The 113,523-nt window shown below is 66.7% G+C and carries 114 protein-coding genes, 3 tRNA genes and 1 pseudogene (2 of these 118 only partly in view); 46 read left to right on the forward strand and 72 right to left on the reverse strand.

From position 1 onward, the window contains the following. Positions 1-154: the 5' end (the start) of a hypothetical protein gene (locus tag BLW44_RS10360; protein ID WP_060925931.1), read on the reverse strand. It extends 173 nt beyond the left edge of the window; the window shows 154 of its 327 coding nt (coding positions 1-154); the start codon lies at positions 152-154; its stop codon lies beyond the left edge, outside the window. 249 nt (positions 155-403) lie between these two features. Between BLW44_RS10360 and BLW44_RS10365 the strand changes: the two genes are divergently transcribed. Beyond that, complete coding sequence (locus BLW44_RS10365; protein WP_074731752.1) at positions 404-1,111, forward strand: GntR family transcriptional regulator; 708 nt, start codon at positions 404-406, stop codon at positions 1,109-1,111. A 16-nt stretch (positions 1,112-1,127) separates the two neighbouring features. Here the strand turns inward: BLW44_RS10365 and BLW44_RS10370 are convergent. Together BLW44_RS10370 and BLW44_RS10375 are read right to left on the reverse strand one after the other, a co-directional pair. Next, positions 1,128-1,201 (reverse strand) — tRNA-Ile (locus BLW44_RS10370). A 29-nt stretch (positions 1,202-1,230) separates the two neighbouring features. Continuing rightward, on the reverse strand, positions 1,231-1,767 hold the full coding sequence (locus BLW44_RS10375) for a gamma carbonic anhydrase family protein (RefSeq protein ID WP_060925929.1): 537 nt from the start codon (positions 1,765-1,767) through the stop codon (positions 1,231-1,233). Positions 1,768-1,907: 140 nt separating this feature from the next. Here BLW44_RS10375 and BLW44_RS10380 point away from each other — a divergent pair, with 140 nt between their 5' ends. Beyond that, on the forward strand, positions 1,908-2,393 hold the full coding sequence (locus BLW44_RS10380) for a Dps family protein (protein ID WP_060925928.1): 486 nt from the start codon (positions 1,908-1,910) through the stop codon (positions 2,391-2,393). Positions 2,394-2,479: 86 nt separating this feature from the next. On the opposite strand, the gene BLW44_RS10385 is transcribed toward BLW44_RS10380, so the two are convergent. From BLW44_RS10385 to BLW44_RS10405, 5 genes are all read right to left on the reverse strand, one after another. Continuing rightward, complete coding sequence (locus BLW44_RS10385) at positions 2,480-3,904, reverse strand: amidohydrolase (protein WP_082724472.1); 1,425 nt, start codon at positions 3,902-3,904, stop codon at positions 2,480-2,482. Between the two features lie 68 nt (positions 3,905-3,972). Next, positions 3,973-4,614, reverse strand: a complete 642-nt coding sequence (locus BLW44_RS10390) for an FMN-binding negative transcriptional regulator (protein WP_060925926.1) — start codon at positions 4,612-4,614, stop codon at positions 3,973-3,975. Positions 4,615-4,635: 21 nt separating this feature from the next. Then, positions 4,636-5,634, reverse strand: coding sequence for an Fpg/Nei family DNA glycosylase (locus BLW44_RS10395; RefSeq protein ID WP_060925925.1), 999 nt, complete (start codon positions 5,632-5,634; stop codon positions 4,636-4,638). A gap of 1 nt (position 5,635) precedes the next feature. Further along, positions 5,636-6,121 (reverse strand): ribose-5-phosphate isomerase, encoded by a 486-nt coding sequence (locus BLW44_RS10400; RefSeq protein ID WP_060925924.1) that lies wholly within the window; start codon positions 6,119-6,121, stop codon positions 5,636-5,638. Between the two features lie 37 nt (positions 6,122-6,158). After that, positions 6,159-7,343, reverse strand: a complete 1,185-nt coding sequence (locus BLW44_RS10405; protein ID WP_060925923.1) for a ferrochelatase — start codon at positions 7,341-7,343, stop codon at positions 6,159-6,161. A gap of 124 nt (positions 7,344-7,467) precedes the next feature. Here BLW44_RS10405 and pepN point away from each other — a divergent pair, with 124 nt between their 5' ends. The 4 genes from pepN to BLW44_RS10425 all read left to right on the forward strand — a co-directional run bounded on the left by pepN (position 7,468) and on the right by BLW44_RS10425 (position 13,268). Then, positions 7,468-10,020, forward strand: coding sequence for an aminopeptidase N (gene pepN / locus BLW44_RS10410; RefSeq protein WP_060925922.1), 2,553 nt, complete (start codon positions 7,468-7,470; stop codon positions 10,018-10,020). Between the two features lie 73 nt (positions 10,021-10,093). Next, positions 10,094-11,167 (forward strand): mechanosensitive ion channel family protein, encoded by a 1,074-nt coding sequence (locus BLW44_RS10415; RefSeq protein ID WP_060925921.1) that lies wholly within the window; start codon positions 10,094-10,096, stop codon positions 11,165-11,167. Then, on the forward strand, positions 11,164-11,613 hold the full coding sequence (locus BLW44_RS10420) for a globin (RefSeq protein WP_060925920.1): 450 nt from the start codon (positions 11,164-11,166) through the stop codon (positions 11,611-11,613). The genes BLW44_RS10415 and BLW44_RS10420 overlap by 4 nt, the downstream gene beginning before the upstream one ends. Beyond that, on the forward strand, positions 11,610-13,268 hold the full coding sequence (locus BLW44_RS10425) for an FAD-binding dehydrogenase (protein WP_060925919.1): 1,659 nt from the start codon (positions 11,610-11,612) through the stop codon (positions 13,266-13,268). Before BLW44_RS10420 ends, BLW44_RS10425 begins: the two co-directional genes overlap by 4 nt. Positions 13,269-13,332: 64 nt before the next feature. On the opposite strand, the gene BLW44_RS10430 is transcribed toward BLW44_RS10425, so the two are convergent. Then, positions 13,333-14,001 carry a DUF8185 domain-containing protein gene (locus BLW44_RS10430; protein ID WP_060925918.1) on the reverse strand — a complete coding sequence of 223 codons (669 nt, stop codon included), beginning with the start codon at positions 13,999-14,001 and terminating at the stop codon, positions 13,333-13,335. A 51-nt stretch (positions 14,002-14,052) separates the two neighbouring features. On the opposite strand from BLW44_RS10430, the gene BLW44_RS10435 reads away from it, so the two are divergent. After that, entirely contained in the window at positions 14,053-14,940 is an 888-nt protein-coding gene (locus tag BLW44_RS10435; RefSeq protein ID WP_060925917.1) for an acyl-CoA thioesterase, read from the forward strand. An 87-nt stretch (positions 14,941-15,027) separates the two neighbouring features. Here BLW44_RS10435 and BLW44_RS10440 read toward each other — a convergent pair whose 3' ends face one another. The 5 genes from BLW44_RS10440 to BLW44_RS10460 all read right to left on the reverse strand — a co-directional run bounded on the left by BLW44_RS10440 (position 15,028) and on the right by BLW44_RS10460 (position 22,037). Continuing rightward, complete coding sequence (locus BLW44_RS10440) at positions 15,028-15,516, reverse strand: acyl-CoA thioesterase (protein WP_060925916.1); 489 nt, start codon at positions 15,514-15,516, stop codon at positions 15,028-15,030. Between the two features lie 7 nt (positions 15,517-15,523). Further along, positions 15,524-17,203 (reverse strand): energy-dependent translational throttle protein EttA, encoded by a 1,680-nt coding sequence (gene ettA, locus BLW44_RS10445; protein ID WP_060925915.1) that lies wholly within the window; start codon positions 17,201-17,203, stop codon positions 15,524-15,526. Positions 17,204-17,335: 132 nt separating this feature from the next. After that, positions 17,336-17,833, reverse strand: a complete 498-nt coding sequence (locus BLW44_RS18015) for a DUF6993 domain-containing protein (protein ID WP_074731755.1) — start codon at positions 17,831-17,833, stop codon at positions 17,336-17,338. Between the two features lie 75 nt (positions 17,834-17,908). Next, positions 17,909-18,340, reverse strand: coding sequence for a single-stranded DNA-binding protein (locus BLW44_RS17510; RefSeq protein WP_245647346.1), 432 nt, complete (start codon positions 18,338-18,340; stop codon positions 17,909-17,911). Next, positions 18,333-22,037, reverse strand: coding sequence for an NACHT domain-containing protein (locus tag BLW44_RS10460; protein ID WP_060925914.1), 3,705 nt, complete (start codon positions 22,035-22,037; stop codon positions 18,333-18,335). Before BLW44_RS10460 ends, BLW44_RS17510 begins: the two co-directional genes overlap by 8 nt. Before the next feature lie 2,461 nt (positions 22,038-24,498). Here BLW44_RS10460 and BLW44_RS17775 point away from each other — a divergent pair. From BLW44_RS17775 to BLW44_RS10490, 6 genes are all read left to right on the forward strand, one after another. After that, entirely contained in the window at positions 24,499-25,005 is a 507-nt protein-coding gene (locus BLW44_RS17775) for a hypothetical protein (protein ID WP_139305270.1), read from the forward strand. 1 nt (position 25,006) lies between these two features. Continuing rightward, positions 25,007-25,405, forward strand: a complete 399-nt coding sequence (locus BLW44_RS10470) for a hypothetical protein (protein WP_060925912.1) — start codon at positions 25,007-25,009, stop codon at positions 25,403-25,405. 29 nt (positions 25,406-25,434) lie between these two features. After that, positions 25,435-25,620, forward strand: a complete 186-nt coding sequence (locus BLW44_RS10475; RefSeq protein WP_139305271.1) for a hypothetical protein — start codon at positions 25,435-25,437, stop codon at positions 25,618-25,620. Between the two features lie 206 nt (positions 25,621-25,826). Continuing rightward, positions 25,827-26,405 carry a recombinase family protein gene (locus BLW44_RS10480; protein WP_060926042.1) on the forward strand — a complete coding sequence of 193 codons (579 nt, stop codon included), beginning with the start codon at positions 25,827-25,829 and terminating at the stop codon, positions 26,403-26,405. Between the two features lie 182 nt (positions 26,406-26,587). Next, on the forward strand, positions 26,588-27,340 hold the full coding sequence (locus BLW44_RS10485) for a hypothetical protein (RefSeq protein ID WP_139305272.1): 753 nt from the start codon (positions 26,588-26,590) through the stop codon (positions 27,338-27,340). A gap of 347 nt (positions 27,341-27,687) precedes the next feature. Then, positions 27,688-27,969, forward strand: a complete 282-nt coding sequence (locus BLW44_RS10490) for a hypothetical protein (protein WP_060925909.1) — start codon at positions 27,688-27,690, stop codon at positions 27,967-27,969. A gap of 88 nt (positions 27,970-28,057) precedes the next feature. Here BLW44_RS10490 and BLW44_RS10495 read toward each other — a convergent pair whose 3' ends face one another. From BLW44_RS10495 to BLW44_RS10510, 4 genes are read right to left on the reverse strand one after another with little or no spacing between them, the layout of a single operon-like run. Then, positions 28,058-29,092, reverse strand: a complete 1,035-nt coding sequence (locus BLW44_RS10495; RefSeq protein WP_060925908.1) for a DUF4917 family protein — start codon at positions 29,090-29,092, stop codon at positions 28,058-28,060. A 2-nt stretch (positions 29,093-29,094) separates the two neighbouring features. After that, complete coding sequence (locus tag BLW44_RS10500; protein ID WP_060925907.1) at positions 29,095-30,069, reverse strand: TIR domain-containing protein; 975 nt, start codon at positions 30,067-30,069, stop codon at positions 29,095-29,097. 57 nt (positions 30,070-30,126) lie between these two features. After that, a complete protein-coding gene (locus BLW44_RS10505) occupies positions 30,127-31,659 on the reverse strand; it encodes a recombinase family protein (protein ID WP_060925906.1) in 1,533 nt (510 codons plus the stop codon). Then, positions 31,656-31,832, reverse strand: coding sequence for a single-stranded DNA-binding protein (locus BLW44_RS10510; protein ID WP_082724457.1), 177 nt, complete (start codon positions 31,830-31,832; stop codon positions 31,656-31,658). The genes BLW44_RS10505 and BLW44_RS10510 overlap by 4 nt, the downstream gene beginning before the upstream one ends. Positions 31,833-32,038: 206 nt before the next feature. Here BLW44_RS10510 and BLW44_RS10515 point away from each other — a divergent pair, with 206 nt between their 5' ends. Then, positions 32,039-32,308: a hypothetical protein gene (locus BLW44_RS10515; RefSeq protein WP_060925905.1), complete on the forward strand. Its 270-nt coding sequence runs from the start codon at positions 32,039-32,041 to the stop codon at positions 32,306-32,308. A 22-nt stretch (positions 32,309-32,330) separates the two neighbouring features. Here BLW44_RS10515 and BLW44_RS10520 read toward each other — a convergent pair. Further along, positions 32,331-32,403 (reverse strand) — tRNA-Arg (locus BLW44_RS10520). Positions 32,404-32,461: 58 nt separating this feature from the next. Between BLW44_RS10520 and orn the strand changes: the two genes are divergently transcribed. The 7 genes from orn (at position 32,462) to BLW44_RS10555 (ending at position 37,259) form a co-directional block, all read left to right on the forward strand. Further along, positions 32,462-33,088 (forward strand): oligoribonuclease, encoded by a 627-nt coding sequence (gene orn, locus BLW44_RS10525; RefSeq protein WP_060925904.1) that lies wholly within the window; start codon positions 32,462-32,464, stop codon positions 33,086-33,088. 35 nt (positions 33,089-33,123) lie between these two features. Beyond that, positions 33,124-33,199, forward strand: a tRNA-His gene (locus BLW44_RS10530). A gap of 109 nt (positions 33,200-33,308) precedes the next feature. Continuing rightward, on the forward strand, positions 33,309-35,420 hold the full coding sequence (locus BLW44_RS10535) for a heavy metal translocating P-type ATPase (protein ID WP_060925903.1): 2,112 nt from the start codon (positions 33,309-33,311) through the stop codon (positions 35,418-35,420). 42 nt (positions 35,421-35,462) lie between these two features. Further along, complete coding sequence (locus BLW44_RS10540; RefSeq protein ID WP_060926041.1) at positions 35,463-36,092, forward strand: LysE family transporter; 630 nt, start codon at positions 35,463-35,465, stop codon at positions 36,090-36,092. 35 nt (positions 36,093-36,127) lie between these two features. After that, positions 36,128-36,475, forward strand: a complete 348-nt coding sequence (locus BLW44_RS10545; protein ID WP_060925902.1) for a metallopeptidase family protein — start codon at positions 36,128-36,130, stop codon at positions 36,473-36,475. Next, positions 36,472-36,771: an ATP-dependent Clp protease adapter ClpS gene (gene clpS, locus BLW44_RS10550; RefSeq protein ID WP_060926040.1), complete on the forward strand. Its 300-nt coding sequence runs from the start codon at positions 36,472-36,474 to the stop codon at positions 36,769-36,771. The genes BLW44_RS10545 and clpS overlap by 4 nt, the downstream gene beginning before the upstream one ends. Next, the gene (locus tag BLW44_RS10555) at positions 36,768-37,259 is read left to right on the forward strand and encodes a DUF2017 family protein (protein WP_060925901.1); all 492 of its coding nucleotides are present in this window, start codon (positions 36,768-36,770) and stop codon (positions 37,257-37,259) included. Before clpS ends, BLW44_RS10555 begins: the two co-directional genes overlap by 4 nt. Positions 37,260-37,262: 3 nt before the next feature. Here BLW44_RS10555 and BLW44_RS10560 read toward each other — a convergent pair whose 3' ends face one another. From BLW44_RS10560 to gatC, 6 genes are read right to left on the reverse strand one after another with little or no spacing between them, the layout of a single operon-like run. Next, positions 37,263-37,844 (reverse strand): nucleoside/nucleotide kinase family protein, encoded by a 582-nt coding sequence (locus tag BLW44_RS10560; RefSeq protein WP_074731758.1) that lies wholly within the window; start codon positions 37,842-37,844, stop codon positions 37,263-37,265. Next, on the reverse strand, positions 37,828-38,145 hold the full coding sequence (locus tag BLW44_RS10565; RefSeq protein WP_060925900.1) for a hypothetical protein: 318 nt from the start codon (positions 38,143-38,145) through the stop codon (positions 37,828-37,830). The genes BLW44_RS10560 and BLW44_RS10565 overlap by 17 nt, the downstream gene beginning before the upstream one ends. A gap of 37 nt (positions 38,146-38,182) precedes the next feature. Next, positions 38,183-39,439: a DNA polymerase IV gene (dinB, locus tag BLW44_RS10570; protein ID WP_060925899.1), complete on the reverse strand. Its 1,257-nt coding sequence runs from the start codon at positions 39,437-39,439 to the stop codon at positions 38,183-38,185. A 47-nt stretch (positions 39,440-39,486) separates the two neighbouring features. Beyond that, entirely contained in the window at positions 39,487-41,001 is a 1,515-nt protein-coding gene (gene gatB, locus BLW44_RS10575) for an Asp-tRNA(Asn)/Glu-tRNA(Gln) amidotransferase subunit GatB (RefSeq protein ID WP_060925898.1), read from the reverse strand. Then, entirely contained in the window at positions 41,001-42,518 is a 1,518-nt protein-coding gene (gene gatA, locus BLW44_RS10580; protein WP_060925897.1) for an Asp-tRNA(Asn)/Glu-tRNA(Gln) amidotransferase subunit GatA, read from the reverse strand. Before gatA ends, gatB begins: the two co-directional genes overlap by 1 nt. Continuing rightward, positions 42,515-42,814, reverse strand: coding sequence for an Asp-tRNA(Asn)/Glu-tRNA(Gln) amidotransferase subunit GatC (gene gatC / locus BLW44_RS10585; protein ID WP_042536743.1), 300 nt, complete (start codon positions 42,812-42,814; stop codon positions 42,515-42,517). Before gatC ends, gatA begins: the two co-directional genes overlap by 4 nt. Positions 42,815-42,881: 67 nt before the next feature. Here gatC and BLW44_RS10590 point away from each other — a divergent pair, with 67 nt between their 5' ends. The 3 genes from BLW44_RS10590 to BLW44_RS10600 are packed head-to-tail and all read left to right on the forward strand — an operon-like array spanning position 42,882 to position 46,936. Next, on the forward strand, positions 42,882-44,582 hold the full coding sequence (locus tag BLW44_RS10590; protein ID WP_060925896.1) for a long-chain-fatty-acid--CoA ligase: 1,701 nt from the start codon (positions 42,882-42,884) through the stop codon (positions 44,580-44,582). Between the two features lie 47 nt (positions 44,583-44,629). After that, a complete protein-coding gene (locus tag BLW44_RS10595) occupies positions 44,630-46,474 on the forward strand; it encodes a DEAD/DEAH box helicase (RefSeq protein WP_245647345.1) in 1,845 nt (614 codons plus the stop codon). Positions 46,475-46,528: 54 nt separating this feature from the next. Further along, the gene (locus BLW44_RS10600) at positions 46,529-46,936 is read left to right on the forward strand and encodes a GNAT family N-acetyltransferase (RefSeq protein ID WP_167347448.1); all 408 of its coding nucleotides are present in this window, start codon (positions 46,529-46,531) and stop codon (positions 46,934-46,936) included. A 21-nt stretch (positions 46,937-46,957) separates the two neighbouring features. On the opposite strand, the gene BLW44_RS10605 is transcribed toward BLW44_RS10600, so the two are convergent. Genes BLW44_RS10605 through BLW44_RS10620 form a run of 4 tightly spaced genes read right to left on the reverse strand, consistent with a single transcriptional unit; the run spans position 46,958 to position 52,057 of the window. Continuing rightward, positions 46,958-47,419, reverse strand: coding sequence for a hypothetical protein (locus BLW44_RS10605; protein WP_060925893.1), 462 nt, complete (start codon positions 47,417-47,419; stop codon positions 46,958-46,960). Then, entirely contained in the window at positions 47,416-49,731 is a 2,316-nt protein-coding gene (gene ligA, locus BLW44_RS10610; protein ID WP_060925892.1) for an NAD-dependent DNA ligase LigA, read from the reverse strand. Before ligA ends, BLW44_RS10605 begins: the two co-directional genes overlap by 4 nt. Positions 49,732-49,774: 43 nt before the next feature. Further along, the gene (gene mnmA, locus BLW44_RS10615; protein ID WP_074731760.1) at positions 49,775-50,872 is read right to left on the reverse strand and encodes a tRNA 2-thiouridine(34) synthase MnmA; all 1,098 of its coding nucleotides are present in this window, start codon (positions 50,870-50,872) and stop codon (positions 49,775-49,777) included. Between the two features lie 9 nt (positions 50,873-50,881). After that, complete coding sequence (locus BLW44_RS10620) at positions 50,882-52,057, reverse strand: cysteine desulfurase family protein (protein ID WP_060925890.1); 1,176 nt, start codon at positions 52,055-52,057, stop codon at positions 50,882-50,884. Positions 52,058-52,151: 94 nt separating this feature from the next. Between BLW44_RS10620 and glgX the strand changes: the two genes are divergently transcribed. From glgX to glgB, 3 genes are read left to right on the forward strand one after another with little or no spacing between them, the layout of a single operon-like run. Further along, a complete protein-coding gene (gene glgX / locus BLW44_RS10625) occupies positions 52,152-54,224 on the forward strand; it encodes a glycogen debranching protein GlgX (RefSeq protein ID WP_060925889.1) in 2,073 nt (690 codons plus the stop codon). A 36-nt stretch (positions 54,225-54,260) separates the two neighbouring features. Then, positions 54,261-56,363, forward strand: coding sequence for an alpha-1,4-glucan--maltose-1-phosphate maltosyltransferase (locus tag BLW44_RS10630; RefSeq protein WP_082724456.1), 2,103 nt, complete (start codon positions 54,261-54,263; stop codon positions 56,361-56,363). Next, on the forward strand, positions 56,360-58,564 hold the full coding sequence (glgB, locus tag BLW44_RS10635; protein ID WP_060925888.1) for a 1,4-alpha-glucan branching protein GlgB: 2,205 nt from the start codon (positions 56,360-56,362) through the stop codon (positions 58,562-58,564). The genes BLW44_RS10630 and glgB overlap by 4 nt, the downstream gene beginning before the upstream one ends. A gap of 15 nt (positions 58,565-58,579) precedes the next feature. Here glgB and BLW44_RS10640 read toward each other — a convergent pair whose 3' ends face one another. After that, the gene (locus BLW44_RS10640) at positions 58,580-59,539 is read right to left on the reverse strand and encodes a tetratricopeptide repeat protein (protein WP_060925887.1); all 960 of its coding nucleotides are present in this window, start codon (positions 59,537-59,539) and stop codon (positions 58,580-58,582) included. Continuing rightward, on the reverse strand, positions 59,536-61,524 hold the full coding sequence (locus BLW44_RS10645; protein ID WP_060925886.1) for a DUF8094 domain-containing protein: 1,989 nt from the start codon (positions 61,522-61,524) through the stop codon (positions 59,536-59,538). Before BLW44_RS10645 ends, BLW44_RS10640 begins: the two co-directional genes overlap by 4 nt. 177 nt (positions 61,525-61,701) lie before the next feature. Between BLW44_RS10645 and BLW44_RS10650 the strand changes: the two genes are divergently transcribed. Further along, positions 61,702-62,763, forward strand: coding sequence for an AI-2E family transporter (locus BLW44_RS10650; protein WP_060925885.1), 1,062 nt, complete (start codon positions 61,702-61,704; stop codon positions 62,761-62,763). Here the strand turns inward: BLW44_RS10650 and BLW44_RS10655 are convergent. From BLW44_RS10655 to rpsB, 9 genes are all read right to left on the reverse strand, one after another. Beyond that, the gene (locus BLW44_RS10655) at positions 62,760-63,476 is read right to left on the reverse strand and encodes an alpha/beta hydrolase (RefSeq protein WP_060926037.1); all 717 of its coding nucleotides are present in this window, start codon (positions 63,474-63,476) and stop codon (positions 62,760-62,762) included. The two genes, BLW44_RS10650 and BLW44_RS10655, sit on opposite strands and share 4 nt — an antisense overlap. A 2-nt stretch (positions 63,477-63,478) precedes the next feature. After that, complete coding sequence (locus BLW44_RS10660; RefSeq protein ID WP_060925884.1) at positions 63,479-63,766, reverse strand: hypothetical protein; 288 nt, start codon at positions 63,764-63,766, stop codon at positions 63,479-63,481. 9 nt (positions 63,767-63,775) lie between these two features. Beyond that, positions 63,776-64,453 (reverse strand): aggregation-promoting factor C-terminal-like domain-containing protein, encoded by a 678-nt coding sequence (locus BLW44_RS10665; RefSeq protein ID WP_245647344.1) that lies wholly within the window; start codon positions 64,451-64,453, stop codon positions 63,776-63,778. Positions 64,454-64,501: 48 nt separating this feature from the next. Further along, entirely contained in the window at positions 64,502-65,086 is a 585-nt protein-coding gene (locus tag BLW44_RS10670; RefSeq protein ID WP_060925883.1) for a DivIVA domain-containing protein, read from the reverse strand. Further along, positions 65,086-66,255: a phosphatidate cytidylyltransferase gene (locus tag BLW44_RS10675; RefSeq protein ID WP_060925882.1), complete on the reverse strand. Its 1,170-nt coding sequence runs from the start codon at positions 66,253-66,255 to the stop codon at positions 65,086-65,088. Before BLW44_RS10675 ends, BLW44_RS10670 begins: the two co-directional genes overlap by 1 nt. 5 nt (positions 66,256-66,260) lie before the next feature. Beyond that, positions 66,261-66,815, reverse strand: coding sequence for a ribosome recycling factor (frr, locus tag BLW44_RS10680; RefSeq protein WP_060925881.1), 555 nt, complete (start codon positions 66,813-66,815; stop codon positions 66,261-66,263). A 66-nt stretch (positions 66,816-66,881) separates the two neighbouring features. Then, entirely contained in the window at positions 66,882-67,598 is a 717-nt protein-coding gene (gene pyrH / locus BLW44_RS10685) for a UMP kinase (RefSeq protein WP_056278675.1), read from the reverse strand. A 90-nt stretch (positions 67,599-67,688) separates the two neighbouring features. Beyond that, positions 67,689-68,516, reverse strand: coding sequence for a translation elongation factor Ts (tsf, locus tag BLW44_RS10690; protein WP_060925880.1), 828 nt, complete (start codon positions 68,514-68,516; stop codon positions 67,689-67,691). Between the two features lie 44 nt (positions 68,517-68,560). After that, positions 68,561-69,502 carry a 30S ribosomal protein S2 gene (rpsB, locus tag BLW44_RS10695; protein WP_060925879.1) on the reverse strand — a complete coding sequence of 314 codons (942 nt, stop codon included), beginning with the start codon at positions 69,500-69,502 and terminating at the stop codon, positions 68,561-68,563. Positions 69,503-70,020: 518 nt separating this feature from the next. Here rpsB and BLW44_RS18260 point away from each other — a divergent pair. Beyond that, the gene (locus BLW44_RS18260; RefSeq protein ID WP_245647343.1) at positions 70,021-70,386 is read left to right on the forward strand and encodes a murein hydrolase activator EnvC family protein; all 366 of its coding nucleotides are present in this window, start codon (positions 70,021-70,023) and stop codon (positions 70,384-70,386) included. Positions 70,387-70,477: 91 nt separating this feature from the next. On the opposite strand, the gene BLW44_RS10705 is transcribed toward BLW44_RS18260, so the two are convergent. Next, positions 70,478-71,380, reverse strand: a complete 903-nt coding sequence (locus BLW44_RS10705; protein ID WP_060925878.1) for a tyrosine recombinase XerC — start codon at positions 71,378-71,380, stop codon at positions 70,478-70,480. Positions 71,381-71,389: 9 nt separating this feature from the next. Here BLW44_RS10705 and BLW44_RS17780 point away from each other — a divergent pair, with 9 nt between their 5' ends. Beyond that, positions 71,390-71,701, forward strand: coding sequence for a hypothetical protein (locus BLW44_RS17780; protein WP_139305273.1), 312 nt, complete (start codon positions 71,390-71,392; stop codon positions 71,699-71,701). Positions 71,702-71,998: 297 nt separating this feature from the next. Continuing rightward, positions 71,999-72,601 carry a hypothetical protein gene (locus BLW44_RS10715; protein WP_060925876.1) on the forward strand — a complete coding sequence of 201 codons (603 nt, stop codon included), beginning with the start codon at positions 71,999-72,001 and terminating at the stop codon, positions 72,599-72,601. A 77-nt stretch (positions 72,602-72,678) separates the two neighbouring features. Here the strand turns inward: BLW44_RS10715 and BLW44_RS10720 are convergent, their stop codons facing one another. The 4 genes from BLW44_RS10720 to BLW44_RS10735 form a co-directional block, all read right to left on the reverse strand. After that, the gene (locus BLW44_RS10720; protein WP_060925875.1) at positions 72,679-72,867 is read right to left on the reverse strand and encodes a hypothetical protein; all 189 of its coding nucleotides are present in this window, start codon (positions 72,865-72,867) and stop codon (positions 72,679-72,681) included. A gap of 7 nt (positions 72,868-72,874) precedes the next feature. Next, the gene (locus BLW44_RS10725) at positions 72,875-73,099 is read right to left on the reverse strand and encodes a hypothetical protein (RefSeq protein ID WP_060925874.1); all 225 of its coding nucleotides are present in this window, start codon (positions 73,097-73,099) and stop codon (positions 72,875-72,877) included. Between the two features lie 104 nt (positions 73,100-73,203). Next, positions 73,204-73,716, reverse strand: a complete 513-nt coding sequence (locus BLW44_RS10730) for a DNA-processing protein DprA (protein ID WP_060925873.1) — start codon at positions 73,714-73,716, stop codon at positions 73,204-73,206. After that, complete coding sequence (locus BLW44_RS10735; protein ID WP_060925872.1) at positions 73,713-73,985, reverse strand: hypothetical protein; 273 nt, start codon at positions 73,983-73,985, stop codon at positions 73,713-73,715. Before BLW44_RS10735 ends, BLW44_RS10730 begins: the two co-directional genes overlap by 4 nt. Positions 73,986-74,126: 141 nt before the next feature. On the opposite strand from BLW44_RS10735, the gene BLW44_RS10740 reads away from it, so the two are divergent. Then, entirely contained in the window at positions 74,127-74,858 is a 732-nt protein-coding gene (locus tag BLW44_RS10740) for a hypothetical protein (protein ID WP_060925871.1), read from the forward strand. Positions 74,859-74,997: 139 nt separating this feature from the next. On the opposite strand, the gene BLW44_RS10745 is transcribed toward BLW44_RS10740, so the two are convergent. The 3 genes from BLW44_RS10745 to BLW44_RS17515 all read right to left on the reverse strand — a co-directional run bounded on the left by BLW44_RS10745 (position 74,998) and on the right by BLW44_RS17515 (position 76,903). Then, entirely contained in the window at positions 74,998-75,216 is a 219-nt protein-coding gene (locus BLW44_RS10745; RefSeq protein WP_060925870.1) for a hypothetical protein, read from the reverse strand. Continuing rightward, entirely contained in the window at positions 75,209-75,754 is a 546-nt protein-coding gene (locus tag BLW44_RS10750; protein WP_139305274.1) for a hypothetical protein, read from the reverse strand. Before BLW44_RS10750 ends, BLW44_RS10745 begins: the two co-directional genes overlap by 8 nt. 393 nt (positions 75,755-76,147) lie before the next feature. Further along, positions 76,148-76,903, reverse strand: coding sequence for a DUF4145 domain-containing protein (locus tag BLW44_RS17515; RefSeq protein WP_082724454.1), 756 nt, complete (start codon positions 76,901-76,903; stop codon positions 76,148-76,150). Between the two features lie 222 nt (positions 76,904-77,125). Here BLW44_RS17515 and BLW44_RS10760 point away from each other — a divergent pair, with 222 nt between their 5' ends. After that, the gene (locus BLW44_RS10760; protein ID WP_139305275.1) at positions 77,126-77,356 is read left to right on the forward strand and encodes a hypothetical protein; all 231 of its coding nucleotides are present in this window, start codon (positions 77,126-77,128) and stop codon (positions 77,354-77,356) included. 106 nt (positions 77,357-77,462) lie between these two features. Here the strand turns inward: BLW44_RS10760 and BLW44_RS10765 are convergent, their stop codons facing one another. From BLW44_RS10765 to BLW44_RS10800, 8 genes and pseudogenes are all read right to left on the reverse strand, one after another. Continuing rightward, positions 77,463-81,422 carry a hypothetical protein gene (locus BLW44_RS10765; RefSeq protein WP_060925866.1) on the reverse strand — a complete coding sequence of 1,320 codons (3,960 nt, stop codon included), beginning with the start codon at positions 81,420-81,422 and terminating at the stop codon, positions 77,463-77,465. An 89-nt stretch (positions 81,423-81,511) separates the two neighbouring features. Then, positions 81,512-82,435 (reverse strand): annotated as a pseudogene (locus BLW44_RS10770) (ATP-binding protein); the annotation flags it as partial. After that, a complete protein-coding gene (locus tag BLW44_RS10775; protein ID WP_060925865.1) occupies positions 82,432-82,794 on the reverse strand; it encodes a YraN family protein in 363 nt (120 codons plus the stop codon). The gene BLW44_RS10775 and the pseudogene BLW44_RS10770, both read right to left, overlap by 4 nt. Positions 82,795-82,895: 101 nt before the next feature. Continuing rightward, positions 82,896-83,222 (reverse strand): DUF2469 family protein, encoded by a 327-nt coding sequence (locus BLW44_RS10780; RefSeq protein ID WP_060925864.1) that lies wholly within the window; start codon positions 83,220-83,222, stop codon positions 82,896-82,898. 47 nt (positions 83,223-83,269) lie between these two features. Further along, on the reverse strand, positions 83,270-83,929 hold the full coding sequence (locus tag BLW44_RS10785) for a ribonuclease HII (protein WP_060925863.1): 660 nt from the start codon (positions 83,927-83,929) through the stop codon (positions 83,270-83,272). Then, positions 83,926-84,660, reverse strand: coding sequence for a signal peptidase I (lepB, locus tag BLW44_RS10790; RefSeq protein WP_060925862.1), 735 nt, complete (start codon positions 84,658-84,660; stop codon positions 83,926-83,928). The genes BLW44_RS10785 and lepB overlap by 4 nt, the downstream gene beginning before the upstream one ends. Before the next feature lie 118 nt (positions 84,661-84,778). After that, entirely contained in the window at positions 84,779-85,126 is a 348-nt protein-coding gene (gene rplS / locus BLW44_RS10795) for a 50S ribosomal protein L19 (protein ID WP_060926035.1), read from the reverse strand. A gap of 182 nt (positions 85,127-85,308) precedes the next feature. Then, positions 85,309-85,797, reverse strand: a complete 489-nt coding sequence (locus tag BLW44_RS10800; protein ID WP_060925861.1) for a hypothetical protein — start codon at positions 85,795-85,797, stop codon at positions 85,309-85,311. Positions 85,798-85,931: 134 nt separating this feature from the next. Here BLW44_RS10800 and map point away from each other — a divergent pair, with 134 nt between their 5' ends. Then, on the forward strand, positions 85,932-86,714 hold the full coding sequence (gene map, locus BLW44_RS10805; protein ID WP_060925860.1) for a type I methionyl aminopeptidase: 783 nt from the start codon (positions 85,932-85,934) through the stop codon (positions 86,712-86,714). A 27-nt stretch (positions 86,715-86,741) separates the two neighbouring features. On the opposite strand, the gene BLW44_RS10810 is transcribed toward map, so the two are convergent. Further along, positions 86,742-87,188 (reverse strand): pyrimidine dimer DNA glycosylase/endonuclease V, encoded by a 447-nt coding sequence (locus tag BLW44_RS10810; protein ID WP_060925859.1) that lies wholly within the window; start codon positions 87,186-87,188, stop codon positions 86,742-86,744. Further along, positions 87,185-87,922 (reverse strand): class I SAM-dependent methyltransferase, encoded by a 738-nt coding sequence (locus BLW44_RS10815; RefSeq protein WP_060925858.1) that lies wholly within the window; start codon positions 87,920-87,922, stop codon positions 87,185-87,187. The genes BLW44_RS10810 and BLW44_RS10815 overlap by 4 nt, the downstream gene beginning before the upstream one ends. Before the next feature lie 69 nt (positions 87,923-87,991). On the opposite strand from BLW44_RS10815, the gene BLW44_RS10820 reads away from it, so the two are divergent. Then, positions 87,992-88,585: a histidine phosphatase family protein gene (locus BLW44_RS10820; RefSeq protein WP_060925857.1), complete on the forward strand. Its 594-nt coding sequence runs from the start codon at positions 87,992-87,994 to the stop codon at positions 88,583-88,585. Here BLW44_RS10820 and trmD read toward each other — a convergent pair. From trmD to rpsP, 4 genes are read right to left on the reverse strand one after another with little or no spacing between them, the layout of a single operon-like run. Beyond that, positions 88,582-89,310 (reverse strand): tRNA (guanosine(37)-N1)-methyltransferase TrmD, encoded by a 729-nt coding sequence (gene trmD / locus BLW44_RS10825; RefSeq protein WP_060925856.1) that lies wholly within the window; start codon positions 89,308-89,310, stop codon positions 88,582-88,584. The genes BLW44_RS10820 and trmD overlap by 4 nt on opposite strands. Positions 89,311-89,329: 19 nt before the next feature. Further along, a complete protein-coding gene (gene rimM, locus BLW44_RS10830) occupies positions 89,330-89,932 on the reverse strand; it encodes a ribosome maturation factor RimM (protein ID WP_060925855.1) in 603 nt (200 codons plus the stop codon). Between the two features lies 1 nt (position 89,933). Further along, complete coding sequence (locus tag BLW44_RS10835) at positions 89,934-90,164, reverse strand: RNA-binding protein (RefSeq protein WP_060925854.1); 231 nt, start codon at positions 90,162-90,164, stop codon at positions 89,934-89,936. Between the two features lie 6 nt (positions 90,165-90,170). Further along, positions 90,171-90,602: a 30S ribosomal protein S16 gene (rpsP, locus tag BLW44_RS10840; protein ID WP_060925853.1), complete on the reverse strand. Its 432-nt coding sequence runs from the start codon at positions 90,600-90,602 to the stop codon at positions 90,171-90,173. Positions 90,603-90,811: 209 nt separating this feature from the next. Here rpsP and BLW44_RS10845 point away from each other — a divergent pair, with 209 nt between their 5' ends. Then, positions 90,812-91,963, forward strand: coding sequence for a glutamate--cysteine ligase (locus tag BLW44_RS10845; RefSeq protein WP_060926034.1), 1,152 nt, complete (start codon positions 90,812-90,814; stop codon positions 91,961-91,963). A 24-nt stretch (positions 91,964-91,987) separates the two neighbouring features. On the opposite strand, the gene BLW44_RS10850 is transcribed toward BLW44_RS10845, so the two are convergent. Then, positions 91,988-92,959, reverse strand: coding sequence for a sugar-binding transcriptional regulator (locus tag BLW44_RS10850; protein ID WP_060925852.1), 972 nt, complete (start codon positions 92,957-92,959; stop codon positions 91,988-91,990). A gap of 100 nt (positions 92,960-93,059) precedes the next feature. Between BLW44_RS10850 and BLW44_RS10855 the strand changes: the two genes are divergently transcribed. From BLW44_RS10855 to glpK, 3 genes are all read left to right on the forward strand, one after another. Then, positions 93,060-94,769, forward strand: a complete 1,710-nt coding sequence (locus tag BLW44_RS10855; protein ID WP_060925851.1) for a glycerol-3-phosphate dehydrogenase/oxidase — start codon at positions 93,060-93,062, stop codon at positions 94,767-94,769. Positions 94,770-94,861: 92 nt separating this feature from the next. After that, complete coding sequence (locus tag BLW44_RS10860) at positions 94,862-95,614, forward strand: MIP/aquaporin family protein (RefSeq protein ID WP_060925850.1); 753 nt, start codon at positions 94,862-94,864, stop codon at positions 95,612-95,614. A 28-nt stretch (positions 95,615-95,642) separates the two neighbouring features. Beyond that, positions 95,643-97,157: a glycerol kinase GlpK gene (gene glpK / locus BLW44_RS10865; protein WP_060925849.1), complete on the forward strand. Its 1,515-nt coding sequence runs from the start codon at positions 95,643-95,645 to the stop codon at positions 97,155-97,157. A 118-nt stretch (positions 97,158-97,275) separates the two neighbouring features. On the opposite strand, the gene ffh is transcribed toward glpK, so the two are convergent. Beyond that, entirely contained in the window at positions 97,276-98,829 is a 1,554-nt protein-coding gene (gene ffh, locus BLW44_RS10870; RefSeq protein WP_060925848.1) for a signal recognition particle protein, read from the reverse strand. Positions 98,830-98,969: 140 nt separating this feature from the next. Beyond that, complete coding sequence (locus BLW44_RS10875) at positions 98,970-99,566, reverse strand: TetR/AcrR family transcriptional regulator (protein WP_060925847.1); 597 nt, start codon at positions 99,564-99,566, stop codon at positions 98,970-98,972. Between the two features lie 96 nt (positions 99,567-99,662). Between BLW44_RS10875 and lipB the strand changes: the two genes are divergently transcribed. Both lipB and lipA read left to right on the forward strand, forming a co-directional pair. Further along, positions 99,663-100,316 carry a lipoyl(octanoyl) transferase LipB gene (lipB, locus tag BLW44_RS10880; protein WP_060926033.1) on the forward strand — a complete coding sequence of 218 codons (654 nt, stop codon included), beginning with the start codon at positions 99,663-99,665 and terminating at the stop codon, positions 100,314-100,316. After that, positions 100,313-101,305 (forward strand): lipoyl synthase, encoded by a 993-nt coding sequence (lipA, locus tag BLW44_RS10885; protein WP_060925846.1) that lies wholly within the window; start codon positions 100,313-100,315, stop codon positions 101,303-101,305. Before lipB ends, lipA begins: the two co-directional genes overlap by 4 nt. Positions 101,306-101,324: 19 nt before the next feature. Here lipA and BLW44_RS10890 read toward each other — a convergent pair whose 3' ends face one another. From BLW44_RS10890 to smc, 3 genes are all read right to left on the reverse strand, one after another. Beyond that, entirely contained in the window at positions 101,325-101,825 is a 501-nt protein-coding gene (locus BLW44_RS10890; protein ID WP_060925845.1) for a DUF2004 domain-containing protein, read from the reverse strand. Positions 101,826-101,869: 44 nt separating this feature from the next. Next, positions 101,870-102,742, reverse strand: a complete 873-nt coding sequence (gene ftsY / locus BLW44_RS10895; protein ID WP_060925844.1) for a signal recognition particle-docking protein FtsY — start codon at positions 102,740-102,742, stop codon at positions 101,870-101,872. A 170-nt stretch (positions 102,743-102,912) separates the two neighbouring features. Continuing rightward, a complete protein-coding gene (gene smc, locus BLW44_RS10900; RefSeq protein ID WP_060925843.1) occupies positions 102,913-106,470 on the reverse strand; it encodes a chromosome segregation protein SMC in 3,558 nt (1,185 codons plus the stop codon). A 520-nt stretch (positions 106,471-106,990) separates the two neighbouring features. Here smc and BLW44_RS10905 point away from each other — a divergent pair. From BLW44_RS10905 to BLW44_RS10925, 5 genes are all read left to right on the forward strand, one after another. Continuing rightward, complete coding sequence (locus BLW44_RS10905; protein WP_060926032.1) at positions 106,991-107,272, forward strand: hypothetical protein; 282 nt, start codon at positions 106,991-106,993, stop codon at positions 107,270-107,272. Between the two features lie 13 nt (positions 107,273-107,285). Then, complete coding sequence (locus tag BLW44_RS10910) at positions 107,286-108,374, forward strand: GNAT family N-acetyltransferase (RefSeq protein WP_060925842.1); 1,089 nt, start codon at positions 107,286-107,288, stop codon at positions 108,372-108,374. Continuing rightward, the gene (locus BLW44_RS10915) at positions 108,371-109,450 is read left to right on the forward strand and encodes a GNAT family N-acetyltransferase (RefSeq protein ID WP_060925841.1); all 1,080 of its coding nucleotides are present in this window, start codon (positions 108,371-108,373) and stop codon (positions 109,448-109,450) included. The genes BLW44_RS10910 and BLW44_RS10915 overlap by 4 nt, the downstream gene beginning before the upstream one ends. A gap of 87 nt (positions 109,451-109,537) precedes the next feature. Beyond that, on the forward strand, positions 109,538-110,233 hold the full coding sequence (locus BLW44_RS10920; RefSeq protein ID WP_060926031.1) for an ABC transporter ATP-binding protein: 696 nt from the start codon (positions 109,538-109,540) through the stop codon (positions 110,231-110,233). Further along, on the forward strand, positions 110,230-111,552 hold the full coding sequence (locus BLW44_RS10925) for an FtsX-like permease family protein (RefSeq protein ID WP_060925840.1): 1,323 nt from the start codon (positions 110,230-110,232) through the stop codon (positions 111,550-111,552). The genes BLW44_RS10920 and BLW44_RS10925 overlap by 4 nt, the downstream gene beginning before the upstream one ends. Before the next feature lie 27 nt (positions 111,553-111,579). Here the strand turns inward: BLW44_RS10925 and mutM are convergent, their stop codons facing one another. The 4 genes in view from mutM to BLW44_RS10945 are tightly spaced (at most 17 nt apart) and all read right to left on the reverse strand, a layout consistent with a single transcriptional unit that may run on beyond the window. Further along, positions 111,580-112,443 (reverse strand): bifunctional DNA-formamidopyrimidine glycosylase/DNA-(apurinic or apyrimidinic site) lyase, encoded by an 864-nt coding sequence (mutM, locus tag BLW44_RS10930; RefSeq protein WP_060925839.1) that lies wholly within the window; start codon positions 112,441-112,443, stop codon positions 111,580-111,582. Continuing rightward, positions 112,436-113,128 (reverse strand): ribonuclease III, encoded by a 693-nt coding sequence (gene rnc, locus BLW44_RS10935; RefSeq protein ID WP_060925838.1) that lies wholly within the window; start codon positions 113,126-113,128, stop codon positions 112,436-112,438. The genes mutM and rnc overlap by 8 nt, the downstream gene beginning before the upstream one ends. A gap of 17 nt (positions 113,129-113,145) precedes the next feature. Beyond that, positions 113,146-113,355, reverse strand: a complete 210-nt coding sequence (gene rpmF, locus BLW44_RS10940) for a 50S ribosomal protein L32 (protein ID WP_017830754.1) — start codon at positions 113,353-113,355, stop codon at positions 113,146-113,148. A 2-nt stretch (positions 113,356-113,357) separates the two neighbouring features. Beyond that, positions 113,358-113,523: the 3' portion of a YceD family protein gene (locus BLW44_RS10945; RefSeq protein ID WP_060925837.1), read on the reverse strand. 383 nt of this gene lie beyond the right edge of the window; 166 of the gene's 549 nt are visible here — the last part of the coding sequence; the start codon falls outside the window, past its right edge; the stop codon is at positions 113,358-113,360.

The raw sequence follows: 113,523 nt of genomic DNA on the forward strand, positions 1-113,523 counted from the left end.
GGATGCCGATGGGGAACGCGACGAACCAGAACGCTCGTGCCGTCCAGCGACGGTTCGGGTCGTCAGTGCTTCGGTGAGTGAGACCGAGCGCGGCAGCCAGCGCTGCGAACGCGATCAGCGATGCGAGTGCAGCCGCGGTGTCCAGTTGATTCATCGTTCCCCCTCTCAGTAGAACTCGAGACCGACCGGATCGTGACGCCATACTGCGGAATCGGCGTGGGCGCCGGACGGCGGCGCGAGAGACCGGCGGCACGCGAGATCGCGTCACGACCTATGCTCAACGACCTCTTACAAGTGCGAGACGGACGCATCCGCGCCTATCTCGCGTCATATATCGGTCGGTCCGGCGTCTTGATAGGTGGGCACCCGCCGTGCCCACGGGAACGCCGGAAGAAGGAACGCAGTGGTATCGACGCTCAGCATGGGGAACGACCGTGGCCCGGTCTCCGGGGCACGCCCTCTGACGATGCACCCCGCGGGCGCCCCGCTCTCGTCGATCGTCTTCCGACATGTCGGAGCGCAGATCGCAGAGGGAGTGCTGCCGCCCGGACTCCCGATCGATGACCGCATCATCGGCGACGAGCTGGGAGTGTCTCGGACACCTGTCAGGGAAGGGCTGCAACGACTGGAGCGGATCGGACTGGTCGAGTTCTCCCCGGGGCGGTTCACGCGTGTGACACCGCTGACCGCACAGGATGTCCAGGACTGGTACGTGTTCGCCGGAACCCAGGTCGTCGCCCTGATCGACGCTGTCGTGGCGAACCTGGAGGAATCGATCCGCCTGCACGCCGCGAGCATCGTGGACGAGGTGGCACGCCACGTCGATGAACCCGAGCACTTCACGCGCTCCTACCTGACCCTCTACAACTACCTGCTCGCGCAGGGCGGCACGTCCGTGCACCGAACCATCCTCGGTGAAACCACGTTCGCTCTCGCCCGGGCTCTTCGCGCCGGGACCCACGACGCCGACACGAGCGGGCTCACCGCTCAGCACCTCCGGCTACTCGGAGACGCCCTCCGTTCCGGCGACAGGGACCTTGCCGTGGACAGCGCCCGCGCTGTCCATCTCGCCCTCGGGCGGACGACAGAGGGCGGGCGGAGAACCCCGTGAGCTGAGGGCTGTCGAGTAGGGCGGGCGGGACTTGAACCCGCGATCGTTGGGTTATGAGCCCACTGCCTTAACCAGCTTGGCCACCGCCCCGTGCGCACCAGCCTATCGGGCCCCGCGGGTCAGACCGGCTTCGCATCGGCATGCGTGCGCAGGTGCTGCAGATAGATGTCGGCGTTCGCGATGAGACCTGCGCGCTCCTCGTCGCTCAGCGCGCGACGCACCTTCGCCGGCACGCCGGCCACCAGCGATCCGTCCGGCACCTCGGTGCCGCCCAAGACGACCGCACCACCGGCGATCAAGCATCCGGATCCGATCACCGCACCGCTGAGGATCACCGCGCCCATGCCGATGAGCGAGCCGTCGCCGACCGTGCATCCGTGCACCACGGCGTTGTGGCCGATCGAGACCTTCGCCCCCACTCGGACGGGATGGCCGGAGTCGACGTGCACCGAGACGTTGTCCTGCACGTTGCTGCCAGGGCCGATCATGATGGCTGCCGAATCGCCGCGGAGGACGGCGTTGTACCAGACGCTCGCTCCTGCAGCCAGCGAGACGTCTCCGATGATGCGTGCGCCGTCGGCGACGAACGTGGCTTCGGAGATCGACGGGGTCTTTGCCTGAAGGGCGAGTACGGATGCTCCTGCAGCGATGCTCATGACGCGAGACTACCCTCACAACCCCGGATTCCCGCGTGATTCCGGGCCACTAAGCCGAGCCTTCGCTTGCTTGCGGAATGTTCTGAGGTGAGTAGCGTTGTCTTCATCAGGTACGAAGAGACCACTCCGGAGGAGTCAAGATGAGCAAGGCACAGACCGTTTCCACCACCGCCAGCGACCCGACCGTGGCAGCTGCAGCGGCACAGTTCCTCTCCCCCGTCGTCCTCGGACTCCAGGCGCTCACCGTCAACGGCAAGCAGGCCCACTGGCACGTCCGCGGAGCCAACTTCGTCGGTGTCCACGAGCTGCTCGACACGATCGTCGCCCACGCCGGTGACTTCGCCGACACGGCAGCCGAGCGCATCGTCGCTCTGGGCCTTCCGATCGACGCCCGCATCTCGGCCGTCGCCGCCAAGGGTGGCGCAAGCTCGGTGCCCGCCGGCTTCACCCAGTCCGACGAGCTGGTGCGCGCCGTGATCTCCGACATCGACACGATCCTGGTCGACGTGAAGGCCGCGATCGACGGCCTCGACGAGGTCGACCTCACGAGCCAGGACGTCGCCATCGAGATCATGCGCGGCCTCGAGAAGGACCGCTGGTTCCTCGTGTCGCACATCGCAGCCTGACGATCTCATCGACGAAGGGCACCGGGTCACCCCGGTGCCCTTCGTCGTATCTGCGGGGTTGAGCACGCCTACGGGCTCCAAGCGCTTCAGACCGTGTGAGTGACCCGGCCTTCGACGAGTGTCGCCGCGACGGGCATCGCCCTCAGAGTCGCGCCCGACGCCGCGAGCGGATCGAACCCACAGAGAGCGATGTCCGCGAGCTCCCCGGGACGCAGCGCCGTCCGTACGCTCGCCTGGAGTGCCTGAGCGCGGGTGAGTCGCTCCTCGGGGTGCCACGGCGCGCGGTCGTCGTCAGTGCGAGTGACCGCCGCCGCCATCGCCTGCCACGGATCGAGGGCCGCGACCGGAGCATCCGACCCGAACCGCAGCTCGACACCGGCATCGCGCAGCGCGCCCAGCGGGTAGCCGATCGACGTCTGCCCCTCCCAGTGCCGTCCGACGATGTCGCGGTCGTCGAGCGCGTGCTGAGGCTGGACGCTCGCGATGACCCCGAGCCGCGCGAAGCGGGCGAGGTCCGCGTGCCGGACGAGCTGCGCGTGCTCGATCGTCCCGACCGCTCCCGAGACGGTGAACGCGTCGAGCGCGGCCGTCACCGCACGGTCGCCGATCGCATGCACCGCCACCGCGAGCCCGGCGCCGGTGGCAGTGGTCAGCAGTTCGGTCAGCTCGGCCGGCGGCACCGTGAGAACACCGAAGTTCTCCGGGTCGCCGGGATACGGATGCGAGCACGCCGCAGTCCTCGTACCGAGCGAGCCATCGCTGATCACCTTCAACGGCCCCACCCGGATCAGACCACGTCCTGCCTCGGGTGCATCCGGCTCCTCATGCAGCTCCCCCGTCTGCAGGCCGGCGCCGATCGCGCGCTGCAGGTCGAACGGATAGATCGCGAACTCGACGCGATGAGACGCGAAGCCCGCGGCGATGCGCCGCGGCCAGGCGTCGGCATTCCATCCCATGTCGAAGTCCACGAGACCAGTGACCCCGCGGGACGCCGCCCGCTGCCCGGCTGCCGCGACGGCGCTGTCCTGACGAGCAGGGTCTACGTCGTTCAGCCGCCGGGAGATCTCGAATGCATCCTGCTCGCGCAGCATTCCGTCCGGACTGGCGAACCCCTCGAGTCGCAGCGCGGCCGAGTTCAACCAGGTGCTGTGCACGTCGGCGTTGATGAGGTAGGTGGGCACCGACCCCGTCGCCCGATCGAGTAGTTCGAGGCTCGGCGCATCCGGCCACATCGCATCGCGGAACCCGCTGCCGACCTTGCGACCGTCCGGCAGCGGAGCGGCGGCCGCCATGATCCCGGCCGCCTCAGCAGCCGACGCCGCGCCGCCCAGTGCGACCCGCTCGGTCGCGAGCGCCCACTGGACGGTGTGCACGTGGTTGTCCCAGAGCCCCGGAATGGCCCAGGCGCCCTGTCCGTCGAGCACTTCGCCACGGGAGGGCAACGCGCCGACGGGGGCGATGTCCGCGATCCGCCCGTCCTCGATGAACACGTCGACTGGCTCGTCGTCCATGAGGAACTCGATGCCGGGGCCCGAGATCCGCACCGCCTTCAGCGTGCCGACCACGCCGCCGATCTCGGTCACCGCCCGGCTCCCGGGCGGGCGTCCCTGGCACGACGCATCTCGGCCGCAAGGGCGGGCTGGGCGTACGGGCCGTCGCCCTCGAGCTCGGCGATCACCGTGTCGACCGTCTCCGCTGGCTTGTTCTGACTGAGCTTGCGCTTCGCGACCACGCGTGTCGGCGTGAGGCGGAACCCGACCGTCCCCGTGGCGAGCCGGCCGACGAATGCGGGATCGTTGGGTCGCTCCCACATACGTCGGGGCTCAGGCAGTCGACCCTCGAACCGATCGACGAGACGATCGAGCACGGCGAGGTTCTCGTCCTCGGTGAGGATCTCGGGGACGCCCGACAGGTGTACGGCGATGTAGTTCCAGGTCGGGACCGCCTGCACGTCGCCGTACCAACTGGGCGACACGTAGCCGTGGGGACCCTGGAAGACGATGATGATCTCGCGTTCTCCGAGGCCGTGGATGAGGTCGTCCGGTCGTCCGACATGCCCCACGATCGTGAGGTCGTCACGGCTCTCGTCGAGCAGCACGGCGTAGTGCGAGGACACGAGTCCGTCGTCACCGGCGCTGACGATCGTCGCCCACGGATTGCCCTCGATGACCCGCCGGATCTCGGTCACATCCGCAAGCGTGAAACTGGGGTTCTGACGCATCCTCTCAGCCTATGCGCAGGGTCACGCCTGGCAGCGCGGACACCAGTAGAGCTTGCGGGCGCCGATCTCCTCGAGCGCGATCTCCGTGCCGCACACCCGACACGGCAGACCCGCACGGTGATAGACCCAGTGCCGGTCGTCGCGGCTCGCCATCGCGGCGCGGTACGCCTCGGGCGAGAGGTCGTCCATCGTCATCATCTGACCGGTCTCGACCCCGATGGCGAGCAGCCGGACCCAGTCGCGCCAGAGTGCGCGCACGACATCCTCCGGCACGTCCCGCCCTGGCGTATGCGGATTCAGCCGCTGTCGGAACAGCATCTCGGCGCGATACACGTTCCCGATACCGCTCACGACGGCCTGGTCCATCAGGAGCAGCGCGATCACCGTCGGCTTCTTGCGCACGGCCTGGACGAATCGTTCCTCGTTCTGCACCGGGTCGCCGACGAGCGGGTCGGGGCCGAGCTTCGCGACGCTGGCCAGCATCTCGTCCGTCGTCTGGAGGACGCAGGCCGTCGGGCCGCGCAGGTCGGCCGCGGTGATGTCGGTCATCAGGCGCAGTCGCACCTGTCCCACGACCGGCGGCGGCCACTCGAGCCCCTCATCGGCGAGGCCTTTGGTCTGCTCCGACATGCGCACATGGACGCGTGTACGACGAGGGGCCCCGATCGAGGAGAGTGAGTTCTCGCCGGCGGCGTCGAGGATCTCGTCGTCGATGACGGTGCCGCGCTGATTCGTCTGCCCCATCCGACCGTTCGCCGAGGCGATGGTCGGATCGACCAGGATCTCGCCCGCGAAGTCCCACGCCCCGTAGAGCCCGAGATGCACGCGCAGCCAGAGGTCGCCTTCGGCTTCGAGGAACATCTGCTTACCGACGGCATGCACGCTGACTGCCTCTCGGCCGTCGAGCACGGCGGCGCCCTCGGCGAACCGGCCCTGCGGGCTGGACGCGGACATCACCTTGCCGACGAAGTTCCGATCGAACTGCCGCGCGATCCGGTGTACCGAATGCCCCTCGGGCATGTCAGGCCCGCGGATCCGGGAGGAGCGAGCCGTCGCGCTCGAAGTCGGCGATCTGTCCGATGCGGCGTACGTGCCGCTCCTCATGCGAGAACGGCGTCGCGATGAAGGTGTCGATGAACGAGGTCACCTCGTCGAAGGTGTGCTGCCGTGCGCCGATCGAGATCACGTTCGCGTCGTTGTGCTGACGCGCGAGCTCGGCCGTCGATGTGTTCCATACGAGCGCGGCGCGGACTCCCTCGACCTTGTTCGCCGCGATCTGCTCGCCGTTGCCCGAGCCCCCGAACACGACGCCCAGCGTCTCGACCCCTGCCGCCTGGTCGGCCACCACGGCCTGAGCGGCCCGGATGCAGAACGCCGGGTAGTCGTCGAGGGCGTCGTACTCGATCGGTCCGTGGTCCACGACGTCGTGACCGGCGCCGCGCAGATGGTCCTGCAGCTGCGTCGAGAAGTCGAGACCCGCGTGATCGGTGGCGATATGGATGCGCATGCGCTCAATCCTAGAAGTCTGCGAGGGCGGCGGGAACTCAGGGAGCCACGCCGGCTGCGGCGGGCTTGAAGCCGGCTCTGACGTTCTCACAGCAGCCGGGGCGGCACACGTCGAAAGCACCGGGCAGCGGCGTCACATGAGGGCGCTCCTCGTTGGGGCGGCCTTCGAGGCGCTCGACGATCAGATCGACGATGCCCGTCACGAACGACGGCGCGACGCCGGGGGTGGGGGTGCGGGTGAAGGCGAGACCCGCCTCCTCCGCGGCCTCTGCCGCCTCGGTGTCGAGGTCCCAGAGCACTTCCATGTGATCGCTCATGAATCCGACCGGCACGACGGCGACGGCCTTGCGACCTCGGGCGGGGAGCTCGCCGATCACGTCGCACACGTCGGGTTCCAGCCACGGCTGCGAGGCAGGGCCCGAACGGGACTGGTACACCAGCTCCCACGACACGTCGGATGCCGCGGGGATGCTCTCCCTGACGCGGTCCATGACCCAGGCCGCGACCGCGAGGTGCTGGGCGGCATACGCGCCGCCCTCGCCCCAGTCGATGTCACGAGCACCCGATCGCTCGGCGTCCGCGGTCGGGATACTGTGCGTCGAGAACAGGATCTGGATCTCGGCGGGCTCGATGCCCTGGTCGAGGAACGTCTGCACGGCGTCGCGCACGCCGGTCTCGAACGACTCGACGAAGCCGGGGTGGTCGTAGAACGGGCGGATCTTGTCGATGGTCACCGTCTCGCCGAGGTTCGTCTCCTGCAGGACGCGTGCGAAGTCCTCACGGTACTGGCGGCAGCTCGAGAAGGAGCTGTAGGCACTGGTGGCGAAGGCGAGCAGCGTCGTGTTGCCGTCGGCCGCGGCCTCGGTCACGACCTCTTCGAGGTAGGGGCTCCAGTTGCGGTTGCCCCAGTAGACGGGGAGATCGATGCCGCGACGGGCCAACTCACCTTCCAGAGCCTCCTTGAGGATGCGGTTCTGGCCGTTGATCGGGCTCACGCCGCCGAAGTGCCGGTAGTGATGCGCGACCTCTTCGAGACGCTCGTCGGGGATGCCGCGGCCGCGTGTGACGTTGCGCAAGAACGGGATGACGTCATCCTGTCCCTCGGGCCCTCCGAACCCGGCGAGAAGGATGCCGTCGTACGCCGTGGGGGTCGATACATACGGTGCACCCTGGGCAGCGGCGGGAGAGGCAAAGAGGACGTGGTTCGGCTCGATCGCGGTCACCCCTCCATCCTTTCACCTTCCGGACGTGAGACAGGCCGCTGTGCTGGCGTAGGCTGTCATGGTTGCCGTGGGCGCCAACTGCGCTGGGTTGCGGCAGCATCCCCTCACCCCTGGGAGTACAGCTGTGCCTGGAGAGAACCTCACCCGCATCGAAGCGCAGGAGCGCCGTGACGTCATCGACACCCAGTCGTACGAGGTCTCGCTCGACCTGACGAAGGGTGCCGAGGTCTTCGGCTCCCGCAGCGTCGTGCGCTTCACCGCGACGCCGGAGAGCTTCACCTTCATCGACCTGATCGCTCGCGAGGTCCGTGAGATCTCGCTGAACGGCGAGCAGCTCGACCCCGAGCAGGTCTTCGCCGACTCGCGCATCGCGCTGTCCGGCCTGCAGGCCGAGAACGTCCTCGTGGTCGATGCCGACTGCCTCTACACGAACACGGGCGAGGGACTGCACCGCTTCGTCGACCCGGTCGACGGCGAGGTCTACCTCTACTCGCAGTTCGAGGTGCCGGACTCGCGCCGCGTCTTCGCCGTGTTCGAGCAGCCCGACCTCAAGGCGACGTTCCAGTTCACCGTGACCGCGCCGGCGTCGTGGAAGGTCGTCTCCAACTCCCCCACGCCCGAGCCCATCGTGCACGACGACGACACCGTCGCCACCTGGGGCTTCGAGCCGACCCCGCGCATCTCGTCGTACATCACGGCGCTCGTCGCCGGTCCGTACGAGTCGACCTTCTCCGAGCTGACCAGCGCCTCCGGCAGGGTGATCCCACTCGGGGTGTACGGCCGCAAGAGCCTGTGGCAGCACCTCGACGCCGACTACATCTTCGACAAGACGCGCGAGGGCTTCGCGTACTTCGAGTCGAAGTTCGGCGTGCCGTACCCGTTCGCGAAGTACGACCAGCTCTTCGTCCCCGAATTCAACGCAGGAGCGATGGAGAACGCCGGGGCCGTCACGTTCACCGAGACGTACGTCTTCCGCAGCAAGGTGACCGACGCCGTCAAGGAGCGTCGCGTCGTGACTATCCTGCACGAGCTCGCGCACATGTGGTTCGGCGACCTCGTCACCATGAAGTGGTGGAACGACCTGTGGCTGAACGAGTCGTTCGCCGAATGGGCGTCGACCATCGCGACCGCCGAGGCGACTGAGTGGACCGAGGCGTGGACCACGTTCAACGCCATGGAGAAGACCTGGGCGTATCGTCAGGACCAGCTGCCCTCGACCCACCCCATCGTCGCCGAGATCAACGACCTCGAAGACGTGCAGGTGAACTTCGACGGCATCACCTACGCGAAGGGCGGCTCGGTCCTCAAGCAGCTCGCCGCCTGGGTGGGCATCGAAGAGTTCTTCGCCGGCGTCTCGCAGTACTTCCAGAAGCACTCGTGGGGTAACACCGAGCTCAGCGACCTGCTCACCGAGCTCGAAGCCACCAGCGGCCGTGATCTCAGCACCTGGTCGAAGAAGTGGCTCGAGACCGCGGGCGTGAACACGCTCGAGCCGGTCATCGCCGAGGACGCCGACGGCACGATCTCGCGCTTCGCGGTGACGCAGACCGCGCCAGCCGACTACCCGACGATCCGCCCGCACCGCCTGGGCATCGGCTTCTACAACCTGCAGGACGGCGCCCTCGTGCGCACGCACTACGAGGAGGTCGACGTCGACGGCGACCGGACGGAGGTCCCCGAGCTGCACGGCCACAAGCGCCCCGACCTGGTGCTGCTCAACGACGAAGACCTCGCCTACGCGAAGATCCGTCTCGACGAGCGCTCGCTGGCGACCGCGATCGCTCATCTGGCCGACATCAGCGACCCGCTGGCGCGGTCGCTCGTCTGGGGTGCAGCCTGGGATCAGACCCGCGACGCCGAGACCGCCGCGTCCGACTACATCGACCTCGTGCTCGGCAACATCGGCCGCGAGACCGAGTCGACGACGGTGCGCACCACCCTGGCGCAGCTGCGCACGGCCGCGACCCTCTACGTCACGCCCGAGGCGCGCCTCGCCGCTCGACAGAAGGTCGCCGACGGCCTGTGGAACCTCGCGGAGTCCGCAGAATCGGGCAGCGACAGCCAGCTCCAGTTCGTGACCGCCTTCGCGAACGCGCTGGTCACCCCCGAGCACGCCGGAATCATCGGGCGACTGCGCTCCGGCGAGGAGACGCTTCCCGGGCTCGAGATCGACGCCGATCTGAACTGGCAGCTGCTCGTCGGACTCGCCACGATCGGGGCGACGGATGCCGGCTCGATCGACGCGGCCCTCGCCGCCGACAACACGTCGAAGGGCAGCGAGTTCGCTGCCCAGGCTCGCGCGGCCCTTCCCGACTCCGCGTCGAAGAAGGCGGCCTGGGCGTCTCTCATCGAGCGCGACGACGCACCCAACACGATCGTGCGCTCGGCGGCCCTCGGATTCGTGCATCCGGCCGGTGCCGAGGCGCTGCGCGAGTTCGTACCCGCGTACTTCGACATGCTGCTGCCGATCTGGGAGTCTCGCACCTACCAGATCGCCCAGTACCTGATCGTCGGGCTGTTCCCGACCGCGATCGCCGACGTCGAGCTCCGCGACGCGACGCGAGCGTGGTTGTCGGCCAACCAGGATGCGGCTCCCGCCCTGCGTCGACTAGTGCTCGAGAACCTGGCGGACGTCGAGCGGTCGCTCGCGGCCCAGTCCCGCGACGCGGAGGACTGAGACCCGTTTCGAGATCAGGCCTCTGCGTGGTGCGCTCAGCCCGCGCAGAGGCCTGATCGCTACTCTGGAGGGGATGATCGTGCCATTCGATACCACTCCTCCCCCTGTCGTGACCGAACTGCCCAAATGGTGGGCTGACATCCTCGGCGTGCTCACCGTCGTCGGGGGCAAGGCGATCCAGGTCGCCATCATCATCGCGTCCTGCGTGCTCATCGCGCTGGTCCTGCGCGTGGTGATCCGCCGCGTCGTGCACCGCATCGTCGATACGGCCAAGAGCAAGGCCGCGGTCGACGACACGCAGGCTCTGGAACGCTCTCCCCTTGCCGACATGCGCCTCGTCCAGCGGACGCGCACCCTCGGCACGATCCTGCAGAACATCGTCAACGTGATGCTCGTGGTGATCGCCGCCGTCCTCGTGGTGAATGCCCTCGACAACAGTCTGATCGGCTCTCTCACCCTCCTCACGGCGGCTGTCGGTGCCGGCCTCGGCTTCGGAGCGCAGAACATCGTCAAGGACGTCCTGAACGGCATGTTCATCGTCGCCGAAGACCAGATCGGCATCGGCGACGTGGTGGATCTGGGCCTGGCGACCGGCGTCGTGGAGTACGTCAGCGTGCGCATCACCCAGGTCCGAGACGTGAACGGCACGCTCTGGTACGTCCGCAACGGCGAAGTGACCCGGATCGGCAACATGTCGCAGGGCTGGGCGCGCGCCATCATCGACCTCGGCGTTCCGGTCGATGCCGACCTCGACAAGGTCGAGCAGATCATGCTCGAGACGGCCCAGGGCCTCGCCAAGGACCCGAAGTGGCGCACCCGGATCATCGAGAAGCCCGAGCTCTGGGGGCTCGAATCTGTCGGCGGAGACGCGCTCGTCGTCCGGCTCGTCATCAAGGCCCGTGCCAACGCGAAGGACGACGTCGCCCAGGAGCTGCGCAAGCGCCTGCGTGCGGCGATGATCGAGAACGAGATCTCCGTCCCCAGCATGACGACCGTGATCCCCACCGGACTCGACGGCGCCCGACGCGTCCGCGGCGCCAACCCGCCCAAGACGCGACCGAACGCCGTCACCGGCGTGCCGGTGATCCCCGATCGCGGGATCTGGCGCCGCAAGAAGACCAATGACGACGGAGGTCCGCAGAAGTGACGTTCTACGACGAGGTCGGCGGTCGCGAGACGTTCGCGAAGATCGTGTCGGTCTTCTATCGCGAAGTGGCTCTCGACCCGGTCCTGAAGCCCATGTACCCCGAAGAGGATCTCGGACCGGCCGAGGAGCGTCTGCTGATGTTCCTGGAGCAGTACTGGGGCGGCCCCACGACATACGGTGAGACCCGCGGTCACCCTCGACTCCGGATGCGGCACATGCCCTTCCACGTCGACCCCGACGCGCGCGACAGGTGGCTCCGTCACATGCGAACCGCCGTGGACGAGGCGCAGTTGTCGCCACTGCACGAATCGACGCTCTGGGACTATCTCGAGCGCGCCGCGTATGCCATGGTGAACTCATTCGAGCCGTCCGGCATCGGCACTCCCTCGGCAGGACGCCCGACGCTCGAGACCCGATCACGTCAGGAATCAACGGAGAGCACATGACGACCACGCCCCTGTCTGCAGATGTCCTGGTCATCGGATGGGGACTCGCGGGTCTCGTCGCCGCGAGCGAGGCACTGGAGGCAGGGCGCCGAGTCATCCTGGTGGATCAGGAGCCGCGTACGAATCTCGGCGGACAGGCATGGTGGTCGTTCGGAGGGCTGTTCCTCATCGACTCGCCCGAGCAGCGGCGCATGGGCATCCGTGACTCGCTGGCTCTCGCGACGCAGGACTGGTTCGGGACCGCCGGCTTCGACCGGCCGGAAGATCACTGGCCGCGGCGCTGGGCCGAGGCCTACCTGGAGTTCGCCGCGGGCGAGAAGCGCGCCTGGCTCCGTGAGCGCGGCGTGAGCTTCTTCCCTGTGGTCGGCTGGGCCGAACGCGGCGGCTACGGCGCTCTCGGACCCGGGAACTCGGTCCCGCGATTCCACATCACCTGGGGCACAGGACCCGGAGTGGTCGCGCCGTTCGTCGGCGCCGTGGAGCAGGGAGAACGCGAGGGCCGGATCACGATCCTGCCCCGACACCGGGTGACCGAACTGCTGACGACGGACGGCGCCGTGACGGGAGCCCGTGGCGACATCCTGGAGTCGAGTCCGGCCGACCGAGGCGTCGAATCGTCGCGCGAGACGATCGGCGAGTTCGACATTACCGCGGGCGCGACGATCGTGTCGTCGGGCGGGATCGGCGGCAATCACGATCTCGTGCGCGCCGCCTGGCCCGAGCGCCTGGGTACTCCCCCGGCGCAGATGCTCACGGGTGTGCCGGCCTACGTGGACGGGTCGATGCACAGCGTCGCCGCCACGGCCGGTGCGCGGCTGATCAACGGCGACCGTATGTGGCACTACGTCGAGGGCATCAAGAACTGGGATCCGGTGTGGCCGTCGCACGGCATCCGCATCCTTCCCGGTCCTTCGTCGCTCTGGCTGGACGCGACCGGCAAGAGGCTTCCGGTGCCGCTGTTCCCCGGCTTCGACACGCTGGGGACCCTGGCCCACCTGCGCGCGACCGGACACGACCACTCCTGGTTCGTCACCTCCCGGCAGATCGTGGAGAAGGAGTTCGCGCTGTCGGGCAGCGAGCAGAATCCCGACCTCACAGGCAAGGACGTCGGGCTTCTGCTGAAGTCACGACTCGCCAAGGGACCGACGGGGCCGGTGCAGGCGTTCCTCGACGAGGGCGAGGACTTCATCGTCGAGACGGACCTCGAGTCGCTGCTCGAGCAGATGCAGCGCCACCCCGGCGGCGAAGCGCTGGACATCGATCACGTGCGGCGGGAGGTCGTGGCCAGGGATCTCGAGATGGACAACGAGTTCACCAAGGACGCGCAGATCGGGATGCTCCGCTCGATGCGCGGGTATCGGGGCGACAAGCTGATCCGCACTGCCGCGCCGCATCGGCTGCAGGATCCGGCTGCGGGCCCCCTCATCGCGGTGAAGCTCCACGTGCTGACCCGCAAGTCGCTCGGGGGGATCACCACGGATCTCGATGGCCGCGCCCTGGGCAGTGACGGAGAGCCGATCCCCGGTCTGTACGCCGCCGGCGAGGCCAGCGGCTTCGGCGGGGGCGGCGTGCACGGCTATCGCGCGCTCGAGGGCACCTTCCTCGGGGGCTGCCTGTTCTCCGGACGTCAGGCAGGACGCGCCGCGGCGCGCTGACCGGGGGCGCGGGACCTGCGTCTCGCTCTCCGCCTGTTCGCCCGCCCGATCAACCTCCGACGGGTCACTCGCCGGTGGTGCCGGTTCCTCGCACTGCGGTCAGCCCGGTCGCGACCGGTCCACGAGCGAGGACGTGTCCCCGACGGAACGCGAGGCGTGTCCAGCGACCCGACCTCATCACGGGGACGTCCTCCTCGCCGGAGATGAATCCGAAGGCATCGGCCGCGAAGGCGACCCCGCGCGGCAGGCCGCCCAGGTCGTCGTCGGGTTCGCCCCAGATCGCGGCCCGCAGAGCGCGCACGGCTTCCTCGCCCGCGCCCGGCGTCGCCCCGCGCGCCACCGCGCTGATGCCCCACTGAGCCCGCTGCGCGATGACCGAGGCAGGAAGCGTCGACTCCGGCTGCCAGGCACCGCGGGGCGGCGCGACGCCCGCCCACGCCGGTGAGAGCCCGGTGTCGGGCAGGGTGAGCGCGAGGGGGTCGTCGGTGGGTGTGAGCTCCGAGACGACGATGTCGCATTCCAGTTCAGGATCGGCATGCACGATCCGCATGGCCAGCACCGTCGGCGTCTGATCGAACAGTCCGTGCGGAGCCAGCGCCGCGCCGGTGAGCGCGAGAACGCCCTGCGCGGCCTGCAGCCGCACTCCCTCGTCGGAGATGCGCGTGGCCCGCCCCAGGAAGGTCAGGACGTCCTTGGACGTCTCGGGATCGGCGAGGAGGAGCTGGTGCGGCACACCCTCTAAACTAGCAACGCAAGCGGCGCTCGCAGTCGCGGGAAGGAATCCATGACCCCCGACGCACACGCGATCCGCACCGTGGAGCAGTTGCTCGACGTGCTCGATCTCGATTCGACGCAGGCACGGACCACCGAGGACATCTTCACGGGCTCCTCGCACCCGATGCCCTCCGGCCGGATCTACGGCGGTCAGGTGCTGGCCCAGAGTCTGCTCGCTGCGGAACGGACGCTCCCCGAGGACCGCGCCGTGCATTCGATGCACGGCTACTTCCTCCGGCCCGGCGATGCGAGCCAGGGCATCACGATCGCCGTGGACCGGATCCATGACGGCCGTTCGTTCTCGACGCGCCGATCGCAGGCGTATCAGAACGGCGTTCCGATCTTCTCGATGATCGCCTCCTTCCAGGACCACGGCCCCGGTGTGGAGCACGCGGCGGCGATGCCGGATGGGGTGCCCTCTCCTGAGTCCCTTCTCCCCGACGAGGAGCGAGTCGAGGGGCTCCCGCGCGGAGTCGCGCGGATGCTGAGCGATCGCGCCGCCGACGTGCGGCACGTCGAGTCACCGCTGTTCCTGCCCAGCGACGATGCGAAGGTCCCTCAGCAGGGTGTCTGGATGCGGCTGCGTGCCCCGCTGCCCGATGATCAGCGCGTACACAGGGCGGCTCTCGCGTACCTGAGCGACATGACGATCCAGGAGTCGATCCTGCGGGCTCACGGATTGCACTGGAGCCTCGCCGGCCTGAAGGTCGCGAGCCTCGACCATGCGATGTGGTGGCACCGCCCTGCCCGCGTCGACGAGTGGCTGCTCTACATGCAGGAATCGCCGAACGCGCGCGGTGGTCGGGGCCTCGCGCAGGGCCGGATCTTCACCAGGGACGGCGAGCTCGTGGCATCCGTCGCCCAGGAGATCATGGTGCGGGTTCCGACCTCGGAGTGACGGGCCGCGGCGCCGCCTGCGAAGCGGCGATCACGCCCGCGAGCCGGCGCTCGCGCCTGCTCGTGCTGGACGCGAACTCGGGATCTGTCAGCGGTGCGAGTACTCGATCGACGGACCGACGTACGGCTTCCACGCGTCGCGCATCTCCGGGGTGAGCCTCGTCGGCCGCCCCGTCTGAGCGTCGACGAGCACGATGATCGCGGTGGAGCGGGCGTAGATGGTGCGCGGCTCGGCCTCGGGGTCGTTGTGCACTTCGTAGCAGACCTCCACGCTCGATCCGCCGAGCTTGCCGAACCACATCTGCACCTCGAGCGGCCGACGCTGGTAGGGCACCGGGGCGAGGTACTCGATCTCCTGGCGGGCGATGAGCGTGAGGACGCCTTCGTCGATACCGGAGTCGAGAACTGCTGTGGACGGTGCCTGCTCACCGGGCCCCGCACGCCAGAACGCGCGCACGCGCGCCTCCTCGAGCAGCTTCAGCATCGAGGTGTTGTTGACGTGGTTGAACGCATCCAGATCGCCCCAGCGGAGGTGGATCGGGATGTGAAGGCGGGGTCCCGGTGTCAGGTCGGACATCGGATGCTCAGTCGCGGGTGAGCTTGCGGTGCGTCGAGCGGTGCGGCTTCGCCGCGTCCGCGCCGAGGCGCTGGATCTTGTTCTCCTCGTACGCCTCGAAGTTACCCTCGAACCAGTACCACTGGTCGGGCTTCTCGTCGGTGCCCTCATAGGCGAGGATGTGCGTCGCGATGCGGTCGAGGAACCACCGGTCGTGCGTGATGACCACAGCGCAACCCGGGAACTCGAGCAGGGCGTTCTCGAGCGAGCTGAGGGTCTCGACGTCGAGGTCGTTGGTGGGCTCATCGAGAAGCAGGAGGTTGCCGCCCTCCTTGAGCGTGAGCGCGAGGTTGAGACGGTTGCGCTCACCACCGGAGAGCACACCGGCCTTCTTCTGCTGGTCCGGTCCCTTGAAGCCGAACTTGGAGACGTACGCGCGCGACGGAATCTCGGTCTTGCCGACGGTGATGAAGTCGAGTCCGTCCGACACGACCTCCCAGAGCGTCTTGTCCGGGTCGATGTTCGAGCGCGACTGGTCGACGTAGCTGATCTTGACGGTCTCACCGATCTTGAGGTCTCCGCCGTCGAGCGGCTCGAGACCCACGATCGTCTTGAACAACGTGGTCTTACCCACACCGTTCGGACCGATCACGCCGACGATGCCGTTCGGCGGCAGGTTGAAGCTGAGTCCATCGATCAGCGAACGGCCGTCGAAGCCCTTCTTGAGGTTCTTCGCGTCGATGACGATGCTGCCGAGGCGAGGACCGGCGGGGATCTGGATCTCTTCGAAGTCGAGCTTCCGGGTCCGCTCCGCCTCGGTCGCCATCTCCTCGTAGCGGGCGAGACGCGCCTTCGACTTGGTCTGGCGGCCCTTCGCGCTCGACCGCACCCACTCCAGTTCCTCCTTGAGGCGCTTGGCGAGCTTGGCGTCCTTCTTGCCCTGAATCTCGAGGCGTTCGCCCTTCTTCTCCAGGTAGGTCGAGTAGTTGCCCTCGTAGCCGATCAGCCGGCCGCGGTCGACCTCGGCGATCCACTCGGCGACGTGGTCGAGGAAGTACCGGTCGTGGGTGATGGCGATGACTGCACCCTTGTACGCCTGGAGGTGCTGCTCGAGCCACAGCACGCTCTCCGCGTCAAGGTGGTTGGTCGGCTCGTCGAGCAGTAGCAGGTCGGGCTTCTGGAGCAGCAGCTTGGCGAGTGCGACACGACGCTTCTCACCACCGGAGAGCGGAGCGATCGCGGCATCACCCGGCGGGGTGCGCAGTGCATCCATGGCCTGCTCCAGCTGCGAGTCGAGGTCCCAGCCGTCCGCGGCGTCGATCTCCTCCTGAAGCGTTCCCATCTCGGCGAGGAGCGAGTCGAAGTCCGCGTCGGGGTCTGCCATCAGCATGGAGATCTCGTTGAAGCGGTCGACCTTCGCCTTGATCGCGATGCCGTCCTGGACGTTCTCCAGCACCGTCTTCGTCTCGTCGAGCTCCGGCTCCTGCATCAGGATTCCGACCGAATACCCGGGAGACAACTTGGCCTCGCCGTTGGACGGCGTGTCCAGGCCCGCCATGATCTTGAGGATCGTCGACTTACCGGCGCCGTTCGGACCCACCATGCCGATCTTGGCACCGGGGAGGAACGCCATCGTGACGTCATCGAGAATGAGCTTCTCGCCCACCGCCTTACGTGCACGAACCATCGAGTAGATGTACTCAGCCACCGAAAACCGCTCCTTCTGTTGGCGTCGAAGATCGACACTCCAGCCTACCGGCCTGAGCAGCCCGCACCTTCGAAGCGACCTGGGAGAGCCTGCGGTCAGGGAGCGAGCGGTCTCACAGGGCGAAGTCAGCCGTCACCAGTCGATCGCTCTGGTCTCTCCGACGAGGCAGCGTCCCTCGGCCAACTGGGGCAGCACGACCGTCACCGGCTGTCCCGTCGACGGACCGACCTGCCCGACCAGGCACTCGGCATCTCCCCACCGCACCGAGAACTGAATGCTTTCGGCCGGGTTGCCGACGGTGGACACGTCCTGCGTCACCTGCATCGCGGCGCGGTCGAAACCCGCCGCCACGAGAGCATCGATGTACGCGCGACCGGCGACCTTCTGATCCGACGACCAGACCTTCGCCGTGACCGCTGTGAACAGCGGAAGGTTGTCTTCCGCTGTTCCGTCCGCGACGTAGGAAGGTGCCGTCGCCGTCGCCGAGGGAGACGGCGACGGAGCACTCTGCGTCGGATCAGGCGAGGGCTGCTCGGTGGGCCCGCAGGCAGACAGCACGAGAACGAGCGCTGCGCCGGCGGCCGCGGCCACAGCCGCGCGCGTCACGGAGGAGACCGAACGTCGAAGCACGGGTCGAGTCTACGGGCGCGCCCGCGCTCCGTCGCGACGGTACGGCCACGGAGTCGTTCAGGACGCCGCCGCCGACTACCCGTGCACATCTGCGAACCGCTCCGAGGACGAGTCCGCGGCATCGATCTGCGCCCACGGCGTCTCGATCTCAGGCGTCTCGATCTCAGGCGTCTCGATCCTAGGCGTCTCGTCGGCGTGCCCTGCCAGGCCGTGTGCAGGAGCGGCAGTCGACTCGGCGCGTCTCGGCGGCTCCGCGCCGGCCGCGCGCGGAGTGCGCCGATAGGCCGTGGTGCCCCATCGCAGGTCGTGACCGATCGCATCGGCGTCGATGTCGACGCTGGTCCCCTGCTTGCCGTTGTTCTCCCACGCCCTGATCCTCATCCGTCCTGTCACGATCACGCTGTCCCCCGAGCGCAGCGAGACCTTCGCATGCTCGGCGAGCTGGCGGAACGCCGCCACCGAATACCAGTTCGTGGATACAAAAGTGTGCTGTATGCGGTCAGACAAAATGCCAAGCTTGCTTCGACGCTACGGCAGTCAAGGAGAGTGGCCTGTAGCGCGACTCGGCGGCCGTGCGCGCCCGACTCATCCACTCGTACGGATATGCGGCGGGATCAGCGAGGACCGCGCTCACGAGCTCTTTCGACATCTTCGGAACCACCCAGCCGCCCGGCTCGAAGTCAAGCACCGTCGGACGCGCCGACTGGGCCGCCCTCCCCCACTCAAGCTCCGACTCAAGGGTTTTCTCACGTGGGCCCTGCGCGAGCAAGGCTTCGAGCTTAGCCGACGCGAGCGTTTCGACGGCCCCGGGGGGTAGGCCTCTTCCACTCGGCATGTGCAGGACTCCAACGCGAGCCCTAAACATCTCAACAATCAGCTCGCACGTACGCCCATCAAAGGGCTCGAGAGAGAAGCTCTCCGTCTTCTTTCGATCCTCGCGGACTCCCAGTTGCTCTACCGTGCTCCTTACGATCAGCCGAAGCGACAACAGTTCGTCTTCGTCGAGCAGCGAAATCTCTTCATTGAGTTCGGTAGCCAAGGAAGTGACGTTCTCAAGGCTCGCCCATAGGAGCGTGACGCTCAACCACAGCAGCCGATCGGTCCCACTCTGGATACCGCTGCGTTGGTGCGACCACCAGCGGTGACCGCCGCGCTTCAGCCGGGCGTATCGAGCCCTGCTACACACGGGAATGGAAGAGTTCATCATATTTTCGGAACCAGGGAGAGGTGTAGCAGACGATTTCAGGCCCGCCGCTCTAACAGCGAGACTCACACTGGCCCCGCAATCCCCAAGCTCCTCGCGAAGAGTCTCTGCAAGGAGGCTCCACTCCTCGGCCCGGCTCCATTCCTCCGCCCGCTGCGCCGTGTCACCCTCGCGCCTGATCGCGACCTGCAAGAACTTCTCGAAGCCGACCGGCACGAATTCGGGCATTTCGACGTGACCGTCCTTCAGTGGGAACACAGACCCAGACCGCGCGAAGTTTCTCACGAAGGGTGTCATCCCCGGGGTTCGATTGACAAGCTCCGCGATGACAGCAAGAGAATTGAAGCTGTTCGACCGTGCGTCTATCTGCGCCTTGCGCAGTCCGTCAAAGAAACACTCAATCAAGCCGGGCATCCGACGCGCAAGATCTTCCCGGCCAATCAAATCCGTCACGCGTGCCAGCAACTCCTGACGGCTCGGGGAGTCATCGATTAGCAATTGCCAGACCCGCGAGGGTTGCGAGCCCTGCAGCGCATTCGATCTGGTCATTAGGAGCAGGAGATGGGTACGGCGCGTCCCGGTTGAAGTTTGGATCAATTCGGCGAACCGATCGTGCAAGGCGAAGCCGCCGTTGAAAGCCAGCACATAAGCGAGTTGCGTCGCAGGAAAGTCTTGTGCATCGGAGGCCGTGAGTTGCTCGAAAAGGATATCGCGTAGCGTGTCGCGTCCGCATTCTTCCTCAAGCTGCAGGGCCTCCAGTTCACGCACTTCGCCCGAGAAGAACCTGAACAAGCCATACTCCTCGAATACGACACGAATGAGCTGATCCTGCGCAAACTTCACGCTGCTGAAGACCCAGTCCTGGAGTAGAGAGACAGCGACGCGACGGGCGTGCATCGCTTGAGCGAAACTGCCGGTCTGAATCATTTCCGTGAGGCTGATTACTAGCGTTCCGGTCTCACCTCTCGTGCAGGACCCTGCGTAGAACCGACAGACATTGAGCCAAAACGGGTTGCTCGCTAGAGCCTCAAACCGCTGCGCAAGGTCTCCGCGAGGCGCACCGTCAATTCGGCTCGCGGATGGCGTCGTTTCATAGAGGTGACGCGCACAGAAAAACTCTCGGAGCGGTTGCACCTCGAACTCATAGAGTCCTTCAATCCGCTCCACTAGGACATAAACACGCTCGAATCCTCCCCCAAAGAGGTCGTCAGCGATATCGAGCGAGTGGCCGCGCTCCGCCAAATACCTGCGCGCTAGTTCTTGTAGCGCTGCCGCAGAGATACTGCCCGCCGTCTTCGAAGACTCCGCCTCAGACTGAAGGGACCAGGCCAGGTACTGGATGAATTCAAGCAAGACCTGGCGGTTATCCCGGACCATCGGGTGTTTATCTGCTTCCCGAGTCAGGAAGAGGTCGACGTAGCGACCATAGAGGTCGGTCCGCTGATCGGGGAGCGAATGTCCGATCTGATGAATCAGGCTCAACAAAATTGTGAGCTGCATAGGATTGCGGGTCAGGTCGCGGATATGGGCTAGATCGAGTTTCTGCGCGAGAATCTTTCGGACAGCTCGCGCTTCCGCTACTTCTAGGCCCCGCGAGGCAATCCACTTCTCTGCATACTCACTGATGAGCGGCCCGTCAATGTTCCCCAACGCGAGGGTGATGAAATCTGCCTTCTCGAAACTGGGAGCGTGCCCGAAAACCGACGGACGGCTAGTCACCACTACCTGCAAATCACAATCGAATGATTGCCAACGAGACAGCGCTTCGCCTACGGCTGAGACGAGCCTCTCTCGTTGGGCGATGTCGGCGACTTCATCCAGGCCGTCGAGGAAAAGGAGCGTCGGAAGGTCCTGCATCAGCGTAAGGATGTCGTGCGCTTCAAAATGTATCCCGCCTGATCCCTGCTCAACCAAGTGAGCTAGGAAGCGTTCAAATGTGTGGGGCCCGGCAATCGGGTTAGTGTCCGCATCGAACGGGTCGCGTCCATCTAGGAATGTCGCCAGATCCCGAAGGTCAACTTTCAGGGGGATCCTGAAGGCGGTCTGCAGGTACTCGCTCGGCAGAGCTTCAATCAGTTCCGTCTTGCCAAGGAACCGAGCGCGATGAACCTGGCATACGTATTGAGCGAGGGTGGATTTCCCCTGGCCCGGCGCGCCCTCTAGGACGACGCGCTTAAGGTATTCTTGCGCGGTAGAGCCCAATAGGACTTGCGCTGTCTTCAATTGAGAGCGACGCATGGCGTTGCCCGCGCTGGTCCGCACGGCTACTTCGAGGTGTCCTTCGCTTCCCTCAATCCACAGGCCGCCACCGCTCATCCCCTTCAGAAACCCCTCCAGTGGACCGCCCGGTTTGCGGCGCGTGGCAACCTTCGGCACGGTCAGCGGTACATCGATGAACAGATCGAGGAGACTGTTCGACAGGCTGACCTGTTTGAACTTAACCGTTGCATCGACATCGAACTGCCAGGCCAAGAAGGCTCGGATCGCATCCTGCTGTCGCTTTTGCCCGGACCCCAGCACTTCCCGGAGAACGACCTCTAGTCCGTCTTCAAGGCTGAGGAGCTCAGAATATTTGAGCTTTAGGCTGATCGGCGCTGAATCGAGACGACGATCGAGGTCATCACGCCAGAGGCATTGGGCAGGAACAGCGACGTTCGCGTCAAGCCATTCCTGCACTCTATCGATGCGGCCCACTCCCGGATGTGAGGTGCCACGCGCGTTCGTGGCGATGACGTACTTTCCAGCCCCATTGGCGATCAGTTCCTGAATACTAGAGAGCTCTTTCTCCAGCACTCCGATCATCCAGTCCGCGCTCTCCTCTTCATCGAGACGCTTAAACTTCACCTGAAGGACCGTCAGCGAGTCTGCGGTCGCGGCGTCCCTACCTCCGTCAGGTTGTCCCACGGGGAAGCACTGGAGATTGGGATATTCAGGGAGCAGCAGAGCCTGGCAAAAATGCTGGAACCGCTCCGGGTTGCTGTTCTCGTACAGAAATCCCATGTTTCCCCCGGCTCATAGTGTTGCGGCAACTCTCGCATACTAGCGAACTGGGTAGCGCGGAACGGCGTCGCCAGGGGTATTGGCCGGCCATCCCGACGGCTGTTCTGCTTCACTCGACGCGATCGCAAACCCGAGCGGCAGACATAGACGCGCGCGAGGGACCGCGCCGTCCGTCCGTCGCGGCCTGCGACCCTTGGCGACTGTTCTCTGGCCCAACAAAGGCTCGGGACCAACGCTGTACACGGCCTCGCTTGGTGAAGGTTCGACGCCGACCACTGGGCAGACCTATGGGCCCCGAGCATCACTCGCTCCCACGCGTGCACTATCCCTAGGCCGTGCGCATGTATGACGAAGCGCCACGCCGTGCTGATGCTCTGGAAGAAGCTCCTTGACACGACATCCGAAACAAGCGGCACGCCTTAGATGCTGAAGCGGTTCGGCAGTATGCGCGATAAGTAGAGAGATGAACAATCTTCGCCACGCACGCACCCACGCCCACCAACAACTCAGTGCCCTACGCCTACCCCTGGCCGACGCTCAAGCGTTCAGCAGGCGAATTGGCCGGGCACGGGCTGATGAGCTACCGACCATCTTGGATGATGCCGCCGCGTGCGAACGCACCCGTCGGGACGCCATTGCCACCAAGTACGCTTCCCTCCTCGGTGAAGCTCGATCAGCCTTCTTGCAAGACACCGGCATCGCCGTTCAGATCGCGGAAGAGGCGCGGGCCAACCTCGACCATCAGAGGATGCGGAGCGATCCTGAGGCTGTGAAGGCTGACGCCGTGCGCCTCCACGCGCAAGGGGCAGGCATGAAGGAACTCCGTAGAACACTCCACACCACCGATGCGCAGATTCTGTCGAGGCTTGAAAATGCCCCCGAGAAGCCTTCCACGGCCCCCTCAGCGCCCGCACCAGACCCCCGCGACCACACACCCGAACCGAGGCCTGTGATCCCGTCTAAGAAGATCAAGAAGTGGACGCCCGCACCACTCGCTGAAGGTGACGCGAGACACGGCACCCCGAACGGTTATCGGAACTATCGGTGCCGGTGCGAACCGTGCTCAGAAGCGCACCGCCTGGACAAAGCTCGACGCCGCCAGGAAGGCCCGAAAGGTACCCGTCAGCCCGCACAGCACGGCACTCTCTCCAAATACACCGGCGGTTGCCGTTGCGACGATTGCCGAAGGGCTACGACTATTGCGGCGCGAGAGTACAGGGCGCGAAGGGCGAGCCAAGGCCAGAACTAGAAAAGGGCCACGCGACCGGATAATAGGAAATCCGCGCGTGGCCCTCGAATGTCGCACCACCGACTCCTTCTATTATCGCGCACCTGCGACACCATTTGCCCCCAAGTGGAACTTTTTTCGAACTTTTCTTGGTTTTTTCCCTCGCAATGCGTATGAGAGAGCGATAGTAAAAAACGTAAGGCTGGATCGAGAGCCTCAAAACTTCGGTCGCACCACAGGCTTCTACAGGTCTTCACTGTTAAACCGATAGACCACCAGTCTAAATGTCTCTTGCTGGTAGAGACCGCCTTCCTTGGGCATGATCCATCACAGCTGTGGGCTTCAGGAAGCTGACATTAGCGCTTGCCTCTTCCGGTTAAAGCGCTACTCGTGTTGGGTCGATCCGATATTGACGTGATTTGGTTCGGGGGTTCTTTGGGGAGGGGTTCTCACGAGAATCCTTTATCTACTCAAGGGAAAAACATGCACTCACCAGACCTCGCATCACTACTCAAGGATCTTCTTGCACTGGATGAAGAGCTAGAGAAGGCGAAAGAAGAAAATGCTGCTACCCATCATCAAGCTCAATGACCTCTCAAGCGCGGATGCTACGCCCTTGGCGTCTGATCCCGCAGTAGATGCCATCCTGGCCGTCAAGCACGCTCAGAAGATCACACAGGCCCATCTAGCGGCACTACAGACGATAGCTCCACTAGATGTCTCCCTAGTCGTGATGGGTGCCGATTGGAGGGGGAAACACCCAGTCCTAACCTACGCCGTCGAAGAGTACGACTTTCTAGAAATAGCTCGCCTCCCCACCACCCTCTACCGATATGCAGACTCTCCAGATGGAGCGTGGTTCGCAGACAACTACCTGAGCGCACGACTACACGGGAAGGGATTCCACACCGATCCCAAGATGTGGCGAATTCCATCTACTGAGAGAACGGTCCTGGCAAGAATACGTACCCGGTTCGGACGTTCATACTCCCCTGCCGAGTATGTCGTGCGCTAATCGCTGGTTACTCGATAATGACCGCCCCGCGCCAAAAATAGTCCAAAAAGATCTCGCCAAATCGCGTCGCTCTCGCTTCGAACGCACGATAGTAGATAGGGAAGGGAAAGTCCTAACTCATCTAGCTCCCCTTTGAACTAGGAGGGGAAAACCCGCGTGGGTCAACTCCTTGCCACGACATGACACGGGTTTTCCCACTAAATACCAAGGATATGACCATGCCATCACCATCAAGCATTGAGAGACACCCCGAGAGCGCGAGGCTCATCGAGGCAATCGCTAACGGTGTGCCCGGTGTAGAACTCGCACGGAGATATGGCGTCAGCGAGAGTGCCATTTCTAGATTCCGCGTGTCCCGCAAGGGAGTGCTGAGCCAAATAGTCGATGAAGACGGTACAGACCCCACGGAAATCCTTGGTCGGCTTCTAGACCTCAGCGACAGCGCAAGGGTGGCCCGAAAGCTCGCAGATGCGACAGCATCCCCGGCAGTTCGTGCACGTGTGATCGCGGCAGAGCTGTCCGTTCTCGACAGGCTCAGCAGATTGAACATTGACGACACCGCGATAGCTCGACTGAGCCAGGCCGTTGGCCCAATGGTGCGAACCATCACCCAGTTGGCGAAAGCCCATCCTCAAGACGTGCTGGATGCCCTCTCACAGCACGAAGAACTTGCAGACCTACATGACCACCTGAAGACCGCGCTCAAGGCGCAGAAGGCGAACTGACATGACTATCCAGACCTACCCCCGCACCTTTCACGTGCTCACATCAGGACTCACCGTCACACTGGGCGAGTGGGATGCGAACGTGCTCTATCGCGGCCAAACCTTCACAGTCACTGAAGAGCAGTATGAGTTCACCAAGGACAAGCGTGGAGCGAGTTGGCTGGACCTCACCGAGGAAGAACAGGTTGCTCGCTGGGGACACCAGAAGTTCAGCACGGGTCCGGCCCCTGACGGCATGGAAGTCGGCTTCGACGATTCGACGGTGCTCTATCGTCGCCGCGAGAACGCAGTCTTCGCCGCCCGAAAGCTCACCGATCCGGTTGAGCGAGCGGAAGCGTTCAAGGCCATCGAGCGCAAGTATGGTCGTCCGCAGAGCACACAGCGATCGGTCGCGTACTGATGGCTGACGGTGACGCCCGACTGAGGGCGATGCTGAACGACGCGAGCCGCCCGGATGCCGTACGAGATGCTGCATTGGCCGCTGAGCAGGCGTACAAGCCGCACCAATGGACTCCCGAGCAGGAAGCGGAGCTTGTGGAGCGTGTCCACGGCACAGAGCGTGAGTGGATCGACCGGATGATCGCAGAACAGAACGAGCGTCAGCGTAGAAGCTGACCCCCAGCCCCGTGCGAAACCTGAGGCGCACGGCCCGATGCCCTCCCCCTGTCTTCTTCCACTTCAAATGGGGAGGGCATCACTCTGTCCACAAACGATCGTTTAGGTGCGCGCTCGTTTGCGCATCTGGACCACGCTATTCTCGCGTTCACAAACCGTGTCCGTTATCTATGTACTCTCAGCACCGTTTGATTTACACTGGGTTGATGACGTCACAGCGGATCGGCTACGGCAGAGTCTCCACGACAGACCAGCACCCCGAGAGTCAGCACGATGCGCTCGTGACGGCCGGTTGCGATCTAGTCTTCATCGAGAAGTACACGGGCACGAAGGCAAGTCGCCCGGTCTGGGATCGAGTACGCGGTACCGACGATGCGCCTGGCATTCTTCGCAAGGGTGACACTCTCGTGATCACCCGCCTGGATCGGCTCGGACGAAGCGCGAAAGATCTTCTTCAAGTCGCCTCAAACCTCGAAGAGCGCGGGGTCGACCTCGTGGCAACAGAGCAGAGCATCGACACGACCACACCGGAAGGCAAACTCTTCTTCACGATGGTGGCCGCGTTCGCAGAGTTCGAACACTCCATGATCCGAGCTAGGACAATGGATGGACTCGCCGCCGCCCGCGCGCGAGGCAGAAAGGGCGGCAGGAAGGCCATCCTGACGCCAAGGCAGGCCGAGCGCATCCGCAAGGCTTACGAAGACGGCTCGACCATCACAGAGCTTGCTGGAGACTTCAAGGTGAGCCGCCCTACGATCTACCGGGCACTCGAAAGGACCAAGTAGTTCGGCAAAGCTTCTCGAGGCCAGCGCCCGCACCTTCACCGATGAGAGCGTGCCGACTGCCAAAGGCGGCAAGTTGTACCCGCCGACCGTGTGGGCGATCGTCACCAGCGAGACGGCCCACACTCTCTAGCGGGACGGACTACGGAACAACCGCGCCGTAGTAGCCTCTGTAGGCTCGCCTCATGGAAACGCCGGTCGTACTTGGCCTCATCTTTGCTGCCATGAGCTGCATCACGCCCTTTCTCGCGAACATCCGGAGGCCGAAGAAGAGATCCGTGGACTTCGTCATCCAGGGTACGCAGACTCTGTTCCACGTACCGCGCGGCGTGAACGTAACTGTCACGGTAGATAGTCACTCGGTCGAACAGGCCTCGGTTACTATCTTGCGCGTCGCCAACCTGGGCACCGAGGACATACTCCGCACCGAGTGGGATGGTCCGCTTGTGATCGATCTTGGTGCGTCTATGGTGATCTCCGCCCGGCAGATCGCGGCGAGGCCGAGCACACTGCGGATTCCTGCGCCTGTCTTACGCTCGTCTTCGATCGAGATTTCTCCGTTCCTCCTGAACTCTGAAGACCTGTTCGACCTACAGATTGTCAGCGCCGGGCCGGAACCGACGCCACGAGTCAGTGCGCGCATCGCTGGCGTCAGAGAGGTTCGCCGCCGACGGCCCGTATACAACCTTGGAAACGGGATCGACGGTGCTCTCGACCGGGGCAACAAGATCGTTTATATGGCTTTCACTGGCCTCTTCCTTGCGCTGATCGCCCTAGTGGCTTTCGCTCCGATGGAATCGAAGTCCGGCTCGCCGGTTCTGTTCGAACAACGTCTTCCGACGGTCTTTGTCTTCGTAGGCCTTTTGGGTCTGTACTTCGCGTTCCTTCGATGGGCAACCGTTCGGAACCAGCGTTGGCGACCTTCCTCCCGCTTCTGATCGCACGCCCTGACCGCGCGGCGTTGACGCGTTGCCGGGGTTCGTCGGGGGTAGCCCAGTGCTCCGCGACGCGCACAACAAACTGAGCTCGCTGCTCGGTCATCGGCGTAGTCTGAGCGCCATGGCGAAAGCGAAGAATCGGCAAGTCTCATCGATCAAAGTCGCTCGCGAAGAAGTAGCGAAGAATCCGCCGCCTCGTACACCTCATAAGTATGTGCCCCGTTCAGGCCCGGAGTATCGGTGTATCTGTGATGTCTACACTTCCGAGGGTGACCATTACATATGGGATCTCGCGATGTAGTTCTAGAGCGCTACGCCCCACGGGAGAGGAAGGGTACGCTGTGCGCATGCCTGAGTACCTGGACGCCGATGATCGGCCGATCAGCGAGGAAGAAGCGCTGGTATTGCCCGATGGGCATGTCTTCAAGTTGGTTTGGGAGGACGGCCGCTCGGTCGAGTGTACGGCCGTCCGCCGCGGTGAACTCTGGCGAGTTTCCAAGCGGCACAATGGAGCGCATGTACCCCTCGGCAGGGTTGAGAAGGTAGACCACCTCTACCTCCCAGTCAGCGTGTCGTACATGAAAGCTCAGGAAACCTTCTCTGCAGCCGCGAGGAAGTATCTGGAGTAGTGCAGAATCGGGCCGACGCCCGCTATCGTTCCGACCTACCGAGGCGGATCCAAAGCTCGAAGCAGTTCAGTCGCTCTTGGCCGCCCGCTTATCCTTCGCGCCACACCTTTGCGCTTGAGGCGTCGTAGAACTTAAGTTTCAGGCGTCGACCGCCCTCAGCTCTCCGTCGCCTCACGATCTCCTTGGCGCGAGCGACTACCTCTCGCGCGGCCCCCGCCTCCGGATCTCCGTGGATCCCGACGTACAGCGCGACAACGTCGCTCTCCGCGGACTCCAGGTGCTCGATGATGTGATCATCGTTCGGGCTCAAGGACGCGCCATGGATAAAGAGGGAACCGCCAAGTTCTCGGAACCGTGCGATTCCGAAGCGTAAGTATGCACTTTTCCCGATGCGCGCTTCCTTCTCTTCGCGCGTTCCCTCTGTTACCACAAGCGGGTACTCGCCACGACTGAGACGCTGCCGAAGCGATCGAATGATCGGGCCGTTCTCGTTGTACGACAGCTTGTAAAGTCTGTGATCTTCCACAAAGAGGTGCAGCGCTCCATGCAGGAAAAAGACGCGCTGAGTCCTAGAGGGATTCGAACTCCACACGAGCCTCCGGTCCCTGCCTGAAACCCATCCGAAGCCATCCTTCGTCGGCACCCGCGACCCATACTCGCGAGCCATGAGAGCCCAATAGAGAAGTAGGTCGTAGTTCAGCGTAAAGATGTTCGTGAAGTGTGACAGGAACAGCCGCGCATGGGTGATCTCATCGTCCTCAAGATGTTGCGCTCTCGCGGGGTGACGATCCGCGAGTACGTCCGCCAGGCCGTTCCGCACGACGCGAGCGTCGGCCTTCATTGTGCTGGCCCGCTCTGTACTTCCGCCGTACACGATCTCCAACGCCGCTGCCGCCCTCAATCGGTCGATCACGACCTCGAAGTTAGACGACCCAAGTGCCTCGAAAAGTTCCTGCTTTGTGACGGACAAGCCCGACAAACTGGCCTCGGCGGCAAGCGACTCGTAGTGAAAGATCTCGGGTGCGTAGTCGATGCTGAACCCGTTCCCGAGTAGAAGAGAGGCCACGTCGGTGTGTTCTTCAGCATGTGCCAGAGCTTCATCGAAGGTGCGGATTCTCACCATGGCTAGTATCGGAACCCATGCTGAGGCCCCGATTCGCGTTCTCGTTTTCGATTGGCGAGAGCCGCCAGCAGCTCGATTTTAGTGCGGTTGAGGTCACCGTTCGGGAACCGAATCTGAGTTACGCCCGCGATGTTGGTGGGCTCATCCGTACCAGCTTCCAGGAGGATCAGTGTGTTGCGCTGTCCGAGCCGTGCATGGGAGAAGCCAAGTTCGTGAATAACGTTCTGTCGCGCGAGTTTGCGTCCGTCACGGAGCTCATCTACCCCCGTCATGACTATGACTGCAACGGAGGCCTCAGAGATCATCTGTTCGACTACTTCGAAGGTTGTCCGTCCGACCCGGTCGTCACCCTCAAAGTAGGTCGTATCAAAGCCCTCGGCCTCGATGAAGTCCCGGACGACCTCCCATTTCGTATCGCCACCGTGCCCGATGAATACCTTGAAGGAACGGGTCTCATGGCTCAGGCGCGAGACATTGACGTTGCGTTCCAGGATCTCGCGGATTGTGTTCGCGATGGCGGAGGCCTCGTAACCCTCCTTCGGTTCAACAGCCCCAACGTACGATTCAAAGTCAGTGTTGACCCTGAGCCGAACAGAATTCGGGTCGATCTCCAAGTCGACCGCGAGGTTTGAGGCTTCATCCTCGAACCGGACTCGGGCGCTATAGCAATCATCTATGCGCTCAAGTGGGGCGCTCTCGTCATTGAGCCAGCTGAACTCCGTGTAGTCGCGCAAGGTTACCGAGAAGTTAGCTAGCGAGATGTGACCGCCCGCTTCCAGCGCCGCGCGGGCGTTGACTTGACGCGTAGCGAGATACTGATTGTTCTCTTCCTGGTACTCGGACTCCTCTGGGTCGGGCTCCTCAGCGAGCGTCTCGTAGTACGGCCAGAGCGTGAAAGGCGTCAGTGCGGCGCGGATATCCCGAAGGTTGTCGGAGGTAACGATGGCGTACGGGACGGTTAGCAGTATCTCGGGCACATCGGCAGGATAGCGTGCCGCGCGGACGACGCTTCCGCGCGGCACTCGGTACTCCGCTCACCCGTTGAGATCAGACGCCCCTTGATAGGCCCCATCGCCGGTTACGGAAGAATCAGCCGCTTCAGCGAGCCCTGCAAGGAGCGCCACGGGTTCTGCCCCCTTCACTGCGTCGGGTACGTCGGCGATGATCCGCCTACGCTTCCCGTTGCTCAGCATCAGCCTCGCGTTAGGCATCACAGCGCTGATGAGGCTCCTACGCTGTGCGACATCGACCGAGTCCCAAAAGGCGCTCCAGGCGCTTCCTACGCCCTCCTGGCCCACTTGGTGAATGAAATCCACAGCGGCATCTAGGGCCACTCCCCCGACGTTGGACGCGACCGCCTGATCAAAAGACTGCTGAAGCGAATCAATCTCCAGTCCCAGCCCGGCTATGTCGGCCTTCAGCTTGGGAACGTTCATTCCCGGCTCGATGAGGAGATCCTGAGTAAGGTCACGCCTCCGCCGAAGCTCTGCGATCCGCAGTTGAAGATCCTTGGTGTCAGACGACGTGCTGAAATCCTTGTCCAAGGCCGCGTAAGTCATCAGGGTGACCTTCACAGTTTCTTGAACTTCAATCTCTGCCGACGCCAGCAGCATGGTTGGATGCCTGAGCTTCGCTGTGGAAATCGGCCTACCGTCTGCGGCGCACTTCAGGTAGCTCTGTCCACGGCTTGAGGCGAGACGAACATAGTTCCCGCAGACACCGCACGCCACGAGTCCTGTCAGCGATTGCTTGACAGGCTCCCGGCCTCTGGTTGGTTTCCGTGAAGGATTCTCCAGAATCGCCTTCACTGCTTCGTGGGTCTCCACGTCGATGATGGCCGGGAGGTTTTCAGCGTAGAGAACGCCCTTGACCTGCAACCGCCCAACGTTGCGGGGACGGAGCAGCATGTTCCTAATCGTCTGCGGCCTCCACGAGTTCTCTTTAGCTCGATCACGGAGGATGCCCCGCTCAGTGAACTCTCTCGCAATCGACACAAGCGAGCGTCCGTCGAGTATCTGCGCATACGCCCATCGGAGGGCGTCAGCCTCTTCTTCTACGATGCTCTGCCGGTCCACAGTGAAGCCGAATGGTCGCGGACCACCCATGTCCTGGCCCTGTGTGAGCTTGGCCTGTACAGCGTGCTGAACCCTCTCCCCCGTACGCTCTGCCTCAGCCGCGTCCCAGGCCGCTACAGTGCGTGCTGTGGCCCTACCATCGGCAGTCGTGAGGTCGTAGGTCGGGGACACCTTGAACAGGTACCGGATGCCCTTCTTCTCCGCCACCTGAATCAGGTCTTCCCACTCTCGTGGCCGTCGAGTCAGGCGCGACATCGAATAGGCGACGATGACAGAGAACTTCCCCGCGTGCGCATCCTCAAGCATCCGCTGGAAGTCCGGTCGAGATTTTTTCGACCGGCTACTAGCCCCCCGGTCGTTGTCGCGGTAGACAGTGATCGCTTCCGCCCCAAGGCTCTCAGCGATCTCGCGGCACGTCACTTCCTGGTTCAGGACGCCGACTTCCGTGCCCTCTCGGTCCTGAGAGATTCGCGTGTAGATGGCAACCTTCATTTGCACAGCGTATAACGACTCTTCGCCGACACATCGATCCAGGTCTGCGTGGCGTCGTCGAATCGGCGATGCGTGCTCGCGAGACGGAAGTTGGTCACCGGCACCCCGCTCGCCGTGCGTCCCTGAGTGGGATCGGTGGCGACGTTGCCGACGATGGTCACTACATCGTGCATGTTCTCTCCTCGTGTTCCCGGAGCACCCGTCCGGATCGCTCAAGAGTGCGCCCTCGAGGGGTGCGCGAAGGGACGCGAACCCGGAGATCGTTCACAACCCCGGGCAGGCGCCCGCATGTGCAGGAGACGTCACGGCTTTGTCGTGGTGAACAGTCGGAGCGAATGTCGGTGGTAGGTCATACGTTCGAATCACGAAAGGAGATTCGATGTCCGACACCCTGATCACGTCCTCGCCTGAGGTCCCGTATGCAACTCCTCGGCTGTCGACGGCGAAAGAGCATCTCGTCCGAGCCTCGTCCCACCTCTGGCGCGTACAGGACGCACGAGGCCGGGTCCTCGGCCACCTCCGACTCGTCCCCGACCCGCTGGGCATGCGCTATCGCGCTGAGCGGCTGCATCTGGCCACGGCGGCGTTCCGTCTCGTCGGAGACTTCTGGAGAGCGGATGACGCTGTGGCCGCGCTGCGCGCCGGGTGACGATCTAGTCCTGGAGGTATCGTGCCCCCGGCAGGATTCGAACCTGCGACCAAGAGATTAGAAGGCTCCTGCTCTATCCCCTGAGCTACGGAGGCGCACAGATCTACCGTACCGCGCCGGTTCGGATGTCGGAGCCGTCGATAGGATGACGACATGGTATCTGCCTCAGAGAACGACCGCCTCGTCTGGATCGACTGTGAGATGACCGGTCTCGATCTCTCTGTCGACGAGCTCGTCGAGATCGCAGTCGTCATCACGGACTTCGAGCTTCGACCGATCGATCCCGGGTTCCAGGTGGTGATCCGTGCGAGCGACGAGGCCCTCGCGCACATGAACGACTTCGTGACGAAGATGCATGAGACCTCGGGGCTGATCACCGAGATCCCCGAGGGCGTCTCGCTCGCCGACGCAGAGGCCCAGACGCTCGAGTACATCCGGCGTTTCGTACCGCTTGAGCGCAAAGCACCGCTTGCCGGCAACACCATCGGCACCGATCGGATGTTCCTCGCCAAGTACATGCCCCAAGTCGATCAGTGGCTCCACTACCGCAACGTCGATGTCTCGAGCATCAAAGAGCTGTCACGCCGGTGGTACCCGCGAGTGTTCTTCCAGGCGCCGGCCAAAGACGGCGGCCACCGCGCACTAGCCGACATCCTGGAGTCGATCCGCGAGCTCCGGTACTACCGCGAGGCGGTCTTCGTCGACGAGCCAGGGCCCTCCAGCGACGATGCCCGCGACATCGCTGCCCGCACCGTGTCAGAGTTCACTCCGAACATGTAATAGACTCGTCTGGTTGCCGATCACGTCGGCACATGGTGGGTATAGCTCAGCTGGTAGAGCGCTGGCTTGTGGTGCCGGATGTCGCGGGTTCGAGTCCCGTTACTCACCCCAATCAGAAGGTCCGAGTCGAAAGACTCGGACCTTCTGTGTTTCCCCTGTTCGGAATACCCCCAGGGGGTACTATGTTGACGATCTGTGACACCACAGAAGGAGCGTCATCATGACCGTCCCCGATAATGCACATCACGCGCAGGCCGAGCACGCGCACGAGCGCCACGCCGCGCCATCAGCCCACTCGGCGCATGCAGGCCACACCGAGCATGCAGCCCACGCCGGGCATACAGACCACGCGGATCATGCCGACCACACCGGGCACGCGGGGCACACAGGTCAGTTCCAGCGCCTGTTCTGGATCATGCTCGTCGTCGCGGTCCCGGTCGTCCTCGCCTCGCCGATGTTCGCGATGATCCTGGGCTACGAGGTATCGGGGTGGGCACGATGGATCTCTCCCGCACTCGGATCGGTGATGTTCATCTGGGGTGGAGCGCCGTTCCTCTCCGGCGCACTGAGCGAACTGCGCAGCCGTAAGCCCGGGATGATGCTGCTGATCGCCCTCGCCATCAGCGTCGCCTTCCTCGCGTCGTGGGGCGCGAGCCTCGGTCTGCTGCATCACGAACTTGAGTTCTGGTGGGAGCTGGCGCTGCTGATCGTCATCATGCTCCTCGGCCACTGGATCGAGATGCGATCCCTGGCGCAGACCACGTCCGCGCTCGATTCGCTCGCCGCGCTTCTCCCCGACGAAGCGGAACGGGTGGAGGACGGCGAGACCGTCTCCGTCTCCCCCGACGAACTCCGCGTCGGGGATGTCGTGGTCATCCGCCCTGGCGGACGACTGCCCGCCGACGGACGGATCACCACAGGTACGGCGAACCTCGACGAGTCGATGATCACCGGTGAGTCGAGGACCGTTCGGCGCTCCGTGGGCGACGTCGTCGTCGCAGGCACCGTCGCGACGGACTCGGGACTGCGGGTCGCGGTCACTGCCGTCGGATCCGACACGGCTCTCGCGGGTATCCGCAAGCTCGTCGCGGATGCACAGGCAAGCTCCTCCCGAGCGCAGCGGATCGCCGACCGCGCCGCCGCGTGGCTCTTCTGGTTCGCGCTCGGCGCGGCGGTCGTCACGGCGATCGTGTGGTCTCTCGTGGGCATGCCTGATGAAGCGGTCGTGCGCACGATCACCGTGCTCGTGATCGCCTGCCCGCATGCCCTCGGGCTGGCGATCCCCCTGGTCGTCTCGATCGCGACCGAGCGGGCCGCACGGGCCGGTGTGCTGGTCAAGGATCGACTCGCGCTCGAGACGATGCGCACCGTCGACACCGTCCTCTTCGACAAGACCGGGACGTTGACGAAGGGCGCTCCGACTGTGACCGCGACCGAAGCCACTGACGGATTCGGTTCGGACACGCTGCTCGCTCTGGCGGCCGCGGCAGAGGCCGACTCGGAGCATCCGCTCGCGAAGGCGATCGTGGCGCACGCGGCATCACAGGGACTCGCCGTCCCCGTCGCGACCGACTTCACCTCCTCCCCTGCCACCGGCGTCAGCGCCACCGTGGAGGGTCGTCGGGTGAGTGTCGGCGGTCCGCGCCTGCTCGCGGGCATCTCGGGCACCGAGCTGTCCATCGCGGATGAGTGGCGCGCCGAGGGCGCGATCATCCTGCATGTCGTCGTCGACGACCGCGTCGTCGGGGCGCTCCGCCTGGCTGACGAGGTGCGCCCCGAGTCCTTCGACGCGGTGAGAGCGCTCCATTCTCTGGGGGTCGAGGTCGTGATGGTCACCGGCGATGCTGCGGCCGTCGCCGAATCGGTCGCCGCACAGCTCGGGATCGACCGGGTCTTCGCCGGAGTCCGTCCCGAGGACAAAGCCTCGCGCGTCCAGTCGTTGCAGGCGGAAGGGCGCACCGTCGCGATGGTCGGCGACGGAGTGAACGACGCGCCCGCACTCGCGCAGGCCGATGTCGGGCTGGCGATCGGAGCCGGCACGGATGTGGCGATCGCCTCGGCCGGGGTGATCCTCGCGAGCGACGACCCGCGCACAGTCCTGTCGGTCATCGAGCTCTCGGGATCGAGCTATCGCAAGATGACGCAGAACCTGTGGTGGGCTGCCGGATACAACCTGCTCTCCGTCCCCCTCGCCGCGGGGATCCTCGCACCGGTGGGCTTCGTCCTCCCGATGTCGGTGGGTGCGATTCTGATGTCGCTGTCGACGATCGTCGTCGCACTCAACGCGCAGCTCCTGCGCCGAATCGATCTGCGTCCCCAGTCGCTCGTCTGAGTGCGGCGTCAGACGGCGAGCGGTCAGGCATAGGATTGCGTGGTGCCGCTCGCCGTCTGGTTCCCCCTCCTCGCCGCCTGCGTGGTCATCAGCTTCACCCCCGGTGCCGGAGCGATCAACACCATGTCGAACGCGCTCAGTCAGGGATGGCGACGCTCGATCTGGGGCATCATCGGCCAGCAACTCGCACTGATCGTGCACGTCGCCATCGTCGCGGCCGGGCTCGGATTGATCGTCTCCCGCTCAGAGCTGCTGTTCAACGCGATCCGCTACGCCGGCGCCGCCTACCTGGTGTTCCTCGGCATCCGACTCATCCTGTCGAAGCCGGTCATGACCGGCAGCGACGACGAGAGGACGATCGACCTCCACGAAGGCCACTGGTCGATGATCCGTCGCGGCTTCTGGGTGAACCTGCTCAACCCGAAGGCCATCGTCTTCTTCCTCGCGTTCATCCCCCAGTTCATCCGCCTCGACCAGCCGCAGCTTCCCCAGTACCTCACGCTCATCGCGACGGTGATCGTGGTCGACATCGTCGTGATGTGGGGCTTCTTCGCCGCGGCGGCACGCCCGTTCCGCAGCCTCACTCGATCGGCGAGGGGACAGCGGACGCTGAACAGCGTGTTCGGCGTCCTGTTCATCGCCGTCGCCGGCCTGCTTGTCTTCCTGCACTGACGCGGGCACCCCGTCTCGGCAATAGGCTGGAAGCGATGGAGATGGATTCAGCAGCATTCGAGGAGCTCGTGATCGACGAGCTCGACCGGCTGCCCGACGAGATGGTCGACGGGCTCGACAACGTGGTCTTCGTCGTCGAGGATCGCCCCGAAGACGGCAGTCTCGATCTTCTGGGTCTGTACGACGGCCTCGCCCTCACAGAACGCACGCAGTACGGGACCGGCGAGCTGCCGGATCGCATCGTCGTCTACCGCGAGCCGCATCTCGCCGCCTGTGAGAGCGACGATGAGCTGCGCGACGAGGTGCACACCACCCTCGTGCACGAGATCGCCCACTTCTACGGCATCGACGACCGACAGCTGCACGAGCTGGGGTGGGCATGACTCCCCTCGCCTCTCCCGACATCGATCTCGACGAGGCCACGGATCTGACCGCGGCGCCGCTCGAACCCTGGGAGGTCGTGGTGTGGAACGACCCGGTGAACCTCATGAGCTATGTCGTGCGCGTCTTCCGCACCTACTTCGGCTACTCGCTGGAACGGGCCACGCAGCTGATGCGTGCCGTGCACCACGAGGGACACGCGATCGTCGCGACCGGTCCGCGCGAGACCATGGAGGTCCATGCGCAGGCCATGCACGACTACGGCCTCTGGGCGACGGTGCGCAGGAGCGATCGATGACGGAGACGCCTGTGCAGCTGAAGATGGCGAGGGTGGAGGGTGCGCAGCTCGCTCAGCTCGTCGACGACCTCCGCGAGCTGGTCGGGGCGGATCGCGACCCCAGCGATCCGGCGATCGGACGTCTGGTCCCCGACGCCTACCCGCAGGACGAGGATGCCGCCCAGGCCTTCCGGGATGCGACGCGGGAGGATCTGCTCGATCGGCGTGCGCACGACGCCGATGTCGTCCGGGCCGCGCTCGCGGCTCTGCGCGGCGATCTCGCCTCGATGTCCCAGGAGGAGGCATTCGCAGAGCACGAGATCGCCATCCCCCTGCCGGACATCGACGCGTGGCTGCGCACCCTCACCGCGCTCCGACTGATCATCGCGTCGCGCCTGGGGATCGAGGACGACGATGATCGCGACGAGGACGACGCGCGATACGGCGTCTACGACTGGCTGGGATACCGCCTCGAACTGCTCATCGACGCAGCGGATCAGGTGATCTGAGCCTCAGGGGACGTCGATCACCCGAGTCGCCAGAGCCTGCGGGTCGTCGCGCAGCAGGTGGTCGCTCTCCTGTCGAGCCCAGCGATCCCAGTGCGGGCGGTAAGTGTCTCCGTCGCGCGTCAGCGCGCGTGCCTTGCGTCCGTCCTCGGCGGATTCGAGCCAGATCCGCACGTCCGCGATCTTCGCCGTCGCCGGCGTCAGCACTCCGCTGCCCTCCAGGATCACGCCCAGGGCAGGATCCACGGCATGGACCTCCGCCTCTGCGGCACGCTCCCAATCCCAGCGCCGCCAGTACCCCAGCAGGCCCCGTCCATGCGGACGCAGGATGCCGTCCAGCGCCCGTTCGACGCCGTCATGCAGTCCGTCCCATCCGGGGTAGATCGAATCGAGCGCGATCGACTGCACCCGGCCGGCGATCGGCCAGCGCTCGACGAGCATCCGGGCGAGCGACGTCTTACCGGCTCCGCTGCGCCCGTCGATCAGCACGACGGGGTTGGCGGCGGCGAGGGCGTGGACGTCGTCGACGATCAGCGTCGCGGCGCGTTCGAGCGCTGCCGCGACGGGGTCGTCACTTCTTGAGGGCACGGATGATGCGGGAGAGCGCTCGCCCGGCCACCCAGATGAACGGAACCGCGACCACGAGCAGCGTGACGATGTTCGGCTCGAACCGCAGCCCCTCCTCGCGGCGCACGTAGACGCCGACGGGCACGGACACACCTCCGCCGCCTCCGCCTTCCGCTCCGTCGCCGCTTCCTCCGCCGAAGCCCGAGTAGGTGAAGGCGACCGGCGTGATGCTCACGCCGTCGACGTCCTGCGGCTCTCCGTACGCGCTCTTCACGCCGAACGACGCGGCCTGCTTTCCGAGTTCCAGTGCAATGTTGGGCATGGCTCCACGGTAGTCCAGGAAACGTCCGCGGGACGGGTCAATCCAGTCCGTGCGCCTTCGGATGCTGTGCAGCCCCCCGCCCCTCGCCCCGGCCGATGTGCCTGGCTCGACTGATCGTGGCGGTGCCGAACCGCGCGACGGCGTCGTCCACCGCGCCCTCCACCCGTCGCCAGTCCTCGTCGTCGTCCCACAGCCCGAAACCCCCACCGCCGGCAGGGCGCAGCTTCTCGGCGCGCACTCCCACGAGTCGCACCGGGTCGCGCCGGTCGATCTGATCGAACAGCGCCTGGGCGGCCTCGCCGATCCGCTGCCCCACGGCTGTCGGCTCGGGGAGCGTCTGGGAGCGGCTGAGTGTGCGGAAGTCGTCGAAACGGATCTTGATGGCCACGGTGGCCGTCTCCCATTCCGCTCTGCGCAGCCGCGCGGCGACGCGGTCGGCGAGACGCAGGAGCTCCGCGCGGAGAAAAGTGCGGTCGGTGACGTCGGTGTCGAAGGTCTCCTCGTGGCCGATGCTCTTCTCGACCCGTTCCGTCTCGACCGTTCGGGGGTCTTCACCACGGGCGAGCTCGGCGAGTCGCGCACTGAGCGCCGGTCCGACGGCGCGATCGAGCATCTCGCGCGACGAGGTGCGGATGTCGCGGATGGTCCGGATGCCGCGTCCCTCCAACGCCTCGGCCGCCTTCGGACCGACGCCCCACATCGTGCGCACCGGTCGCGGGTCGAGGAACGCCTGAGTGTCGGATGCCGGGATGACGAGCATCCCGTCCGGCTTCGAGATGGTCGACGCCATCTTCGCCACGTGCTTGGTCGCGGCCACTCCGACGCTGCAGGTGATTCCGACCTCGTCCTGCACCCGCTCGCGCACGAGCTGCGCGATCCGGGCAGGGCTCCCCCACAGTCGCCGTACCCCACGGACGTCGAGGAACGCCTCATCGACGGACAGCGGCTCGACGAGAGGCGTGAACGACTCGAAGATCGCCATCACCTGCCGGGACACCTCGTGGTAGCGGTGGAAGTGCGGAGGGACGATACGCGCCGATGGACACAGGCGCCTCGCCTGGGAGACCGGCATCGCGGCACGCACCCCATAGCGCCGCGCCTCGTACGAGGCGCTCGAGACCACGGACCGACCGTCGGGCGATCCGATGATCAGCGGGAGTCCGCGCAGGCTCGGGTCGTCGAGCACCTCGACGGCCGCGTAGAACGCATCCATGTCCACATGCAGGATGCTGGTGCCGGTGTCGTCGGCATCGGCGGACGAGACGATGCGCCCTCTGCCGTCACCGTGTCCCATGAGTCCATTGTCCCCCCGGCCTCAGACATGAGGCCAGGGGGACGCTGTCACTGCGCAGCGCGCTCCAGCACGAGCTCCCGGACGCGAGCGGCGTCCGCCTGACCCTTCATGGCCTTCATCACGGCGCCGATCACGGCACCGGCGGCCTGGACCTTGCCGTCCTTGATCTTCGCGAGCACGTCGGGCTGTGCGGCGAGAGCGTCGTCGATGGCGGCGATCAGCGCGCCGTCGTCGGAGACGACGGCCAGTCCGCGGCTGTCCACGACCTCCTGAGGCGTGCCCTCTCCGGCGATGACCCCCTCGAGCACCTGTCGGGCGAGCTTGTCGGTCAGCGTGCCGGCGTCGACGAGCTTCTGCACCGCGGCGACGTTCTCGGGCGACACCAGCTCGGTGGCATCCTTCTCCTGCGCGTTCGCCAGGCGGGTGATCTCACCCGTCCACCACTTGCGCGCGGTCGCGGGCGTGGCTCCGGCGACGATGGTCGCCTCGACGACGTCGAGGAGGCCTCCGTTGCGCACGTCCTGGAACTCGAGGTCGGTGAATCCCCACTCCGTCATCAGCCGACGACGGCGAGCGACGGGCTGCTCCGGAAGCTGCGCCCGCAGCTCCTCGATCAGCTCGGCCGCTGGCTCCACCGGGAGCAGGTCGGGCTCGGGGAAGTAGCGGTAGTCATCGGCATCCGACTTCGGACGCCCCGGCGAGGTCGTGCCGGTGTCCTCGTGCCAGTGCCGGGTCTCCTGCGTGATGGTGCCGCCGTCGGCGAGGATCTGCGCCTGACGCTGGATCTCGTACCGCACCGCGCGCTCGACGGAGCGCATCGAGTTGACGTTCTTCGTCTCGGTGCGCGTGCCGAGCTTCTCCTGGCCGCGAGGGCGGAGGGAGACGTTCGCGTCGCAGCGGAGGTTTCCGCGCTCGAGACGTGCCTCCGAGATCCCGAGGCTGCGCACGATGTCACGGATGGTCGCGACGTACGCCTTGGCCACCTCGGGTGCCCGGTGCTCGGTCCCGAAGATCGTCTTCGTCACGATCTCGACGAGCGGGACGCCCGCACGGTTGTAGTCGACGAGCGAGTACTCCGCGCCCTGGATGCGTCCGGTCGCGCCGCCCATGTGAGTGAGCTTGCCCGCATCCTCCTCCATGTGCGCCCGCTCGATCGGGATCTGCACGATGGTGCCGTCTTCCAGTTCGACCTCGACCGAGCCCTCGAAGGCGATCGGCTCGTCGTACTGGGAGATCTGGTAGTTCTTGCCGAGGTCCGGGTAGAAGTAGTTCTTCCGCGCGAAGCGACTCGACGGGGCGATCGAGCAGCCGAGCGCGAGGCCGAGGCTGATCGACGAGCGGATCGCGGTCTCGTTGACCACCGGCAGGGAACCCGGCAGTCCGAGGTCCACAGGTGCGATCAACGTGTTCGGCTCCGCTGCGTGATACAGCTCGTGCGCCGGGTTGGGCGCGTCGGAGAACATCTTCGTGTGGGTGTTGAGCTCGACGTGCACCTCGAACCCGAGTACGGGCTCGAACAGCTCCAGCGCCTTGTCGAAGTCCATGAGCTTGGCGGTGGCCATCAGCGGGTCCCTCCCACGAGCTGGGGTGCACGCGTGAGGAGCGGCGCTCCCCACGAATCGACCAGCAGCGTCTCGACGGCCGCCCCGACCTTGTAGAGCCGCGCGTCCTCCCGTGCCGGTGCGATGAACTGGATGCCGACAGGCAGCCCGTCCTCCGCGGCCAGACCGCTGGGGATCGAGATGCCGGGCACGCCGGCGAGGTTCACCGGGATGGTGGTGATGTCGTTGAGGTACATCTGCAGCGGGTCGTCGATCTTCTCGCCGATCTTGAATGCGGTCGTCGGCGCCGAGGGTGTCGCGATGACGTCGACGTCGGCGAAGGCGTTCGCGAAGTCCTGCTGGATGAGGGTGCGCACCTTCTGCGCGCTGCCGTAATACGCGTCGTAGTATCCGGCGGACAGGGCGTACGTGCCGAGGATGATGCGGCGCTTCACCTCGTCGCCGAAGCCGGCATCCCGCGTCGCGGACATGACGTCCTCGACCGTGGGGTTGCCGTCCGGCGTGACGCGGAGGCCGAAGCGCACCGAGTCGAACTTCGCCAGGTTGCTGGATGCCTCGGCAGGAAGGATCAGGTAGTACGCAGCCACGCCGTACTCGAAGTGCGGGGCGCCGATCTCGACGATCTCCGCACCCTGCGCCTCCATGAGCGCGAGCGCACTGCGGAACGACTCCGCGACGCCCTGCTGGAAGCCGCTGTCCGGGAGCTCGCGGATCACTCCGACCTTGAGCCCCTTGAGCACCTCACCGCGGGCGCCCTCTCGCGCGGCGTCGGCGAACGAGGGCCACTGGTCGCGCAGCGACGTGGAGTCCTTCGGATCGTGGCCGCCGATCGCGTCGTGCAGCAGTCCGGCGTCGAGCACGGTGCGCGTGACCGGACCGACCTGGTCGAGGCTCGAGGCCAGCGCGATAGCGCCATAGCGGCTGACGCCGCCGTAGGTCGGCTTCACACCTACCGTTCCCGTGACATGCGCGGGCTGGCGGATCGATCCGCCGGTGTCGGAACCGAGGGCCAGCGGCGCTTCGAAGGCGGCGACCGCTGCAGCGGAGCCTCCGCCGGATCCGCCGGGGATGCGGTCGAGGTCCCACGGGTTGCGGGTGGGACCGTACGCCGAGTGCTCCGTGGAGGAGCCCATGGCGAACTCGTCCATGTTGGTCTTGCCGAGCGGGATGAGCCCCGCAGCGCGGGATCGCGCGACGACCGTGGCGTCGTACGGCGACCGGTACCCCTCGAGGATCCGTGATCCGCTCGTGGTGGGCTGGTCGGTGGTGACCAGCACGTCCTTGATGGCGAGAGGCACCCCGGCGATCGGGCCGAGCTGCTCCCCCGCCCCGCGCTGTGCGTCGACGGCTGCCGCAGCATCGAGCGCGCCTTCGTTCACGTGCAGGAACGCGTGCACGTCGCCGTCGACGGCGGCGATGCGGTCGAGGTGGGCGCGAGTGGCCTCGACGCTCGAGATCTCGCGGCTGGCGAGCTTGTCGGCGAGCTCCGCCGCGGTCATGCGGATGATGTCGCTCACTGCTCTTCTCCCAGGATCGCGGTGACGCGGAACCGGCCGTCCGCCTGGTCCGGCGCGTTCTGGAGCACCTGCTCGTGGGTGAGCGTCTCGCCCACGACATCGGGACGGTAGACGTTGCTCAGCGGGATCGGATGACTCGTCGCGGCGACGTCGGGACTTGCGACCTCAGACACCTTCGCGATGTTGTCGACGATGGCGTCGAGCTGGCCCGTGAGCCTCGTCACCTCGTCGTCGTTGAGCTGGATGCGCGCGAGCACGCCGAGATGGCGCACAAGATCAGGGGTGATTTCAGACACGCCCCCAGTCTAGTTGCCGTGCCCGTTCCGTCCCGCAGCCTGAACCGCCCCGCCCTATGCTGGGCGGGTGAGCTCGTATCAGCCTCCTCGCCCGTGGGTCTCCAGCTACGCCGACGGCGTGCCGCAGGACCTCGCTCCCGTCTCCGGATCACTGATCGACATCGTCGCCGCCTCGGCGCGCGACTACCCGGATGCCCCCGCCCTGCAGTTCTTCGGTCGCGAGACGACCTACGCGCAGCTGCAGGAGGCCATCGACCGTGCCGCCGCAGGTCTGCGCGCACAGGGCGTCCGACCGGGCGATCCCGTGGCGATCGTGCTGCCGAACTGCCCGCAGCACATCGTCGCCTTCTACGCCGTGCTCCGGCTCGGGGCGGTCGTCGTCGAGCACAACCCGCTGTACACGCCGCGGGAGCTCCGCAAGCAGTTCGAGGACCACGGCGCGAAGCACGCGATCGTCTGGAACAAGGTCGTCGCCACCGTGCAAGAGTTCCCCGCCGACCTGGCCGTGACGACACTCGTCTCGGTCGATGTCACCCGCGCGATGCCCTTCCTGACCAGGGTGGCCCTGCGTCTGCCGGTGGCCAAGGCGCGCGAGTCGCGGGCTGCGCTCACGGAACGAGTCCGGGGCACCATCACCTGGGAGTCGCTCGTGCAGAGCGCTCCGCTCCCGACGACGCACCCGAGCCCCGGCACCGATGACCTCGCGATCATCCAGTACACCTCCGGCACCACGGGCACTCCCAAGGGCGCCGCGCTCACGCATCGCAATCTGCTCGCCAACGCCGCTCAGGCCCAGGCGTGGGTGCCCTCGATCCAGCGCGGCAAGGGCTGCGTGGTCTACGCGGTGCTGCCGATGTTCCATGCGTACGGCCTCACGCTCTGCCTCACCTTCGCGATGTCGATGGGCGCCCGGCTCGTGCTCTTCCCGAAGTTCGATCCGGATCTCGTCCTGGACGTGATGAAGAAGCACCCCGCGACGTTCTTGCCCCTTGTGCCGCCGATCGCCGATCGGCTCCTCGCAGCGGCGAACGCGAAGGGCGTGTCGCTCGAAGGGATCGAGGTGGCGATCTCCGGGGCGATGGCTCTGCCGCACGAGCTGGTCGTGCCGTTCGAGGCGGCGACCCACGGCTTCCTCGTCGAGGGCTACGGACTGAGCGAGTGCTCCCCCGTGCTGATGGCCAATCCGGTCGCCGACAATCGGGTCCCGGGCACGGTCGGCCTCCCCTTGCCCGGGACCGAATGCCGTGTGGTCGACCCGGAGAACCCGACCGTCGACGTCACCGAGGGCTCTGCCGGCGAGCTGCTGGTGCGCGGACCACAGGTCTTCGGCGGGTACTACGGGAAACCGGAGGAGACCGAGGCGGTCTTCGTGGACGGGTGGTTCCGCACCGGAGACATCGTGACCGTCGACGACGCCGGCTTCATCCGGATCGTCGATCGCATCAAGGAGCTCATCATAACGGGCGGTTTCAACGTCGCACCGACCGAGGTCGAGAGCGCGCTGCGTCAGCATCCTCAGGTCTCGGATGCCGCCGTGGTCGGCCTGCCGAGCGATCACTCCGGTGAAGAGGTCGTGGCCGCCATCGTGGTGGACGGCGACGCCGACGTCGACGTGGAGGCGATCCGTGAGTACGCGCGCAGCATCCTGACCCCCTACAAGGTCCCGCGACGCATCTTCGTCGTCGACGAGCTGCCCAAGTCGCTGATCGGGAAGGTGCTGAGGCGGCAGGTGAAGGACAGACTGCTGGCTCTGACCACCGGCGCCTGAGGGCGCCCTCACAGGCGGGGCGACCCGCGACGCGCTACCCTTGGTCGGTGACTCCTGAAGACGCTGTGCCCACCGACGCCCCCGAGACCCCCGGATTCGAGGAGCTCGGTATCACCGGCCCCGTCCTCAAGGCCATCAAGGACCTCGGCTACGAGACCCCCTCCCCCATCCAGGCCGCCACCATCCCGACGCTCCTGTCGGGTCGGGACGTCGTCGGCATGGCTCAGACCGGCACGGGAAAGACCGCGGCCTTCGCTCTTCCCGTCCTCGAGCGCCTCGACGTCTCGCAGAAGACGCCGCAGGCCCTCGTGCTCGCGCCGACCCGCGAGCTCGCTCTGCAGGTCTGTGAGGCGTTCGAGTCGTACGCCTCGAAGATGAAGGGCGTGCACGTTCTCCCCGTCTACGGCGGACAGGGCTACGGCGTGCAGCTGTCAGCGCTGCGTCGCGGCGTCCACGTGATCGTGGGCACCCCCGGTCGCATCATGGACCACCTCGCCAAGGGCACGCTCGATCTCTCACAGCTGCAGTACCTGGTCCTCGACGAGGCCGACGAGATGCTGAAGATGGGCTTCGCCGAAGACGTCGAGCAGATCCTCGCCCAGACGCCGGAGGAGAAGCAGGTCGCCCTGTTCTCGGCCACGATGCCGCCGCAGATCCGCCGCCTCGCGCAGAAGTACCTGCGTGAGCCCGAAGAGATCAGCATCAAGTCGAAGACCGCCACCGGCACGAACATCACGCAGCGCTACCTCGTGGTCTCGTACGCGCAGAAGGTCGATGCCCTCACCCGCATCCTCGAGGTCGAGAACTTCGACGGGATGATCGTGTTCGTCCGCACGAAGAACGAGACCGAGACCCTGGCTGAGAAGCTGCGGGCTCGCGGATACTCGGCCGCGGCGATCAACGGCGACGTGCCCCAGGTGCAGCGCGAACGCAGCGTGAACCAGCTCAAGGCGAGCAAGCTCGACATCCTCGTCGCGACCGATGTCGCGGCCCGTGGCCTCGACGTCGAGCGCATCAGCCACGTCATCAACTTCGACATCCCCACAGACACCGAGTCGTACGTGCACCGCATCGGTCGCACGGGCCGTGCCGGCCGTACCGGAGATGCGATCAGCTTCATCACGCCGCGCGAGCGCTACCTGCTCAAGTCGATCGAGAAGGCGACGCGTCAGGCGCCCACGCAGATGCAGCTGCCGAGCCTGGACGACGTGAACACCACGCGTCTCGCCCGTTTCGACGACGCCATCACGGGCGCGCTGGGTGATGCCTCGCGTATCGAGAAGTTCCGCGACATCATCGACCACTACGTGCGCAATCACGACGTCCCCGAGGCGGATGTCGCTGCCGCGCTCGCCGTCGTCGCCCAGGGCGACACTCCCCTGCTGCTCGACCCGGCAGACGACCCGCTGTCGAAGGCTGTCGAGTACGACAACCGTCCGCCGCGAGAGAGCAACAGCAGCACTCGCGACCGTCGCGAGACCCGCGAGCCGCGTGAGCGTCGCGGTCGGGGCGACTACAAGCCGTACCGCATCGAGGTAGGACGCCGTCACCGCGTCGAGCCCCGTCAGATCGTGGGTGCACTCGCGAACGAGGGCGGCCTCGGGCGCGACGACTTCGGCGCGATCAACATCCGCCCGGACTTCACGGTCGTCGAGCTGCCCGCGAACCTCGACTCCTCCGTGCTGGACAAGCTCAAGGACACTCGCATCTCTGGTCGCCTGATCGAGATCAAGCCCGACCGTGGCCCCGCTGGTCGACGCAGCGGCGGGCCTCGGGAGTCCGGTTCCCGGGATGACCGGTACGAGCGTCCGCGTCAGGACCGTGACGATCGCCCTTCCCGCAACGACGAGCGGTCCGAGAAGCCTTTCCGCAAGCCGCGCCACAAGGCCTGATCCGACGTGCGGATCGAGCGCGCCGGATCAGCGGATATCCGTGATCTGGCGCGCTTGAGGTGGGTCGATCGCTCAGCCGACCCGGCGACGGATCGTGCTCTGGCTGCCTTCGAGGGTGACCTCTCCGCGTGGTGGGACTCGCATCGGGAGACGCACTTCGCGTTCGTCGCCCGCTCTGACGACGCGACGGTCGTCGGGGCTGCGTGGGTCGCGTTGGTGCACCGAACGCCGAGTCCGGGTACGGGCCCTCGGCTTTCGGCGGACATCCAGAGCGTCTTCGTCATGCCGGAGCACCGCGATGCCGGGCTCGGCTCCGCGCTCATCGATGCGGCGCGCAGACATGCACTGGACTCCGGCGCGACGAGGATCACCGTGCACTCGAGCGAGCGAGCCGTACCCGTCTATACGCGCCTGGGGTTCAGAGGATCCGCGACGCTCCTGCAGTACATCGCAGAGAAGTAGAGCCTCGGAAGGGCTGCGCGCTCACGCCCTGGCGAGTGCGGCAGCGACGTCGACCAGCGCCTCGGGCTTGGCGAGGAGCTTGCGCTGATCAGGATGATCGATCAGGTGCTGCAGCAGCCGGTGGGCGCCCTCTACCGTCGGGGCCCAATAGCCCCCGACGTGATGACGGCTCAGCGGGGATGTGCGCTGTTCGCCGTCGATGACGATCGAGATCGAGCCGTCATCGGGGTCGGCATCGATGTCCGACACCGTCACGAACGTCAGCGCACCGAGCAGGATCGTGCTGACCAGTCCGGGAAGCCGGAACCGCGTCGTGGGGACGTCGAGGAGGATCCGCTCTACCTGCGCCCAGGCCACGATCCCGACGTTCTCCGCGCCCTGTCTGAAGAGCACGGCGTCCGGCGTGAGTCTCAGATGGTGTCGACCGGGGTCGCCGACGGCGAGGGCACCCGGGACGGCGATCAACGGTCCGTAGCGCTTCATCCCAGAGCGTCCGGCCCCTCGGTCACGAGGATGTGGAACTGCGCAGCGTCGAGGATCCGGATGCCGAGCTCCTCCGCCTTGGCGAGCTTGGAACCCGCACCAGGCCCTGCCGCGACGAAGTCGGTCTTCTTGGAGACGCTGGACGCGGCCTTGCCTCCCGCCTGGATGATCGCCTCCTGCGCGCCGTCGCGGGTGTACCCCTCGAGCGACCCCGTAGCGACGACCGTGAGCCCGTCGAGGACTCCGCCCTCGACGACAGCGGCCCCTGGCCCCGGATGCCCGGGGGTCGCCCACTGCACGCCCGCGGCTTCCCACCGGCTCACGATCTCCTGATGCCAATCGACCTCGAACCACGCGAGGAGAGAATCGGCGATGATGCCGCCCACCCCCTCGACTGCGGCCAGCTCGTCGCGCGAGGCGCGGCGGATCGCATCGAGCGACCCGAACCACTGGGCGAGGGCGCGAGCGGCGACGGGCCCGACATGGCGGATGTTGAGGGAGACGAGCAGCCGCCAGAGGTCTTTGGTCTTCGCCTTTTCGAGTTCGGCGAGCAGCGTGAGCGCCTGAGATGACGGCTGGGGTCCTTCGAGGCCGGACTTCTTCTCGGCAGCCGTGGGGTTGCGCCGGAAGGGCGCGCGCGTCTTGACGACGCCGTCGTCGTCTTCCTTCGGCAGACCGGTCTCGGCATCGCGCACGACCACCTCGATCGGCACGATCTCCTCGAGTGTCAGAGCGAACAGCCCGGCTTCGGTCTCGAGCGGCGGATCGGCCGGCGTGGTCGGCTGGGTCAGCGCGGCGGCGGTCACCTCGCCCAGCGCCTCGATGTCGAGAGCACCGCGCGAGCCGATGTGCTCGACGCGACCGCGCACCTGCGCAGGGCACGAGCGCGCATTGGGGCAGCGCAGGTCGATGTCCCCCTCCTTCATCGGCCGCAGCGGTGTGCCGCACTCGGGGCATACCTCGGGCATCACGAACTCGCGCTCGGTGCCGTCGCGCCTCTCGACGACCGGCCCGAGGACCTCAGGGATGACGTCACCCGCCTTGCGCAGGACCACGGTGTCGCCGATCAACACGCCCTTCGCCTTCACGACGTCCTTGTTGTGCAGAGTGGCCTGGCGCACCACGGATCCCGCGACCTGAGCAGGTGCCATCACCGCGAACGGCGTGGCCCGCCCCGTCCGGCCGACGGACACGACGATGTCGAGGAGCTTCGTCTGCACCTCTTCGGGCGGGTACTTGTACGCGATCGCCCACCGAGGGGCACGACTCGTCGCTCCGAGCTCGTCGTGCAGCGAGAGCTCGTCGACCTTCACGACGATGCCGTCGAGCTCGTGCTCGATGTCGTGCCGATGCTCTCCGTAGTACTCGACGAAGGCTGCGACCTCATCGATGCTCGTGCAGACCTTCGTGTGCGGACTCGTCGGCAGTCCCCACTCGGCCAGCTTCTCGTACACCTGGCTCTGCGCCGCGACCGGCGGGTTCTCCCAGGCGCCGATGCCGTGCACGTAGAGCGCGAGCGACTCGATGCGCAGCATCCCCGCTTCGAGCTCGAGCCCGTTCTTCTTCTCGATCTGCTGTCGCAGGCCCCCACTCGCGGCGTTGCGCGGGTTGGCGAACGAGGGGAACCGTCGAGCCGCGGCGGATCGCGCCTTCTCCTCCTCGAAGGGCTTCTTGACCCCGCCCCTCTTCTCCCACCGGTCGAGCGCGTCGGCGTACGCCCGCTCGCGGAACTCGGCCTGCGCGGCATTGAGGCGTTCGAAGGCGGCGACCGGGATGAACACCTCACCGCGGACCTCGACGATCGGCGGGTGGCCCGTGCCGTCGAGCTGGAGCGGGATCTCGGGCAGCCGCAGCGCATTCTCGGTGACGATCTCGCCGACCCGGCCGTCACCCCGTGTCGCCGCGGAGGTCAGCCGGCCGTTCTCATAGCGCAGGTTGATTGCGAGGCCGTCGATCTTCAGCTCAGTGAGCCAGTCCACGTCGCGCCCCGCGGACGCCCGCGTCTTCGCCGCCCACTCCGTGAGCTCTTCGAGGGAGAAGACGTTGTCGAGGCTCAGCATCCGCTCGGCGTGCTCGATCGTCGCGAGGCCCGTGGCCTCAGCCGCTCCCACCATCTGCGTCGGTGAATCCTGGCCCTGCAGCTCGGGATGCAGGCGCTCCAGCTCTTCGAGGCGGTGCATCCACCCGTCGTACGTGAAGTCGTCGACGAGAGACGTGTCGCGTCCGTAATAGGCGTCCTTCGCCTCGAGGATGCGAGTCGTCAGTTCTTCTGCCTCGACACGGGCGTCTTCCAGCGAGATGTTCTCCGGCACCCCGCCAGTCTACGAGCGGGCGCCGACATCGCGTGGGAGCGCCCTACGCGTCGACGGGCACGGCGGACACCGTGCGGTCGATCGTGAACTGACCGAGGACCCGTGTCCCCACGTAGAGCACGGCCGTCTGTCCGGGCGCGACACCGTCGAGCGGCCGCTCCGGCACCACCCGGACGCCGTCGGGCTCCACGTACGCCGTCGCGCGTTCAGGCTCGGAGTGGGCGCGGATCTGCACCTCGCACTCGAACTCGGCGTCGATCGGCGCGGCACCGGCCCAGCTGAACCGTGCGCCCGAGATCTCGCGCGTCGCGAGCGCCTCCTTCGGACCGACGACGACCGTGTTGGTCACCGGGCGGACCTCGAGGACGAACCGCGGCTTGCCGTCTGCCGCCGGTACCCCCAGCTTGAGGCCGCGGCGCTGCCCGACGGTGAACGCATGAGCTCCCTCGTGCGATCCGACGACGGCTCCCTCGCGATCGACGATCTCACCGGTGGCGGTGCCCACCTTCTCGGCGAGCCAACCGCGCGTGTCGCCGTCGGGGATGAAGCAGATGTCGTGACTGTCCGGCTTCTGTGCGACGGTCAGCCCGCGCTCCGCAGCCTCTGCCCGCACCACGGCCTTCGAGGGCGTGGTGCCGAGCGGGAAGTAGGTGTGGGCGAGCTGCTCGGCGGTGAGGACTCCGAGAACGTAGGACTGGTCTTTCGCGTTGTCGGCGGCGCGGTGCAGCTCGAGCCCTGCGTCGGTCGGCACGAGCGTCGCGTAGTGCCCCGTGCAGACGGCATCGAAGCCCAGCTCGATCGCACGCTCGAGGAGCGCCGCGAACTTGATCTTCTCGTTGCAGCGCATGCACGGATTCGGGGTGCGACCTGCCTGGTACTCCGAGACGAAGTCTGCGATCACGTCTTCACGGAACCGCTCCGAGAAGTCCCACACGTAGAAGGGGATGCCGAGGAGGTCGGCCGCGCGACGCGCGTCGAGCGCATCCTCGATCGTGCAGCAGCCGCGGCTTCCGGTGCGCAGCGTCCCGCCGGCACGGGACAGAGCGAGGTGCACGCCGACGACGTCGTGGCCGGCGTCGACCGCGCGAGCGGCGGCGACGGCGGAGTCCACTCCACCGCTCATGGCCGCAAGGATTCTCATTGCTCCAGTCTACGAGCGCGAGGCTGAGCCGGAGCCGGATGCACGGACGTACGCCTCGGCGATCGCGTCGAGGACCGCATCGACGTCGGCATCGGTGGATGTACGACCGAGCGAGAAGCGCAGCACGCTGCGGGCGTCCTGCTCGCTGCGTCCCATCGCCATCACGACGTGGGATGGCTCGGCGACACCCGCCTGACACGCCGAGCCGGTGGACGCGGCGATCCCCGCCATGTCGAGGAGGAACAGCAGGCTCTCCCCCACGGCGTCCGGAAACAGAAGATGCGCGTTGCCAGGGAGCCTGTTCGCGCGATCGCCGAGCAGTTCGGCCGCCGGCACCCGCGACAGGATGCCGTCGACGAGACGATCTCGCATCGTCACGAGTCGCGACGACTCCGTCGCACGCTCCGCCTCCGCCAGCTCGAGAGCCGTGGCGAACGCGGCGGCACCCGCGACGTCCTGGGTGCCGGCACGGAGGCCGCGCTGCTGCGCCCCTCCCCGCAGGATTCCGGTGAGGCGAGCGGTGCGGGCGGTCACGAGAGCCCCGATACCGACCGGGGCGCCGATCTTGTGGCCGGCGACGCTGAGCGCCACGAGTCCCGAACCGGTAGCAGCCTCACCGCGCAGAGCGCGGAACGACAGCGGCAGATGTCCGAGCGCAGACACCGCATCGAGGTGAAGAGGTACTCGGGCTCCTGCTGCGACTCGGGCCAGCGATGCCGCATCGTTGACGGTTCCCGCTTCGTTGTTGGCGACGAGCGCGGTGGCCAGCGCCGCGCCGGGCAGGCTGGCAGCGAAGGCGTCGACGTCGATCGCCGCGGTACGCGCGACAGGCACTGCACGAAGGACGGCCCCTGCCTCGATGAGCGCGGCGACGGTGTCCATGGTCGCGTGGTGCTCGGCATCCGGCATCACGATCGCGTCAGTTCCCTGCGGGCGCGCGCTCCACAGGCCCTGGAGCGCCAGGTTGATGGACTCCGTGCCTCCGGACGTGAAGACGACCTCGATCGGATCGCATCCGAGGACCGCCGCTGCGCGCTCGCGCGATTCCTCGAGCAGGCGTCGGGCGTCCTGACCCGCGCCGTGCGTCGACGACGCGTTCCCGACGATCTCGCTCGCCGTCAGCCACGCCTCGCGGGCCTCTGGACGCAGCGGCGTCGTGGCGGCGTGATCGAGATAGTGCTGCATCCTTCCACTCTCCCCCATTTCGCGCGTGTCGGGCGCACATGGAACTGAGTGCGACGTGTCCTGAGACCAGGGCGCAGCCCCCTATTGTGTACTCATGCCCGCGATCCGAGACATCACCGTGCCCGGCGGTACTGCACTCGACAACCTCGGCGTCCGCCTGCACGACGGCGTCGGAACACTCCGCGTCTGGTCGCAGAACGCCTCGTCGATCGAGCTGGTCGTCTTCGATGCCACCGACCTCGACTGGGTCATCGACCAAGCCGACCTCGAGCGCCTTCCCGGAGGCGTCTGGGAGGTGACGACACCTCTCCTGCAGCCCGGCACCCGCTACGCGATCCGCGTCGGCGGCCCTCACGGCCCCGGCAACACGTTCAACCCGCAGACCCTGCTCCTCGACCCGTACGCCCGCGGCCTCGCGCAGGGCGACGGCTACGAGGAATGGCGAGCGGTCGTGATCGTCGACGGCTTCGACTGGGGCGATTCGGCCAAGCCGCGCATCCCTCTCGACCGGACCGTGATCTACGAGGGGCACCTCAAGGGCCTCACCAAACGCCAGCCCGATGTGCCTCCTGCACTGCACGGCACCTACGCGGGCCTCGCGCACCCCGCCATGATCGAGTACTTCCACTCGCTCGGCATCACGTCCATCGAGCTCCTGCCCGTACACGCGTTCGTCCCTGAGCCCCGGCTTCTCGAGCGCGGTCTCACGAACTACTGGGGCTACAACACGCTCAACTTCTTCACGCCGCACACCGCGTACGCCACGGAGGAGGCCCGCAAGGGCGGACCGGAGGCCGTTCTCGCGGAGTTCAAGGGCATGGTCCGGCTCCTGCACGAGGCGGGTCTCGAGGTGATCCTCGACGTCGTCTACAACCACACGTCGGAGGAAGGGCTCGGCGGCCCACGGTCGAGCCTGCGCGGCATCGACAACGCCAGCTACTACCGCCAGGACGCATCGGGCGCATACATCGACACGACCGGCTGCGGCAACACGCTGGACACCTCGACGGATGCCGGTGCGCGGCTCGTGCTCGACTCGCTGCGCTATTGGGCGCAGGAGATGCAGATCGACGGCTTCCGCTTCGATCTCGCGACCGCCATCGCCCGCGACGGCTCTCACACCTATACGCCGGAGCACCCGCTGCTGACCGCGATCTCGAACGATCCGGTCCTGAGCGAGACCAAGCTGATCGCCGAGCCGTGGGACGTCGGACTCGGCGGCTGGCAGACCGGCAACTTCCCGCACGGCTGGCATGAGTGGAACGACCGCTACCGCGATCGCGTCCGCAACTTCTGGCTGAGCGACATCGACTATGCCCGTCGCGCCTCCGCCCCGGTCGGCATCGGCGGGTTCGCGACCCGTCTGGCCGGCTCGTCGAACACCTTCGCGGACGAGCGGGGACCGCTCGCGAGCATCAACTTCGTCACGGCGCACGACGGATTCACGCTGCACGACCTCGTCTCCTACGACGTCAAGCACAACGAGGCCAACGGCGAGCAGAACCGCGACGGCGCCGACATGAACCGCGCCTTCAACCACGGCGTGGAGGGCCCGACCGACGATCCCGCGATCCTCTCCGCCCGACGCAAGGCGATGCGCAACCTGCTCGGCACTCTGCTGCTCTCGGCGGGCATCCCGATGATGACGGCAGGGGACGAGGTCGGTCGCACCCAGCGCGGCAACAACAACGCCTACGCGCAGGACTCGGCGATGACCTGGCTCGGCTGGGAGAACGAGCCGTGGCAGGACGATCTCCGCGCCCACGTCACCCGGCTGATCCGCCTGCGTTCCGAGAACCCCGCGCTGCGGCCGAGCCGGTACGCGAGGCTCGGCGAGCACATCCCCAACGCCTCGGTCATGGACTGGTTCGACCAGAACGGCGAGACGATGGAGAGCGAGCAATGGGCTGACCCCGGCAACCGCACGCTGCAGTACGTCGCGGCTTCCACTCCCGACCGTGAGGCGGCCAACCGCATCCTGCTCATCGTGCACGGCACGGAGTCGCCGATCGACGTGCGGCTGCCGGACGAGATCGAGGACGCGACCCGGTTCGTCTCTCTCTGGTCGAGTGCCGACGAACGACCAGGCGACGGCGGGGAGGTGTTCGCCCCAGGCGACATCCTGCCGATCCCCGGCACCTCGATGCGCCTCTTCCGGGTGGAGTGAGAGGCGGCGCGCCGCAGCCGCCGCGCGCTACCCGCCATGCCGCGCTCACGGTACATTCGGGGAGTGGCCGCACGCACGAGCAGTACCCGTCCGAAGGCTCTCCGGAGCCCCGCCCAGATCCCACTGCGCCCCCTCGGTGCCGTGTCGGACGGTGATGACCTGCGGGCGACGCGCATACCGCTGCTGAACGCCACACCGCAGGCACCGGGGGGCTTTCCCCCGAAGGCGTTCGTGGGCGAGGTCGTGCCGTTCAGCGTCGTCGCGTTCCGCGAGGGCCACGACCTCATCGGAGTGCAGCTTCGGCTGACATCGCCCGGCGGCGAAGAGTCGCTGCACCGTCTGACACCTCTCCTGGACGGTACGGATCGCTGGCGCACCGAGCTCGCGATCGACCTGCAAGGCGAGTGGTCGTTCCGCTTCGAGGCCTTCTCCGACGATTTCGCGACCTGGGCGCATGCCGCCGAGGTGAAGGTGGCGGCCGGCGTCGATGTGCCGGTCATGGCAGCGCTCGGGGCGGAGCTGCTGGTGCGCGCAGCGGCTGAGAAGGACCGACCGCTCCCCCAGCGCCGTCGGCTCGCCGCCGCCGCAGAGTCCCTGCGCGACGGCGACGCCGCCACGACGACCGCCCTGTCGACGGACCCGGAGCTCGCCACGATCTTCGCCGAGCGTCCGCTGACCTCGCTCCGCTCCGTGTCCGGCACCCACCCGCTGCGGGTGGAGCGCACGGCCGCAGGCGTCGGCGCCTGGTACGAGTTCTTCCCCCGCTCCGAGGGCGCGAGGCGGCTCAAGGACGGCACGATCAGGAGCGGCACCTTCCGCACAGCGGCGAAGCGTCTGCCGGCGGTCGCCGCCATGGGGTTCGACGTGATCTACCTCGTGCCGATCCACCCGATCGGCACGACGAACCGCAAGGGCCGCAACAACACCCTCACGGCCGAGCCCGCCGACCCCGGGTCTCCGTACGCGATCGGTGCCGCCGAGGGCGGCCATGACGCGATCCACCCGGAGCTCGGGAAAGCGGCCGACTTCCGCGCCTTCATCCGGGCGGCCCGCAGCGAAGGCCTCGAGGTCGCCCTGGACCTCGCCCTGCAGGCGTCACCGGACCACCCCTGGGTCGCCGAACATCCTGAGTGGTTCACGACGCTGCCCGACGGGACCATCGCGTACGCCGAGAACCCGCCGAAGAAGTACCAGGACATCTATCCGCTGAACTTCGACAACGACCCGGAGGGCATCTACCAGGAGATGCTGCGCATCGTGCAGCACTGGGTGCGCGAGGGCGTCAAGATCTTCCGCGTCGACAATCCGCACACCAAGCCGCTGCAGTTCTGGGAGTGGCTCATCGCCACCGTGAACGCGGCCGACCCCGACGTCATCTTCCTCGCCGAGGCGTTCACCCGCCCCGCCGTGATGCGGGCGCTGGCAGCGGTCGGGTTCCAGCAGAGCTACAGCTACTTCACCTGGCGGAATACCAAGGCGGAGCTGGAGGAGTTCCTCACGAGCGTGTCGCACGAGACCAGCGACTACATGCGGCCGAACCTCTTCGTGAACACGCACGACATCCTCACGGAGTATCTGCAGTTCGGCGGCCGCGCGGCGTACCGGATCCGGGCCTGCATCGGAGCCACCGCCGCTCCCGTGTACGGCGTCTACGCGGGGTACGAGCTGTTCGAGAACGTCGCCCGTCCTGGTTCTGAAGAGAACATCGACAACGAGAAGTACGAGTACAAGCTCCGCGACTGGGAGGGCGCCGAGGCGGCCGGCGACTCGCTGGCTCCGCTGCTGCGTCGACTCAACGGCATCCGGCGCGCGCATCCGGCCCTCGGTCAGTTGCGCAACCTGTCCGTGCACTGGAGCGACGACGACGCGGTCCTGGTGTACTCGAAGCACCTGGATGCCGCGTTCACCGGCACGGGGTCCGCGGACACGATCCTCGTGGTGGCCAACGTCGATCCGCACTCCGTGCGTGAGACCACCGTGCATCTCGACACCACAGTGTTCGGCATCCCGCTCGGCGAGGAGTTCGAGGTGGAGGACCTCCTCACCGGAGCCGTCTGGACCTGGTCCGACCACAACTACGTGCGCCTCGACGCCTTCGCCGAGCCGGTGCACATCCTGAACGTGAGGAAGCGATCATGAGCTACGTGGAAGATGCGAAGACCTCGTCCGAGTGGGCTGCCGTCGCCGCGGGGTCGCACCACGACCCCCATTCGGTGCTGGGGGCGCACTCGCACGCGGATGCGACCGATCGCACGGTCACCGTCATCAGGGCGAGGCGCCCGCTCGCCGCTTCCGTGGCCGCTGTCTTCGGCGACGGGACGAGACTCGAGCTGCACCACGTCGCGCACGGCATCTGGGAGGCCCAGCATGACGGTCCTGCGGTGCCCTACCGACTCGCGACCGCCTACGGCGATGACGAGGAGACCGTCATCGGCGACCCCTACCGTCACCAGCCGACGCTCGGGGACCTCGACCTGCACCTGATCGCGGAGGGTCGCCACGAGCAGCTGTGGCGTGTCCTGGGTGCGCACCCCCGCTTCCTGCAGGGCGACGCGGGAGTCGCCTTCGCCGTCTGGGCGCCGAACGCCAGCGCTGTCCGCGTGGTGGGCGACCACAACGGGTGGAACGGCGAGGCGCATGCGATGCGGTCGATGGGCGTGAGCGGGATCTGGGAGCTCTTCATCCCCGACCTCGCGATCGGCTCGACCTACAAGTACCAGATCCGCACCCGCGAGGGCTCGTGGATCTTCAAGGCGGATCCCATGGCGCAGGCAGCGCAGCTGCCTCCCGAGACCGCATCCGTCGTGACCCGCTCCTCCTATGCGTGGTCGGACGGAGCCTGGATGACGCGACGCGCGGCAACCCACGCAGTGGCCCAGCCGCTGTCGGTGTACGAGGTGCACCTGGGGTCGTGGCGCGGAGGCCTCGGATACCGCGACGCGGCGGAACCGCTCATCGCCCATGTGACCGAGTCCGGCTTCACGCACGTCGAGTTCATGCCGCTCGCCGAGCATCCGTTCGGGGGCTCTTGGGGCTACCAGGTCAGCGGCTACTACGCCGCGACGAGCCGTTTCGGCAGCCCGGACGACCTCCGCTACCTGATCGACCGGCTGCACCAGGCGGGCATCGGCGTCATCATGGACTGGGTGCCCGGGCACTTCCCCAAGGACGCATTCGCGTTGGCACGGTTCGACGGACAGCCGCTCTACGAGCATCCTGATCCCCGCAGAGGCGAGCACCAGGACTGGGGCACGCTGATCTTCGACTACGGCCGCCCCGAGGTCCGTGGGTTCCTCGTCGCGAACGCCCTGTTCTGGCTGAGCGAGTTCCACGTCGACGGACTGCGTGTGGACGCGGTCGCCTCGATGCTGTACCTCGACTACTCGCGCCGTGAGGGCGAATGGGAGCCGAACATCCACGGCGGGAGGGAGAACCTCGAGGCGATCCGCTTCCTGCAGGAGGTCAACGCGACGGCCTACCGTCTGCATCCCGGCGTGCTGATGATCGCCGAGGAGTCGACCAGCTTCCCCGGTGTCACCGCCCCCACCGATCATGCAGGGCTCGGCTTCGGGTTCAAGTGGAACATGGGCTGGATGAACGACTCGCTCCAGTACATCGAACGCGACCCGATGTACCGCGCGCACCACGAGGGTGAGATGACCTTCTCGTTCGTCTACGCCTTCGGGGAGAACTACCTGCTCCCCATCAGTCACGACGAGGTCGTGCACGGCAAGGGCAGTCTCGTGTCGAAGATGCCCGGCGATCACTGGCACAAGCTCGCGAACGTGCGCGCGTACCTCGGGTACATGTGGGGGCATCCCGGTAAGAAGCTGCTCTTCATGGGACAGGAGTTCGGTCAGCTCGCCGAATGGTCAGAGTCCCGAGAGCTCGACTGGTGGCTGCTCGATCAGCCCTCGCACGCCCAGCTGCAGAGCTTCGTGGGCGAGCTGAACCGCACCTACCGTGCCCAGGCTCCGCTCTGGGAGCGCGACAGCGACGGATCGTCCTTCTCGCGACTGGGCGCCCCGAGCTGGGACCCGAACGTCATCGCCTTCGAGCGCCGCGATGCGCACGGCGGTCGCCTGGTCGTCATCAGCAACTTCGCCGGCGTGGAACGCAGCGGCTATCGGCTGGCGCTTCCGGGCGTCGGCACCTGGCAGGAGATCCTCAACACGGATGCCGCGGAGTACGGCGGACGTGGTTCGGGCAACCTGGGTGTGGTCGTCGCTCACGCCGAGGACGGCGGAACGGCGACCGCGACCATGACGCTCCCCGCGCTGTCGACCATCTGGCTGCGCTTCGAGGGCGAGCCGCACGTCCCGACGATCACCCACGGGTGAGCGTCGGGACGCCGGTCAGAAGAGCAGCGAAGAGAGTCGGTTGCGCGCGGAGATGACCCTCGGGTCCGCAGCGCCGATGAGCCCGAACAGCTCGACGAGGCGCTCGCGCACGGGAGTGCGCTCCGCGGCGGGCAGCTGAGCGAAGAGGTCGAGAAGTCGGCCGAAGGCGTCGTCGACATGGCCTCCAGCGAGATCCAGGTCGGCGACGTCGAACTGTGCCTGGACATCGAGCGGGCCCGCTGCTGCGGCCGCCCGAGCCGTCTGCAGGTCGAGCTTCTGCACCCGGTCGAGCAGGCGCACCTGGCCGAGGCCGGCGATCGCGTCCTCGTCGCGCGGGTTCTCCGCGAGAGCCTTCTCGTAGGCCGTGACCGCTGCGGCGTAGTCGCCGATCTCGATCGCGGCGAACGCCTCGGCGTGCAGGGGCGGCAGCGGCGGCTCCTCGGGCGCATCGGGTGCACCGGCCTCCGCGGGCGCGCCGAGGTCGAGCGATCCGGTGACGCCGTTCTGCGCCGCGAGCTGGAGCAGCTGCGCGAAGACCTCGCGGACCTGCTGCTCCGGCACGGCACCGGTGAACATCGGTACGGGCTGCCCGGCGATCAGTGCGACCACCATGGGGATCGACTGCGCCCTGAATCCCTGCGCGAGCTGCGGGTTCGCATCGACGTCGACCTTGGCGAGAAGTACCTTGCCGCCGAGTTCCCGCGTCACCTTCTCGATGATCGGGCTCAGCTGCTTGCAGGGTCCGCACCACTCGGCCCAGAGATCCACGACCACCGGCACAGTGCGGGAGATCTCCAGGATCTGGCCGAACGTCTCGTCCGTCGCATCGACGACGACATCGACGATGCCGCCGCTCGGAGAGTTCGACGGTGCTCCGGAAGCGCTCGGCGCACCCGCGGCGGGCGCGACCGGGCGGTTGCGCAGGCTGGACAGGTCGACGGCGCCGCGCAGAGCGGCGGGAGAGATATCGGTCACTTGATCACCTCGACGGAGAGAAGGTCCTGACGCACGGCCAGGAGGCGGATCTGCTCGGTGGACCCCTGAGCGGGGACGGAGAAGAACAGCTGGAATTCGTACTTGGTCGTCACGCCCTTGGCCGACTCGGTCACACCGGTGAGCGCCTTCGCCTGGGCGTTGTCGCCGAACCGGATGACGGCGTCCTTGGTCGTCGGCGTCACCGTCTCGGTGTCGACGAGCGAGAGGGCGACGATGGCGCCGCTGTCGAGCGTCGTCAGCGAGACCGGCGGCTCGTCGGCAGGGACGATGTCGAACGCGGTCTTCGAGGTCTTCGCGGCCCCGTTGTCGGCCAGATTCTTCACCACGGCCTGCCGGCTGTCGCGGATCGACTGCGCGAGGTTCAGGCTCAGGTCATCGAACATGCCGTAAGACGGGCTCTTCTCCCCCGCATCGACGACGTCGGAGAACATCCCGGCGAGGTCGCCCGGCGCGATGCTGAGGAAGGCGGAGTCCTCCGGCACGAGAGAGGTGCCGAGCCAGGCTGCGGCCACCTCGGGGAAGACCGCGTCTGCGGACATCTCCGCGATGTTCGTGACCTTGTAGTTGGACCAGGGGTCCTGCTGCGTCATCGTCAGCACCACGGGCGGAACCGTCTCGTCGCCCGCGCTCTTGGACAGCAGGAGGACGGTGCGCGGCCACCGGTCGGATGCCTCTGGCAGCACGACCTCGACGTCGTCGGTCGGGATCGCGGCCGGAACGGCGGTGTCGGGGAGCGCGGTCCGCAGCGCGTACTCGGTCTTGCGGGCCGTGAGGGCGGGGCCGTCCAGGCGAGTGCCGGCGAGGTCGATGTCCATCGCCTCATCCGCATCGGCGATCGTCGCCGACACCTTCTGCAGGATGCGCTTCGCCTGTGCCTCGGTCACTGCCGGGGGCTTCTGGTTCTCCGGAGCGATCACCGTCGCGCTGGGCGAGGGCGTCGGGCTCGATGCCGTGAACTGCGGCCACGAGTCGGCCGAGCATCCGCTGGCCAGGAGCGCCGTCAACGCGAGCGCGGGGAAGGCGAGCATCCGACGTCGACGAGCCGGTCGCTGCGTGCGCATCTCAGACCTCCTGTCGTCGGTGGCGGCGCCATCGACGGGGTCGGTGGGTTCGCCAGGCTGTGCGCCGTCTCCCTCGGTCGCTCCGGTCTCGGCGCCATCGTCGCGAGCGGGCGTCTCATCCGTCTGCTCCGATTCGATCGCCGATCGCTCCGCCGGAGGCAGCTGAGCGACATCGATCGGCTCGGTCGCCGGCATCGGCCCCGGCCCCTTGCGGCGCGGGCCGCGGCCTCGGCGCTGGTGCCGGATGCCGAGGAAGTAGAGGACCAGGCCGACGACGAGCACCGCAGCGCCCGCCGCCATGAGGGGCCCCGCGAGGGGCGTCGAGTTGTCGAGCGGCCACGACACGACGATGTCGTCCGGCGCATCCGCCGTGCCGTCGTGGGCGATGATCAGGCTCATGCCCTCGGGCAGCTGCATGTCGGCGATCAGTGCATCGGTGTCGGTGTACGAGAACAGCCAGAGGTCGGAGCCCACGGGGCTGCGGCCCGGTACTGCCGCCGCGTCACCAGCGGCAGGAGTCTCGGTCGGGGAGGGAGTGGCAGCAGGATCCTCGCCGCCCTCTTCTGCGTCGCCTTCCGCGTCCGGTTCGACCAGCTCGACGTCGAGCTTGCCGCTGTCGCCCATCGACACATGGTTGTACGAGGCGTCGGAGAGCCACGCCTCCATATCGGCGGTGCGGCCGTAGGCGGCGAAGATGTCGCCATCCCCGCGCACCATCAGCGTCTGCTCTCCAGGATGCTCGCGGAGGACGTCGCCGTCCAGCAGCACGTAGGGTGCCGGTTCGTCCACAGACACCGACACCTTCTGAGTGGAAGGGCCCATGAAGACCGTCCGCTGGGCGATGCCCGCAGCGATCAGTCCCGCAGCCAGCACGAAGGCCACGACGGCCCATACGAAACGCACGAATAGTCTCCTCACACGATCCGGACGCTCGCCAGGATCGGAACACTCGACATTTCAGACTATCGAAATCAGCTGTGTGTTGCCCACGAGGGGCACTCTCCCGCACGCGGCACGTCGTCGCCCCGGCATCGACCGCGCTCGATACCCTGGCATCACGAGCACTTCCGAGGAGTACCGATGAAGATCCACAACCCCTTCCGCACCGCCCTGGTGGCGACGCTCGGCGTGGGTCTGGGCATCCTGCTGATCGGGAGCCTGCAGAACCTCTCGACCGTGCTCCTGTACGTCGGAACCGCGCTCTTCCTGAGCCTCGGACTCGACCCTCTCGTCTCGTTCCTCGAGCGCAAACGCCTGCCCCGTTGGCTCGCGGTGCTCATCACGATCCTGGCGGTGATGGGCGTCTTCGCCGGAATCATCCTGATCGTCATCCCCGTCCTCGTCGACCAGATCTCCCAGTTGATCGCCCAGATCACGGCCATCGTCCAGCGTGGCACCCTCCTCCCCGACCTTCGTCAGTGGATGGTGGACACCTTCCCCAACCTCAAGGTCGACGAGGTCTTCGCGTACGTCACCGACTGGCTCGAGACCAACCTCGCGCAGATCGGCGGCTCGATCGGCCAGGGCGTGCTCGCCGCCGGAGGCGCGGTCGTGAGCGGTCTCTTTGGGGCGTTCATCATCCTCATCCTCACGATCTATCTCACGGCATCCACCCCATCGCTCAAGCGTGCCGTCTACCAGCTCGCCCCCGCGTCGAAGCGCGAGCGGTTCATCGACCTCGCCGAGCAGATCACCGACTCGGTCGGCTACTACGTCATGGGCCAGGTCTCGCAGGGCGTGATCAACGGCGTCCTGAGCATGATCTTCCTCACGATCATCGACGCCCCCTTCCCCGCCGTGCTGGCGGTCGTGGCGTTCTTCTTCTCGCTGATCCCGCTGGTCGGCACGCTGACCGGCTCCACGATCATCGTGCTCGTCTGCCTGATCCCCGGCCTCGGTTCGCCGGCGACGGCCATCGCTGCGGCGATCTACTACCTCGTGTACATGCAGATCGAGGCGTACATCATCTCGCCGAGGATCATGAGCAGGGCGGTGTCCGTGCCCGGCGCGGTCGTGGTCGTCGCGGCTCTCGCCGGCGGCAGCCTGCTGGGACTCCTAGGAGCCCTCATCGCGATCCCCGTCGCCGCGAGCATCCTGATCCTCTACCGCCAGGTGCTGATCCCGAGGATGAACGAGCTCTAAGCCGTCGACCACTCCGTCGGCAGCGGAAGTGCTGCGGGGTTCACGGCGGCGACGATCTCGGTCAGCACGCGACGGGTCTGACTCTCCCCGACCCAGAGGTGCTTGCCTCCCTCGACCGCGATGAGCGTCGCATGCGGGATGGCGGAGAACCGCTCCCGCGCCTCCGGCGGTCGCAGATAGTCGTCGAGTTCGGGAACCAGCACCACGACCTCGACATCCGGCGACTCGGCCCAGGCGGACACCTCGGCCTCGGTCGCGCGATGCAGCGGAGGCGACAGAAGGATGATCCCCTCGACGTCGTGCTCCCTGCCGTACTTGAGCGCGAGCTCCGTGCCGAACGACCATCCGACCAGCCACGGACGCGGGAGAGCGCGGTCGCGGACGAGTTCCATCGCAGCTGCCACGTCGAACTGCTCGGCCGCTCCCCCATCGAAGGCTCCATCGCTCGTGCCGCGCGCCGAGGTGGTCCCGCGGGTGTTGAACCGCAGCACGGCGAGATCGGCCAGCGCAGGCAGCCGTGCAGCCGCCTTGCGGATGATGTGCGAGTCCATGAAGCCGCCGGCGGTCGGCAGCGGATGCAGCGTCACGAGCGTCGCGACCGGCGCCTTCTCCTCCGGCAGAGCGAGCTCACCGACGAGGGACAGATCGTCTGCCGTCGTCAGGACGATGTCCTCGCGTCGAGCCGGGAGCTCGAGCGGGCCACGGATCTCAATGCTCACGCAATCCTCCAACAGTGGGTGTGCCAGTGACGGCGTGCGGCGAGGTCCGCCGCATCGCCGAGAACGCCGTCGGCTCGCCAGACGACGAGATGGGCCGTTCCGGGGGTCACCGAACGACCGCAGCCCGGGCAGGTGTACTCCTTCTGCGCCTGGACCGCAGAGACGGGTTGCACCGTCCACTCCGCGCCGCGACGCACCTCGGTGCGCTTCCAGGACGCGAGCAGACGATCGAGGGAATCCTCGGCCTCAGGGCGCGTCGGACGACGCTTGCGGGAGCGAGCCATGGAGGCGGCTCACCACCAGTGGTTGTTCGTCCAGAAGGCGTGGGCCCCTGCCCAGCTGCCGTAACGGCCGGTGGCGTATCCGGTGGCCCACCGGAGGTTGTCGACCGGGTCGTATCCGTTTCCCGGGACCTTGCTGCATGGCAGCGCCTGGACGAGACCGCAGGCACCGGACGACGCGTTGGTGGCGTTCGGGTTCCAGCCGCTCTCTCGCGAGACGATGTAGTCGACGTAACCCCAGTCGGACTCCGCGATACCGGCTGCCGCCATCCACTCGGCTGGCGCTCCGCCGCCGGTGTAGAAGAGCGGGCCGCTGGGTGCGGACTGATCCGAGGACTCGGTCGAGGCCTGCACAGGCTTCGGCTTCGGCTTGGGCTTCGGCTTCACGTAGACCGAGAAGGTGCCGCGCTCGACGGGGGCGATCGTTGCGCCCTCGACCGTGACGGTGAGGTTCTGCGTCTCGGTGAGCGCCGCGGAGTATGCGGACTCCGGCGCTTCCTCGTCGGGCTGCTGAGCGAGCGCGACGCCGGTCGGTGCGACCATGGCGGCGGCGAATCCGACGACGGCCAACGCTCCGAAGAAGCCCACCACGCCACGGCGGCGAGTGCCCGTGCGCGCCGAAAGAGACGTCGATGCGGGTACCGGCGTGACGTCGTTTCGATGAGGGGTGATGTCGTTTCGGGAGTTCACGATAGGAGGCAGTCTACCCGGTGAGCCGTCGGACGGCCACGGAAACGCTCAGCGAACGGCCAGGATGACGTCGACCGTGGCGTCCAGGAGCGCATCGACCTGCTCTTCCCGGTACCCGCCGCGCTGCATGCGGAACGCCGCAGAGCGCAACTGCTCGGCGGTGAGCGGCTCGCCGTCGCGCAGGTAGCGGGCGATGCGGGTGCTGACGTGATCCACCTCGTCGATGCGGTAGCCGAAGGTGAGGAAGCCGGTGCGCGCGAAGCGCTGACGACGAGGTCGCGCGAGGTGATCGAGGATCACCTGCGCATCGTCCCTGGCCTGTTCCACCCATGCGCCGGCACCGTTGGAGCGGACTGCGCGCTCGCGCGCACGCGCTGCGAGTGCGTCTTCGACCCGCCCGAGTGCCGCGTCGACCTCGGCCACGACGTACCCGCCCTTGACGAGCGGAAACGAGGCGACGCGCACGTCGGCCGCGGTGAGGTCGTCCGCGTCGCTCTCGAACGCCGTCCGGGCCGCGGCGAGGAACGTGTCGACCGCCGCTCGGTGGTATCCCTGAGTGCGACCCGTGGTCAGCGAGAAGGCTGGAGGCGCCTCGGTCGTCTCATCCGAGACCTGCACATCATCTGAAGTCATCACAGCACCGCCCAGGACGAGAAGAGGAAGTAGAGGCACAGTGCGGGAACGGTCGACGGAAGGATGCTGTCGAGGCGGTCGAGGAGTCCGCCGTGCCCGGGGAGCCAGGAGCTCATGTCCTTGATGCCGAGGTCCCGCTTCAGCATCGACTCGCCGAGGTCGCCCAGTGTCGCCGAGAGCAGGATCGCGACGCCGAAGATGACACCGATCCACCACGGGAGATGAAGGAGGAAGATCGCGAGGAGAACACCCGCAGCGATGGAGCCGACGACGGCTCCGCCGAATCCCTCCCAGGTCTTCTTCGGGCTGATCTTCGGCGCCATCGGATGACGCCCGAAAGAGAGACCGGCCGCGTAGGCGCCGGTGTCGGCGACGACGGCGATCGCGATGAAGCTGAGCACCCACCACTGCCCGTCCTCCTGCTTGAGCAGGAGCAGAGCGACCGCAGCGAGGAACGGGACGTAGATCTGGACGAACCCGCCGATCACGGCATCCGCGAGCACGTCGCCGTAGGTGCGTCCGTCCGCTGCGACCATCTGGGCGACGAGTCGCCAGACGATCACGAACGCGACCGCCAGGAACAGCACGACCCAGACGAGCCACAGATCGAGGAAGTATGCCGAGAGGACCAGCAGAGCAGCGGAGATGAACTGCGGAACGACGTCGATCCGGCGCCCCGATGCCCGCAGCGCGAGAGACAGCTCGTAGACGCCCAGCAGGGCTGCTGCGAGGGCGAACGGGACGAACAGGACCTTGATGAAGATCAGGGACGCCAGCAGAACAGCGCCGAAGGCGAGCCCGATCAGCGTCGCGAGGATCAGGTCGCGACCCGTCCGCTCCTTGATGCGCTCGTTGGCCTGGTCGAGCTGGCCCCGTGCGTTCGAGACGTGGGTTCCCAGCTCGTCGCGCGCAGCCCGCCACTGCTCCCGGATCGCATTGTGCTCTGCCGTGTCGAGGCTGGCAGTGGAGATCACCGGGGCGTCCGCGCTGGGCACGGAGATCACCGGGCTCTCCGCAGGCAGCGGCGGACGCGGAGGGATGCTCGACGAGTCGAACGCGGGGAAGGCATCGTCGATCAGCGGGATGCCGCCGGTCGAGGTCGACGAGTCGCGCGCCTCGCGGCGCGTCTGCGGCTTGTCGGTGTCGTCACCGGTGGATTCGTCGGACATACCGCCTACACCTCGAGGAGTTCGGCCTCTTTGCGCTTGAGAGCGTCGTCGATCAGATCGACGTGCTGGCGCGTGAGGGCGTCGAGTTCCTTCTCGCCCCTGGCGATCTCATCTTCTCCGAGTTCGCTCTTGAGGCCGTCGAGCTCGTCCTTCGCCTTGCGGCGGATGCCGCGCACGTGCACCTTGGCGTCCTCACCCTTGGACTTGACGAGCTTGACGTACTCCTTGCGGCGCTCTGCGGTGAGCTCAGGCATCGTGACGCGCACGAGGTTGCCGTCGTTCGTCGGGTTCGCACCCAGGTTCGGCATATCCCTGATCGCCTGCTCGATCGCCTTCAGCGCCGACTTGTCGTACGGCGTGATGATGAGCGTGCGCGCTTCCTGGTTGGCCAGAGAGGCGAGCTGAGCGAGCGGAGTCGGCGTTCCGTAGTAGTCGATGAGGACCTTCTGGAACAGCTGCGGGTTGGCGCGACCGGTGCGCACCGTGGAGAAGTCCTCCTTGGCGGCCTCGACCGCTCGTGACATACGGGAGGTGGTTTCAGCGAGGACATCCGCGATCACGGTGACTCCTATCGTCGGGGTGTTCTGAAATTCTATCGGGCCGGGCGCGCGAGAACGCTCAGGCGCTCAGGCGGTGACGAGAGTGCCGATGGGCTCGCCGAGGAGCGCCCTGGTGACGTTGCCCGCCGGCTCCATGCCGAAGACGCGCATGTCCATGTTGTTGTCCATGCAGAGGCTGAACGCGGTCGAGTCGACCACCTTGAGCCCGCGCTGGAGAGCGTCGCGGTAGGTCACGCGTTCGATGCGCTCGGCATCCGCATGCTTGTTGGGGTCCGCGGTGTAGATCGCGTCGACGCCGTTCTTGGCGACGAGCACTTCCTGTGCACCGATCTCCAGTGCACGCTGTGCGGCGACCGTGTCGGTGGAGAAGTACGGGAGGCCCGCACCGGCGCCGAAGATGACGACGCGGCCCTTCTCCATGTGGCGCTCGGCGCGCAGCGGGATGTACGGCTCGGCGACCTGCGTCATCGAGATCGCCGACTGCACGCGGGTGGGCGCGCCCGCCTGCTCGAGGAAGTCCTGCAGGGCGAGTGCGTTCATGACCGTGCCGAGCATGCCCATGTAGTCGGCGCGCCCTCGGTCCATTCCGCGCTGGCTGAGTTCCGCTCCGCGGAAGAAGTTGCCGCCGCCGACGACGATCGCGATCTCGACGCGGTCGACGGCCGCAGCGATGTCGCGCGCGATCTGGCTGACGACGTCGGGGTTGACGCCGAGCTGTCCGGCGCCGAACGCCTCACCGGAGAGCTTCAGGAGAACGCGACGGCGTCCGTTGCCTTCGGTCATGGGGGTGTTCCTCTCGTCCCGATTCAAGATAGTGCCTTCTGGGCATGAAGAAGGGGTTCGGATCATGTGATCCGAACCCCTTCGACGGTGCTACGCGCCGACCTTGAAGCGCGCGAAGTCCGTCACGGTGATACCGGCGTCCTTCGCCACCTGGGCGACGGAGAGCTTGTTGTCCTTCGCGTAGTCCTGCTCGAGCAGTGCGACCTGCTTGATGAACGCGGAGACACGGCCCTCGACGATCTTGGGCAGAGCCGCTTCCGGCTTGCCCTCGTTGCGGGAGATCTCGGTCACGATCTCGCGCTCCTTCTCCACGGCGTCAGCCGGGACGTCCTCACGGGACAGGTACGACGGGTTCGCGAACGAGATGTGCTGCGCGATGCTGCGAGCGGTCTCGGCGTTGTCACCCGTGTAGGCGACGACGACACCGATCTGCGGCGGCAGGTCCTTGCTCGTGCGGTGCAGGTAGACCTCGACGTTGTCGCCGGTGATCGTGCGAACGCGACGCAGCTCGACCTTCTCGCCGATGATCGCGGCCTCTTCCGAGATGACCTGCTCGACGCTCTTGTCGCCCGCCTGAGCGGCGAGGCCGGCCTCGACCGAGTCGGCCTTGACGGCTGCGACAGCGTCGGCGACCTTGTCGGCCAGCGCGATGAAGCGCTCGTTCTTCGCGACGAAGTCGGTCTCGCAGGCGAGCTCGATGAGCGTCACGGCCGAGTCGTTCTCACGAGCGACGATGAGTCCCTCGCTCGTGGAACGGTCAGCGCGCTTGGCGTTGCCCTTGGCACCCTTCAGGCGCAGGATCTCGGTGGCCTTCTCGACGTCTCCGTCAGCCTCCTCGAGCGCCTTCTTGGTGTCGACCATTCCCGTGCCGAGCTGCTCACGCAGCGCCTTGAGGTCGGCGATGGTGAAGTTGGCCATGTGTGGTGGCTCCTTGCTTCGTGATGTGTGTGGTGGTCGCGGAATTACTTGGCGTCTGCTGCCTCGGCGGCGGCGACCTCAGAGGTCTCCTCACCGGAAGCGTCAGCGATCGCCTCGTCGTGCGCCTCGGCGCCGGCCTCGTCGGCCGGGGTCTCGTCGGCAGCAGGCGTCTCGACGACAGCAGCCTCATCGGCAGCGGTCTCGACGGCGGCGGCGTCAGCGGACTCCTGGACGGGGGCCTCGAGAAGCTCCTTCTCCCAGTCGGCCAGCGGCTCGGCGTCGCCCGTCTCCGGGTTGTGCTTCTGCTGGAGGCCCTCGGCCGCGGCGTCGGCGACGATGCGGGTGAGCAGCGAGACGGAGCGGATCGCGTCGTCGTTGCCGGGGATCGGGTACTGGAAGTCGTCAGGGTCGGCGTTGGTGTCGAGGATGCCGATCACCGGGATGCCGAGCTTCTTGGCCTCGTCGATCGCGAGGTGCTCACGCTTGGCGTCGACGACCCAGAGGGCGGACGGCGTCTTGGTGAGGTTGCGGATACCGCCGAGCGACTTGTGCAGCTTGTCGAGCTCGCGCTTCTTGAGCAGGAGCTCCTTCTTGGTGAAGCCGGAGGCTGCCGGGTTCTCGTAGTCGAGCTCCTCGAGCTCCTTCATGCGAGCGAGACGCTTCGCGATGGTGGAGAAGTTGGTGAGGAGTCCACCGAGCCAGCGCTGGTTGACGTAGGGCTGACCCACGCGCGTCGCCTGCTCGGCGAGGATCTCCTGAGCCTGCTTCTTGGTGCCGACGAAGAGGATCGTGCCACCGTGGGCGACGGTCTCCTTGACGAAGTCGTAGGCCTTGTCGATGTAGCCGAGCGACTGCTGCAGGTCGATGATGTGGATGCCGCTGCGCTCGGTCAGGATGAAGCGCTTGACCTTCGGGTTCCACCGACGGGTCTGGTGTCCGAAGTGGACGCCGCTGTCGAGCAGCTGGCGAATGGTGACCACAGCCATGGTCATCTCCTTGTTCTGACGCGGTTGTGCGCCGTTGAGGTTGTCAAGTCGATCGGACGATCGAACTCCCTGGTGCCCGGCGCACACCCCACCCGCTCGGAAGCAGGACCTGTGGGAGTGGATGCCACGACCGAAGTCGCTCTGGGCACGCGTAGTCACCCCGAGATCGAGGTGCTCTCTCAGCATACAGGATGCCGCGGCCGTACTGTCCCTGCACCGGGAGTCGCCGGTACGGCTTCTGCACGACCTCTGCGCACGAGCTTCCTCGCCTGTTCGGCACCGTGATGCGCGGGAGGAGGATCACGGCATGAAGATCCGTGCTCTCTCAAACCCCGCCCGCTCGGTCGGGGGCATCCTCGTGCTGAGCGTCGTGCTGGTGACGGTGCCTGGCGGCTCGGTCTCCTCGACCGCGGCGGGCAGCTCGGCACAGGAGATCGCCGCGCCGGTCGGCAGCGGAAACCACCGCCTGCTGTGGCGGTGGCCTCTCGACGGCATGCGGGCGGTGGTGACGGCATACCGTGCGCCCGCCCACGAGTACGGCGCAGGTCACCGGTGGTGTCGACCTCACCGCCACGACAGGCGCGGTGGTGCGCGCCCCGGCCGAGGGAACCGTCGCCTTCTCCGGGACGGTCGTCGATCGCCCTCTCCTCACGATCGAGCATGCGGGCGGAACGGTCTCGACTTTCGAGCCGCTGGAGTCCGCGCTGTCTCCGGGCGACACCGTGTCGGCCGGAGACGAGATCGGACGGGTTGCGGCGGGCGGGCATGCGCCCCCGGGGACCATCCATCTGGGAGTCCGCGTCGACGGGCACTACATCAACCCGCTCCTCCTGTTCGGGGAGACGCGTCGAGCAGTGCTGCTCCCCTGCTGTCTGCCGTTGTGATGCGATGAGCCTCGTGGACGAGGCATCGCTGCGGATCGGCCGAGTTCTGTGAGCGGTGCACCGGAGCGCCGGCTCATCGCGCTGCGGCTGGTCAGGCTCGCGGATGCGCGAGGCGGTAGGTGGCGGTGAGGCGCTCCGCCGAGACGTGCGTGTAGATCTGGGTGGTGCCGAGGCTGGCATGGCCGAGGATCTCCTGCACGGCTCTGAGATCGGCACCGCCGTCGAGGAGGTGCGTCGCCGCAGTATGGCGCAGTGCGTGCGGTCCGACCGTCTCCGCCCCGACGAAGGGCGCCAAGACCTCGGCGACCAGGGTGTACACCGCTCGCGGGCCGATCCGTCCTCCGCGATTGCCGAGGAAGAATGCAGGCGCGGGCCGCGCCGCTCGGGCGGCGAGGGCGGGGCGTCCGCGTGTGAGGTAGCCGCCGATCGCGTCACGCGCCGGCGCTCCGAACGGCACCACCCGTTCTTTCGAGCCTTTCCCGAGCACGCGCGCGGTGCCGCGGTCCAGATCGACGTCATCGATGTCGAGCCCGCACAGTTCGGAGACGCGGATCCCGGCGCCGTACAGCAGCTCGAGCATGGCATGGTCACGCAGGGCAGCCGGCTCGCCACTGGCCGCCGCGTGTCGCTGCGATTCGAGCAGCGTCGTCATCGCGTCCTGCGAGGCGACGACGGGAAGTGTGCGTCCTCGCTTGGGGGCGACCAGGCGCAGGCTCGGGTCGTGCGTGATGAGCCCCTGCTCCTGAGCCCAGCTGAAGAAGGATCGGGCCGCCGCTGCGCGCCTGGCGAGGGTGGACCGGGTATCGCCGCGCTGCGTCGCCTGCCACAGCCAGTCGCGCAGCGTCTCGAGGCCGATGTCCTCCAGCGGAAGATCGCTCACCGTACCGGCCAGGTCCCGCAAGTCGGATCGGTATGCGCGCACGGTCGCCGGCGAGAGCCGACGCACCTTCTCCAAATGCTCGGCGAACGCCTGGGCGGCAGCCGCGAACTCCATGGGTCCAGCATGCCGGACCGCCCCGTCGCACCCGGTCAGCCGCGCCGCGCCCGCAGCCGCCACTCGGACGACCCGCGACGCGGCGTTCGAGTACGACGCGCGACCGCGGACACCCTCACCCGCGAGCGTCGCCCGCGGCCGCTGGAGAACCGGGTGTTCATCCGCCTCTTCGCGGATCTCATGGAAGAGGACGAGGCGGACACCTTCGACGCTCCCGCTCCCCTCGCTGCACGCCTCCGCGAGATCGAGGAGGAGAGGTCACGGTGGACCCGCGTGGCCGCGCTGCCGGGTGCAGACCTCCGCAGATCGAGGCCGAGCTAGTCCGCCTCCAGAAGGACGGTGAGGAGGTAGCCGCCGAGCTGGGTAAGTCTCGCGTGTCCGGGGTCTATGCGGATCTTGTCGAGTACGCCCGCGACTATGCCAAGGGGATCCCGGCTCAGATGCCTGGAGCCGGTACCTACGAGATCGACTTCACGCCCTGGGTCGAGTACATGCGGAGCCTGGAGCTGGACGCTCAGCGGGCGCTAGTGGGACGCCTCAGCACCCGGGTCTATAAGGGACGTGGTTTGGATCGAGTCAAGATCGGCTAGTCCGCTACGCCACCGCTACGATTCGACCATGCTGATTCAGTTCGATCCGTTCGCGTTCGTCGTGGCACTGGCGGCGTTTCTTGTTGCTTGGCGGGCGCACTACCTCGCGAAAGGTGCACCTGAGAAGGCGCGGCGACGCGAGATCCGCGACGAGATCCGAGGGCGAATCGAAGCCCTTCGCGAATCCACTAGCCCGCTCTCTATCATCATCGACCTAGGACAGCCTCTGGTTGCACCGCCAGCCGACTTCAACGCGAACGTGAAGGCCTTGGACAATCTCTCCGACCGCGTGCCCGAGACAACCCAAATCCGGGGCATCCACGTGACGGCCTTCTCTCTCGCTAGCCGGTGGTACTCAGCGTTTCACGATGAAACCCAATACGACCTGACTAAGGCGCGAGCGCAGAAGTGGCAACAGAACCTCGCGGACGCTCGCACCAGCGGCACTCAGGCCATGATCGATGCCGCAGCAGGCCACTTCGACGACTACACAAACCAGGCAGAAAAGCTCCGGCGCGTGGCCGACGCGAGCCGCACGCAAGTACGAGAAGGTCTAAGCATCTTCAAGACTCGCGCTGACGCCTACACCGACTGGCTGAACACACTCGACCGAGGCAAGGCAAAGCGGTAGTAGTTCAGGGTAAACAGCCGGCTAAGCACGACAAAGCCCTAGAGCGGACGACTTGACTCTAGGGCTTTGTTGTTGGCTCACAGCGGGAGGTAATTGGCTTCCACCTCTTCGAGGCTGACCCCGTCCTCACCTCCGAAGACCGTCTTGATGTAGTCCGCTTCCATCACCCGGTAGTAGTCAGGGTTAGCGCCTTGGACCAACAGCAGACCATCAGGCCGGAGATGAGCGCGGAGGACATGGAGGCGCGTGCGGAGATCATCAGTCATGCGCTCATTATGGCGTGCGGCCATAGACGGCTTCGTAGCAGCTCGCCGCCATGTCGGCCATGTCGCTGGTGTCGGACGTGTCGTAGATGCCTTTGCTAGCCAGGCACGCGCGGTAGTCCGCCTCCTGGGTGGAGGCGTTCAGACCGTTGACGACGAGGACAATCACGACCGTTGCCACGATGACAAGCGCACCCAGCGCCGAGGCCAGGATGATTGCGAGACGCTTAGTCATGGGTGGACCTTAACAGGTCCTGTATCTCTTGCGGAAGTGTGTCTGGGTACCCGTGCCGGTCAGTGTCTCCAACGGCTCCACCTGGACCGCACTTGCCCCGCTCATCAGTGACGGGACAGACTGGGAGCAAGCGGTCTAGTCCGATTTCCATCTGAGCTTCTGCGACAGGAGCGCCATTTGGTCGGAGCCGTACCGCAGGGAACCTCGCTGACCACCGCACCGGTGTCGACGATCCGGCGCAACAGCTGCTGGTGTCCCTGAGGATAGGCGCGATCCACGCCGCCGGCCAGGAACGCGATGGTCTTGCCTTCGACGCTCATCGCTGCCCGGTGAGCGGCTCCGTCGATCCCGTAGGAGCCGCCCGACACGATCACAGCGCCGTTGGTCGCCAGATCACCCGCGAAGTCCGCTGCGAGCATCTCCCCGTATTCGCTGGCGGCCCGCGCACCGACGATGGCGACGCGCGGTCCTGCCGTGAGCAACGAGGTGTCGCCGCGTACCCAGAGCAGTGTGGGCGCGTGCGCACCGAGGTCGTCGAGCGCCTGGGGCCATTCCGCATCGCCGGGGAGCACCAGGCGCGCACCGACGTCGCGCGCTGCGGTGACCGCATCGATCACACGGCGAGGATCAGCCCGCGTGCCCAGCGGGAGCGTCCTTCCGCCAGTGCACAAGCGGACGCGGAGACGTCACCAGCGAGGTCGCCGCACGCGACACTGAGCGCGTCGATGGCACCGAGCTCCGCGATCAACGCACCGGCCACCCCATCTCCCGGTTCAGCGAGCACGGACCAGGCGATCCGTGCGAGATCGGTCTCCACGTCCGCCGTGGCGCGGGTCTCGTGCAGAGCAGCCCGCACGACCGGGTCTGTTCGGAGTCCCGCGATCACGAGGCGAACCCTCTCCTCAGGAACAGCGCGCGCCCGACCTCATCGCGGCCGGGGCGGTCGACGCCCGCGAGGTCCGCCATGGTCCACGCGAGTCAAATGCAGTGTCTAAGACATAGGTTCCATCATCGATAGGATCACGGAATGGCGATACGCTGGCTGTTCGGTGAGACCGTGCGATGGGAGAACGGGGCACTCCTGCACCCAATGACCTTCGACATCGATGTCGTCAAAGACGTCGAACGGATGATTCGCCTTGGCCCGAGCACCCTCGATCCTCGGCTCAAGATTCGAATCCTCGAACCTGGTCTCGCCGAGCCCGACGACTCCCCAGTGAGCGTCGACGACATTCACCAGCTGAGTGGCCACGAGAGACGGTACCTGTTTCTAGAGACGCCACGGAACTACGACCCAGATGAGCAGTACATCAGCATCGACTTCCGTAGCGACTTTTCTCTCCGCGTCGACAGCCGCAACGTAGACCGCGAGTTGGTTTCGCGAGTGGTCGGGCACCTCAATGGGACGGGGCGGCTGCGCCCCGTTTGGCAGCGAGTGCTACCGGTTGCTCCGATCGCGTTCGCCGTCGCCGCTACTGCACTTGGGTTCGTTGCGCTTGCCACGAGCGCCGCGAATCTCGCCTCGGTGCTATTCGCGCTGACGCTCATGGTAGCTCTGTGGGTCGGTGCGGTGCTTCTGGCCCGGCGCATGAGCGATCGGACAAAAATGAAGGAGTTCGGAGCTCGTTTCCGAGAAGCCTCTCGGTCCGAAGTCAGAGAGCGCCTCCGGAACGCCCGTGCGGGAGCGATCGTCGCAGTGATCACGACGCCAATCGCCGGCTTCATCGGCTACCTGTTGCGGGTGTGGACTGGCGGTTGAACCGCGTCGAGAGGGGGTACTTCCCGACGAGACGGAAGGCGGCGATCGCCGGTCCCGCTATCGCGAGCACCGCGCCGAGGGCATAGAGGAATGTGGCGAGGCTTGCAATCGAGTCATCCACGCGAAGAGCGTCTCGCGCCTAGGCGAGCGAGCCAGAGCGCCGGATGCGCGCCTCGCCGGCGAGTGCGTCCTCAGTCCAGTGCTCCACCTTGCCACTGTCGAGCATCACTGCGTATACCGCGATATTCATCTCGCCGTCGCTGAGGTCGTAGTAGTCGAAGCGCGAGCCGGATTGCGGGCGCGCGATCTGCCCGATCTTGCCTTCGGGCGTGGTGACGACTTGTCCTGTCTCAAACATGAGCCGAGGCTATCGCCTGGTGCCACGTCAGTGCGAGTGTCGCCTCTGTGTGTGCGAGTCGCCCCGCAGCGTCGCGAGGTGCCCGTGACCCCTTCCCCGGCGACCGCATCTCGATCGAGCGAAGAGCGCGCACGATCGCCCGCTGTCGATCCATGTGCAGCGCGGCCCACGCCTCCGCAACAGCCGTCCCGCGAGCTTCGTAGGCGTCGCCCGCGCCCTCCGCGCGCCCCAGGACGTCGCCGAGCACGTCCACGCGCCCCGCGTCGCTCATCTGCGCCTCGAGAGTGCCCATCTCCGCTCGGAGGTCGCGGAGCGTGGCCTCGGCCTTTGCGAGCGTCGTGTGCCCGCCCGCGACGAGCGCGAGGACGTCCGCCTCGCCCTGTTGCTTCGCGAGCATCTTCACGCGGAGCTCCGCAACGTTCGGAGCATCGTCTCGGCGAAGGATCTCAGCCGCGTCGGGTCGCGCCAGCCGGTCGAGCACGACATGCGTGATGAAGTGATCGGCGTCGTCGCGCTTCCGGCTGAGATGCGGCGACACGCTGCATCGATAGGAGCGGATGTCGCGAATGACGCCCGCCTTCATCGCGCCGCCGCACACTCCGCACGTCGCAATGCCGGAGAGGAGCGACTTCGGCATCGCGCCCGGGTTCGAGCGACGCACGGGATCGGCGAGCAAGCCTCGTGCAGCCGCCCACGTCTCGGGTGTGACGAGCGACTCCCACGAACCGACGGGCAGGTCAGCCAGCCGTAGATTCTGTTGCGCACTCTGACCAGCGTCCGAAGCTCGTGGCGGCGCGACCAAGGCCGCTCGGCCAACGCGGCGACCTGCTCATCCTGCGGAGCGTTGGCGAACCGAGCGATTCGGTCAACGGTGACGCGTCCGCCCTCGTACACGTGCGGCGTCTGGGGGCGCGACTCTTGGACAACACGCTTACTGGCGCTTCTGTGTGGCTCGCTCCGCGGCCTCGCGCTTGCTCTCAGGAATGAGGGCGTAGAGCTCCTCCCACTCGCGGGGCCGCGCGACAAGCTCGTGCACCACCTCATTAATGGCCGCGAACAGTGCACGGACCACCCCCGAGTCTTCTTCGACGAGATAGAGCGTCACAAGTTCATCGTCATCGCCATGGAGGGCATCGTTGCCGACCACTCGGAGCGCGGTAAGTATTTTCCATAGCTCCGGGCTGACCTTGGAGTGAAGAGCCCCCAGCCGATCCTGCAGGTTCTTTCTCCCCGGCGTTCCGTCGAGCTCCTTGAGGAGCGCCTCCATTGACGCTCGGGCGAGAGCGGCCGCGGCTCGGCGTGACGTCGGCAGCACAGCCGCCGCCTCCTCGTAGAGCTCTCGCGCCTTGTCCGGCATCTCCGGGTGCGGCGGCTTGATTCCCGCAGTCACGCGTGGGTGAAGACGTTCATCCTGCCGCCACACCGTTAGCCGTCGACACGCGGCGCAGATCGATCCCCACCATGTGGATTCATCGCTATAGGCCCGCCATGCGTCGGTGGTGTCCAACTCACCAGCGAACATGCCCCACTGAGTCAGTTGGTATGCGTCTTGCTCGTCAGATAGGTCGATCGGTTCGAAGTTTCCGGAGTTGTCTGTGAGGACCTTGAGGCTGACCTTCGTCTGATGCGCAACGACGCCGCAGTACGCACAACTGAAACTGTCTTCGATTCGCTCGGAGCTGTTCACGCCATGAGCTTACTGAGTCGGCGGCGGCCCCTACTCGGGGCGCGCATCTGCGTCACGCCTCGACGCTCAGCCCGTCGACCCCTGGGGGTGACTCCCCCTACCCCACCGACGAAAGCCCGGAGCGGCATAGCCTCTCCCTGCTCGCGCCCGCAGAACTCTGTCTTTCCCCGACCCACGATCAGTTCATTCTCACCGCTATACACACCCTCTGAGGAGGCTCTCTTGTCATCCCCTGTGCACCCTGCCCACTGGCCGGACCCGGTCGTCGACACATACGACTCCGTGCTCGCCGAGTCGCCTGAACTCGCCGGAGCTTCCTTCGTGACCCTCGTCGAGGCGTGCGAACTGCTGGCGTCGGCATATGCCCTCGACAAGGTCGCCGCTGCGGCCCACTACATCTCGACTGGATCGACAGGCCAGACAACCGCCCACCCATGTCTCGTCGAGGCGTGACTTGCCCGTACAGAGGCGTCGCGCATCCTGGGTCGTCTCATCCTTCCGGCGAACCGCCGCCGGGAGCGTCGTGTCATCGCGCGGTCGATAGGCAAGCCGCCGCTTCTCAGAGTTCGTCCTCGTCCCATTTTGCGGACGCGTCCTGACTCCGAGCTTCACGCTCGTAGGCGTCAGCGATTGCTCGCAGAAGGCGGCTTGTCCGCCGCCACTCTCGACATTCCTCGGCGCGGTCACGAAAACGCTGAGCAAGCTCCCGCTCCTGCACGCCGCCTTCGTAGACCGACTTGGTATAGATACCGCGAGCCATGCGGGCGCTTGAGTAGAACCCCTGCTCGACGTCGCGCGACCCGAGGTCTTCTAGCAACTCTCGAACTGCTAGGCATGGCCACCCTTCTTGGGCCGAACCCGCACCCGTTGCCAGAACCGCGCCCACCTTCTCATCACCGATCCTTGCCCGACCCGACGCCGTGAGCATGTCTCGCGCCGTGTTCACCCACTGGCGAAGTTGCTCAGGCTGGGCATCCCAGTTGCTTCCGTCAGTGCCGGGCAGTTCATTCCACTCCGACAGCACGCGCCACGCCGTGGTAATGACGCTCGTGTCCACCGACGACTCGTCGTCGTCGCGAGTGCTTCTGGTCGAGATTTTCACCAAGCTCACGAACTCAGACGGTCGTTCCCGCAGCGCGCGGTACAGCGCAGCAGGATGATGCGACGAATGCTCGATAGCCGCGAAGAACGCGAACTCCAGAGGAGCCAGCAGGTCTACTTCGGCACCACGCTTCTGAAGGAAGTCGAGGGCAGAAACTATGACGTGCCGCGCATCACCGGACAAGACCTCCTCGCTGTCTCCGCGGAGGATGCCTCTCAGGCCGGTCTCTGCATCCGCCAGCTCGAAACCAACCGGGCCTCCTTGTGCCTCGCGCATGTCGGCGATTTCAAGCAAGCGCAGCGCGGCTACGTAACGACCAGCCGACAGTAGTCGTTCGAAAACGAGGCGGGCTTGCTCTGGCTCTACCCGCCAGGGGTTCACGTTCTGCCAGTAGGCGTCCGCAAGCTCCGGTTCGAGATCCTCGAGCAAGTCGATGGCGACGGCGGGTTCGGCGAGAAGGAGAAGTGCCGACTGGCCGTGCTCTGACTCTATCGTCCGCATCGTAGACAAAAGCCATTCGCGTCCACCCTCCGTATTTGCGCGCCAGGACAGATATCCCCGACTCGCCTGCGCGTGCGAATCAGTGGTCGACTCCAGCCAACCGAGCATCATCGCGTCGTGTGCTTCGCTTGGCCACTCCGCAAGAACTGACCCAACCCCGTATGGGTTTTCAGCTTGACCGACGAGTTCCTCCAACTCGCTCCCGCCAGATGCAAGAACTGCCGCCATCGCTTCAAGTTGCAGTCGACGCCATTCCGGACGGAAAGCTTCGCTTGTGCGGTCGATTCCGTCGATGTGCGGCCACCAACCGAAAAGCTTCGAGGTCTCGGATGCCATGCCCGGCAAGGGAAGAGCGGAGAGGACGCGCCCGAGTCGCTCCACTTGCGTCTCCGTGAGAGACCAATGCTGCTCGCTATGTTCTCTGTGCCGACTAATCTCCGCGTCCAACTTACGCCAGAGGACACGTGCAGCGGCGGACGCTGTTCCTGCCGCATTAACAGCGTCCTCAAGGCCACTCAGAAGCAGATCGAAGTTCTGACTGCTCAAGCGGTCCAGTGTCGGAACCAGATCTGTCCAGCGCTCTAGATCGCTCCCAGCAAATTCGACGGTGCGCTTAATCAGAACGTCGAATACCGGCACCCACGCCTCTTCTCGGATCAGCGGATCTCCGCTCCCCCATTCGCGGAATCGCGGGCGAGCTGGTTGTGTCGAAAAGAAATCCCCGATGTTAACGATCCTCGCAAGGACACGCCAAGCGACGTCTGGCTGTCTACGTATCATCCTGTCGATGACGGCATGTTGCGCCTCGGCGCCCGCATCCGAATATCGCAGCCAGGGATAGAGGTAGTTCACGAGGCTATCGAACGCGGAACTGCCCGACTTACTGCGCGGCGTTGCCTCGCATAGAGCCGCAAGAGCGCGCATCGCTCCGTCGAAGAACTCGACGGAGCCCGCGAGTACCTCAAGCGCCCACAACAGATACACATGAGGTGAGGTAGCCGAGAAGATGTCTGTTTCTCGTTCCTCAGCGCCAGCGAAGAACCCAAGAAGACTTGGCTTCGCGCTAGAGAGATCGTCGAGCACCGCATCTAGGAACACATTGGGAGACGCCTCCGCGAGAAGAGGCAGTGCGTAATCGACCTGTCGCCAGACTGCTGAGTCGATGACGTCTCCCTCGTCAAGCAGGACGCTGCGAACGACTCCTGCAGCGACATCCTCTCCTCGCCTCCCTGCTACTTCTTCCTCTACCAACGCCATCAACGCTAAGCCGTGCGTGAAGCCGTCTGTGAGTGTCCTGGAGCGGGGACGTTCCTCTCCCCGAAGCTCAGCCACCAGTCTCTGCGTCTGATCCAGCGCGTCGAAGGGGTGTGACGCTAGAAGCACGTCCCTAAGCTCGGCCACCCAGATTTCTAGATCGTGCGTCGTTATGCGCGGATACTGGACCGCCGAAGACTCGACCGGTGCGGCAACGCGCCACGATTCTCCCGCCCGAACGAACATCGGATCGTCGCTGGACTCTTGGGTCAACAGAATACGCTCCAGCTCCTCCCAGCTGCTCCCCGTCAAGCGCTCAAGAACACGCCGATCTGCTGTACTGGCGCTCCACTGCACGGCGAGAGCGAGACGTGCCGCGATTCTGCTCTCCTCCGCGGTCGCGCCCGGTAGCGCCGATCGCACACGAGGATCGAGCGAGATGGAGCGCACGAACGCTTTCGGGCTGCGCCTGAAGAGGGCTGCGAGCCTTTCAGCGCGGATCCTGCTATGTCCTGATGCTTCGAGAACACGCGCTGCTTCGAATCTCCCAAGCGGCTCCACATCGATGACCGTCGTTCCCTGCCTCAGTTGCGTGTCCGCTCCCGCGATCAGAGCTACCCGATGGCCTGCCGCCAGCGCGCCGCCGACTTCTGGTTCATCGAACAGTGGAATCAGTACGAGCGGAGAACCATTCTCCAGCATCCGAGACCAAGCGCTGGAGGAGCGCACGACTACGGGCGTGACGTTCTCATCGCTCTTGGTGAATACGCGAGACATCGTCGCCAGAACCTGTTCTCGCCACGTCCCGCGAAGAATCAAGACCTCATCCACTGATGCCCCGGTCAAGAACCCTTCCACGAGTTCTATGGGTAGTGAAGGGCGGACATCGAATAGTTCCTCGGGCAGCGCTGGGTCCGTTGTGCGGGAGAACTCGCACCACCAGCGTTCTAGCGACTGCACGTCGCGTGGCTGCATTCCGAGCAACTCAGAGAACCAAATGTGCACGTTTCGTTCCGCTTGGAGCCAGCCTTCGAGGTCATCCGCATCAAGGACACTCACACTTGCGAACTCGCCGATGGCGGCCTTATCGTCGGCCCACGCGGCCTTGTCGCGCCACCGGCGCGTCGTTACAAAGACGAAGTGAATGTTCTCCCGCTCAGATTTTGGGATAGCCAACCGGTTACGAAAGTCTTTCTCCGCTTTTCCTGCGACGTCTCCCGTCGTGCCGATCTCGATACCAAGCTCACCTACAGGCAAGAACGTCCCGGCACTTCCATCGCTCTTCGCGACGCCATCCCATCCCCCGAGCGCGACACCATCGCCAGCCCGGACCGATATGCCGGAAACTCCTCGCGTGGCGCGAAGAAGCCGCCGGATCAGCTCCGGCGCGGTGTCTTGCGCGATGCGCCCCGTCCATCTCGCAATATCGTTCGCCGAAACGAACTGTGGCTCGACCGTACGAACTCGCGGAGCACTGCGCTCCACGGACCGACCTCGGCGCTGATCTGCGTAACGCTCGATCTCGGTGCGCGCGAACTGAGGTTCAGCAAGATCGACCTCGGTCACGGGTTTCAACCGGCCTTCACGCACAAGTACTCTCACGCGCGCCTCCTGGACTCCAAGGAACCTTGCAGACTCGGAGATGGAGAGCAGTTCGCGCATAGTTCCATCATCTATACCCGAGGACCTTTCTCGCCACGACCCGCTCAGGTGGTCGATGACCGGCCCTGTTTTGTAGATTAGACATTTCTTGCTTCGTCGAGGAACAGCACCCCGCGGTGCGCTCGAGAGATGGCTCCGGGACGGACGGTCCGGGATCCTCCGCCGACGAGGGCTGCGATGGAGGCGCTGTGATGCGGCGACTCCGTCGGCGGCATCGCTCCCAGGCGGTGCACTGATTCTCCCGACAGCGAGCGGATCGAGGCGACCTCGAGCGCCTCCTCCTCCGTGAGCGGCGGGAGGATGCCGGCCAACCGCCGCGCGAGCATGGTCTTGCCCGCTCCGGGCGGACCGCTGAGCAGCATGTGATGGCCGCCGGCAGCGGCCACGACGAGCGCCTGCACCGCGTCCTCCTGCCCCACGACATCCGCCAGGTCGAGCGTCTCCGCCGGCGCCGAGCTCACCGGAGAGACCGCGACAGCATCCAGTTCCTGGACCTCGACGTCGGCACCGTGCCACACCGCGACCTGCGAGAGCGTCGCGGCCGCGCGCACGTCGATCCCTGGCACCAGGCGGGCCTCGTCCGCGTTCGCCTGCGGCACGACCACCACCTCGAACCCCGCTCGCGCCGCCGCGAAGACGGACGGCAGAACGCCCGGAACCGGGCGCAACCGCCCATCGAGCCCGAGCTCTCCGATGTGCACGGTGCGCGTGATCGACCGCGGCGCCAGGGATCCGCCCGCGGCCAGCGCGGCGACCGCGATGCTCAGATCGAATGCGGAGCCCTGCTTGGGAAGGCTGGCGGGCGAGAGGTTGACCGTCAATCGCCGACGTGGGAGATCCAACCCGGTGTTCTTGCACGCGTTGTGCACGCGCTGCACGGCTTCTCCGAGCGATTTGTCCGGCAGTCCGATGATCTTGAAGTCCGGTGTCTGGTTGGACAGGTCGGCCTCGACCTCGACCAGGTGACCATCGACCCCGGTGAGCGCGACCGCCCAGGTGCGAGCCGTGCTCACGAGAGATCCTCGAGATGTTCGAGGTGACCGACCGCCGGATCCATCCCGACGATGCCGATGGGATCGATGCGGATCCGCAGCCCCTGCACACGATCGCCATGATCGAGCACCCACGCATGGGCGAGCTGCCACAGCCGACGGCGCTTGCGCGCGTCCACTGCTTCGAGGGGATGCCCGTACGCCAGCGACCGCCTGGTCTTCACCTCGACGACTGCAAGCCATTCGCCGCGGCGCGCGACGATGTCGAGTTCGCCCTGCGCGCACCGCCAGTTGCGGTCGAGCACCTCGTACCCCGCGTCGCTCAGGTACCGCACCGCCCGGTCTTCACCGGCTCTGCCGAGATCGTCTTTCGCTGCCATGCGCACAGCTTCGCGTTGCGCGAGGCTGCGGCAGGCCAGGGGCGCGGAATCGTCCGCAGAGAGTGCAGAGTCCGTCAGAGAGCCGAACGGTGCAGAACGGGTCACTCGCCGTCGAGCGAGAGCTCCTGCGGCAGTTCGAACTCGCGACGCTGGAGTTCCTCGACGTTCACGTCCTTGAAGGTGAGCACGCGCACGGCCTTGACGAACCGGTCGGCGCGGTAGATGTCCCACACCCAGACGTCTGTCATCGAGATCTCGAAGTAGAAGTCGTGCTCGGTGTCGCGGCGCACGACGTTGACCTCGTTCGCCAGGTAGAACCGGCGCTCGGTCTCGACGACGTACTGGAACTGCAGGACGACATCGCGATACTCGCGGAACAACGCGAGCTCAAGCTCGCGGTCGTAATCGTCGAAGGCTTCCTCATCCATGATGACTCCATCCTAGAGTCGGCCGTGGGCGGATGCCGCACGGAGCCTCAGAACAGTGTGGGGACATCCGCGATCGCCCACGAAGATCGATGATGTGGCGAGAGCCCGAGGCTGCGGATCGCGTCACGGTGCTCGAGGCTCGCATAGCCCTTGTTGCGGTTCCACTGGTAGTCGGGATGCCCCTCATGGAGGTCCCCCATGTACGCATCTCTGGCGACCTTCGCGATCACGGACGCCGCGGACACCGAGGCGCAGTCGCGGTCGGCCTTGATCACCGGTCGGACCCGCAACGGCGCGGGATGGACGGCCGAGACGTAATCGTGATTGCCGTCGAGCAGCACGAGGGCGCCGGCGGTCGAGACCCCCTGCTCGACGACGCTGAGCACGGCCCTGGACGCCGCGAGACCGAGAGCGCGCATGATGCCGACCTCATCGACCTCCGCCGCACTGACCCACCCCACGCCGGAGGCCTGTACCCAGGAAGCGGCTCGTGCGGCCACTTCGGGTCGACGCCGCTCGGTGACGAGCTTGGAGTCCCTCAGTCCCTCCGGCACGCGGCGCCGTGCGCCTGCGGCATCCATCACCGCCGCACCGACGGCGACCGGACCCGCCAGTGCGCCCCGACCGACCTCGTCGAGGGAGATGATGAGGTCGCACTCGCCGAGGAGGCGCCGCTCCAGCGTCAGCTTGGGCGCGACGACGGTCATTTCGGATCCGGGACGCCGTTGAAGCTGTCGTGGTGGCCGTCGATGGTCCCCATCCGATCGAAGGGCCAGGTCGTGAGGAACGCCTTCCCGACGACGTTCTCCAGCGGCACGAAGCCTCCGCTGGGGAGGTCCTGGTGCGCTCGGGAGTCACGCGAGCGGTCCCGGTTATCGCCCATCAGCCACAGCGAGCCCTCCGGTACGACCACGTCGAACGGATCGTTCGACGCTGCGGTGTCGCCCTCGGGCAGGTTGAGATAGTCGAGCTCATCGATCGGAGCATCGTTCACCGTGATCTGACCGAGTGCGTTGCAGCACACGACGTGGTCGCCGGGGAGTCCGATCACGCGCTTGACGAGGTGGTCCTGCGAGTCCGTCGCCGAGATCCCGACGACGGTGAGCACCCAGTCGACGGCCTGGATCAGGGGTGGCTGCGCCGGGGCCTGCGGCTGTGCATCGAGCCATCCGCCCGGATCCTTGAAGACGACGATGTCGCCGCGCTCGTAGCCGGTCCATCGGGGCGTCAGTTCGTCGACGAGGATGCGGTCGTCGACGAGGAGCGTGCGCTCCATGGACGCCGAGGGGATGTAGAACGACCGCACGATGAACGTCTTGACGATGAACGAGACGAGCGCCGCGATCACGATGATGACGAGGACGTCCCGCAGGAAGATGAAAAACCCTCGACGCCGCTTGGTCGGAGGCGTGGGCGCGGCGGCGGAGTCAGTCGTCATCAAGGTTCCTTCACAGTCTCGCACCGCTCGGAGACGGCACTAACAAGGGTCGCACACCCCGGGGAGAACACAGCACCCCGGGACATCGTGTCCCGGGGTGCTGTGGAGAACCTGCGCGTCAGTTGAAGCGCTTCTCCTTGATCTTCGCCTTCTTGCCGCGCAGCTGGCGGAGGTAGTAGAGCTTCGCGCGACGCACGTCGCCGCGGGTGACGACCTCGATGTGGTCGATCACCGGCGAGTGCACCGGGAAGGTGCGCTCGACGCCCACCTGGAAGCTGATCTTGCGAACGGTGAAGGTCTCGCGCACACCATCGCCCTGGCGGCCGATGACGACGCCCTTGAAGACCTGGATACGGGAGCGGCTGCCCTCGGTGATGTTGACGTGCACGTTGACCGTGTCACCGGGGTGGAAGACGGGAACGTCCGAGCGCAGGGATGCTGCGTCGACGGCGTCGAGGATCTGCATGATCGTCTCTCTCTGCACTCGCCTCAGGTCGGATGCATGATTTCAGGAAGGAACAAGATGGAGGTGTGTGCTGAACGGCGCCGAAGCGTCCGCGGGTTCCCCTGAGGCAGAACCGGTCACGGCACAAACACCCATTCTGCCACGGATGATCCGCCGCGCCAAAACGGAGCGGTGCCTCGTGCTCAGTCGCGTGCGTCGCTCTCGCGGACGACGATCACCTCGTGCGCGCGGGTTGGCACCGACGGCTCGTCGACACCGGGGACCGTCGACCAGGAGATGGTCTCGCGCAGCCGCGCTCCACTGCCCTTCGCTTCGCTCCACAGCTGCCAGAGCTGGAGCCACACCAGGCCGATCCCGACGACGACAGCGGCGGCGAGCAGCCAGCCGAAAGCCCCGTCGAGGAAGAAGCCGACCGCGATGGTCAGGCCGTGCCAGAGCGCGAAACCGCCGACATCCCACCAGGAGACCGCGCGTTCGGCGCGCACCGAGGGGCGCGAACGGGTCAGCAGCGTGAGAAGCAGCTGCCCCACGAAGACCGAGGGGATGGCGATGAACAGCACCCAGAGGATGGCCCAGCCGCCCTGGAAGACGCCCCAGCCGATCAGCAGCCACAGTGGCAGCAGGAACGCAGCGGGGATCAACCACCGGAAGAAGGCCTGACGCAACCACATGTGACGATCGTACGACTCGGCGATGCGACAGGTCAGAGTGTTCGCTGTGAGCACTTCGCCGCTTGCGCCGATGCCGAGCGGACGCCGAGCCGCTGCGGCATCGGGGAGAATGGAGGGGACGAGAGGACACCCCGATGATCGAACTGCGCACCCCTGCCGAGATCGACGAGATGCGCGCCGCCGGTCGCTTCGTGGCCGAGACGCTGGCGACCCTGCGAGATGAGACGAAGGTCGGCACGAATCTGCTGTCGATCGATCGCCGCGCGCACGACATGATCCGCAAGGCCGGTGCGGAGTCCTGCTACATCGACTACCACCCCTCCTTCGGAGCCAGTCCGTTCGGGAAGGTCATCTGCACCTCGATCAATGACGCGGTCCTGCACGGTCTCCCCCACGACTACACCCTGCGTGACGGCGATCTGGTATCGCTCGATTTCGCCGTCTCGGTCGACGGCTGGGTGGCCGACTCCGCAGTCTCTTTCGTCGTCGGCGCGCCGCGCGACGAGGACCTCCGGCTCATCGAGACGACCGAGCGCGCACTCGACGCCGCCATCGCCGCTGCGACCGTCGGCAACCGGATCGGTGACATCTCCGCCGCGATCGCCGCCGTCTCGCACGGCGAGGGGTATTCGATCAACACCGACTTCGGCGGGCACGGCGTCGGACGCATCATGCACGGCGACCCGCACGTGCCGAACGACGGCCGCGCCGGTCGCGGATTCCCCCTTCGGGAGGGCCTCGTCTTCGCCCTCGAACCCTGGCTGCTGCAGACGACCGACGAGCTCGTCACGGATCCGGACGGATGGACGCTGCGCAGCGTCGACGGTTCACGCGGCGCTCACTCCGAGCACACCGTGGCCGTCACGGCCGACGGACCGATCATCCTGACCGACCGTTCGTTCCTCGGCGTCCACTGACGCAGAGCCATCGTCCCGCGGCGGCCGTCACCCCGACGGCGTCGCCCGTTCCCAAGAAGCGACGGGCCCTTCGAGGACGCGGAAGAGCGGATGCGGGTCCGGCACCGTCACGGTCGCCCAGAGCGCGAGCACATCGGGGTTGCGTACGGTCAGCTTCGCCCTGAGATGGCTCCATTCCGCGGCGAGCTGCCCGGTGGTCACCGACAGCATGGCTTCATCACGCGCATCGCGCCTGTCGATGCGCTCCCGGTCGAAGCGGTAGCTGCGCACCTCGGCCTCGACGGCTATCGCGTGCAGGTACGACCCGACGGCCTCCAGAGGGTCAGGGGCCGATCGGAATCGTTGAAGCTGCGGATGGTTCATGTATCCCGTGGTGCGCCCGGCCAGCACCGCCTGCGCCAGCAGCGTCTCGCGCCAGCAGGCCACGAGCCCCTGACGGTCCAGGTAGCGCGGATGCAAGGACCAGATCCTCATGTGCGCCGGTAGACGAACACGTCGGTCACGATCGGCAGGTCGAACGCCTCACGTCCCTGCGTCTCCGGGTCCGAGTCGAGCACGGCTTCGATCGCCGCGAGCATCGCGTTCCGCTCGTCGTGGCCTGCGACGAGGAACGTGCTCACCGTCATCCAGCGCTTCAGGTAGTCGACTCGTCGGATCCTCTCGGTCCATCGCAGCTGGGTCGCGCCGACATGGTCGAAACCAGGGAGCTCGTCCGCAGCACTCGTCGTGGTGCCATCCGACTCCCCCACCGCCGGGTGAGCGATCCGATGCGCCGCCCTGTCCCATCTGCTGGTCGGATCGGAGTGGTTCCAGAGCAGGCCCAGCACACCTCCCGGCTTCAACACCCGCGCGATCTCTGCACAGGCCGCCGCCCGGTCGAACCAATGGAACGCCTGTGCCACCGAGACGACGTCCACTGCGGCGTCGGCGATCGGAATGCTCTCCGCGGTTCCGAGGAGAGTCTCGACCCGCGGCAGCTTCGTCCGGAGGATGCCGAGCATCGCCTCGGACGGCTCGACGGCGATCACGTGCGCCGCGCGATCGGTCAGCAGCTCGGTGAACTTGCCCGTACCGGCGCCGAGGTCGAGGATCGCGTCGACGTTCCCCGGGGCGAGCAGCTCGGCCGCGGCCGGGGGAAACCCCGGTCTATAGCGGTCGTAGTCCGCGCCGATCTGTTCGAACGACTTCGCCAGCACCTCGTCCACCATGCTCAGACGCTATCAGCCGTACGAGGTTCCCCCGGGGCGGGTGCGGCTCCGCTGTGCCATCCTGGGGGCATGATCCCGCAGGACCGTCACGTACCGGAGCGTCTGCTGCTGGTCCGACACGGCCAGACACAGTGGGAGAGAGAGCACCGCCTGCACGGTCAGTTGGATTCCGCCCTCACCGAGGACGGAATCAGGCAGGCGAACGTCATCGCGCGACGACTCCACGGTCGCGGAATCATGACAGTCTGCTCGAGCCCGCTCGGACGCGCGATGAGCACGGCCCGCATCATCGCCGACCTGCTCGGTGCGGAGCTCATCGAGGTGCCGGAACTCGCCGACGTCCATCACGGCGACCTCGCAGGGCTGACGTGGGACGAGGTCGACCAGCGGTTCCCCGCCGCTCGGGAAGAGAGGGCGGCCAATCGGTACGGGTGGGCGTTCCCTGGGGGCGAGAGCTACGCTCAGGCCAGGGCCCGTGCACGCCGAGCCCTCTCAGCCTGCGGGTGGGCCGCCACAGGGACACCGGTGATCGTGACGCACGAGATGATCGGCCGGATGGTCCGCGCGGAACTCAGAGGGCTTGACATCGGGTCCGCGCTCGGCCTGCGCCATCCCCACGACGTCGTGTTCGACATCGACCACGGGGTGGAGACGATCCTCTAGGAGTCGTCGCCCGGCAGCAGATCGGGGCGACGAGTACGAGTGCGCTCGATCTGCTGGTCGCGACGCCACGCGGCGATCGCCGCGTGATTGCCGCTCAGCAGCACCTCGGGCACCGGACGTTCGCGCCACGTCGAGGGCTTCGTGTACGACGGGTACTCCAGCAGCCCGTCTTCGTGAGACTCCTCGACGAGGCTCTCGGGATTGCCGACCACACCGGGGATCAGCCGACCGATGGCCTCGATCATCGCCATCGTCGCGACTTCTCCCCCGTTGAGGACGTAGTCGCCGAGGCTGATCAGGCGCACCTCGCCGAGGGCAGCGGCGTACTCGAACACGCGCTCGTCGATGCCCTCATACCGGCCGCATCCGAAGATCAGGTGTTCGCGGGAGCTGAGATCCCGCGCCGTGGCCTGCGTGAAGACCTCACCGGCAGGCGAGGGGAAGATGATCGTGGGTCTGTTCTGCTCGGCGTCGCCCGCGTGCGCAGCGTCGTCAGGCCGCGCGGCGAGCTCGTCGAGCGCGAGCGCCCACGGCTCCGGCTTCATCACCATCCCGGCACCACCCCCGTACGGGGTGTCGTCTACCGTGCGGTGACGATCCGACGTCCAGTCCCGCAGATCCCGCACGGTCAGATCGAGGATGCCGGCGCTGCGCGCCTTACCGAGCAGGGAGAGCGTCAGCCCGTCGAAGTACGACGGGAAGATCGAGAGGACGTCGATGCGCACGGAGGAACCGTACCAGCGGTCACTCGGAGGCGTCGGAGTCCGAGGACTCCCCCGCGTCCGGGGTGTCAGACGCCTCAGGGAGCTCCTCGAAGAGTCCGGGAGGCGGCGTCACGATGACGCGTCCCGCGCTCACGTCCACAGTCGGAACGATCGCCTTGACGAAGGGCACCAGGACCTCGTTCTCTCCGGCGCGGACGATGAGCAGATCCTGGGCGGGGAAATGATCGACACGCACGACCTTGCCGATCACCTGGTCGTCACGTACGACGTCGAGGCCGACGAGCTGGTGGTCGAACCACGCATCGTCCTCGACCTCGTCGACGTCCTGGTCGATCCACAGGATCGCGCGGACGAGGGTCTCAGCGGCATCCCGGTCGTCCACGTCCTGGAGGAACACGACAGGATTGCCGTTCATCACGCGGTACTCGCGCACGACCACCGTCTTGCCATGCCACGGAGATGCCTCAGGCACCTGCAACGTGAACTCGGCACCCGTCGTGAAACGACGCTCCGGGTTGTCGGTGTAGAGCTCCAGCTTGAGAGCGCCCTTGAGGCCATGGGCCTTGACGAGGCGCCCCACCCGCAGCTGGTTCTTGCCCTGGTTGCGGTCTTTCGGCACCACGTCAGTCGTCCGCGACGTCGACGCGGACGCGACGCCCATCAGCCAGTGCGGCGATGAGCGTGCGCAGTGCCTTGGCCGTGCGGCCGCCGCGCCCGATCACGCGTCCACGGTCGTCGGGGTGCACACGCACCTCGAGGAGGTCGCCTCGCGGCGTGGTGGAGGCGTTGATACGCACATCGTCCGGGTGATCCACGATCCCCTTGACGATGTGTTCGAGCGCGGCGGCGAGCACGACGGATTACTCTGCGTCGGCGGCGGGAGCCTCAGCGGCCTCCGCGTCGGCAGCGGCGGGAGCCTCCGCAGCGGGAGCCTCCTTCTTCTCCGCCTTCGGCTTCACGACGGACTTCTTGGACGCGTCGATCTCGAACGGAACCTTGGGCTCCTTGACCTTGAGCGTGGACTTGGCGTCCTTGTCGCCCTTGAACTTGCCCCAGTCACCCGTGATCTTGAGGAGGGCGGCGACCTGCTCGGTCGGCTGCGCGCCGACGGAGAGCCAGTACTGCGCACGCTCGGAGTCGATCTCGATGAACGAGGGCTCCTCGGTGGGGTGGTACTTGCCGATCTCCTCGATCACGCGACCATCGCGCTTGGTCTTCGAGTCGGCGACGACGATGCGGTAGAACGGCGCACGGATCTTGCCCATGCGCTTGAGACGAATCTTGACAGCCACGATTCTCCTGAATTGTGTGGAAGGAAACGAACCGGTCGCCTGGAGAGTGGGGTGCACACCCGGCGGAAGCTCAAATAGGGAGGACGAGTGCTGGATAGAGGGTCGAGCACGTCGTCCGACCTTCTATTCTGCCAGATCCGCCCGCCAGTCGCGAAACGCGGCGACTCGGGGGTTGCCGTGTCGCGGACACCGCGTGTCAGACTGTGCTCGTGAAGCTCGATTTCGCGCCGTCGGCGCGGTCCACCGTTGGCCTGGAGTGGGAGATCATGCTCGCCGATCCGGCGACCGGTGATCTCGTCGGTCGCGCGCCCGAGCTCCTCGCGGCGCTCGAGGCGCAGAGCGAGGAGGAGCGCCACACGGTCACCGGAGAGCTTCTCACCAACACCATCGAGGTCACCAGCGGGATCGGCGACTCGGTCGCGCACGCCGTCGATGACATCGCGAACGCCATCGCGGCGGTGCGAGAGGCGACCGACCCCGCTGGCATCGAGCTGCTCTCCGCCGGGAGCCACCCGTTCGCGCAGTGGTTCGACCAGGAGGTGACCGACAAGACTCGCTACCACACGCTCATCGAGCGGACCCAGTGGTGGGGTCGCAACATGATGATCTGGGGCATCCACGTCCACATCGGCGTGGAGGACCAGCGCAAGGTCATCCCGATCATCAACGCTCTCGCCGCCTACCTCCCGCACCTGCAGGCACTGGCGGCGTCGAGCCCGTTCTGGGCGGGCGAGCGCACCGGCTACGCCTCGAACCGAGCCCTCGTCTTCCAGCAGCTGCCGACGGCCGGGCTCCCCTGGCCGCTCCGCGACTGGTCGCAGTACGAGTCGTACCTCGAGGACATGGTGCGCACCGGCGTCATGGCGGATGCGACGGAGGTCCGCTGGGACATCCGTCCCGCGCCCCGCTGGGGCACGATCGAGGTCCGCGCCTGCGACGGACTCTCGACCCTGCCGGAGCTGGCGTCGATGGCCGCCCTCGTGCAGGTCCTCGTCGAGCACCTGTCTCGCCAACTCGACAAGGGGCGGGACCTGGCGGAGATGCCCGCATGGTTCCACCGCGAGAACAAGTGGCGGGCCGCCCGCTACGGGCTGGATGCGCGGGTCATCGTCGACGCGGCCGGCACACAGCGCCCGGTGCGCGACCATCTCGCCGACATCATCGAGGAGCTCGCACCGGTGGCGCTGGAGCTCGGCTGCGTCCGCGAGTTCGCCAGCATCGGGACGATCCTCACGGACGGCGCCAGCTACGAGCGCCAGCTCACCATCGCCAACGCCACGGGCGGAGACCTCGCGGCGGTCGTGCAGCACCTGATCCGCGAGTTCCGCTCCGGCCCGGAGGCCTCGACCGAGGAGCCCTGAACCGGGTGCACATCACGCGCGGAGTCACTCGTCGACGAGTCGGCGCGCGAGCCCCTCGTCGAGGACCACATCGGTGATGAGCTCCGCGGCGATGGCCGCACGCAGGCTGACCAGCTTCGGCACGCCCGAGACCACGCAGACCCGACGCGGCACGCGTCGGAGCCGGTCGAGCCCGGGACCAGTGGCCCTGGCGTTCACCCTGATGTCCTTCCAAGTCCCGTCTGCTCGGAAGAACACGGTCGCGACGTCTCCGATGGCGTGGTCCTCGCGCAGACTGCGGTAGTCGTCCCGGCTCAGATACCCCCCGACATACACGCGGCTCGGGACCTCGGCGGCCGGGGACCCGAGACTGAAGACGGCGATGTCCATCTTGGACTGCAGATCGAGCACGCGCCGCGTGCTGCGCTCGCGCCACATGGCCTCGCGGGTGGAGGGGTCGTCGAAGAATGCCGGCACCGGGAACTGCTGCACCTGTGCGCCGAAGGCGCTGCCGAAGCGCTGGAGGATGTCGCTGGAGTACTCGACGCCACTGGTCTGTGTGTTACCGGCACCGTTCAGCTGCACGAAGGTCGTGTTGTGGGTCTCCTTCTGCGTGAGCCCCCGACTCACGGCACTGATCGTGGAGCCCCAGGCGACTCCGACGATCATGTTGGAGTCCACGAACTGCGACAGCAGCCGCCCGGCGGTGAGCGCGACCCGCTCGAGGCGCTCGACCTCGCTGACGATCTCGGGGATGGGCACGACGTGCGCCACCACGCGGTAACGATCACGGATGCGCTGCTCCAGCATCCCGAGCCGTTCGAGGGGCGAGTTGATGCGGATGTCGACCAGCCCGCTCTCGCGGGCGAAGCTGAGAAGCCGAGACACCGACGACCTCGAGGTCTTCAGCTCCTGCGCGATGACCTCCATGGTCTTGTCCTGCATGTAGTAGAGCTGCGCGGCGGTGAGCGCCGCGATCAGCTTCGCATCGCGGGATCCCGCGTCGGACTGAGCCATGACGACCTCCTCCCCCCGATCTTTGCACATATGTGCAGCGGGCTTGCGCGTGACGCCCGTGGAGGTCGATGCTGGGGGCAAGAACAGAGAGAGGTCGAAGATGATCGAGTCGACACACTCATCACCGGAACGCGCTGACGTCCGCGCGGTCCGCGAGTCCGGACGCACGAGCGTCCTCGTCATCGGAGCAGGGATCAACGGGATCTCCACCTTCCGTGACCTCGCCCTTCAGGGCGTGGACGTCCTGCTGGTCGAACGAGGCGACTTCGCATCCGGTGCGTCCGCCGCGTCGAGCCACATGATCCACGGCGGCATCCGGTACCTCGAGAACGGCGAGTTCCGTCTCGTGCGCGAGTCCGTCGAAGAACGCAACGGTCTTCTGAAGATCGCCCCGCATTACGTCAAGCCGCTCGAGACCACCATCCCGATCTACTCGACGTTCTCCGGCATCCTCTCCGCGCCGCTGCGCTTCCTCACGCACAAGAGCGGCAAGCCCCAGGAACGCGGCGCCTTCCTCATCAAGGTCGGTCTGACCATCTACGACACGTTCTCGCGCGACGGCGGCATGGTCCCGCGTCACCGGTTCCTCGGCCGCAAGCGCTCGCTCGCGGAGCTCCCCTCGCTCGACCCGAACATCAAGTACACGGCGACCTACTACGACGCATCCATGCACGACCCCGAGCGTCTGGCTCTGGACGTTCTGCAGGACGGCCGCGCCGCGCACCCCGGCGCCATCGCACTCAACTACGTCGAGGCGATCTCCCGGGACGGCGAGAAGGTCGTGCTGCGAGACCGCGAGAGCGGGACCGAGTTCTCCGTCACCGCAGACGTCGTCGTCAACGCGTCCGGCCCCTGGACCGACCTGACCAACGACGCCCTCGGCACCGACACCCGGTTCATGGGCGGCACCAAGGGATCGCACATCGTACTCGACCACCCCGAGCTCCTCGAGGCCACCCGTGGACGCGAGATCTTCTTCGAGCACTCCGATGGTCGCATCGTCCTCATCTACCCGCTCAAGGGCCGCGTGCTCGTAGGGACCACGGACATCGACGCAGACCCCCGCGAGGTTCCGGTATGCACGGAGGAGGAGATCGACTACTTCTTCGACCTCATCCACCATGTGTTCCCGCAGATCGATGTGACACGAGAGCAGATCGTCTTCAACTTCTCCGGCATCCGCCCCCTCCCCCGTCACGAGGACACGGCACCCGGATTCGTCTCTCGCGACTACCGCATCGAGGTCGACGAGAAGGGTGCAGCGCCCCTCGTCAGCCTCGTCGGCGGCAAGTGGACCACGTTCCGCGCGCTCGGCGAGTCGCTGTCGGATGTCGTGCTCGGTCTGATCGGCCGCACCCGCACGGTCTCGACCGCCGGTCGTGCCATCGGCGGTGGCCGCGACTTCCCGCGCACCGAGAAGGCCCGTCGGATCTGGATCCAGGAGAACCTTCCCGGCGCCGGAGACCGTGCAGAGCGCCTGCTCGCCCGCTACGGCACCCGCGCCGCACAGGTCTGGGCCTACGTCGAGCAGGGCGATGACGCGCCCCTCGTCGGCGGCGACCTGTCGACCAGGGAACTGGCCTGGATGGTCGAGAACGAGATGGTCGCGCGCCTGCAGGACGTCGTACTGCGTCGCACCAGCATCGCTTTCACCGGCAATGCGGACGCGGATGTGCTCGAAGAGCTTGCCGATGCGCTGGCTCCTCTGCTCCACTGGGACCGTGCACGACACGATGCCGAGCTCGAGCAGACGCGAGAGCTGCTCAACGAGCGCCATGGACTCCAGATCTCGTCCCGCGCACGCGGCTGACGAGAGATCCGAACGCCGCCCTCCACGCGGCGTAACTCCCAACAAGTGCCAGGGCTAAGGGGCCCTGGCACTCAAGAAAGGTCAATGAAGACATGACTGAAGTGAATCTCGGTCTCTACTTCCTGTCGGAGTTCGTCGGCACTGCGCTGCTGATCCTCCTCGGATGTGGTGTGGTCGCAAACGTCGCGCTCGCGAAGAACAAGGGCTTCGGCGGCGGCTTCCTGATGGTCAACTGGGGATGGGGTCTCGCGGTCTTCGTGGGTGTCCTCGCCTCGGCCTACTCCGGAGCCATCCTGAACCCCGCCGTCGGTATCGGCCTCCTGGTCGCCAACAAGATCGACTTCTCGCAGTTCGCCGTCGCCACCGGCGCGGAGCTGCTCGGAGCCATCGTCGGTGCGATCCTCACGTGGCTCGCCTACAAGCAGCACTTCGACGAGGAGCCGGACCCGGCCAACAAGCTCGGCGTGTTCTCGACGGGTCCTGCGATCCGCTCGTACGGTTGGAACCTCGTCACGGAGGTCATCGGTACGTTCGTCCTGGTGTTCGCGGTCTTCGCATTCGCGGACTACGGCGACATCGAGATCGGCGTCCCCGGAGGCCTCGGACCGCTCAGCGCGCTCCCGGTCGCCCTCGTCGTGGTCGCGATCGGTGCCTCCCTCGGTGGACCGACCGGTTACGCGATCAACCCCGCCCGTGACCTCGGCCCGCGTATCGCTCACGCGATCCTGCCGATCAAGGGCAAGGGCTCCAGCGACTGGTCGTACTCCTGGGTGCCGGTGGTCGGCCCCCTCGTCGGTGGTGTCCTCGCCGCCCTCGCAGCGCCCGCGCTGCTCAACCTCGCCTGACCCGAACCTGACTTCAAAGGAGAACACAATGGCCGACTACATCATCGCCATCGATCAGGGCACCACCTCCAGCCGCGCGATCATCTTCGACAAGAAGGGCAGCATCGTCGCGACGGGTCAGAAGGAGCACGAGCAGATCCTGCCGAAGGCGGGCTGGGTCGAGCACGATCCCGCCGAGATCTGGCGCAACGTGCAGGAGGTCATCGGTCTCGCCCTGAGCCGCGCCGACCTGACGCGCCACGACATCGCCGCCGTCGGCATCACCAATCAGCGCGAGACCGCGGTGGTCTGGGACAAGACGACCGGCAAGGCCGTCTACAACGCGATCGTCTGGCAGGACACCCGCACGCAGGAGATCGTCGACCGCCTCGCGGCCGACGGCGGCGTCGAGCGGTTCAAGCCGGTCGTCGGACTCCCTCTCGCCACCTACTTCTCGGGCACCAAGATCGCCTGGATCCTCGAGAACGTCGAGGGCGCGCGCGAGAAGGCGGATGCCGGTGACCTGGTCTTCGGCACCACTGACAGCTGGGTTCTCTGGAACCTCACCGGTGGCGTCGACGGTGGCGTGCACGTGACGGACGTCACCAACGCGTCGCGCACGATGTTCATGGATCTCGAGACGCTCGAGTGGCGCGACGACATCCTCGAGGCGTTCGGCGTCCCTCGCTCGATGATGCCGGAGATCCGCTCCTCCTCCGAGGTATACGGCGCAGCCGAGGACTCGTCGCTGCTGCGCGAGACGCCGATCGCCGGCATCCTCGGTGACCAGCAGGCCGCGACCTTCGGCCAGGCCGCCTTCAACCAGGGTGAGAGCAAGAACACCTACGGCACCGGCTGCTTCCTCATCTTCAACACGGGTGAGGAGATCGTCCACTCCAAGAACGGGCTGCTGACCACGGTCGGCTACAAGCTCGGTGACGGCCCGACGCACTACGCGCTCGAGGGTTCGATCGCCGTCACCGGATCGCTGATCCAGTGGCTGCGTGACCAGCTCGGCATCATCGGCTCCGCCCCCGAGGTGGAGGAGCTCGCCAAGCAGGTCGATGACAACGGTGGCGTGTACATCGTGCCGGCGTTCTCGGGCCTGTTCGCGCCGTACTGGCGTCCGGACGCCCGCGGTGCGATCGTCGGACTCACCCGCTACGCGAACAAGAACCACATCGCCCGCGCAGCGCTCGAGGCCGTCGCATTCCAGACGCGCGACGTGCTCGACGCGGTCAACGCCGATGCCGGTGTCGACCTCACCGAGCTCAAGGTCGACGGCGGAATGGTCGCCAACGACGCTCTGATGCAGTTCCAGGCCGATGTGCTCGGCGTTCCGGTCGTCCGACCGGTCGTCGCCGAGACCACCGCCCTCGGCGCCGCGTACGCTGCGGGACTCGCCGTCGGATTCTGGAACGGCCTGGACGACCTCTCCGCCAACTGGCAGGAGGACCGTCGTTGGGAGCCGTCGATGGAGGACGCGGAGCGCGACCGTCAGCTGCGCCTGTGGCGCAAGGCTGTCAGCAAGTCGATGGACTGGGTCGATGAGGACGTGAAGTGACCTCAGTCTCCTGAAGAAGCGGGTCCGGAGTGTTACTCCGGACCCGCTTTGTCTGTCCTGTCGAGGTCAGCCGCCCGGTCCGACCGTCGAACGATCCGCTGCGCGCTGCCGACGGGCGTCAGTTCTTGCCGAAGAGCTTCTGGATCTCCGCGAGGTCGGCCTCGCTCGGCGCCTTCGCGCCGCCCAGGCCGAAACCGGATCCAGTGGGCGTCGAGGCCGCGGCGAGGCCGGCGTTCTCTGCGGCACGCTTCGCGGGGTTGCCCGAGCGCGATCCACCGGACGACTTGCCCTTCTTGCCGCGCTTGGAGGACGCGCCCGGCTTGCCGAGACCGGGCATGGCTCCCATCCCGGGGATGTTCGGGGTGCCACCTCTGGCGACGGTCTTCATCATCTTCGCGGCCTGGTCGAATCGAGCGACCAGCTGGTTCACGTCGGTCACGGTCATGCCGGATCCGCGCGCGATCCGCAGGCGGCGGGAGCCGTTGAGGACCTTCGGGTTGCGACGCTCGCCGGGAGTCATGGAGCGGATGATCGCCTCGGTGCGATCGATCTCTCGCTCGTCGAAGTCCTCGAGCTGCTGCTTCATCTGACCCATGCCGGGGAGCATCCCCAGCATCTTCTTCATCGAGCCCATCTTCTTCATCTGCTGAAGCTGGTCGAGGAAGTCCTCGAGGGTGAACTGCTCGGTCGCGAGCTTCTCGGCCATCTTGACGGCCTCTTCCTCGTCGAAGGCCTGCTGGGCCTGTTCGATGAGGGTGAGGATGTCACCGAGGTCGAGGATCCGGCTCGCCATGCGATCGGGGTGGAAGGGCTCGAGGTCCTCGAGACGCTCGCCCGTGGAGGCGAAGATGATGGGACGGCCGGTGACGGAGGCGACGGAGAGGGCCGCGCCACCGCGGGCGTCGCCGTCGAGCTTGGACAGCACGACGCCGGTGAAGTCAACGCCTTCCTGGAAGGCGCGCGCGGTGTTCACCGCATCCTGACCGATCATCGCGTCGATGACGAAGAGGACCTCGTCAGGGTCGGTCGCCTTGCGGATGTCCGAAGCCTGCTTCATGAGCTCCGCATCGACACCCAGACGACCGGCGGTGTCGATGATGACCACGTCGTGCTGGTGGCGACGTGCGTGCTCGACGCCGTCACGGGAGACCTTCACGGGGTCGCCCACGCCGTTCCCCGGCTCAGGGGCGTAGACAGTCGCGCCCGCCTGCTCGGCGACGACCTGGAGCTGATTCACGGCGTTCGGGCGCTGTAGGTCGGCGGCGACGAGCAGCGGGGTGTGCCCCTCGCCCTCGAGCTGCTTCGCGAGCTTGCCGGCGAAGGTCGTCTTACCCGAACCCTGCAGCCCCGCGAGCATGATGACCGTCGGGGCCGTCTTCGCGAACTGCAGTCGGCGCTGCTCGCCGCCGAGGATCTGGACCAGCTCCTCGTTGACGATCTGCACGACCTGCTGAGCCGGGTTCAGCGCCTTGTTGACCTCGTCGCCGAGTGCGCGCTCGCGCACCTTCGCGGTGAACTCCTTGACGACGGTGAGCGCGACGTCGGCGTCGAGCAGAGCGCGACGGATCTCACGCACGGTGCCGTCGACGTCGGCCGCGGTGAGCTTTCCCTTCGTGCGAAGGTTGCGGAAGGTCTCGGTGAGCCGATCGGAGAGCGTGCCAAAGGTAGCCATGGTGACACCGAGTTTACGCGAAACCGGCGACCTTTTCCGCGCTCGGCGAGGCCACGACCACGAGGTCGTCCCGGAGCAGCTCGGGAATGGCGTCTCATCCCAGACCTGCCCGGCTCACGCGTTCTCGTCCGCGGAGCCGGTCAGTTCGTCGGAGCACTCCACGGCAGTCGTCCGATTGCACTCATCGCGTCGTCGAAGCGGTCAGCCACCGACCCCCGACCGGCGCCGCTCTCGGCCCAGGCGCGTATCGCGGCGATCACCGCGGCGGCCCAGGTCGCAGCCACGATGTCGGCTGCCAACGCGGAGACACCCGAACGGTGCGCGAGGTCGGCCAGTGCGGCTGCGAGCCTGGCCTGTCGCAGGGCGGCGTCGCGTTCGAGTTCGTCATCCAGGCCCATGGCCGAGGAGTTCGTCATCGCGAGGGCGAGGCTGTCGGGCGCGAAGCCGTCGACGAGGGAGGTGAGGATGCGCCTGACCTCGGTGCCCGCACGATCCTCGGGGACGGAGACGAGGTCGTCGACAGCGCGATCGATGCGATCGTCGAGCCCCGACCACAGCACGTCGCTCTTCGAGGAGAAGTAGTTGAAGAAGCTCGATCGGCTGACGCCGGCCCGCTGCGTGATGTCGGCGACGGAGGTCGAGTCGTAGCCGCGTTCCAGGAAGAGCTCGCAGGCGGCTTCCGCGAGGGTCTCTCGGGAGGACGCCTTGGGACGTCCGGCTCGGCTGGGACTGCTCATCCTCACACGCTACCGCGCGACGGTTCGTGGCGCGTCCCGAGTCGAAGAGGAGTATTCTTAGACCCAATCCATCTATTGACCGAGAGCGGGTCGCTCATGCTCGACATCCTCACCCCCGGCCTCGCCCCCGCGTACGTCCCGTACTCGGACGGCTGGGAGCTCCAGCGTCGGATCCACGCGGACGTGGTCGACGGCACTCGTCCTGACACGTTGATCCTCCTCGAGCACGAAGCCGTCTACACGGCAGGCAAACGGACCGAGCCTCAGGAGCGTCCGCAGGACGGCACCCCGGTCATCGACGTGGACCGGGGCGGAAAGATCACGTGGCACGGACCCGGCCAGCTCGTCGGCTATCCGATCGTCCGCCTCCCGGAGCCGATGGATGTCGTCGCCCACGTGCGTCGCCTGGAGCGCATCCTGATCGACGTGCTGCGCCCCTTCGGCGTCGACGGCCGCCAGATCGACGGACGCAGTGGAGTCTGGGTCCGCCGCCCCCTCTCCGAGGACAAGGTCGCCGCCATCGGGGTCCGCGTGCAGCAGGGAGTGACCATGCACGGCTTCGCGATCAACTGCGACAACAGCCTCGCCGGCTTCGGCGGCATCATCCCGTGTGGGATCACCGACGCCGGCGTCACCACTGTCAGTGAGATCGTCGGGGCCGACATCTCCCCCTCCGACATCCTCGAATCCGTGTCGGCCGCCTTCGTCGCCGACTACTCGACCGCCGAGCAGGCAGGAGCCTACGCATGACCGCCGCCGCACCCGAAGGACGGAAGCTGCTCCGTCTCGAGATCCGCAACGCCGAGACCCCGATCGAGCGCAAGCCCGAGTGGATCAAGACCAAGGCGAAGATGGGTCCGGAGTACACCGCGCTGCACTCGCTCGTAAAGAGCGAAGACCTGCACACGGTGTGCCAGGAGGCCGGCTGTCCCAACATCTTCGAATGCTGGGAGGACCGCGAGGCGACGTTCCTCATCGGCGGCTCGCAGTGCACGCGGCGCTGCGACTTCTGCCAGATCGACACAGGGAAGCCCGATGCCTACGACACGGACGAGCCGCGCCGCGTCGCCGAGAGCGTCGTGCGCATGAACCTCCGCTACGCGACCGTGACCAGCGTGGCCCGCGACGATCTGCCGGACACCGGCGCCTGGCTCAACGCCGAGACGGTGCGCAAGATCCATGAGCTGAACCCGAACACGGGCGTTGAGCTCCTCGCCAACGAGCACAACGCGGATCCGGCGTTCCTGGGCCAAATCTTCGATGCGCGCCCCGAGGTGTTCGCGCACAACGTCGAGACGGTGCCTCGCATCTTCAAGCGCATCCGCCCTGCGTTCCGCTATGAGCGCTCGCTCGATGTCATCACCCAGGGCCGCGATGCAGGACTCATCACCAAGTCCAACCTCATCCTGGGTATGGGCGAGGAACCGGAGGAGGTGGTGCAGGCCCTCAACGACCTGCACGAGGCAGGCTGCGACATCATCACGATCACGCAGTACCTGCGCCCCTCCCCTCGCCACCTGCCGGTGGCCCGGTGGGTGAAGCCGGCCGAGTTCGTGGAGTTCAAGGAGGAGGCGGAGCGAATCGGATTCCTCGGCGTCCTCGCGGGCCCGCTCGTCCGTTCCTCGTATCGTGCAGGGCGCCTGTGGGCGCAGTCGATGCTGTCGAAGGGCCGCGAGATCCCGCCGCACCTCGCGCACATCGCCGACAGCGCAGATCTCGGCTTCGCTCAGGCCGTCTGAGGCACGACCATGATGAGCGTCAGTCGGCGCTCATCACCGACTGCACGCTGCCGTCGGAACCGAGGTTCACGAGCAGCACGTCGTCGGTGGTCGCGGCATCGAGAGCGTACTCGAGCACCGCGAACGGCTCCGAGCCTCCGTGCTCATCCGCCAGGATCGTCATGCTCATCAGTCTCAGCGAGCGGATGATGTCGACGGCGGCGTCGCCGCTCACGTCGACCAGCACGTCTTCGAGTTCGTCCCCGTAGGCCTCCTGCTGCTGCAGGATGTACTCGGTCACCTCGCTCGTGCGATCGTCCACCTCGGAGAGCATCCCGCGGCGCGAAGTGGCGTCGACGTTCTCCAGGCCGGAGATGAGGGATGCCGCGATGTCGAGCGCGTCCGCCGACACGTCGTCCTGGTCCGGCGCGGTGAGGTCGACGGTGACGCTCTGGTCACCCAGCTCCACCGTCTCGGACCAGAAGATCGAGCCGTCCGGCCCCGAGGACAGGAGTCCGAAGTAGTCGTGTTCGATCGCCATAACGCTATGAAACCAGCCTCGTGCTCGCGGCGGTAGTCCCGACCTCAGCCGACGAGGGACTGGACGAAGACATGGGGGGTGAAACCGGTCAGATCATCGATGCCCTCGCCCTGTCCGAGGAGCTTGACGGGGATGCCGGTGCGCTCCTGCACCGCAAGGACGAAACCGCCCTTGGCGGAACCGTCGAGCTTGGTCAGGACGAGCCCCGTGACGCCCGCGTGCTCGAGGAAGGCCTCGGCCTGCATCACGCCGTTCTGTCCGGTGGTGGCGTCGAGCACCAGCAGCACCTCGCTGATGGGAGCCTGTTTCTCGATCACGCGACGGATCTTGGAGAGCTCGTCCATCAGCCCGCCCTTGGTGTGCAGGCGGCCGGCGGTGTCGATGATCGCGATCTCGATGCCCTCGCGCTGAGCGAACTCGATCGTCTGATACGCGACGGACGCGGGATCCTGTCCCTCCTGCTGGGGACGGACGATCGCCGCTCCCCCGCGCTGCGCCCAGGTGGCGAGCTGATCGACCGCGGCAGCGCGGAAGGTGTCGGCAGCGCCGACGACGACACTGCGCTGGAAACCGCGGAGGAACTTGGTGAACTTGCCGATGGTTGTGGTCTTGCCCACGCCGTTGACGCCGACGACCAACACCACGGCCGGACGCTCGGTCAGCTTGAGGGTGGTGTCGAACTTGGCGAAGTGCTCCTCCAGCGTCTCGCGGAGCATCCGCTGCAGGTCCTGAGGGTCGGTCGTCCGAAAACGCTCGACCTTCTCTCGGAGCTCCTCCACGACGCGCTCGCTGATGTCTGGACCGAAATCGGCCGTGATGAGCGCCGTCTCGAGGTCTTCCCACGTCGTCTCGTCGATCGTGGGCTTGACGAACATCCCGCGCAGTGCACGGGTGAGGGACCAGGACTTCTCCGCCATGACTCCAGCCTACGGGTCGCGTACCGACGCCTTGCATCGACACCTACGCTCTGAGCACAACTTCGGAGACGGCAGACGCCACGCGGGGCGGCGAGCATGGCGGCCCGGCGCGTCCTCGACGATCTCCGAAGCCGTGCCCGTTCGGGGGGGGGCGAGCCGTGCCCCGCGGGTCAGCCTGCGGCCACCGCGCGCTCTGCGGCGCGATCGCCTACGCGCTGACCGACGACGGCGGACACCCCGTCCTGCCGCATCGAGACACCGTAGAGCGCGTCCGCGATCTCCATCGTGCGCTTCTGGTGCGTGATGATCAGCAGCTGCGAGCTCTCGCGCAGCTGCTCGAACACCGTCAGCAGCCGCCCGAGGTTCGCGTCGTCCAGCGCCGCCTCCACCTCGTCGAGGATGTAGAACGGACTCGGCCGCGCCTTGAAGATCGCGACGAGCAGAGCGACTGCGGCGAGTGAACGCTCCCCTCCGGACAGCAGCGACAGCCTCTCGATCTTCTTGCCGACGGGACGCACCGACACCTCGATACCCGTCGTGAGCATGTTCTCGGGGTCCGTCAGCGAGATGCTGCCTGAGCCTCCGGGGAACAGCAGCGGGAAGACCTCGCCGAACGCCGTCCTGGTGTCCTCGAAGGCGCTCGCGAAGATCGTCTGCATCCGCTCGTCGAGGTCGGCGATGATCGTCAGCAGGTCCTGCCGCGTCTGCGTGAGGTCGGCGAGCTGCTCGGTCAGGAAGGCATGACGCTGCTCGAGAGCGGCGAACTCCTCCAGCGCGAGCGGGTTGACCCGTCCCAGCTGAGCGAGCTTGCGCTCGGCATCCGCGAGCCGGCGCTGCTGGATGCGTCTGTCGAAGGGGATCGCGGTGTCGTCGACGAGCTCTCCATCGGCGGGCTCAGACAGCGGATCGCGCGGAACGAGCTGGTCAGGGCCATATTCCGCAATGAGAATATCTTCGTCGAGTGCGAGCTCCGATGAGACTCGCTCCAGCAGGCTGTTGAGGTGGAGCTTCTTCTCGTGAATCTGCAGCTCGAGTCCGTGCACGCTCTCGGTCAGGCCGGCAAGCCGCTCGCGAAGCGACGTCTCCTGCGCACGCAGCGCCGTCAGCTCCTCGTTCTGCGCGGACCGGGCGGCCTCGGCCTCGGCGAGAGCGACGCGGGCTTCGGTCACCGAGCGATCGATCGAGTCCAGGATGCGCGGCAGCTCCTCGGCGACACCGGATGCCGCCTTCCGCTGCGCACGTCGGATCACCGCGCGTCGTGCCGCCTCGGCCGCAGCATCCCGCTCCTGCTCCCGCTGTCGCTCGAGACTCGCCACTCGCGCCTGGGCGGAGCGGACGCGCTCGCGCAGCGTCTCGATCTCGAGGCGCGACCTCACCTCGTTCTCTCTCGCGAGTTCGAGCGCTTCGAGCAGACCGTCACGCGCTGAGGCATCGAGCACGGGCCGGGGCGCCGCCACAGCGGCATCCAGCTCGGCCCTCGCCGCCTCCGCCTTGGCCTCGGCATCCTGGACCGCGCTCTGCGCCTGTGCGAGCCCTGCCTCGAGCCGCTCGCACTCGGCGACGGCGGACTCGTGCGTCACCGTGATGCGGTTCACCTGCTCGGCGTGACTCGCGAGTGCCGCATCATGCTCTCGCAGCGCACGGAGCGTCTCCTTGGCGTGGCGTCTGGATGTCTCCACCGCCTCGTTCGCGTCTTCCCGGGCTTCACGGAGCGAATCGACGATGACCTGCACCTCGGCCAGTCGCTCGACCGCCGCATCCCGCTCGGCCGCGAGCTCCAGACGGGATCGTTCGCCGCCGGAACCGGTGCGCAGCGTCTGGGCGGTGACCACGTCACCGCCGGTGGTGACGATCGTCGTCGTCGTGTCACCGGCCCCGTCGAGGGCAGCTCGCGCTGAGCGCGCCGCATCGAGATCGTCCGCGATCAGCACGTGCGAGAGGACGCCGAGGACTCCATCCGGCGCGGTGACGGTGTCGACGGCCGGTGTCACGCCCTCGAGCGCCGGAAGCTGCACGGACGGCCGCGCCGCATCGGCGACGACGAAGTCGACCACTCCCCTGCGATTCTCCGCGGCGTCACGGGCGAGAGCGAAGGCGTCAGTCGAGCGCTCGACGAGGACGCCTTCGGCGAGAGACCCCAGGACGGCGGCGATCGCGGCCTCGAAGCCTGCCCTGACCTGCACCGAGTCGCCGACGAGACCGCGGATGCCTGCACCCCCCGCCTTCACGATCTCTGCCGCGCCGCCCGAGATCGCGAGGGCGCTGCCGAGGGCCGCCGACTTCGCGGTGAGCGAATCGACCTCACGCTCGGCGGCATGAAGACGCTCGCGCAGCGTCTCACGCTCGGCCTCCGCCGCTGTCGCCACGCGCTGTGCGCTCTCGTACGCGGCGGAGTACTCCGCCGCCGTTCCTTCGGGTGCCTCCGCGTCATCGATGGCCTCGAGGGCGTCGGCGGCCTCACGGCGTCGGCTGTTCGCCGCCTCCAGGGCGTTCTCGGCTCGCAGAACCGCGCCGCGGACCGCGGCGAGGGCGGAGGACGCGGCCTCGGCCGTGCCTCGCAGCGCACTGAGGCGCATGTCGTACTCCGAGACCAGCGCGCTCTGCTCGGCGATGTCGACGTCGAGGGTGTCGAGCTCGGCTCTCGCGTGCACGACCTCGCGGCTCGCGACCGTGGCCGCATCCTGAGCATCGCCGAGGCCTGCGGAGATCTCGGTGATCTCGTCTTTCGCCTCGTCGATCGTGCTCTGCGTCACGGTCACGGCGGTCACCGCGGCGTCGTCCTCCTCCGAGCCGAGCAGCGCGAGACGCTGGTTGGCTAGCGTGTACAGGCCTCGCATTCTCTCCTGCACCTGCTCGAGACCGAAGGCGACTCCGCGCGCCTGATCGACCGCGACCGAGTTCTGGTCCTGCTCGAGGCGAGCGATGCTCCCTCGTACCGCCTCGGCCTGATCCGACAGCACGAGGCGCTCGGTGTGGCGCTCGTGCTCGGTCCTGGTGTGGTCGGCGAGGGCGGTGCGCAGTGCGACGACGTCGTCGGCGAAGATCCTGGCCTTGGCGTCGCGGACCACGGCGGCGATCGTCTGCGCCTCGCGGGCGATCTCGGCCTGCCGCCCCAACGGCTTGAGCTGGCGTCGGATCTCACCGGCCAGATCGCTGAGCCGAGTGAGGTTGGTCTCCATCGCGTCGAGCTTGCGGAGGGTCTTCTCCTTGCGACGGCGGTGCTTGAGGATGCCGGCCGCCTCTTCGATGAAGCCTCGACGGTCCTCCGGCGACGCCTGCAGCACCGTGTCCAGGCGACCCTGTCCGACGATGACGTGCATCTCGCGGCCGAGTCCCGAGTCGCTGAGCAGTTCCTGCAGGTCGAGCAGACGGCAGTTCTCGCCGTTGATCGCGTACTCGCTCGAGCCGTTGCGGAACAGCGTCCGGCTGATCGTCACCTCGGCGAACTCGATCGGCAGCGCTCCGTCGCTGTTGTCGATCGTGAGCTGCACCTCGGCGCGTCCGAGGGGACCTCGCGTGGAGGTGCCGGCGAAGATGACGTCCTCCATCTTGCCGCCGCGCAGCGTCTTCGCGCCCTGCTCGCCCATCACCCAGGCGAGAGCGTCGACGACGTTGGACTTGCCCGACCCGTTCGGACCGACGATGCAGGTGACCCCCGGTTCGAAGACGAAACTCGTCGGCTGCGCGAAGGACTTGAACCCCTTGAGGGTCAGGCTCTTCAGATGCATGCGCGGACCGCGCTTCCGGGGTGAATCACGCCCATACGCTACCGGAATGACGGCTCAGAACCGGCATCCCGCGCGGGATGCGGGCGAACCGACATGACGGGCGACACGCCGGTACGCGCCGGGCATCCTTGACGGACACGCCCGGGATTCGCTACCGTAACCTCCGGATCGCCACTCGAAAGGAGGTTACCGATGATCACTCAGCTCAACGCACAGGCCACAGGCCTCGCCGCGCCATTCGCGCCGCGCCTTGCGCACTCGGTAACCGCCGGCGTCCGATTCACCGCGCTGTCGTAGAACCGTCGCACGAGGACTCTGCCCGGTGACGGGCGTCCTCTTCGCCGCGCTCGCGCGCCCCATCCGCTGACCCGCCCTCGGGTCACGGATCCCGCCGATTCCGGCGGTCGCCTTCTCGCGACCCCGGACCCTCGACTCCCTCCGCCCTCAGACGGCCGCCTTCATGGCGCCGTCGACGGCGATCTCCGCATCCATCCACACCGTTCATCTCGAAGGAACCATCGTGAACACCACGCTGTATCGCAGCACCACTCACCCACCGGATACCGAGGGCCGACAGGTCCTCCACATCCCTGCACCCGACGAGCTGCAGCGCCTGGCGCTGTCCGATCGTCTCTCGCTCCGGATCGGCCTCTGGCTGCTCCAGCGAGCTCAGCGTCCTCGCCCTGCCCGTCGCATCACTGCGGCCGACGGAGTGGACGCACTGCACCTCGAGCGACGGAACCGCACCGCCGCCGAGACCTACGCCCTGCTCACGTACGACCTGCAGCGTCAGCTGCGCTGACCCGGAGATCCGAATGAGCATCGCACTCACCTCAGGTGCCTCACTGCATCCGCTCGTGCTGCCTGCGCGAGCGGATGCAGCGGACGCGGGAGAGTTCCGTGAGCTCTCCCGCGTCCGCAACGCCGTGTACCGGGAACTCACCGGCCGCAGCGAGCAGGACCTCACGCCCGAGGCGCTGCTGCCTCTGCTGCGTTCGCGCCCGGAGAGGACCACCGTCGTCTGGGCGGTGCGTGTCGACGGCGATATCGTCGGCCGCGCCGTCGTCGACATCCCGCACGAGGAGGGATCGAGGGTGGCCATCGCCTCCGTCGAGATCCTCCCGCGCGTCTGGGGACGCGGCATCGGCCGCGCCGTCGCCCCGCACATCGAGGCCGTCGTCCGACAGCACGGCCGCACCGTCATCCAGAACTGGACGGAGCAGCAGGCGAGCGACGGTCGGCGGCTCCAGGCGCGCACCGGGTTCGGGAGCGTTCCGGACGACCACGTCGCCCGGTTCCTGGCCCGACAGGGGTTCAGCCTGGAGCAGGTCTATCGCGTGAGCCGGCTGGACATGGCTCCGAGCGCCGTCGAGCGCGCCGAGGCACTGCTGAGAGAGGCCGAGGGGTTCTCGACCGACTACCGCGTCCTGCAGTGGATGGTGCCGACACCGGCGGAGCACCTCGACGGCTACGCATGGCTCAAATCGCGTATGTCGACCGATGCGCCGTCGGCTGACCTGGAGACCGACGAGGAGACCTGGGATGCCGACCGGCTCATCGCCGCCGAGAAGCGCATCGCCGAGATGGGGCAGACCGTGCAGGTGACGGCCGCCGAGCACATCGCGACGGGCGAGCTCACCGCGTTCACCGAGCTCGGCATCGGGCCGGACTTCCATGGCACCACTCATCAGCACGACACGCTCGTGTTGAAGGAGCATCGAGGGCACCGTCTCGGCCAGCTCGTGAAGAGCGCAGCCCTCCTCTCCTGGAGGGATGTCGCACCGGACTCCCCCGACCTGATCACATACAACGCCGAGGAGAACCGGCCGATGCTCTCCATCAACGAGGCCATGGGCTTCGTCCCCATCGCGTACGAAGGCGCCTGGAAGAAGGAACTGACATGACGACACTCACCCTGACGATCAGTGCGCTGACCGTCCCGGCGTCGCTGGACGCCGATGACGCCGCCGACTTCCGCGCGTACGGAGAGTTGAACAGGTTCATCTGCGACGAGGCCGTCGGCCTGCCCGACATCGCTCCGGACGCCGCTCAGATGCTGGCCGCCTGGCAGGACGGCACCGACACGCTGCAGACCGGCTTCGTGGCGCGAGCGGGCGACGACATCGTCGGCATGATCACGATCTCGTACCCGCAGGAGGAGGACGCGCATGCCGCCGAGGTGGATCTGCTCGTCCCGCAGGAGCACTGGGGTCGAGGAGTCGAGGACGCACTCCTCGCGCTCGCCGAGACGGAGGCTCGGGCGCATGGCAGGTCGCTGCTCCAGACCTGGACGCTGCACCGGCCGATCGAGAGCGACCGGATGATCGTGCCGAACACCGGGTGGGGTCGCATCCCTGCCACCGCGCTGTCCGACGCCCTCAGTGCTCGCGGGTACGCCTTCGAGCAGGTCGAGCGGAACAGCGAGTTCGATCTGCGCTCCGATCCGACCGCGCTCCGAGCGATGCTCGGTGCCGCGACCGCCGCCGCCGGACCCGACTATCGGGTGCACCAGTGGCTGGCGCCCACACCGGCGGAGTTCCGAGCGGGCTACGCCGCGATCCTCGCCCGTCTCTCGACGGATGCGCCCAGTGGCGACATGGACTTCGCAGCCGAGGAGTGGGATGCCGATCGCGTCGTCCGCCGCGAGAGGCGTCTCACCAGCGCCGGACAGACGCTGTCCGTCGTCGTCGTCGAGCACGTGCCCAGCGGAGACCTCGTGGCGTACAACGAGCTGCTCGTCGGTGCGGATCCCCGTGGAGTGACCCACCAGCTGGGAACCCTCGTCTCGGGCGATCATCGCGGTCACCGCCTCGGCACCGTGGTGAAGTGCGCCAATCTGCTGAGCTGGCGCGAACTCGTGCCGACGTCGCCGACGGTCTCGACCTTCAACGCCGAGGAGAATCGTCCGATGCTGGGGATCAACGAGGCCATCGGCTTCGTTGCCGTCTCGTACGCGGGCGCCTGGCAGAAGCGGATCTGAGAGTCATCCGATCGGTGTACGCGGCGCGCGGCGGATCATCCGCCTGACCGATGCACCGATCGGATGCTCCGCGCGAGGCTGGGAGACATGAACGACTCCGTCCTCGAAGCCCGCTCTCTCACCAAGTCCTACGGCAGCACGCGCGCACTCGCCGGAGTGGATCTGACGATCCACCGCGGCGAGTCCGTCGCGATCATGGGCGCGTCCGGCTCGGGCAAGACCACCCTGCTGCATGTGCTCGCCGGCATCATCACCCCCGACACCGGGACCGTGTCGTTCCAGCCCTCGACCGGGACGCCTGCCGAGCTCGCAGGGCTCAGCGAAGCCGCGCGGTCCCGACTGCGCAGGGAGCGGTTCGGATTCGTCTTCCAGCAGGGATTGCTCATCCCCGAGCTCACCGCTGTGGAGAACGTCGCGCTCGCCTCCATGATCAACGGCGTCAAGCGGGCGGATGCCACGGCGCACGCCGCATCCTGGCTCGCTGCCCTGGGCCTCGCCGGGATGGAGGACCGCCGCATCGGAGAGCTGTCGGGTGGACAGGCGCAGCGCGTCGCGATCGCCCGCGCCCAGGCGACCGGAGCGGACCTCGTCTTCGCGGACGAGCCGACCGGCGCACTGGACTCGCAGACGTCGCAGGAGGTCATGAACGCCTTGCTCTGGTCGACCACCGGCCAGGGACGCACTCTCCTCGTCGTCACCCACGACCCCGACGTCGCGGCTCGCTGCTCACGGGTCGTCGCTGTGCGCGACGGCCGGATCATCTCCTCGGCGGTGTCGGCATGAACGCGCGCGTCCTGACACTGCTCCTGCGCCCCGCGCCCGGGCAGAACGCCGTTCTGGCGCTTCCGATCATCGCCTTCGGCGTGGTCACGGCGCTCGTGCTGACCGTGGTCGGCGGCGCGCAGTCGTTCTGGTCGTGGACCGACGACTACGCTCCGGTGTACCAGGCCCTCGCCGCGATCGCGCTGGTGCTGCTCGTCGTCCCGCTGATGAACCTCGGCGGTGCGGCCGCCCGCCTCTCGGCGCGGCGGCGGGATGAGCGTCTGTCGACACTCCGCCTGCTCGGGGTCACACCGATGGGCGTGAGTGTCGCCACGGTGATCGAGTCCGTGCTCGTCGCCGCCGTGGGCGCCCTCGCCGGAGTGCTCGTCTACCTCGCGGCATCCCCTCTCATCGGATTGATCCCGTTCCGCGGTACCGCTCTCGGCGTCGAGGCCGTCGTCCTCTCCCCGTTGGCGATCCTCGGAGTGGTCGCCGGCGTGCTGCTCGTCGCGGCCGGAAGCGCTGTGCTCGGACTCCGCCGCGTGATCGTGTCGCCGCTGGGCGTCCGGATGCGCACGACAGCCGCACCCGTGCACTGGTTCCGCGCCATCATCGCTGTCTCGGTGCTGGCCATGGTCTTCGTGCTGGTGAAGATCTTCCCGTCCATCGCGGGGCTTGCGATGACCATCGTGACCCTCGCTGTGCTGTTCGCCGTCGCCCTCGCCGTGCTCAACGTGATCGGGCCCTGGGTGCTGAAAGTCGCGGCGTCCCGTCAGCTCCGCCGTGCCGAGGTCCCCGATCGGCTCCTCGCCGCCCGGATGGTGCTCGATTCGCCGAAGGCCGCGTGGCGGCAGGTCAGCGGCATCGCGATGGCGAGTTTCATGGCCGTGTTCGCAGGCACGGGCGTCTCGCTGATGAACGTGATGAACAGCGGCGACGTCTCCTCCGCGGATGCGGCGCTGGCCGTCGACATGCGCACGGGCCTCGTCATCACGCTGATCGCCTCGTTCCTGATGGTCGCGGCGTCGGTGGGTGTGAACCAGGCGGCATCCGTGCTCGACCAGCGTGACCTGCACGTGAGCCTGCACCAGCTCGGCGTCCCCCTCGACACGGTCGACACGGCGCGACGCCGGGCGATCATGTCGCCACTGCTCGTGACAGCGATCGGATCAGCGCTCACGGCGGGTGTGCTCGTGTTCCCGCTGCTCGGGATCGCACTGATCACCGCGCCGGAGTCCCTTCTCACGATCGGCGTCGTCGTCGCGACCGGGATCGCCGTGGTGTGGGCGAGCACCCGAGCCACCCGGCCGCTGCTCGCCCGCTCGTTCCACGCCGCGTGAGCGGCCTCCTGAGCGGCCTGGAGTGCCTCAGCGGCGGCGCTGGCACCGGGGGCAGTAGTGGCTCGAGCGGTTCATGAACGCCTCACGGCGGATCAGTCCGCCGCAGCGTGGGCACGGCTGGCCGCCTCGGCCATAGGCGTTGAGCGAGTGCGCGAAGTACCCCGCCTGGCCGTTCACGTTGACGTACTGGGCGTCGAAGCTCGTGCCGCCCTCGGCGAGAGCCTTCGCGAGGACAGTGCGTATCTCGGCGAGCAGCCGCGCCACCGCCTGCGCCGACAGCGTCCGTCCGGCCGTCTCGGGGTGGATGCGGGCGGCCCACAGCGATTCATCGGCGTAGATGTTGCCGACCCCGCTGATCACCTGCTGGTCGAGCAGGATCCTCTTGATGGCGCTGTTGCGCCTGCGCACGGCCAGCACGAACGCCCGGTCGTCGAAGAAGGGGTCGATCGGGTCCCGGGCGATGTGCACGACCTGGGTCGGGATGCGCGAAGGGCCGTCCGCCACGAGATCGTCGACCGCGAGCGAGCCGAACGTGCGCTGGTCCGCGAAGACGATCGCCAGCTCGCCGTGATGCGCGTGCTCGACGTCGATGCGGATCCGCTCGTGGCGCTCGGCGGGGGCATCCGGCGTGCGGAGCAGCATCTGGCCACTCATTCCGAGGTGGGCGATCAGAGCGTCCTCGCCCGAGGCGAGCGGCAGCCACAGGAACTTGCCTCGGCGTTCCGCGCCCGCGAACGTCCGTCCCTCGAGACGCGCGACGAAGTCGGCGGCACCGGAGGCGTGTCGCGTCAGTGCCCGCTCGTCCCACACCGTCACCGCGGTGATCAGGGAGCCGATGGCCGCCGGCGCGAGCCCGGCTCTGACGACCTCGACCTCGGGGAGCTCAGGCACGCTCGTTGAGCAGGCGCCAGGCGCTGAGCGCGGCGGCCATCTCGGCCGTCTTCTTGCTGCTGCCCTTGCCCGTCATCGCCACATCGCCGACGACGACCGTCGCGGTGAAGCGGCGATCGTGATCGGGGCCGCTGGCCTCGACCGAGTACACCGGCGGCGTGGATCCGGCGCGAGCCGCCAGCTCCTGCAGACTCGTCTTCGGATCCATCGCTGCGCCGTAGCGTTCAGGGTCGGCGAGCAGGGGCGCGGTGAGCCGCAGCACGAGTTCGGTGGCGGCCTCGGGACCTGCGGACAGATACGTCGCGCCGATCACGGCTTCCATCGTGTCGGCGAGGATCGAGTCCTTGTCGCGACCGCCGGTCTGCTCCTCACCTCGGCCGAGCAGCAGATGGCTGCCCAGGTCGATGGCACGAGCGACCTCGGCGAGAGCGACGGTCGACACGACGCTCGCTCGCCGCTTGGCGAGTTCGCCCTCGTCGAGACCGGGATGCGTCGTGAACAGCATCACGGTGACGGCCTGGCCGAGCACAGAGTCGCCGAGGAACTCCAGGCGCTCGTTATGCGGGATCCCGCCGTGTTCGTACGCGTAGGAGCGATGGGTGAGCGCCAACTCCAGAAGCTCCGCGTCGATATCGACGCGGAGCTTCTCTGGGAGAGGTCTCGTCCCCCCAGGGACCTCAGTCACAGTCGTGAAGTCGCGACTCAGACGTCGGCGACCTTGCGACCCTTGTACTCGAGGAACAGCTCGGTGCCCTGCGAGTCGGTGACGACCTTGGCCTGGTGAGGACGGCTGTAGACGACCTGGCCGTTCTCGATGGTCTTGACGAGTGCGACGGGCGCCGCCTTCCACTGCGCGCGGCGCGAGCGGGTGTTCGAACGGGATACCTTGCGCTTCGGGGGGTTACCAGCCATGACTAGCTCTCTTCTTTCTCGGCGGCTCGGCTGTGTGCCTCACCGTCTTGGTCTGTGATCTGCTGGAGCGCGCTCCACCGAGGATCGATGGGAGCCACCTGCTCCTTACCGGTGCTCGCGGTCAGCCTCTCGCCCGTCTCCGGGTCGAGCCCGGGGCAATCCGGCTGA

Origin of the sequence: Microbacterium hydrocarbonoxydans (assembly GCF_900105205.1) — a bacterium.
GTDB lineage: Bacteria > Actinomycetota > Actinomycetes > Actinomycetales > Microbacteriaceae > Microbacterium > Microbacterium hydrocarbonoxydans.

Coding starts and splice junctions, on each gene's coding strand:
- clpS (WP_060926040.1), top strand. CDS start 36,472: ATGACTCCCCTCGCCTCTCCCGACATCGATCTCGACGAGGCCACGGAT.
- BLW44_RS10545 (WP_060925902.1), top strand. CDS start 36,128: ATGGAGATGGATTCAGCAGCATTCGAGGAGCTCGTGATCGACGAGCTC.
- BLW44_RS10775 (WP_060925865.1), bottom strand. CDS start 82,794: ATGGCAGCGAAAGACGATCTCGGCAGAGCCGGTGAAGACCGGGCGGTG.
- BLW44_RS10850 (WP_060925852.1), bottom strand. CDS start 92,959: ATGGCTCAGTCCGACGCGGGATCCCGCGATGCGAAGCTGATCGCGGCG.
- BLW44_RS10470 (WP_060925912.1), top strand. CDS start 25,007: ATGACTATCCAGACCTACCCCCGCACCTTTCACGTGCTCACATCAGGA.
- lipB (WP_060926033.1), top strand. CDS start 99,663: ATGCTCGACATCCTCACCCCCGGCCTCGCCCCCGCGTACGTCCCGTAC.
- BLW44_RS10715 (WP_060925876.1), top strand. CDS start 71,999: ATGCTGATTCAGTTCGATCCGTTCGCGTTCGTCGTGGCACTGGCGGCG.
- BLW44_RS10495 (WP_060925908.1), bottom strand. CDS start 29,092: ATGGTGAGAATCCGCACCTTCGATGAAGCTCTGGCACATGCTGAAGAA.
- BLW44_RS10920 (WP_060926031.1), top strand. CDS start 109,538: ATGAACGACTCCGTCCTCGAAGCCCGCTCTCTCACCAAGTCCTACGGC.
- BLW44_RS10510 (WP_082724457.1), bottom strand. CDS start 31,832: ATGCACGATGTAGTGACCATCGTCGGCAACGTCGCCACCGATCCCACT.
- BLW44_RS10565 (WP_060925900.1), bottom strand. CDS start 38,145: ATGCCCAACATTGCACTGGAACTCGGAAAGCAGGCCGCGTCGTTCGGC.
- gatB (WP_060925898.1), bottom strand. CDS start 41,001: ATGGCCACCGCCAAGCTCATGGACTTCGACAAGGCGCTGGAGCTGTTC.
- BLW44_RS10605 (WP_060925893.1), bottom strand. CDS start 47,419: ATGAAGCGCTACGGACCGTTGATCGCCGTCCCGGGTGCCCTCGCCGTC.
- glpK (WP_060925849.1), top strand. CDS start 95,643: ATGGCCGACTACATCATCGCCATCGATCAGGGCACCACCTCCAGCCGC.
- glgB (WP_060925888.1), top strand. CDS start 56,360: ATGAGCTACGTGGAAGATGCGAAGACCTCGTCCGAGTGGGCTGCCGTC.
- BLW44_RS10810 (WP_060925859.1), bottom strand. CDS start 87,188: ATGAGGATCTGGTCCTTGCATCCGCGCTACCTGGACCGTCAGGGGCTC.
- BLW44_RS17775 (WP_139305270.1), top strand. CDS start 24,499: ATGCCATCACCATCAAGCATTGAGAGACACCCCGAGAGCGCGAGGCTC.
- BLW44_RS10630 (WP_082724456.1), top strand. CDS start 54,261: ATGCCGCGCTCACGGTACATTCGGGGAGTGGCCGCACGCACGAGCAGT.
- BLW44_RS10890 (WP_060925845.1), bottom strand. CDS start 101,825: ATGGCGATCGAACACGACTACTTCGGACTCCTGTCCTCGGGGCCGGAC.
- BLW44_RS10490 (WP_060925909.1), top strand. CDS start 27,688: ATGCCTGAGTACCTGGACGCCGATGATCGGCCGATCAGCGAGGAAGAA.
- BLW44_RS10395 (WP_060925925.1), bottom strand. CDS start 5,634: ATGCCCGAGGGGCATTCGGTACACCGGATCGCGCGGCAGTTCGATCGG.
- BLW44_RS10800 (WP_060925861.1), bottom strand. CDS start 85,797: ATGTGGTTGCGTCAGGCCTTCTTCCGGTGGTTGATCCCCGCTGCGTTC.
- dinB (WP_060925899.1), bottom strand. CDS start 39,439: ATGGGACACGGTGACGGCAGAGGGCGCATCGTCTCGTCCGCCGATGCC.
- BLW44_RS10670 (WP_060925883.1), bottom strand. CDS start 65,086: ATGACTTCAGATGATGTGCAGGTCTCGGATGAGACGACCGAGGCGCCT.
- BLW44_RS10440 (WP_060925916.1), bottom strand. CDS start 15,516: ATGTCCGACCTGACACCGGGACCCCGCCTTCACATCCCGATCCACCTC.
- rplS (WP_060926035.1), bottom strand. CDS start 85,126: ATGCAGATCCTCGACGCCGTCGACGCAGCATCCCTGCGCTCGGACGTT.
- BLW44_RS10620 (WP_060925890.1), bottom strand. CDS start 52,057: ATGCAGCACTATCTCGATCACGCCGCCACGACGCCGCTGCGTCCAGAG.
- BLW44_RS10780 (WP_060925864.1), bottom strand. CDS start 83,222: ATGGATGAGGAAGCCTTCGACGATTACGACCGCGAGCTTGAGCTCGCG.
- BLW44_RS10925 (WP_060925840.1), top strand. CDS start 110,230: ATGAACGCGCGCGTCCTGACACTGCTCCTGCGCCCCGCGCCCGGGCAG.
- BLW44_RS10860 (WP_060925850.1), top strand. CDS start 94,862: ATGACTGAAGTGAATCTCGGTCTCTACTTCCTGTCGGAGTTCGTCGGC.
- BLW44_RS10555 (WP_060925901.1), top strand. CDS start 36,768: ATGACGGAGACGCCTGTGCAGCTGAAGATGGCGAGGGTGGAGGGTGCG.
- BLW44_RS10725 (WP_060925874.1), bottom strand. CDS start 73,099: ATGACTAAGCGTCTCGCAATCATCCTGGCCTCGGCGCTGGGTGCGCTT.
- BLW44_RS10515 (WP_060925905.1), top strand. CDS start 32,039: ATGTCCGACACCCTGATCACGTCCTCGCCTGAGGTCCCGTATGCAACT.
- BLW44_RS10415 (WP_060925921.1), top strand. CDS start 10,094: ATGATCGTGCCATTCGATACCACTCCTCCCCCTGTCGTGACCGAACTG.
- BLW44_RS10390 (WP_060925926.1), bottom strand. CDS start 4,614: ATGCGTCAGAACCCCAGTTTCACGCTTGCGGATGTGACCGAGATCCGG.
- BLW44_RS10480 (WP_060926042.1), top strand. CDS start 25,827: ATGACGTCACAGCGGATCGGCTACGGCAGAGTCTCCACGACAGACCAG.
- BLW44_RS10820 (WP_060925857.1), top strand. CDS start 87,992: ATGATCCCGCAGGACCGTCACGTACCGGAGCGTCTGCTGCTGGTCCGA.
- BLW44_RS10650 (WP_060925885.1), top strand. CDS start 61,702: ATGAAGATCCACAACCCCTTCCGCACCGCCCTGGTGGCGACGCTCGGC.
- BLW44_RS10505 (WP_060925906.1), bottom strand. CDS start 31,659: ATGAAGGTTGCCATCTACACGCGAATCTCTCAGGACCGAGAGGGCACG.
- ftsY (WP_060925844.1), bottom strand. CDS start 102,742: ATGGCGGAGAAGTCCTGGTCCCTCACCCGTGCACTGCGCGGGATGTTC.
- BLW44_RS10765 (WP_060925866.1), bottom strand. CDS start 81,422: ATGCGCGAACTGCTCTCCATCTCCGAGTCTGCAAGGTTCCTTGGAGTC.
- BLW44_RS10785 (WP_060925863.1), bottom strand. CDS start 83,929: ATGACCGTCGTCGCGCCCAAGCTGACGCTGGAGCGGCGCCTCCTCGGC.
- BLW44_RS10425 (WP_060925919.1), top strand. CDS start 11,610: ATGACGACCACGCCCCTGTCTGCAGATGTCCTGGTCATCGGATGGGGA.
- BLW44_RS10675 (WP_060925882.1), bottom strand. CDS start 66,255: ATGTCCGACGAATCCACCGGTGACGACACCGACAAGCCGCAGACGCGC.
- BLW44_RS10705 (WP_060925878.1), bottom strand. CDS start 71,380: ATGGAGTTCGCGGCTGCCGCCCAGGCGTTCGCCGAGCATTTGGAGAAG.
- mnmA (WP_074731760.1), bottom strand. CDS start 50,872: ATGAGAATCCTTGCGGCCATGAGCGGTGGAGTGGACTCCGCCGTCGCC.
- orn (WP_060925904.1), top strand. CDS start 32,462: ATGGTATCTGCCTCAGAGAACGACCGCCTCGTCTGGATCGACTGTGAG.
- map (WP_060925860.1), top strand. CDS start 85,932: ATGATCGAACTGCGCACCCCTGCCGAGATCGACGAGATGCGCGCCGCC.
- BLW44_RS10910 (WP_060925842.1), top strand. CDS start 107,286: ATGAGCATCGCACTCACCTCAGGTGCCTCACTGCATCCGCTCGTGCTG.
- BLW44_RS10460 (WP_060925914.1), bottom strand. CDS start 22,037: ATGGGATTTCTGTACGAGAACAGCAACCCGGAGCGGTTCCAGCATTTT.
- BLW44_RS10435 (WP_060925917.1), top strand. CDS start 14,053: ATGACCCCCGACGCACACGCGATCCGCACCGTGGAGCAGTTGCTCGAC.
- BLW44_RS10660 (WP_060925884.1), bottom strand. CDS start 63,766: ATGGCTCGCTCCCGCAAGCGTCGTCCGACGCGCCCTGAGGCCGAGGAT.
- rpmF (WP_017830754.1), bottom strand. CDS start 113,355: ATGGCTGGTAACCCCCCGAAGCGCAAGGTATCCCGTTCGAACACCCGC.
- smc (WP_060925843.1), bottom strand. CDS start 106,470: ATGCATCTGAAGAGCCTGACCCTCAAGGGGTTCAAGTCCTTCGCGCAG.
- BLW44_RS10745 (WP_060925870.1), bottom strand. CDS start 75,216: ATGTTTGAGACAGGACAAGTCGTCACCACGCCCGAAGGCAAGATCGGG.
- BLW44_RS10875 (WP_060925847.1), bottom strand. CDS start 99,566: ATGAGCAGTCCCAGCCGAGCCGGACGTCCCAAGGCGTCCTCCCGAGAG.
- BLW44_RS10375 (WP_060925929.1), bottom strand. CDS start 1,767: ATGAGCATCGCTGCAGGAGCATCCGTACTCGCCCTTCAGGCAAAGACC.
- ffh (WP_060925848.1), bottom strand. CDS start 98,829: ATGGCTACCTTTGGCACGCTCTCCGATCGGCTCACCGAGACCTTCCGC.
- glgX (WP_060925889.1), top strand. CDS start 52,152: ATGCCCGCGATCCGAGACATCACCGTGCCCGGCGGTACTGCACTCGAC.
- BLW44_RS10485 (WP_139305272.1), top strand. CDS start 26,588: ATGGAAACGCCGGTCGTACTTGGCCTCATCTTTGCTGCCATGAGCTGC.
- BLW44_RS10380 (WP_060925928.1), top strand. CDS start 1,908: ATGAGCAAGGCACAGACCGTTTCCACCACCGCCAGCGACCCGACCGTG.
- BLW44_RS10815 (WP_060925858.1), bottom strand. CDS start 87,922: ATGGTGGACGAGGTGCTGGCGAAGTCGTTCGAACAGATCGGCGCGGAC.
- BLW44_RS10915 (WP_060925841.1), top strand. CDS start 108,371: ATGACGACACTCACCCTGACGATCAGTGCGCTGACCGTCCCGGCGTCG.
- pyrH (WP_056278675.1), bottom strand. CDS start 67,598: ATGACCGAAGGCAACGGACGCCGTCGCGTTCTCCTGAAGCTCTCCGGT.
- BLW44_RS10475 (WP_139305271.1), top strand. CDS start 25,435: ATGCTGAACGACGCGAGCCGCCCGGATGCCGTACGAGATGCTGCATTG.
- BLW44_RS10385 (WP_082724472.1), bottom strand. CDS start 3,904: ATGGACGACGAGCCAGTCGACGTGTTCATCGAGGACGGGCGGATCGCG.
- BLW44_RS10855 (WP_060925851.1), top strand. CDS start 93,060: ATGATCGAGTCGACACACTCATCACCGGAACGCGCTGACGTCCGCGCG.
- BLW44_RS10400 (WP_060925924.1), bottom strand. CDS start 6,121: ATGCGCATCCATATCGCCACCGATCACGCGGGTCTCGACTTCTCGACG.
- BLW44_RS17780 (WP_139305273.1), top strand. CDS start 71,390: ATGCCGGACCGCCCCGTCGCACCCGGTCAGCCGCGCCGCGCCCGCAGC.
- tsf (WP_060925880.1), bottom strand. CDS start 68,516: ATGGCCAACTTCACCATCGCCGACCTCAAGGCGCTGCGTGAGCAGCTC.
- BLW44_RS10535 (WP_060925903.1), top strand. CDS start 33,309: ATGACCGTCCCCGATAATGCACATCACGCGCAGGCCGAGCACGCGCAC.
- BLW44_RS10720 (WP_060925875.1), bottom strand. CDS start 72,867: ATGACTGATGATCTCCGCACGCGCCTCCATGTCCTCCGCGCTCATCTC.
- rpsB (WP_060925879.1), bottom strand. CDS start 69,502: ATGGCTGTGGTCACCATTCGCCAGCTGCTCGACAGCGGCGTCCACTTC.
- lipA (WP_060925846.1), top strand. CDS start 100,313: ATGACCGCCGCCGCACCCGAAGGACGGAAGCTGCTCCGTCTCGAGATC.
- BLW44_RS10740 (WP_060925871.1), top strand. CDS start 74,127: ATGGCGATACGCTGGCTGTTCGGTGAGACCGTGCGATGGGAGAACGGG.
- lepB (WP_060925862.1), bottom strand. CDS start 84,660: ATGACGACTGACTCCGCCGCCGCGCCCACGCCTCCGACCAAGCGGCGT.